Origin of the sequence: Hyphomonas sp., from assembly GCF_017792385.1 — a bacterium.
In the GTDB taxonomy this organism is placed as follows: domain Bacteria; phylum Pseudomonadota; class Alphaproteobacteria; order Caulobacterales; family Hyphomonadaceae; genus Hyphomonas.
In genome coordinates this window covers 847,508-959,528 of the sequence record NZ_CP051230.1, presented here as the reverse complement: position 1 = coordinate 959,528, position 112,021 = coordinate 847,508, and the positions used below count along the sequence as shown (strand labels likewise).

The window sequence follows — 112,021 nt, the reverse complement described above, 5'->3', positions numbered from 1 at the left end:
CGCTCCGCCGGTCAGGCCGGACAGGATGTCGGAGGCCTCGCCCATGACCGCCTCGATGTCTGCCCCGGCGGATTTCAGCCGTTCGTCGATCTCCCGGCGATCATCCCGGCTGGGCTCGCCAATCTCCAGAAAGCCGTCGACGAACAGGCGCAGGCCCGTATGGGTCGGGGCACGTCCGGCCGAAATGTGCGGCGATTCCAGCAGGCCCAACTCGGTCAGGTCCGCCATGACATTGCGGATCGAGGCCGGAGACAGGGCGATGCCGCTCTTCGACAGCGTCCGCGAGCCGACCGGTTCGCCGGTGGTCAGATAACCTTCGACAATCTCCCGGAAAATGTCGCGGGAGCGCTGGTCGAGGCGCTGCAACAGGGATTGCGTGTCGAGGGGCTGGATCATCCCTTATTGATTAGGCGCGCGCCGCCCGCGGTTCAATAGGTTTCAGACGAGGTGGCGCGAGCCGGTTGCGCGGTCCTCCAGAACGCTCGTACTCAGGCGGTTGAGGATTTGCGTGTCCTGGCGCTCGGCCGGCTGGCGTCGAATGCCTCCGCAAGGTCCCGGGCCGGCCAGAGCCTGCTGTCAGGCAGGGTGCGCCCGGGTCATCAACACGCGATTTTGCATAAGTTCCAATCAGCCTTTTTGCTAAGTAGAGTCAAATGGCGTCAGGAGAGGCCTTCGATCTGGCCGGACGCGTTCAGGTGAATGCCCTCTGCGGCAGGCTGGCGGGGAAGGCCCGGCATGGTGACGATGTCCCCACAGACCCCGACCACGAATCCCGCGCCTGCTGACAGGCGCACTTCGCGCAGCGGCAGGACATGGCCTTCCGGCGCGCCGACCAGTTTGGCATTGGCGGAGAAGCTGTACTGGGTCTTGGCCATGCAGACGGGAAAATGGCCGTAGCCTTCCTCGTCCCAGCGGTCGAGTTGGCGGCGGACGGTGGCCGGGGCTTCGACATGGCTGGCACGATAGATGCGCCGGGCGACCGTTTCGATCTTGTCGAAGAGTGGCATGTCGGACGGGTAGAGCGGCTTGTACTCGGCGCCTGTTGCAGCGATCAGGGCGGTTACCTTGCGGGCCAGGTCCTCCGCGCCATGCCCGCCTTCGGCCCAATGGGTGCAGATCGATACGGGCACGCCGATGCGTTCGCAGAAGGCCTCGACAGCGGCGATTTCGCCCGACGTGTCGGACGTGAACCGGTTGATCGCGACCACGACCGGCACGTTGAACTGGCGCAGGTTTTCGATGTGCCGGCCGAGATTGGCAAGGCCGCGCTCGAGCGAGTCATAGCTGACGGTGCCCGCATCCTCCTTCGAGACGCCGCCATGCATCTTCAGTGCACGTACTGTTGCGACCAGCACGGCGGCATCGGGGCCCAGTCCGGACTGGCGGCACTTGATGTTCAGAAATTTCTCCGCGCCGAGATCCGCGCCGAAGCCGGCCTCGGTGATGACATAGTCCGCCATCTTCAGCGCCGCCCGTGTGGCAATGACCGAGCTGCAGCCATGCGCGATGTTCGCGAACGGACCGCCATGCACCAGGGCCGGATTGCCTTCCAGCGTCTGGACGAGATTTGGCAGCATGGCTTCCTTGAGCAGCGCCATCATGGCGCCGACGGCCTTCATTTCCCCGGCCGTCACGGGCACGCGGCCGCGGCGATAGCCGATGACCATCCGTTCGAGCCGCCGCTGCAGGTCATGCGCATCATCGGCAAGGCAGAGAATGGCCATGATTTCCGAAGCGACGGTGATGTCGAAGCCGGTTTCCATCGGCGTGCCGTTTGCACTTCCGCCCAGACCGGTCACGACATGGCGCAGATTGCGGTCATTCACGTCGAGCACACGGCGCCAGCTGATCCGTGTCGGCTCCAGTCCGGTTTCGCCGCCCCAATGGACATGATTGTCGATCATCGCGGCCAGCAAATTGTGGGCAGCCGTGATGGCGTGAAAATCGCCGGTGAAGTGGAGATTGATGTCCTCCATTGGAACGATCTGCGCCTGTCCGCCGCCGGTGGCGCCGCCCTTCATGCCGAAGCAGGGGCCCAGCGACGGTTCGCGCAGGCAGAGCAGGGTACGCTCTCCGATCCGGTTCATGGCATCGGCCAGGCCGATACTGGTCGTGGTCTTGCCCTCGCCGGCCGGGGTGGGGTTGATCGCGGTGACCAGGATCAGCTTGCCGTCGGGCTGTGACCGGATGGCGTCGAGATGCCCGGCGGCGATCTTCGCCTTGTCATGGCCATACGGGATGATGTGTTCGGCGCTGATGTGCAGCGCGTCTGCAAGTTCCTGCATCGGGCGCTTCCGGGCCCCCCGGGCAATCTCGATATCGGTCGGCATATGTCCCCCAAGCGAATAGAACCTCTTACCCGGTGTAGACAGGCGCGCCAAAACCCGCAATCAGGCAGGTCAGCAAAGAGGATACCCAGATGAGCACGCTTATCCGTCCGTCCGGACGCGCTTTTGACCAGCTTCGCGAGGTGACGCTGGAAACCAATGTCACCCGCTATGCAGAAGGCTCGTGCCTGGCAAAGTTCGGCAATACGCACGTCCTTTGCACGGCCAGCTGGGAAAAGAGCGTGCCGCCATGGCTGAAAGGGCAGGGCAAGGGCTGGGTGACCGGGGAGTATGGCATGCTGCCGCGCGCCACCCATACACGCGGACGCCGCGAGGCCGCTTCCGGCAAGCAGTCGGGACGGACACAGGAAATCCAGCGCCTGATCGGGCGGTCGCTGCGCTCGGTCTGCGACCTGTCGGCGCTCGGCGAAAACCAGATCACCATCGATTGCGACGTGCTGCAGGCCGATGGCGGAACGCGCACCGCCTCGATCACCGGCGGGTTCGTCGCGCTGGCCATGGCCTGTCGCTATCTCAAGGCAGAAGGCGTGATTTCAGCCGATCCGATCACGAAGCAGGCCGCAGCGATTTCCGTGGGCGTCTATCAGGATCATCCGGTGCTGGATGTCGACTATCCCGAGGATTCGCGCGGCGAGGCCGACATGAATGTGGTGATGAGTTCCGATGGCGGCTTCATCGAGGTGCAGGGCACCGGCGAGGAACGTCCCATGACCCGCGCCGAACTGGACGAGATGCTGCGGCTGGCCGAGAAAGGCTGCATGGAATTGTTCGAGGCGCAGCGCGCGGCGCTCGGCTAGCCGGCAGGCCCGTTGCCCAGTTCGAACATGCCGAGCTGGAAGCTTCGGGCGATCCGGTCGGCGCGTTCCATGAAATAGTCGACCGTCTCGGCATGGGTGGACAGGTCTTCCAGCGTCATCCGGAACAGGGCGAGCCAGACATTGAAATGGGCGGGTGTGATGCCCGTCAGTTTCATGTGGGCAGGGAAGGGCTTGCCGGAATACCGGCCGGTATTCATCGCCACCGATGACCAGAAATCCTTCATCGTGGCGAGGTGCGGATCCCAATGGTCTCCGATTTCGCGCTCGAAGACCGGGCCGAGCAGGGGATGACTCCGCACGCGGCGATAGAAGGTTTCGACCAGATCGGAGATGAACGCCTCATCGATGCCGAGCCGGGCGGCATTCTCCCGGATTTCGCGGCGCCGGTCTTCGGCAGAACGGATGCGGACAGTCATGACGCGTCAGATGGGATACGCGGAAGCGCGCGTCCATAGGGGAATTCCGGGATGCGGCGAGATGGCAGGGTCAGTTGCCGGTGCCCGGCTTGCCGTTCAGCCAGGTCACGTCTTCGCCGAACAGGGGCACGGTCGACAGGCTCATCTTGGCCGATCCGTCGACAATCTTGCGGCTGTAGGAGACATACATCAGGCTGTCGGAATCGGCATCATAGATGCGCCGCACGGCCAGCTGCTTGAAGATCAGACTCTGATTCTGGTCGAAGACTTCCTCTCCGGACTTGTCCAGATCGATCCGCCCGATGCGGATGGGGCCGGACTGGAGGCAGGAAATCGAGGAATTTGACGGGTTCTCGAACCAGTTGCCCTTGCCGAGCCGGTCCCAGACGCCGCGATCAAAATAGGACAGATGGCAGACCACGCCCTCGATTCGGGGGTCCTGCAATTGCTTGATCTTGATCTCGTTGCCGAGCCAGTCATTCTTGAATTCGCCAACTTCCTTGTCATTGCTGCAGGCGGCAGCGAACGGCAGGATCAGGGCGAACAGGACGAAGATGCGTTTCCGGGTCATGCGCAAGATACGCCGGGATCGGGCCGGTGTTCCCTGTGCTGTTGCGCCCGCCGGTCAATCATGTCTGCGCCGGCTGGACAGCATGTCCCCCAGGGCCCGGACAGTTGCCGCGCCGATCTGCATCGGGGTGGGCTTGCGCCGGTGAGCGTGCCGGACGAGGTGGCCGCAATTGGAGCCGAACAGATCATAGTCCCGGCCAAGCTGGCGGCGGGCCCGGCCTTCGACGAGATGACCGTCCAGATGGCTGTAGCGGCGGTGCAGGCGGATCTGGCGGCCGGTGGCGAAGTCGGCCGGATGCTGTTCGATCACGCCATCATGCAGGCGGGAATTGCTGATGATCGTGCCGCGCGAGGTGACCACGCCATAGTGGGACAGGACGACGCCGAACCGGACCGATACGACATCACCGGCCTCGAACGGGAACGCGTCGCGCCAGCCCATCTATTCCGCCGCCACCTGTTCATGATCGGCGGAATCCTCGTCGTCGAAGACCAGAAGGTCGCCCGGCTGGCAGTCCAGCTCGCGGCACAGGGCTTCCAGCGTGGAGAAGCGCACGGCCTTGGCCTTGCCGGTCTTGAGGATGGACAGATTGGCCAGTGTGACGCCGACACGTTCCGACAGTTCCGTCAGAGACATGCGGCGATCCAGAAGCACACGGTCGAGGGTCACGCGAATGGACATATCCTGTGCTCCTATATGGTCATTTTCTCTTCATCGCGAAGGCGGGTGCCTTCCCTGAAGACTTGGGACAGGATGAAGAGCGCCGCAACCGATGCCCATGCGATAAGGTCGATCCGGGGTGATATTGTCGCTTCCTTGAACATTACAGGCGTGGCGAGCTGGATCAGGATCGTCAGCAGCTGGGTAAGCGCGATGGCGATGGCGATGAATCGCAGGCGGCGCGCATTCTCGGGCACGAACGGGTCCCCGTCGGACAGTGTCGCGAGGATTCGCCGGAGCTGGAAGCAGACATAGATGATGGCGGGAATGACGATCAGGGCGCCCAGAAAGCCGGCAATCAGGGCGGAAATGCTGAAGGTCTTGTCCTCGATCAGAAGGTTCAGAATCTGGATCGAGCCATCGGAGTAATGGGCGATGATGCTCATGCCGATCAGCGCAATTGCGATTGTGCCCACGATGGCTGTAATCCACATGACAATCGTGACCAGCACGGTCATGATGATCGCCATGGAGTTTCCCGCGTTTGTGCTCATGCGTCTGTGTCTACCTTCCGGCGTTGTTGACCTGACGCCCCATGTCTTTATCGCTAAAGACGCAGGGCTTACCGAATAACGATATATACTTAAATGACAAAAGCAAGAACAGGGCCATTACAGAATGGGTGAAATTAGCATGATTCGAAGGCTCTCGCCGGGACGGCTCGTCGCGGCGACCCACAATAAGGGCAAAGTGTCGGAACTGAAGGACCTGTTCGAGCCATTGGGCTTTGACGTGGTCTCGGCGATCGACCTGGACCTGCCCGAGCCGGAGGAAACCGAGGCGACCTTCGCCGGCAATGCCATCCTCAAGGCGCGGGCCGCGGCCGAGGCGACGGGCGCGCCGGCGCTGTCGGATGATTCGGGGCTCGCGGTGACCGCGCTGGGCGGCGCGCCGGGCATTTATTCAGCGCGCTGGGCCGGGGACCCGCGGGATTTCGGCAAGGCGATGGAGAAGGTGCAGCGGGAACTGGACGAGATCGGCGCGACCGACCGGTCGGCAAAATTCGTCTGTGCGCTGGCTGTTGTCTGGCCCGATGGCCATGCCGAAGTGTTCGAGGGCGAGGTGCACGGCACGCTGACCTGGCCGCCGCGCGGTGACAAGGGATTCGGCTATGACCCGGTCTTCATCGCGGACGGGGAAAGCGTGACCTTCGGCGAGATGGAACCGGCGCGCAAACATGCGATGAGCCACCGGGCCGCAGCGGTTGCGAAACTGAAGGCGGCGCTGCTGTCATGAGTGAGGGGGGCGCCCCCTTCGGTCCAGAGTATGGATTCGGGATTTACATTCATTGGCCGTATTGCGCCCGGATCTGTCCCTACTGCGACTTCAATGTGTACGCAGCGAAAGATCGCGATCCCTCACCCTTGCTGGACGCCATCTGCCGTGATGTCGCGATCCACAGGCCGCGCCTGCCGGAGCATGGCGCGCTCGACAGCGTGTATCTGGGCGGCGGCACGCCCTCGCTGTTGCCGCCGGCCGATATTGCCCGGCTCATCCAGTCGGCGTCCGACAGTTTCGGGCTGAAGCCCGGGGCGGAAATCACGCTGGAGGCCAATCCGAACGATGTTCTGCGGCTGGACCTGCACGGCCTGAAGGCTGCGGGGGTCAACCGCCTGTCCATCGGGCTGCAGTCGCTGGACGATTCTGCGCTGGCCTTCCTGGGGCGGGACCATGACAGCGCCGCCGCCCGGATCGCGCTGAGCCGGGCGATGGACGTGTTTCCGAACCTGTCGGTGGATCTGATCTATGCCCGGCCCGGACAGACCGGGGAGGCGTGGCAGGCGGAGCTTCAGGATGTGCTCGCTTTCGGTGCGCCGCACATTTCCCTGTACGAGCTGACCATCGAGGCGCGGACGGCCTTCGGCAAGGCTGTGGCGCGGGGCCAGTGGACGCCGATGGACGATGATGACCAGGCCGACCTGTACGAGCTGACACAGGATGTGCTCGCCTCGGCCGGCATGCCCGCCTATGAAGTGTCCAATCATGCCGCCTCTGCGGATGTCCGGTCCCGGCACAATCTGACCTATTGGCAGGGCGGGGACTGGATCGGGGTCGGGCCGGGCGCGCACGGGCGGCTGAGCGTGGGCGGCAGCCGCTATGCCTCGGAGGCGGAACGTCAGCCGGCGGCCTACATTGCCAATGTGCAGGCGCTGGCGTCGGGCTGGTCCGACGCGTCGAAACTGTATCCGCTGGATGCGGCGCGGGAACTGCTTGCGATGGGGCTGCGCCCGGCGGGCGGGATAGACCGGCGCCGCATCGAGGCGCTGTCCGGAAAGCCGCTCGCGCAGGACAAGATCGATGTGTTCGTGTCCGAAGGGTGGATGACCGAGGCCGGGCCGGTGATCGCCCTGACGCCGTCCGGCCGTCTGCTGGCCGACGCGCTGACGGCGGAATTATCCCCCTGACGCCGGCGCCGGAGGGAAGCGGCCCATGCGTTCTTCCCAGTGCCGCCGGCAAACCGAAACATAGGTCGCCTTGGCGATGCTGACCTGTTCGCCTTCGGTGAGCGTTTCGCCATCCGGGCCCAGCCGGATCACCATCGTTGCCTTGCGTCCGCACTCGCAGATCGTACGGATTTCGCGCAGGGAGTCGGCGATGGCCAGCAGGGCGGAAGATCCCTCGAACAGGTCACCCCGGAAATCCGTGCGCAGACCATAGGCCAGAACGGGTACGCCCAGTTGGTCTGCCACGCGGGCCAGCTGCCAGACCTGGTCCCGCGTGAGGAATTGCGCCTCGTCCACGAAAATGGCGCTGATCTTCACCTGCTCGAGTTCTGTCCTGATCAGCGCGAACAGATCTGTTTCGCGCGTGTACAGGGTGGCGTCGGCGCCGATGCCGATGCGGGAGGAAATGTGCCCGTCGGCCTCATCCTTGTAGAGGGAAGAGGTCAGCAACAGGACTTCCATGCCGCGCTCGCGATAATTGTACGCCGCCTGAAGCAGGATGGTCGACTTGCCTGCATTCATGGCGGCGTAGGAGAAATAGAGCTTGGCCATGACCGACTAGTCCAGGGTGCGGGCCACGCCTTCCCGGCGCGGGTCGGCGCCGCCTTCCAGACCGTCCTCGCGCACGACGATGACGTGCAGGCCGGAATTCTCTCCCTCGCGCTCCTGAACTTCATATCCCATTTCGCGCAGGGCCTCGGCCGCTTGCGGGCCGCCCGGCACATCGATCTCCACGCCCACCGTGTCGCCGCGGGCGATGATGTTGGGCAGGTTGATCGCCTCTTGGGCGGTCTTGCCCCATTCGAGCACGCCGACCAGTGTCTTGGAGACATAGGCGACGATGGCGTTCCCGCCGGGCGATCCGGTGACCATGAACAGGTCGCCTTCAGGATCGAAGACGAGTGTCGGCGACATCGAACTGCGTGGACGCTTGAGCGGGCCGGGGGCGTTCGCAACCGGCTTTGTGCCCTTGGTCGGCTGGCGCGAGAAATCCGTCATCTGATTGTTCAGCAGGAAGCCCTTGACCATGATGGACGTGCCGAAGGCGGCCTCGACCGTGGCTGTCATGGAGACAGCATTTCCCTCTGCATCGATGATCGAGATGTGGGTGGTGCCGGGCGCATGCTCCGTCCCGTCCTCACCCCAGAGCGGACGCATCGGATCGCGGCCGAGGGCGAGGCCCGGGTCTCCCGGGAAGCTGGCACCGTCGGGCGCGAAGGCTTCGGTGGCGCGCACGCGCAGATAGGCCGGATCGATCAGGTCCTTGGACGGGACCGGCACGAAATCGGCATCGGCGACGTAATGATCGCGGTCCGCATAGGCGAGGCGCTGGGCATCGACATAGGCCTTCAGATAGGCCTCTTCGGTCATCTCTGCCTCGTCTGTCGGCTCCAGCAGGTCATACAGGCCCATGATCATGTTCTGGGTCACGCCGCCGGAAGAGGGGGGCGGGGCGGAACAGATGCGATAGTCATCCGCCCGCTTGCCACACAGGGCCGGGCGCAGCTTGACGGAATAGGCGGCCAGGTCTTCGAGCGTCATGTTGCCGGGCGATGCATCGCCATTCACCGCGTTGACAATGGCTTCGGCGACCTCGCCTTCATAGAAGGCGGAGGGGCCGGATGCGGCGATGGCCTTCAGTGTGTCGGCATAGTCCGGATTGGTGCGCAGGAAGCCGACCGGCAGCGGCTCGCCGTCCGGATAGAAATAGGCAGAGGATGCAGGCAGGTCGTCCAAGCGCGTGGCGCCGCGAAGTCGGGGATTTGAGAGCAGGTTTGCCAGGCGCGGCGAGACCTCGAATCCCTCTTCGGCCAACTGGATGGCAGGCTGGAACAGTGCGTCCCAGTCCAGCGTGCCGGCAGCGTCGTGCGACGCCTTGTAGAGCGCGATCTGGCCGGGCACACCAACCGCCTTTCCCGATTGCCAGGCTTCGAGGAAGCCGAGCGGCTGGCCATCCTTCATGAAATGATCGGGAGTGGTGGAGGCCGGAGCGGTCTCGCGTCCGTCAAACACGGTGATCTCGTCCCTGGCATGGTCGTAATAGACCATGAAGGCGCCGCCGCCGATGCCGGAGCTTTGCGGCTCGACAAGGCCGAGCACGGCATGGACGGCAATAGCCGCATCCACGGCCGAACCGCCCTGGCGCAGCATGTCGAGGCCTGCTTCAACCGCGCGCGGGTCTGCGGCCGCAACCATGGCGCCCTTGGTCCATTCTTCAGGCGCAGCTGTCTCCGCCGGGTCCTGTTCGGTCCCTGCCATGCGGGCGGCGTCGGCGGCCTCTGCGGCGCGGCGGGCTTCTTCCGAGGCATTGAACGTTGCATCTTCGCCCGGCGCGCAGGCGCTGAGTCCGATACAGGCGAGGAGGATCGGCAATCGTCTCATAAGGTGCCCCTTCAGCTTGGCGAGTGTTGCGGCAGACCTTATGAAACAACGCTCAGAAGGAAAAGACGGGGTCACAGCTTATGGCGAAACCAGGCGCAAGAAACCTGATCACGGATGTGCCGGGCATTCAGGTCGGCCAGACCGAGGATGCGGCAGTGCGTACAGGCGTCAGCGTGATCGTGCCGGATGCCCCGGCGATTGCGGCCGTGGCCGTCTCCGGCGGCGGACCGGGCACGCGGGAAACCGATCTCCTGTCGGCCGGCATGCTGGTGGACGGGATTGACGCGGTCTGCCTGTCGGGCGGCAGTGCCTTCGGGCTGGCGGCCGCGGATGGTGTGGCGTCCGGCCTGAAGCTGGAAGGGCGCGGCTTTGCGCTGATGCCTCTGACCGGTGTGCCGCGCACTCCGATTGTGCCGGCCGCGATCCTGTATGATCTTGCCAATGGCGGCGACAAGAATTGGGGCGAAACCTCTCCCTATGCCGCGCTGGGACTGGCGGCCTATCGCGCGCGCAGCCGCGAGGTTGCGCTGGGCCGGGCAGGGGCCGGGTATGGCGCACGGGCCGGGGCACATGATGGCGGCACGGGATCTGCCAGCATTGTCACGCAGGACGGCATCACCGTCGGGGCGCTGGCCGGGGTCAATTGTTTCGGGTCGGTGTTCATGCCCGGCACGGAGGCCTATTGGGCCTGGCCGTACGAGATCGGAGGCGAGTTCGGGGGAGAGCGCCCGCCCGAAGACTATGCCGCCGACGCCGAGGATTGGGGCGCGGCCAAGGCGAATCCGGCCATGGGACAGAACACGACCATTGCCTGCATCGCGACGGATGTCATCCTGACCGCCAGCGAAGCCAAACGCGTGGCACAGATGGCGCTGTCCGGATTCTCCCGGGCCATCCGGCCGGTATTTGCGCCTTTTGACGGAGACGCCGTCTTTGTCATGTCGTCGGGCCGGATCGCGTCCCCGGAGCAGCGGGCATTGCTGTTGGCGCGGATCGGCGAGCTGGCCGCCTCGACCCTGGCGCGGGCCATTGCACGCGGGGTATTCGAAGCGAAATCCTGACGCTGCCGGGCGCTGTTGCCAGGGCTGCAGGGGCCGCAGCGATGCGCACTGCACAGGAATGTCGATTGGGTGGCAAACAGGCTTGCATCCCCCGATTCCTCGCTGTATGTGTCCGCCTTCCAAACGGCAGGCACCCGTAGCTCAGCTGGATAGAGCACCAGACTACGAATCTGGGGGTCGGGCGTTCGAATCGCTCCGGGTGTGCCATTTGCCTTTCCCGAATTGAATGAATTGAACCGCGTTGCGGATTTTCCGGAGCGTCGGGTTGACCCTGTTCGCCATGGCGTTGAACATGTCCGGCGACGAATTCAGTTGGCAGCTCGGACAGTCTCATGCGTTTCTTCCTTTTTGCGGCGGCATTGGCCGCCTTGCCTCTTCTTGCGCCATCGGCAGACGCCCGGGAGGTTCCGATGGCAGGCTGGACCGTTCAGACGTCCCCGAACAGCATCTATCTGACCCGGCCCGACCTGCCGGGCATCAATATCGGCATTGTCAGCGATGTCCGTCCGGACCTGACGCAGGCGGAAAAATTCGAGTTCGTCAAAGGCTTCTTTGCCGGGCGGGCAGATTGTCCGTCGCTGGCGACGGCGGAAACGGTCACATCCTTTGCGGGCTTTTCCGCGAAAAGCGGTGGGCCTGTTGCCCGGTGCACCCTCATCTCGATGGGGCATTGGGAGGAGGGGGGACTGCAAAGCGCGCTGATCCTCGATGAACTCGTGAAGGAGAACAAGATCCTGGGCGGCGTGCCCGCCGGTCCGACAGCGATGAGTGTCACCGCGCTGTCCGAAAAAATTCAGCAGGAGGTCACGGAATATCTGATGGGCCGCTATCAGGTGGCCGAAGCGGGCATGACGGGCGATCAGGTGCGGGCCGCCATGAGCGCGCAAGGGCTGGCAAAGCGTGTTTCACCGGACCGCAAGCCGGTCGGCATGGTGCGCATGATCGACAGCGGCGGCTTCGACTCGGTCAGCTTTGCGGGCAAGGAAGAAACCCAAACCCTGTTGCTGTTCGCGAAACGTCCGCAGGATTCTGCGGCGAGTGCCATCACCTGCATGAATTGGGACGCGGCGCTGTTTGACCCTTACTATTATGAGTCCCCATGGAAAGTCGCGCTCGGATGCGACCGGTATTTCTGGCGCGGGTCTGCGGATGATTTGGACCTGAAGGATCTATTGAAAAGCTCGGACTGGACGGGGGCATCCCTCAAATTGGGCAAGTTTACTTATCGGAAGGCCGAGACATATCGGAAGTTCGACAAAGGCGCGGCGCTCGACGTGCGGATCGGCATTGGCCGATCGCGTTTTGACGATGTGCTGGTCGGCAATCTCCCGCTTTCGGAAATGCAGCCCCGGGACATCCTTTTCCTGCCGGATGGGCGGTTCATGGCCGGGCATGTGCGGGCATCATCGCTTCCGGGCGGCGGCACGGAAGGGCCGGTTGCGGGGCAATACTATTTTGATGGCCATGTCGTGACCCTGCTGCTGGACAGCGGCGAGGTTGTGTACGGACATGCCGGCTGGTTCCCGGGAGCGGGGACTTCGGGCCTCGACCACAAGGCCGTCGTGAACATCAATGGCTGGGTCTATACCAGCTATTGCCGGGACACATTGGACAATTGCTGAGCGAGGCGGGACGGCGGCCTCAGAAGCCCGCCGCGTCGCTCTGGTTCATGCTGCGATATTCGTCCCGCATGCCGATATAGAGGCTGAGACAGCAGGTCAGCAGGATCAGTGTGAAGGGCAGGGCGGCGGTGATCGTGCCTGCCTGCAGCGACTGCAGCACATCCGTCCCGCCGCCATAAAGTAGCGCCGAGGCCGTCAGGCCGATCAGGCAGGCCCAGAAGACGCGCTGTCGGCGCGGGGAATCCGTCTTGCCGCCACTGGTGATCGTGTCGACGACGAGCGCGCCGGAATCGGCGGACGTGACGATGAAGACGACCAGCAACAGGATCGCGGCCGTGGACGTGATGGCGGACAGCGGCAGGTCGGCCAGCATCTGGAACAGGACGAGCGAGGCGCTGCTCATGCCGTCGCCAAGCTCTCCTGTGCCGGACTTGAACTGGGCGATTGCCGTCTTGCCGAAGGCGGTGAACCAGATCACGCCGATTGTCACCGGGGCGAACAGGACAACCGCAAAATATTCACGCACGGTTCGCCCTTTCGAGATGCGGGCAATGAACATGCCGACAAAGGGTGACCAGGAAATCCACCATGCCCAGTAGAAGATCGTCCAGTCATGGAACCAGGCGATGTCCGGGCGGCGGACCCAATTCGTCAGGGCCGGCATGTCGGTGATGTAGGCCAGCACGTTCTGCCCCATGCCGGTGAAGATCAGGATGGTCGGCCCTGCAATGATGACGAACAGGAGCAGGGCAAAGGCGATGCCCATATTGATGTTGCTGAGCAGTTTGACGCCGCCATCCAGCCCGCGCAGGACCGACAGCACTGCCAGGCTGGTCATGGCGATGATCAGCAGGATCTGGATGTAGACGTTCGGCTCGAAGCCGAGCAGGTAGCCAAGGCCGCTGGCTGCCTGGGTCGCGCCGATGCCGATCGTTGTGGCCAGGCCGAACACGGTGGAGACGACCGCGAACAGGTCGATGATGTGTCCTGGCCAGCCCCAGACATGTTCTCCGAGGACCGGATAGAAGGCCGAGCGGATGCTTAGCGGCAGGCCCTTGTTGTGGGCAAAGAAACCGAGCGACAGGCCGACAATCGCATAGATGCCCCAGGGGGCGAGGCCCCAATGGAAGATGGTGGCGCTGTAGGCGAGGCGTTCGGCCTCGGCCGACAGGGGTTCGGCGTTCAGCGGCATGCCGTACCAATCTGTGTAATAGGCGAGCGGTTCGGCGGCGCCGTAGAACATGAAACCGACGCCGACGCCGGCGGCAAACAGCATGGCCACCCACGACACGATGGTGAAATCAGGCGTCGCGGTGGGGCCGCCCAGCCGGATCTTGCCCAGCGGGCTGATGGTGAGGGCGATGCAGAAGCCGAAAACCAGCACGGCCGTCAGCGCAAACAGCCAGTCGGCACTTTGCAGCGTCCAGGTCCGTGCATCGGTCAGATATTGCGATGAAACGGTGGGGAATAGCAGCGTCAGGCCGGAAAACAGGATGATCAGGCCGGCACTGAGAAAGAAGACGGGATTGTGGATGTCGAGTCCCGCCACCTCGATATTGTCCTGGCCGATCTCATAATCCGTCTCGTAGACGAACAGGGCTTCCTCATCCTCCTGAGGCGTTCCGGACAACGGGGCTGATGTATCTGTATCCATGCCGGGCTTTTGCCGCAAATCCGTCGACTATCAAAGCATTGATCTCAGGAAACTCACTCTCGCGTCGGGAGAGGTGCGCCTTTGTTGCAACACTTTCGGGGCGATTCCCATCCATTGCAGGGGAATAGCTGGGCAAAACCTTTCTATGATCGAAATAAACCTGTACCTCGGACGCATCGAGCAGCCATTTGTTCCGAGCTGCGCCGTGACTTCGGCGCGCCATGGCTGGAGACGACCTAAGGGAAGACATATGAAGAAGCTTAAGTACGGGGCCTCGTTGATTGCGATGGCCGGACTGGTTGCACCTATGGCGCTGGCGCAGGACGCTCCTGCCGAACCGGCCGCCGCGAAACGGCTCCAGACGGTCACCATCACGGCGACGAAGCGCACCGAAAGCGCGCAGGACGTGCCCGTTGCCGTGACGGCGTTGGGCGAACAGCAGCTGAAAGAGCTCGGCGTCAAGAATTTCTCCGACTATCTCGTCCAGTTGCCGGGCGTGACGGCGGGCGGCTCCGGCCCCGGCCAGAACACGATCTATATTCGCGGCCTTGCCTCGACGACGCCGAACCTGACCGTGGCCGGCGTTGCGGGTCTCGCGCCGAATGTCAGCTTCTATCTGGACGAACAGCCGCTGGCACAGCCGGGCCGGAACCTGGACGTCTATGCGGCCGACATTGAGCGGGTCGAGGTCCTGTCCGGACCGCAGGGCACACTGTTCGGGTCCAGCTCGCAGGCCGGTACGGTGCGCATGATCACCAACAAGCCGTCCCTCAGCGGATTTGATGCCGGATTTGACGCCTCCACCTCGTTCACCGATGGCGGCGAGATGAGCAACAGCCTTGAGGCCATGGTCAATGTGCCGGTGAGCGACAAGCTGGCGCTGCGCGGTGTGGTCTACACCGACACCCAGGGCGGTTTCATCGACAATGTCGGCGGCACGCTGTCCGTTCGCGACTCGGCGCGTTTCCGTCCGGCTGGCACTGTGCGCGACAATGGCATTCCGGTGAATGCGAACCGCGAAGGGTTCCAGGCCGGGGCAGACCTGTCCGGTGTGACCTTCATTGATGCCAACAACAGCAACATTGCCGAGAATGACATCAATGACGTGACCTATCAGGGTTTCCGCCTGAGCGGTCTGTACGAGATCAATGAGGACTGGGAGCTGCTGATCAGCCACGCGCAACAGCAGATCGAGGCCGATGGCGTGTTCGCCGCTGATCCGGATCTGGACGATTACGACATCGTCCGCTTCACGCCGGAGAATATCGAGGACAAGTTCCACAACACGTCCTGGACGCTGGATGGCCGCATTGGCGCCCTTGAGGCAATCTATACCGGTGCGTATACGGACCGCACGACGGACCAGACGGTCGACTATTCCGACTATCTCTTCGTCGGGCAATACCTGCCTTACTATATCTGCGACTATTCGGTGACCTATCCGGCCGGTGCGCCGACAGGCACCTGCTATGCGCCCAACCTGTTCGTGAATTCGCACAGCGAAACAAAGGTGCAGACGCACGAGCTGCGCTTCAATACGCCGAACGAGCATCGCTGGCGGGCCACTTTCGGGGCGTTCTACAGTGACTTGGAACTGGCCGAGCGCAATGACTTTGTCTATCCGGGCTCGACGCAGGTGGCCTATACGGACGGCACGATCGGCTTCGCGCCCAACTATCCGCTCACCAATATCGACGTGACCGGCCAGATCGGCAGCGCCTATCCCGGTTATTACAGCGAAGCGGGACCGTTCCCGGAAGGCGTGATCTTCCGCAATGACGTGCTGCGCACCGACCAGCAGATTGGCCTGTTCGGTGAGACGACCTTCGACATTTCCGACCAGTTCGCCGTCACGCTCGGCGCGCGGTATTATGATGTCGAAGTGGACCTGGAAGGCAGCGCCAACTCGTCCTTCTACAACCTCTTCACGGAAAGCGACCAGCAGGTATTCGGTACGAACATCTCTTTCCTGTACGGTCCGGATGGCCCGGCCGAGGCACCTGACAAGGCCGCAACGGACGGCATGATCTACAAGCTGACCGGGGAATGGACGCCGACGGATGACGTGATGTTCTACGCGACCTATTCGGAAGGCTTCCGTGCCGGTCTGCTGAACCGTCCGGGCGGAGCGTCCGGCCCGGGTGGCTACACCGTGCCGTATGCGGTTGATACAGACGAAGTGAAGAATTACGAACTCGGCTGGAAGACCGAACTGTTCGACAATTCGCTGCGCTTCAACGGGTCTGCCTTCTTTGTCGACATTGAAGGCCTGCAAACCACGATCTTCGATCCGTCGATCGTGAACCTGTTCTTCTCCGACAATGCCGCGAATGCCGAGATCAAGGGCATCGAGGGTGACTTCACCTGGGCCCCCGCCTCGGTGGACGGGCTGACGGTTGCCGGTGCGTTCTCGCTGCTCGACACAGAGATCACGGAAGTCCTGGTGCCGACGGATGATGTCGTGGAAGGAACCGATCTTGCCTTCGCGCCGGCCTATCAGGGCAATCTGCGCGTGCGCTATGAGTGGGATCTGGAACAGGAAGTGGCCGGTCAGCGCCTGACCGCCCATGTCATGCCGCAGATCGTGTTTTCCGATGACTCGGTCACCGATGTGATCGAAATCAACAAGATGGAACTCGATGGCTATGTCACGCTGGGCGCCACGCTGGGCGTGACGGCAGACAATTGGGGCGCCGAACTGTTCGCCACCAATCTGACCAACGAGTATGCCGAACTGAGCGGCAGCTTCGTCTATGACCGTGAACGTGTCACGCCAATGCGTCCGCGGACGATCGGGATCCGTGTGTCCTACGACTACTAGGACGCTTCAGGATTTGATACAGATGCAGCGCCCTGACAGGTTCAGGGCGCTGCTTTCAGTTTGAACGGGAGGTCCAGACCGCCGCATGACTGCCACTGCCGAACCGGACCAGGCCCTTCGGGAGGCCCAGAAAGCCCTTCAGGCCGGAGACTTTGCCTCGGCGGCCCGGATTGCCGAATCCCTGCTGGCGGATCGTCCGGACAGTCAGGACGCGCTCTACATGGCGGCGGTCAGCGCACGCTATCAGGGGCGCCATGATGCGGCCCTGTCCCATCTCGCTGCGTTGAAACGCGTCGCGCCCGATTATGGCCGCGCCTATCAGGAAGAGGGGCATCTGAAGCGGGCGCTTGGCGACATGGCCGGAGCGGTCGCCGCCTTCGAACGGGCGACCCGGTACAATCCGTCGCTTGTGGCAAGCTGGACCGCGCTGGCGGATCTCTACCAGCGGGCCGGACAGCTGGACGCGTCGGCCAATGCCCGCGCGCAAGGCGACCGGGTGCGTGCACTGCCCCGCGAATTGCAGGCGGTGACCAATCATATTCATGAGGGGCGTGTGTTCCGCGCCGAAGAGATCGCCCGCGCCTTCCTGCAGCGCCATCCGACCCATGTCGAAGGCATGCGGCTGCTCGCGGATATCGGCTCCCGGCTGGGCGTGCAGGAGGATGCCGACTTTCTGCTGGAAAGCGCCATCGATCTCGATCCGGAGAACATCCAGCTGCGCCTCGATTACATACAGGTCCTGCGAAAGCGGCAGAAGTTCAAGGAGGCGCTGGAGCAGGCCCGCCAGTTGATGGCCCGGGATCCGGACAATCCGCTGTTCCAGTCGCATTTCGCCATTGAGAGCATGCAGGCGGGCGATTACGAGACAGCGCTGGATTATTTTGATCGCGTGCTGGCGAGGCTGCCGGGGGATGCTGCGACGCTGGTCTCTCGGGGGCATGCGCTGAAGACCTATGGGCGTACGGAGGATGCGATCGATTCCTATCGCGCCGCGAGAGATGTTGCGCCGGGGCAGGGGGATGCCTGGTACGGTCTGGCAAACCTGAAGACCTACACTTTCAGTGATGAGGAGCTGGCACAACTGGAGACCCAGTTCGGATCACCGGATGTCGATCACATGTCCCGCATTCACATCGCCTTTGCGCTGGGCAAGGCTCAGGAAGATCGCGGCAATCATGACGCCGCCTTTGCGGCTTATGAGAAAGGCAACGCCCTGAAGCATCAGACGGTGCGCTACACGACCGAACAGATGCAGGCCGAGTTCGAGGCCCAGAAAACCATCTGCACCGAAGACCTGTTTCAGGCGCAGAGTGGGAAGGGGTGCGCGGCACGAGACCCGATCTTCATCGTCGGCCTGCCGCGGGCGGGCTCGACGCTGATCGAGCAGATCCTGGCGTCTCATCCCGACGTGGATGGTACGCTGGAACTGCCCAATATCCTGTCGCTGGCGCATCGGCTGCGCGGCCGCAAGCAGCTGACAGACCGGGAGCGCTATCCGCGCATCCTGCATGACCTTCCAGCGGAGGAACTGCGTGCGCTGGGCGAGGAATACATCGAGACGACGCGGATACATCGTCAGGGCGCCGCGTTCTTCACCGATAAGATGCCGAACAATTTCCGGCATATCGGACTGATCCATCTGATCCTGCCCAATGCGAAGATCATTGATGCACGGCGTCACCCGATGGATTGCTGCTGGTCCGGCTTCAAGCAATTGTTCGCGGAAGGTCAGGAGTTCACTTACAGCCTTGAGGACATTGGCCACTATTATCGCGGCTACGTCGATCTGATGGCGCATTGGGAAAAGGTCCTGCCGGAGGGACGTATTCTGCGTGTGCAGCATGAGGATGTGCTGGACGATCTGGAAGGGCAGGTGCGTCGCCTGCTCGACTATTGCGGCCTTCCCTTCGACCCGGCCTGTGTGGACTTTCACAAGACGGACCGAGCCGTGCGCACGGCCAGTTCCGAACAGGTGCGCCGCCCGATCAACAAAAGCGGGGTTGAGCAATGGCGCCCCTATGAGGCACATCTTGGGGACCTGAAAGACGCGCTGGGACCGACCCTGACGCAATACCGGAACTGAGACCATGAGCACGCGCTCCGATGATGCCCTGATTGCCCTGCGGAAAATCCAGCGCATGACTGAACTGGCGTCGAAGCGTCTGGCCCAGACCGCCGGACTGACGCCCTCCCAGATGGCGGTGCTGCGGATGCTGGATGAGCAGGGCGAATTGTCGGCCGGTCATGTCGCCGAACATACCCAGCTGAAGCATGCGACGATCACCAGCCTTGTGGACAAGCTGGAGGCGCGGGGCCTGATCGCCCGCCGGCGCTGCGACTCCGACCGTCGCCGGGTCTGGCTGGATTTGTTGCCGGCCGGGAAGTCCGCGCTGGATGCGGCGCCGGACCCGCTGCATGAGACATTTGCTGCCCGGTTCGACGGGCTGCCCGATTGGCAGCAGGCCATGATGGTGGCCGCGCTGGAGCGGGCGGCCGGGTTGCTTGATGCCGAGACACTGGACGCGGCGCCCGTTCTGGATGTTGGCGATCTGGGCTGATCGCCAAGCGCAATCATGCGATTGCAAATCATTTGCATGTCTGTTAGGTCCCTCTCACCCCGGTCCGGGGAGAATGCGAGAGGGAGAGTTTCATGCTGCGTATCCATCACACGATTTTGGCGGTCAGTGTCTCCGCAACCGTCCTGCTGGCGGCATGTGCGACACCGTCCTCGCGTCAGGATTTGGCATCTGCGCCTGTCACGGCAGGTGCGGAAGCGCCGGACAGCCAGTTCCAGATGGACCGCGAGGCGATCCTGGCCATGGCGGGGGATTTCAAGGTCAAGTTTGATTTCAACGAGACGGTGCCTTTCGACGCAGACTATGATCTGAAGCCGCGCAAGGTATCCGGCGGGGACGAAGTTGTCCTTGTTGTGGAGGATCGCGGAGATTTCATCAGCCTGCAGCACATTCTCGTGGTTGGGGGTGAGCACAAGATGGCGATCAAGCACTGGCGCCAGGACTGGCAATACGAGCCGGAAAAGGTGTTGAGCTTTATCGGCGGCAATGCCTGGGAGTGGCGGGAGGTCCCGGCGGGCGAGCGGGCAGGGGCGTGGTCCCAGACCGTTTATCAGGTGGATGACGCGCCGCGCTATGGCGCTGTGGCGCGCTGGTCGCATGACACTGGCATCGCTGAATGGCAACCGCCGCATGAATGGCGTCCGCTGCCGCGCCGCGACATGACCACGCGCGACGATTATCATGCGATTGACGCGATGAACCGCCATGTGATCACGCCCTGGGGATGGGTGCACGAGCAGGACAATGGCAAGCTGGTGCTCAGCGGAGACGCGCCGCAGATGCTGGTTCGGGAAACCGGCCTGAACACCTACCGCCGCGACAGCGATTTCGAGACAGACATCGCGACCGATTACTGGCGCGGGACCGAGGCGTTCTGGGCAGGCGTGCGGGCCGAATGGGCGCGCATTGCAGAGGAAAATGACCGATTTGCCATCACCATCAAGGGCGAAACCGAAGCGCTCTACATGCCGCTGCTGACCCTGGCCGGCGCGGTGGCGAGCGAAGAAGAATCCCTGGATGCAGCCCTGGCCGAGGCCCGCGAGCTGATTTCGGGGTTCGTCACCAGCGATATTGGCGACCTGGGCAACCGGCTGCGTTCGGACGAGTAGGCGTTCGCCTGCTTCGGAAACCGTCTCGGAGACGGCGCTGAAGCCACAAATGATCTGTGTCGGGTGCGCATGAGACGCTCCTGACACGGCCTGACGAGGTTCGTGCAGGTCCTGTTAAGGGGTCTCGCGTGATCAATAGAGCACCAGAAGGCCTCCGAAATCCGTGAGGCTGCCAGATGATGCGAAGAGGTGCTCAAGATGCGTTTTTTGATCGTACTGATGGCCATGATGTCTGTCGCAGCGACAGCCATGGCCGAAAAGGACGAAACCACCGTGTACGTTAGGAATCATAGCTGCAAGTCCTTGTTCTCGGACAAGATCGACGTTCACGTCTATGACTCCCACAATTCGCACTGCACCCATACATGGGTGAAAGGCATCAAAAAGGGGCACTCAAAGCAGGTGACCCTCAAGATTGATAAATGCCGGTACATTGCAGAGGCGGCTGGCACGGTTATGGGGAAGCGTGAATTCAACCCCAAGGAAGACGCCGAATTCAATTGCTACAGCAATGATTTGGGCACATGCGGGTGCTCACCTTACCTTGACGGACCTCCGGCCGGATACCGCCCGTCCGAGCACGGCGGTTGGACGGAGTAGTCACCGACATGTCCGGCTTGTCCGCAGGCCGTCTTGCGCACCTTGATGCCGGATATTCCTTCATGTTCAGCATGTTGATTGTGGCGAGGTAGAGCGGATCGAAACCGGGAGACCCATTTGGGCTCCCTGAAGGGACATCGGGGGTTCTCAAATGCGTATACCGATCTTGTCTGTGGCCGCGATGATGCTGTGCGGCGCGGCCCTCGCGGAGTCGCAAGACCATATCGAACTGCAGGTCGAGAATGTGAATTGCGGCGCGCTGTTCTCAAAACAGGTCAGTGTTCATATCTATGATTCTCACAATGAGGCATGCACCAATATTTGGGTGAAGGATGTCAAACAGGGCGAGATCAGGACCCAGAAAGTCAGATACCTGTTCGACGAAGGCCGCAAGAAATGCCGTTACAAGCATGAGGCGGAGGGTACAGTGATGGGCAAGCGGGATCTGGAACTCCCCGGGGAAACTCACATCACCTGCTATACGGATGTGACTGTATGCCAATGCGTCGCGTCCTGACGCGCCGGGCTCTCATCCCGCAAAGCAGAAACATGAAATGCGTGAGACGCCATCGGTCCGCCACTGACTGCATGATACGCTCTGCAGGTCTCCCTGCGGGGGCCGAGATAGGGAGCCGGTCCGGATATGTCTTCCGGACATGCCGAACTCCCGTCAGCAGAAACAACCATGTCTGGCGCGCGTCGAGCGCGGTGCCAGCCAGACCGCTGCGGATTTACGCAGGTCGGGCGGCCCGTCATCGCAGGACCGCGTAACGGGCGAAAAACTGGAAAAAAGAAAAAATGCGACTCATTATCATTTGCAATTGAGCCTCCGCCGCGCTATGCGGGCCCCCTAAATGCAATTAATTCTCATTAGCAACGCTTTTGGAGGGGTCCATGAAGTTCGCATTCTGTCGCAAATCCGCCTGGTTGGGGGCCACCGCCCTGGCCGCAGCCCTCGCCGTTCACTCGCCTGCCCTTGCGCAGGAAGAGGCCGCAGCAGAGAGCGGGGAATTCCTCGGCACGCTGACGCTTGGCGAGAGCAAGCGGGAGGTGCAGACGGACACGGCGACGCCCAATACAATTATCGACCAGGAAGAGATCGAGGACCGTCAGGCGGGCACGATTGCCGAACTGATCGATTCCGTACCGGGTGTCTCCCTGGTCAACGGATCCACACCTATCGGCTCCGGCATCAATATCCGCGGCTTTGGTGCAAACGGCACATACGGCACCGACCAGAAGGTCGCGGTGACGATTGACGGGGCGAGTGTCGGCTCCGAGGAATTGTACCGTATCGGGACCCAATTGTTCACCGATCCGTACCTCTACAAGAGCGCGGAAGTCATCCGCGGCACGGTCGGCAGCTTCGAGTACGGCTCCGGCATCATCGGGGGAGTCGTGCGACTGGAAACCATTGATGCATCCGATCTGACCGGCGGCGAGGCGGGCATCGCTTTCCGCCAGACGCTTGGCGGGGCAACCAATTCCAACGGGTTCAACTCGTCCAGCACGCTGGCAGTGCAGCCGACTGAAAACCTGGACCTGCTTGCCAATTATTCCTGGCGCGAGCAGGGGAACCAGGAAGACGGGCACGGCCGGACAATCGAGAACAGCGAGTTCGAACTGCCATCCTACTTGCTGAAAGCCCGCTACACGCAAGGCGAGCACAGCGTCACGGCCAGCTACACAAACACGGAAACATCCGAACGTGACAAGCCGTATGATTCCTTCGGGACAACGGGTGGCTCGTTCGGCAATGTTGACCGCGACACGACGTCTGAAACGGCAACGCTGGCCTACAATTACACATCAGCGACGAATGCACTGCTCAATCTCGATGTGATCTATTCCTATGCCAATCAGGAGATCGTCCAGGACTGTGTCGAGGGCAGCGGGCCGTTCGGGTGCTTTGCAACGGTGGACGCCGATCATCAATATGAGACGTCGAAGCTGACGGCCAAGAATACGGCCTATATCGAGACCGGCGCATTCACGCATGATTTGCGCACCGGGATCGAATTCATCCTGAAGGAGCGTCTGGATGCATCGTCTGCGCCGGGCGGCGAAGACAATCGGATTGCCCTGTTCGTGGTGGACGAGATCGCTTTTGGTGGCGGCTGGACCTTCTCGCCCGCACTGCGTTACGAATCGTCTGAAATCGAAGGCGTGCTCGATGATGGCAGCAATGCCAGCTATGACAATGACGCCCTGATGGGTGGTGCTTCGCTGCGCTACGCCTTCGACAACGGCTTCGCGCTGTTCGGAAGCTATGCGCATACGGAGAGCCTGCCCATCCTCGATGACCTGCAGAACGAAGTCTACATGACGCAGCCGGAAGTCGGGAAGACCTATGAGTTTGGTGGCTCCTATGACCGGATCGGCATTTTCACCAAGGATGACTCTCTGGCCCTGAAAGCGAACTATTATCATACCGATCTGGAAGACAATACGTCGTATTCCGGTGTGGAGTCCGTGGAACTGCAGGGGCTTGAACTTGAAGGCTCCTATGCCCGTCGCGACGGGTATTATGCGGACGTCAATGCCAACATCATTGATGCGGATTATGTTGCGCTGGGTTCGGGAGCCGTGGGTGACTGGTACAACGCGCCGGCGGACACGCTGCGGCTGACCCTGGGCAAGCGCTTCGCCCGCTCGGCAGACTTGTCGACTGAAATCGTTGCAGCCGACGAGTCGAAGCCGGCCCAGTACACCGGCGAGAAGAGCCCCGGCTATGTCATACTGAATTTGCGCGCGACGATCACGCCGCAGGATGGGCTGCTGGAAGGCACGGCCTTTCGGTTCGGTATCGAGAACGCCTTCGACATGAATTACATGCCCGCGCTGGCGACGCGTCCCACGCCGGGCCGCAATCTGAAGTTCACGGTGTCGAAAGCGTTCTGATCCGGCCCGGATCCTCCTTCTGTTCGGAGCGGGCGCATTCCCGTCCGCTCCGGGCTTCCTTCCCACAGACAAATCAAGGGGCGGTACATGCTCTCTCACATAACGACCCTTTACCAGACCGGCGGCCCCGTTCTGATGCTGCTGGTTCTGGTTTCCGTCTTCACGCTGGCGCTTGTGATCTTCAAATACTGGCAGTTCCGGTCGGCCGGTCTGGGCAAGGTGAGTGCCATAGAGCGCGGGCTCGAGGCGCTCGATGCGGGCCAGGAGTCCGAAGCGCGATCCCGGTTCCAGTCCTCGACGCACTGGCTGTCCGCCATCCTCCTTTCAGGTGTGTCCCTGAAGGGAAGGGAGGGAATGCACGCCCGCCTGGAGGCGGAAGCCGAACAGGCCTTGCGGCCATATGAGAGCGGGTTCCGGGTTCTGGACACCGTGGCGCAGCTGGCGCCCTTGCTGGGTCTGCTGGGCACCGTACTGGGCATGATCGAGGCTTTTCAGGCCCTGCAGGCTGGCGGGACGCAGGTGGATCCGGCGGCGCTGGCCGGAGGGATTTGGGTGGCCCTTCTGACAACGGCAGCCGGACTGGGCGTGGCGATGCCCACCTCGATTGCCCTGTCCTGGTTCGAGGCGCAGATAGACCGGGAGCGGAGTTTTGCCGAATATGCCTTCTCCGTGCTCGACATGGAGGATGCGCCGACCCCGGCCGCGGCCCGTCTGAGCGCGGTTCAGCATGGCGCTTAGACGCATCCGACGCCGGCGCAAGGCATCGATCACGTCGCTCATCGACGTGATTTTCCTGTTGCTGCTCTTCTTCATGCTGTCGTCCACATTCTCGATATTCTCCGAAGTGGAAATCGCGACGGCTCCGGCGGGGCAGGCAATGGCGGATGACAGCCCTGTCCATATTCTTACGCTGACTGAAACCGGCCTGGTTTTGGACGACCAGCCGATCCGGCTGGATGGCCTGCCGGCGCGTCTTGAGAAGTTGAGGCCTGCTGCGGGCAGCCTGTCAGTTTCGGTCGATGCGACCGGGGAGGCGACCACTCAGCAACTGGTCGATGTTCTGATGGTTCTGCATCAGGTTGGCGGGCTTGATATCCTTGTCATGGAGCCGGCATGAAACGGGTGAAACGCAAGAGAGAGCGCGATCCGGTGATCTCCCTGATCAATATCGTGTTCCTGATCCTGATCTTTTTCATGGTGGCCGGTACGCTGTCTTCACCGACGGAGCCGTCCCTTCGTTTTGTTCAGGCCGAGACGCCGGATTGCTGCGTGCCACCTGACGCGATCGGGATCGACCGGTTCGGGCACTTCCTGCTGGATGGCCGCCGGACCGGGAATGTATCCGCAATCCTGTCCGATCGCGACGGGGCGACAAATTCGATCCGCCTGCTGCCTGACCGGGACCTGCCCGCAGTAACGCTGCTCAAACGCGTTCGCCAGCTGAAGGACCATGGCGTTCAGGACATCGTGATTGTGACGGAGGCGGGAGACTCATGACGACGAGGGATGGTCTCAAATTCTCGACCGCGATGTGCGCGGCCCTGGCAATCCATGCCGGAGCGCTTGCCTTAACAGTATCGCGCGGGTCGGCGCCGAAGCTCGCGGGCCATGGTGTCAGTGTTCAGTTCGGAGTGGCGGCGCGGCCTGCTGCAGCGTCCGAGTCGCAGGACCGTCCGGTTGCACAGGCGCAGCCGGAACCGCAACATACACCGGTCACGCCTCCGGTGAAGGCGCCGGAGACTCCCCCTCCATCTCCAGTGCCGGCGCCGCGCAAGGCTGCGGCAACCCCGTTGCCGGTGCCGGATCCTGTCATGCCAGCGCCGGAGCCTGAACCCGCCCAGAACATACCGGCGCCCGAGCCGAACAAGGATGCTGCGGCGACGGCAAAACCGAACCCGCAGGCGCAAGCGTCTTCCAAGCCGGCGGCGGATGACGGAACTCAGGGGGCGGATCCGTCTGCCCCCGATCAGGTTCACACGGCGCACAGCGATTCTGCCTCATCGGCGGAGCCGGAGAGCGCGACGGCGGGCCCGGATTCAGCGGTCGGGGCGGGAGATCCTGATGCCGGGGCTGGCAATGCGGCGGAGACCAATTATGCCGGGGACGTCATGCGCCACCTGTCTCGTCTGCGGCGGCCGCGCGCGTCCGGGCCGGGATCGACCCATGTCAGCTTCCGGATCGCCCATACGGGCGCGATCAGCCATATCAGCATTTCCCGGGGATCCGGATCGGCGCGGTTCGACCGGGATGCCCTGAATTTCGTTCGAAAGGCCGCCCCGTTCCCGCGTCCGCCCGGCCGCGAGAGCCAGATCCTGACAGTGGAGATCGAGGGGCGCTGACCGACCCGCCGGAAAGGGCAGGTCAGGTGGTGAAGAAGATGTAGAGGCTGGCGAAGGCGAGCAGGGTCGATCCCATGATCTTCAGGCTGGTGACGAGGCGGAACCGGAGCGAGAAGAACAGGATCAGGCCGATCAGCGACATGGTCAGGATCAGGCCGGCCGTGAGGTCGATGAACGCCTTCCAGACCGCCCCGGCGTCTTTCCCACGATGCAGGTCATGAATGATCGCTGTCGGATTTGGGCGGCTGACCTCGACGTCGGCAATACCGGTTTCGAGATCGATATAGACATCAGTCGTGCCCTTCACGCCCGTATATCTCAGAAAGGCTTCGTCTTCCATTATGTCCGCGGTACGGAAGGCACCTGCTGTTCGGGTTTCCTGGCGCACGAGACCAGCCAGGGCGGCGCCCGGTGCGTCTGACTGTACGGCTTCGGCCAGAGCCGCGGGTTCCAGTTCGATCTCGACCGGCGCGGCGTCGCTGCGGCCCGCCCCGAACCAGTCCGGATGGTTGAGCAGAAGGCCGGACAGCGAAAAGAACATCAGCATGATGAAGGCAGCTGCGGACAGGTAGGTGTGCAGCATGCGGCACGTCCGGTAGAACTTGCCCTTATTGATGCTCAGGCGAAACGGCAAGGCGGCCCGAAGGCGGTTCCCGGTCGTTGAGTTCATTTGGCTCCTCCAAACCGGATCTCGATTTCGCCCAGTTCCTCTCCCGCCGGAATGGTGGCCGAGAAGGGGGCTTCGGACAGCGTGAAGGCGTGGCTGCTGCGTTGGTGTCCACCATGCTCTCGGGCCGCCTCGACATGCAGGATGTAGCCGCCTGGAGGCACGGTCTGCCCGTCATCTGTCAGGCCATCCCATTGCAGGTCGTACCGGCCGGGGCGGCGGGTCGGACCGGCGACGGCGTCAACCAGGCTGCCGGCCTTGAGTGCAAAGCGGCGATACCAGAAATAATTCTCCTCCATCCAGCGGCTCTCGTCTCCGGCAAGCATCAGGATACGGACGAGGTTCCGCCTGGGATCCGCGATCCAGACGGCTACATAGGGCCGCTCATAGTCCGCTGTATCCTGTTCGGGGATGGTCAGGGCCACATCAAGGCGTTTGCCTTCCGGCCAGCCAGCGCCTTCGGAGCCTTGTTCTTCCGGGCGGATTTGAAGCGCGGACCAGCCGGAGGTGGCGTGGCGGCGGCCGTCGGCGGTGACGACCTCGGCTTCGATGCCTGGCTGTGAAGCGATGTAGGACAGCCCGGACTTCAGCTCCATGACCATCAATGCAGTGGCCAGAGCGTCGGCCTCGATGGCAGTGGGCGCGTACACGCTGGCGGCCCGAACATGCGCAACCGGCCAGCCATCGGCAGGTGAGATCACATGGCCAAATGCCTGCCCCGCGATCTCCCGGTCGCGGGGGCCCTGACCACTGGCCGCAATTGCACCGCTGCGGATCCGAAGCGCGCCGGCCGGGGCGCTGGCGCCGTCGGCAAGTTCCGAGGCGTCGGTCACGGCGACAGACCATGCGCCATCATGCGGGCCTTCGCCCCAGGCGCGGATGTCGCCTCCAATGTTGACGAGCACGCCATCCGCCTCCGGCGCAGCCTTTCGTCCCGCGGTCAGCGCGGCGTCCAGAATGTATCCCTTGGCCAGCGCATTCATGTCGAATCGTACGGCGTTGGGCCGGGTGATCTGGTTGATGGATGTGTCGAGACCGATTTCGGCCCGCCGGGTCTCACCGGCCCGCAGGCGCAGATCGGGACGGGAGGGGACAGTCTGGGTCGCCTCTGCGTCTTGCCAGGCGGCGGTCAGATCGCCGATCCGGCAGCTGAGGGCATTGCCGGTTTGCTCGCGGTAGGATTCGCAAACCGTCCATACGGTCACCAGATCATCCGAGACGATCAGCCTGTCCGCATCATTGAGCCGGCGGAGTTCGGATGGCTTATACAGGCTGAATACGTCATTCAGCCGGTCGATCTCGGCCAGAATGGCGTCTTCGGCTGCGTCAGCCGCTTCAGCCGACGACGCTGTGACGACAAGATCGAAGGACGTGCCAAGCACGTGATCCTGATGGCGCCGGAACGTGTCGGCATGACTGTTGAAAAGCGGCAGCGCCGCAGCGGTCAGTGCCGCGAGCAAGCCGAATTTGAGGTGGGAACGCATAAGGCCTCCGGCGTGGCTGGGTCCTGAGCGGGCCTGTGAAACCTAATGCGACAGGCGCGCCGGGAAGGGCGGGTCAAAATCTATACTTGCAACTAAATCTCATTTGCATATTGTGCAAGTGATTATTATTCTCAAATACAGGAACCAAGGGGTCTGCCAATGAAATGCCTGAAACCGGGTGCGCTCGCACTCACCGCCATGACGGGACTGTGCCTGCCTGCCCTGGCGCACACATCCTATGTCTTGCCGAACATGTTCGTCACGTCCGAAGGGAATTATGTGACGCTGCAGGCCTCCTTCACCGAGGATGTGTTCGTCCCGGAAATCGCCGTTGCCTCTGACGATTATCATGTCGTGCTGCCGGACGGGTCGCGCGATGCGTATGATTCGATCACGCCGCTGCGTCAGGTTGTCATGCTGGAAGAGGCACTGGGCGGGGAAGGGACCTATCGGTTCACGACAGGCGTTCGGCTTGGCCGGTCCAGCCGCAAGGCCCTGGTGGAAGGTGAATGGAAGGTCCTCATGGGGCCGGACGCGGTGGTGCCGGAAAACGCGACCGAGGTGATCACCAGTCAGACGGAGACCGTGGCGGATGCTTATGTCACGAAAGGCGCGCCGACCTGGGATGCGGTGACCCGGCCCATCGGCCGACTGGTCATTGCGCCGGAGACCCACCCGAATGAAGTCTTCCTGGATGACGGCTTTGCATTTCGCATCCTGTTCGACGGCGCACCGCTGGCCGCGCAGTCGGTTGAGGTCAAGCGCGAAGGCGGCGCCTATGAGGAGCCGAAATTCGTGCAGCATGTCGAGACCGACGCCGATGGCGCGCTGACGCTGGGCTTCGATGCACCCGGAAAATACCTCATCATGACGCGCCATGCCGCCGATGCGCCCGAAGGGGCGGATACGGATGAACGCAGCTACACCACCTCCCTGACGCTCGAAGTGTCCCGCTAGCGCGGGGCAGGTTCCGGCCTTTCACTGAAAATGGAAACTCTCATGAAACAGATACATCTGATCCTTCTCGCCGCCGGGTCTGCGGCCCTGGCGGCCTGCGCCTCACAGGCTGCGCCGGCCACGCTGGACACCGCAGACATTGCCGCGCCGGCAGCTGAAGCGGACGCAGAGGCGCAGGCGCCCCGGCGATCCGCCCGGGGGCACAGCAAGGACGCCTTCTTCGAGAAATATGATACCGACGACGATGGCCAGGTGACCGAAGCCGAATTCCTGGCCGAGCGCGAGACAGGGTATCGCCGGCGCGACGCCGACAGCGATGGCGCAGTGTATTCGGAGGAATATGTCTCGGAATATGAAACGCGCCTGATTGCCCAGCTGGAGGACCAGCACAAGCGCCAGGTTGACCAGGCCGAGTTCCGCTTCACCGTTCTGGACAAGGATGAAGACGGGGTTCTTTCGCTGGACGAGTTCAATGCCTCCGGCACCCGCATGTTCGAAACCCTCGACACGAATGGCGACGGCACCATCGACGCCGCCGACACCGAAGATAGTTATTGAGTTGAATTACTTCGGGGCCACACGCAAACGTGGCCCCGAAGGCGACGATATCTTTCAGGACATGCATGCCGACATCCCGGAATATCGGCGGCGGAAATGAAGAGGTCCGGAAACAGTGTCTGGCGGCGGGATTTCACGCCCTTCGGGGAAGACCGCCAGTCCCCTGCCGCGATGGAGGATGATCAGGGCTTCACGGGCCACATTCAGGACACGTCCACGGGCCTGACCTATATGCAGGCACGCTATTACGACCCCGTCGCCGGCCGGTTCCTCTCAGCAGATCCGATCGGGTATGAGGATCAGCTGAATCTGTATGCGTACGTCGCAAATGATCCGGTGAATGCGACGGACCCGACGGGGGGTGGACTCTCAGAATTGGGTTGGAAGGAAAGACTGGAGGCGGACCAGTTCCAGCTGGTGGTCAGGGGTCTTTTGGATTCATAGTCGGCACGAATCAGGCCGGCCAGTTGGAAATTCGACCATACGTGAGCTACGGCGCGTCTGTTCAAACTGGAGATTCGTTGGACGTGGAAGTGGGCGGCTGCCCAGGGTGTTCCGTCGAAGATATGTCAGGCAATTCCGAAGCACTATTCGATGTCGATATCGGAAAGGGTCGAGATGTTGGCTTCGGTGCAAATCGTATCAACGGGAACGTCGAAGCGACGATCTCAGGAGGTGTAGGTGCTGGACAACAAGGGCCTGGCGTGGAAAACATGGTCGTCGGCGATGACTTGATTTCCAGTACTGCGGACCAGATGTCTTCAGTTGCAAATTTTGCAGGCCGGGTGGCTTCGGAGCTTCAATCCCAACCCGGTCAATTCATGGATCGACTATCAGGGACCAGCGGACCACTTGTGCCTCCACTACCAGACATGGATGATCCGGCGCGATGAAACAGTTACCTATCGCTGCAGCAATGAAGATAGTTTTTCTGGTCTTCGGGTTTACTGCACTATTTGCATGGACTACCGGGTTTTTACCTGACGTTTGGTTCGTAGGCTTTTTTTTTGGCTTGGGAGGGCTATTGTTGATCACGATCAGATATCTGGAGCGGTGAAGGGTTGCACTGGCATTTCGGCAATATAATACGAACTTCTCCTTTCAGGCGAGTGCGGCTCTAACGCACTGTAGGTTCGAAATTATTTTGTGCGCCAATGTGGCGTCCTCGGTCTAAAGCTCACCTCCGCTTGGCGTCCTTTGTGCTTGCGGTTTCAGGCGTATTCCGGCCCTGATCTGGCAGGGCGTTTTGAACAATCTGGGATGAAGACTCGTTTGGCCCTTCGCAGGATCGACGAGGAGGCCTTCAGAGCGGTTCTCAAGGGAACGATCTGAGAACCGCAACCACAGCAGCAGGCGCAGGGCATGTGGGGCGCCCCCAGATACGACCACGGCTCCTTCCTAACGAAGGCGAACCACACGGTTGCTAAGGCGCAATCCGTTACTCCAAAAGCAAGCCGAAGACGGGTCGGTTCAAGGCGCGCGGCTCAATTTCTGTCAGCGGGGAGTTGGTGCCTGCCTTTTGAAAGGCCATGCCGGATAGGACCACGAAGCATGAACTGGATGAGTGATGTAGATATGCGAAGTTTGATGTATTGGGGAGCAGTATTCTGCATAATTGTGGTCGCTGGTGTGGTGGGGCTTGATATAGGCTTTTTTTGCAATGCGCGCACCGTTTGCTGGAGGTCCCCTAACCCAGACAGCTTTTTGCAACCTGCCGAAATGATGACAGGAATACTGGTAGCGGCTGCGGTCTTTGCGACTTGGGCTTGGTTCTTGTCAAAGGCAGACAGGAAGTGAGCCGCCTCGAAATATGAGTCCGCATTTGTTGGTCAAGCGCCAATGATTTAGGTATAGGTTGAGACAGAACGACCAACTCTGTTTGGTCCGCGGCGTGCGATGCCAAATTCGGAGAAGACGAAACCACTTTCTCATCCAATTCTCATGAGCATGCGCTGCCTTCGACGGACCCGCTTTTTTGATGATCAGTTGTTCAGGGCAGGTGGCCACAAATCCCTCGCCGCACATTGGCCAAGGTGGCATCCAAGAACGAAGCACCCCACAACGTTCTATCTACTGTCACTGTCACGTCTTCCGCCGTCGATTCTTTGGCAATGATCCACGAATACGCATAAGTACGAAATTTAAGATTGGTAGGATCATCCTGGTGGACATGAGCGCGGCGAGATAGTTCGCAAGCTCGTCCCGTGTTGAAGTCACCAAGGCAATAAAATCAATAGGATAGAATTGGCGCACCGGGGAGGGTGAAACCTGGAACTTACGGATAGCGCGAACAAGCTGAGGGATCGGTCGATTTAGGTTCGAAGACCGGCACTCGGACATGTGCTCCAAAGGGCAAATATTCGCCGAAGGCGGCCACACAGCTTTACCAATCTGACGGCTGCAATGCGCAGCAAAACCAGTCATTAAAAGCGTCGGCAACCAGTTTATCCAAGCATCTAGGATCAGGTGGCTTTTACATCCGAGGCAAACCGCGCTGCATTTTCTTTCAAGAAAGCGTCGGCGTCCGCTGACGCATCCCAGAATTGCGGCCGCGCCACGGGAATGGTCAAAGCCTTTTGAACCGCGGGACGCGCATCTATGCGATCGAACCAGGCTTGGAGGTGCGGCAGGTCCTCAACCTCAACCAGCGCCCAAGGATACGCTCGGGCCCATGGGTAAATCATCATGTCAGCGATAGAATAATCACCGACCAAATAATCACGGCCTTCAAGCCGCGTGTTCAGCACTTCCATCAGTCGGCGACTTTCATCGACATAGCGATTGATCGCGAATGGCACTTCATGCCCGTTCGGCGCGGCGATGCGCTGAAAGTACATGGCCTGACCCATCATCGGGCCGACATGCCCAACTTGGAAAAAGGTCCATTGCAGCGTTTCTGACTGCGTAATGGGATCATCCGACAGGAACTTTCCGTACTTTTTGGCGAGGTGCCAAAGAATGGCGCCAGATTCAAAAATGGCGCGCCCTTCGCTACGGTCCACGATCGTTGGGATTTTGCCGTTCGGATTGAGTTTTAGATAGTCCGGCGCCTTTTGTTCCTGTTTGGAGAAATCCACGAAGGTCAGGTCATAGGGCACACCTGCTTCTTCAAGGAAGATGACTGGCTTATAGCCGTTCATCGTTGCAGCCGTATATAGGTGGATGTCAGGGGCGGTCATGTCAGTTCCTCCCTTAAGCGGGTTCGTGAATGGGAAATACGTTACGCAAATGCGTATCGAAGCGGTTCAAATCGGCCTCGACATCAGCATTTTTCATCACGTCAAATGCCGCAAAGGTCGGCAGAGCGCTCATGCCGAAGAATTTGGCATTAAGATGCATAGGGCGCAGTAGGTCGTCCAATGACCCACCAGCAAAGAAAGCCTCTTTTGGGTCGTCAAACGCTTCAGCTGGGGCATTCAACGTCACAGATAGCATGTAAGTCGTATCCTTGAGCGTGCCGCCCAATCCATAGTTGGCCTTAGGCGCTTCTGCGGTGCGGCCGTCTCCCGCACACAGCCGTCCGTCCATGCCGGCTGTATAGACCTCATCCATATATTTCTTGAACGACCAAGGCGCTCCCATCCAGTTGACCGGGAATTGCATGATCACCGTGTCGGCCCATTGATGATTGGTGATTTCCTGCTCAATGTCATAGTCATCCGTGACAGCTGTGATGCGAACCTCGTGGCCCGCTTTTTTGAGATGCGCTGCGGCGCGCGCTACTAGCGTTCGGTTCAATTCTCCTTTTGCAAAGGGGTAAGGTTGGTGGCCATTTATGATGTGAATATTGCTCATTTGCCTCGTCTCACGCGTGGTGTTCCTTGACGCAGACTGCGTCTGACACGAAATTGAGGATGCGGTGAGAATTATCAACCAGTATACTTTTAGTAACCTGTAAAACATTCGAGAAGAAAGATGCGAGCGCGAGTGGAAGAAGATGAGCGGGGGCGTCGTCAGGCTGTAGATGCCTGCGATACGCCCTGCGCGATTGAACGCGGCATGCGGATCATTGGCGGCAAGTGGACAGGCTCCATTTTGTGGCATCTGAAAGATGAGCCGGTGCGGTTCAACGACTTGTCGCGGATGATTGCTGGCGCAAGTAAAAAGATGATCACAGAACGCTTGCGTCAACTCGAAACGCAAGGCCTGGTTCACCGCGCCGTCATCGAGACATCACCAGTATCGGTTGAGTATTCGATCACAGATTTTGGTCGCTCGGCGCTGGGCGTCCTTGATCAGCTCAGACGGTGGAGCGAGGGGCTTCCGGAAGAGCTTACGGGTTAAATCGTCAATTGCTCAGAACGCTGCAAGGCGAGCAAGAGCAGACATCAGACTAAACGGCTTGAACGTCCACCAAGGGCCAATTGTTGCCTCTCTCGCCCGCTACCCGAACTTCCGCGAAGCAAGGCAACAAGGTCATTCAAACTGGCTATGGCTGCTTGGGAAGTTAAATCCGCTAGCTGCCGCAGAGGATTCGCCCATTTGGGGAAAATGGCGCACCCAAGAGGATTCGAACCTCTGACCTCTGCCTTCGGAGCTGGTTCATTGCCCTATCCGAAATGCGCGATAGGGCACGCCAGAGCACGATAACCACCTGAAAAACATTGATTTTCAGAATCCGCTCTCCGAAGTCTCTATCCGAGAATACGCCCGAATTTGCCGCCAAGTGCTTACGTGGTGCTTACGCGAAGTCGGGTCCGGCAGGGACTGGAACCATGGCGAAGATCACCAAGCGGGTCGTCGATACGGCTGAAACAGGCACCAAAGATTACGTCATTTGGGATGATGACCTCCCTGGGTTTGGTCTGCGCGTCTTCGCATCCGGGAAGAGAAGCTATGTGATTCAGTATCGATCCAGAGGACGTTCGCGTCGCTATACGATAGGCCTCCATGGCGTATGGACCCCGGAGACCGCGCGTCGTGAAGCGAAAGCGCAACTTGGCCGGGTCGCTCATGGTGACGACCCCGCCGAAGAACGGGAAGAAGACCGGAAGGCGCTTACCATCAAGCAGCTCTGCGAACAGTACATCGCTGACATGGAAGCTGGCCTCATTCTGGGGAAAGGCGGACGGCCGAAGAAGGATACCACCATCGCCACCGATGTCGGCCGTATCCGCAGGCACATCATTCCTCTTCTTGGGACGCGACGTGTGCGGGACATCACCAAGCCGGACATGAATAACCTGATGAAGGACATCATCGCCGGCAAGACACGCGTGACCATGAAAACCGAAAAGCTGCGCGGCAAGGCCATCGTTCGCGGCGGTCGCGGAACCGCGATCCGGACTATGGGCCTGCTTGGCGGCATCTTTTCTTACGCGGTCGAGGCCGGGGTGATCGAGCACAATCCCACGCATGGCCTCCGCAAACCGAAATATCAGGTCCGCGACCGCCGGCTCAGCGAAGCCGAGTATCGGGTTCTAGGCGGCATTCTTCGCGAGGCGCAGGAGAGCGACCACTACCGCATACACGCCGACATCCTCAGGCTGATCGCGCTGACTGGCTGCCGTCGCGGAGAAATCATAAATCTCAAATGGAGCGAGGTCGATCTTGAGGGTAGCTGCCTGCGGCTGATCGATAGCAAGGAGGGGTCTTCCGTTCGTCCTGTCGGATTGCCTGTTATCGAGTATCTCGAAGACGAACGAAAGCGGCGGGCAGGCACGTATGTATTCCCCGGCAAGGGCTTGGACAACGCCGTCGGGAACTTCCCACAGAGTTGGAAGAAAATGTTCAAGGACACGCCGCTTTGGGACGTAACCCCTCACGTTTTGCGACACAGCTTCGCGAGCATCGCGAACGACCTGGGCTTCACAGAGATCACGATCGCCGCGCTGATCGGTCATGCCAAAGGATCAGTCACGAGCAAATACGTCCACACGCTCGATTCTACACTGATCATGGCCGCAGACACTGTGTCCGGCTACGTGAAGGCTTTGCTTGAAGGCGTAGAGTTCAGACGGAACACCTACACGCTGGATCGGCAGTCCCGACAGAGCGCAATCAACGAGATTTTGAACGAAGCACGGCCATGCACCCAATGATTGCTTTCGATCACTCCTCGTCGGTCCGCTAACTGCCATATTTGACGGCCAAACCAAATCTATCTGTCAGATATGACGGTTAGCACTCTGTATTTGATCAATCCGGTTGCCCGATGTCTGCTACATGCTTCGGACAAATGATGCTACGATTGCTCAGATCGTTCCATTCTTGACGGTCTTGGAAGAATGATAACTTTCTCAATTCCGTCTAAGCTTTCAAGACCCATCTGGAGGGTCGCATATTCCTCTGTTTGCCGACAATCGTCCCAGATGAACGCAACAAGTCTCTCATAGCCAGTCCTGTCGCCCAAATAGAGTGAGCGGTCTGCTGCAATTTCCTGCGTGATTTTGCGGCACTCAGCTGGTCCAGCGCGGCGCATGAATTTTACTTCGATGATGGTCTGTAGAGAAGGTACTCCGAGATCATACCGAGGAGTCGTGTGCCCGAGCTTTGGGAGAGACTGCTCATCGACAAGGTCCTTGAAGACTGGCCTCAACACAGTCCAAAGCAAATTCTGCACGTGATACTCATGATCAACTTCCCACTGCTGTGGCAAAACGCCTTTGACGCGCGGCTTCGTCTCGTACGTCCAATGGGACATCGCATCCCGCACTTCGTCCAAAAGAGACACAAGTTCTGGGAAGCCTGCTCCATGCACAGGCATGCGTGAAAGCGCTTCAACACAAGAGTCAAAAACAGATCGAGCAGCGGCCAATTTCGGGAGAGCGGTCTCTCCAACAAGATTGACTGCTCTCTCCCAAGCAAGTTGCCTGTCATTGGCATCACAATCCTGATTCAACGCTGCCTGCACAGCAACCCTGAATAAGACGTCAGCGACAGCGCCCCAAGCTTCGACACCGAGTAGGACTTGAGCAGCTTTGACCAGCCCATACTCCCACTCGTCCTGGGGAACTGTTGTTGCTGATCTGGCTAAAAGTTGAACAAACCAGCCTAGCTGGTCTTCAGCTATCCCGGCCGTCTGCGCACCGAGCGCCACGCCCAGTAAAGCAAATCCATCGATCTCAAATCTCGGAACTCTCCCCTCGGCGAAAAAGGTTCGACCAGATAGATGCTCAAATCCCTGTCGAAAAGACGCCAGATCATTATCGGACACTAAGCCTGCGGCAAGCGCATACCCAATACACGCCACTCGAGGATACGCCGCGACGTCCTCATCCGCCTCTTCGTCTGGTCGGAAGAGAGATGGAAGCATCGCTCGATCGCTTTTGATCAAAAATGCACAGAAACCGGCGACGTGAACAGGTAATGCGGAGTAATCCGACTCTGAGATATCAAGTGCAGACTTAAGCTCGGTCAATTGCATTATAGGAACCAGGGCGTTCTGCCGATATCGCGAAACTTCACGGCATCATCATCCCAACTTTCAATCTGCTTCAGTCCGGTCAGCCTCTCAGCAATCAGGTCTGAGTATTTGATCGTGATTGGGAATGGCTCTGGTGACATTATTCGCCACGAATGTGCAGTAAAATCGAATGCCTGTCGTGAAAGATAGGTCATATCTCGAAATGTGGAATTGCGATGCAGTTTGAGCAAGCAAGCTCGTGGCATGCCATCGGTTGCTTGTTTGAGTTCGGAGGCGCCTGCGAAAACGACAAGCGATTCATAGTCGCCAAGCTTTAGATGCATTCCCCTCGACGGTCCCAAAATCCCTTTTTTTTGTTGAGCCCACGGAGGCTCCCCTTTCTGGTCCGTGTCAAAAAGCACGAAAGGATTGGTCGGAGCGATGTGAACAAAGGCATATGTAACGTTGTCCAGCTCCAGCCCCTCGACTGCGGCCTTGATTGCTTCTGCTTCTACATCCTTCGCTGGCTTGAACATGTGGAAAATCAGACGAACCCTATCTGTGTTCTTCCAATTGTCCTGATCTCTGACCCTGATAATTGTTCTCTTCAAAGTTTCGGTCAATGCGGAGGTATATTCGGAAAAGGGAACCACGTTTGTTCGTTCACTAAGGTGATATCCGCCATCACTTGAGAAAACTGTTGTGATACCGACTTGGCGAGCGCCCCCGCCGATCCTGCTAGTGGTCGCAACGTGCGAGCCCACGCCAATGACGAGTTCGTGACCAACCGTCTGCTCGGCACCCAAAAGCCATGGACGACCACCAAGCTTCGCATAGCAAGCAAGGCTCATTTGGTTCATCGTAAATACTAAACCTGCTGCGGGTTGGCTCATCGTTTCCAATCGGAAGCTCTGAACAGCAACGTGATTCTTCAACAACACCGCCTTAGAGCCAAAATATGGGTTTTGGTTACCAGGGAGCGCTTTGAAGTCTTCCTCGACTTGAACCAGTGCTAAATCCCACTGGATGCCCGTATCTGCGGCGTGTGCAAGCGCTGCGGTGCAAGCCTCCTCGTATCCATTTAACGTAGGCGACCTAGCAGTAAACGTCTGAACATTGGCCTTCTCAAGCTGGAACCGGCGTAAAAAACCATCGCCATATCGAGCCTGCTCTCGTCCTCGGCGCCCGGTCTTAATATCAGGCATGCCCTCAAGAAACTTAGCGACAAATGTTTCTACTTGGCCTTCATATCGAGCTTGGCAGATGACGGCGATGTTTAGCTTCTTGGGCGTGAAAGTGCGTTGATCATAGGGCCCGTTCGCCTTTATTCCGCGCTCGTTCCAACTGTCGGTACGTGTTCCCGATGGATCGAATACAAGCGCAGGCTTCTTTATCAATTCGCGCATTGGAAATGACGGCGACTTTGAGTCGAGCAGCTCGGAAATCTCAAATTGGACGCCTGGTACTGCTTCCATGGATTGATCACGTAGGAAACCCAACGTTTCTTCGATCATTCTGAGACGCCCCGGGCCCGAATGCAGCTGACTTGTAGCGAGCTTTGCATCGTTCAGCACTCTATCCGCTTCGCCGCCAAGGAGGGTGCGCACACACCAGTCGAAATCTACTTTGCTCCCAGACAGTCGAGCTCGAGACGCCTCGACCGTGTCAAAGCCTTCACGGTGATCTTCCAAGACCAACTGCCCATCTGATATCGAAGCTACGCGCCCTACCGTTTGAGGGCGCAGCCCCAGCCGTGGATCGATAGGAGGGTGGTCGATGAGCACATATCTACCGATAGGTGAGATCCCCACCTTGATAAGTTGATCGCAGGTGGCAAGAAGAAGGTTCCGGACTCTCGCATCGCACAACAGACCAAATTGTGGTTGACCATCGGATCCAAAAATCGTTCTGGGCGTAAACTCAAGTAGCGAACGCTTTTGCACCCATTCGGGCAACTCGCCGTGACTAATGAAGTTTCTCTGAGCGCTACCGAGCACTTCAACGGGAAAGTCACGAGCAATCTCGCGTTTTCCCGAGAAGGTTCTTATTAGCGCCGCATTGAGCAGGGCCGCCCAGTGCCAATGCGTTTCTTGAAGATCAATCTCCATCGTTTTGTCGCTCAACGGCTCTGCGCCTTGCGCAACGGGAATGTCGATGATCGTATCGTTTTCTCTGTCCGTACGAAAAACATGCGTTTCACCAAACTCTTTTCGAAGCGAACTCAAAATGTCCGATTCGAATGGGCGAAATCCTACGTGAATTTCTGTATCGCCACTTAAGCTCACCGAAGCGAAGTTTAGTTTCAGATTTTCACCGCTCATCTGCCTTCAACTTCTCATTTCGCTAGGGTTTGATTTGGCTCCGCCACCTTATAATAATGCTTGGCAGGGCCTTGTTCTACTTGTGATTTGAAGATCTGCTGCGCTAAGCTGAACTCTCGACAATTTCCGATAGGCCCAACTGCTGAGCTACGTCGTCGGTCTTGGCCCAACGCTGGCCTGGTAAACGCGTTACCATCTCGCCAAATACCCTTACAAATGCGGCGCGACCGGCAGCAGCATCAAGTGCATCAGCACGATCGGGGGTGAGTAGCGCACGGATATCTCCCAAAAGGTCTGGTCGCGCGAATTTCGCGAGCATCCGCTGTTCTGCCTCAGCCCGGGAGATGGCCTGACCTTGCTGATCAAGATAGCGCACAAAAAGCGCGACGACCCGTTCGATGTCCAAATCGGGAAGCGCATCGAGCGCATGATCGAGATCGAAAAGATCGCGTCCTTTATCGCGTTGTAGCAACGCACGTAGCTTCGTCGCCAGAAGCTCTTCCGCGGAGAAGGACGCTATGGTCGTACTTCCCGTGAACCACGGATTCTGAACGGCATAGGGGATTGAAGCCGGTGGATCGAAGGCTTCGATCTCTGAAATGTTGATCTCGACCTTCAGACGAATCTGCGCTTCAGGGTCATCCTCGGCTGGCACACGAAAGCGCAACTTCGGAGCAACTTGGCTCGACGCAAAATTCGCTTGCCCTAACCAAGGTTCCAGCACATCTCGCATAGCATCAAGAATGGGGCCGATAGGCCCTGCGGTCGTCCGGACGAGATCAATGTCTTCGGAATACCGTAACGGTTCCGGAAAGATCACTTTGTTGAGAGCCGTACCACCTCGGAACCTCAGCTCAGGTCCTAGGAGATCGTGATTGAAAATCTCCACGAGCGCTCGCGAGATGATCAGATCCTGCTCAACCTGCCTCGGCTCAGCCCAAGGCGCCGTCAGACTCCAGGCGGTGATGTTCGTCTCGGGGATCATTGTTCGTCGACTTCAATTGGCCGGCGGACAATAACGTGCCAGCGTGAGCTGCGTTCTCGTTCGTCGCTGGAGGCGATTGCGTTTGCTTCTCCAGGTTCGAGTTCGACCCACGGCACATTGCCGTTACGAAGATGCCTCTCCAAACTGGATGCTATCTCCTCCTGTCCAAGGTGTTCGAGAATGTATCCGAGGCGCTGGACGACAGACCGCTCAAACTTCGGGGCCAACGCGTCGAGGCGTTCTGGGTCAATTTGGGCGGCGAGTTCGTTGAGAACACCCGCCGCATGACTGATGCCTCCGCTGGCTTGTGGATAGCGCACAAGGTCCAAGGCGGTCAAAGCCGGTGATGACACGCGCATCGAACCGGTATCGGTCTTTCTTTGCTCGATACCCTGCTGAATGCTCTCTATGTCTTTGCGGAAATAGAAGGCGAGCTTGGAACGCCCGGCCCGAATGGGTTTCCACTGTCGATCGGTTACGACTTGGAACTCCATCACTGCCTGGTGTGACGCCCCATGGACTTCTGCAGCCTTCAGAAGCGCCACGTAGTAAGGCCTCTCTGCATCCTTCATCATGGCGTCGATGTACCAGCTTGGCGGTGGCGCACCCCACTTCAGATACCGCGTGGGCGTGATCACGTAGAAACCTCGACGCGGCACGACGACATGACCACGCTTCTTGAGGCGTGCGGCCGCGTCGAGGAACGCCCCATGGCTTACACCCAAGGCTTCCATCGCATCCTCGCGGGTGAAGCTGATGCGTCCACTCGACGCCAGTTCTTCAACATAGGCCGCCAAGGAGGTGGTGCGCTCAGGTATCATATCTCAAAATCCGCTCTACCAGCCGAGTTTTTAATATGATATTGGAATGCAAGCAAGCTTGATATAGATAACTCCGTGTTTAGCGCGGACTTTAGCATACAATCCAAGGCGCGCCGATGTCAGGGACAGACGATAGCGATCGGTTGATTCAGGAGGTCCTTTCCGAGCTCGGTTGGGATGAGGATCCGAAGACAATCGCGAACAAGGTCAGGCAGCTCGACCAAGGCCTACCAGCAGAGGACGAGTTCACAGCCATCTGCAACTGGCTCGGACGAGCCCGCCTCGTTCACAAACTTGACCAGCATCAAGCGCCCGTGGCCTCTCGCAATTTCTATCAAGTTCCAGACCTATTGGCGGAGTTCGAGCATGGCGGCCCCGTCCTCATAGAAGTGAAATCAAAGACGAAACCGAAGCTCTCCTTCACGCCGCGCTATCTCGACCGTCTCCACGCCTACGCCCGGCTCGTCAACATGCCCTTACTTATCGCCTGGAAGCTTCATGGCATCTGGGTGCTGTTCGAAGTCAAACACCTCACCAAAGCAGAGAAGAACTTCAACATCACGTTCGGCGACGCCATGAAGGAGAATCTGCTTGGTATCTTGGCAGGAGACGTTTCTTACAAGATCGCATCCGGTGCGGGGCTGCGCTTTCGCTGCAAGAAGGAAGAACTCGTCAGCCGGCAAGAAACCGACGGTACGGTGACCGAACAATGGCAAATGAGGATCGACGAGGTTGGTTTCATGATCTCCGGGGGCAGGCCAGCTGAGCACCTAGACCCAGATGTGACGACGCTCTTCACGACTTGGGATTTATCAGAGGAGCAATCACACAGCGACACGCATATCGAACTTCGCTTCGTTGCCGGCGATGATGACGGCATGATGTTCGGCCACATGGCCCTGACACATCTCCTGCATTGGCACCTCCCACAAGGTGCGACAATCAATTGGCGTCACGCGATCAGACGCGACGCAGTCGTGAGCAACATGACCAATTTCGGACGCGCACTCGAACGCGCCCTGGAGCAAAAGGTAGTACACCTCATACTCCATCAGCAACCGCACACCTGGCCAAGCTTCCTACCGAAAGAAGAGGTCAACACGAAAGGGCCGTCACCTCGTGCGGACCAAGACACTCCAGTCAAGCAGCAGGGGAGCGCCTCATGAAGCAGGCATTTGGCCGAGCCGAACAACTCGAAGCTGCGTTGGGCCTGGATCAAGTCGTCGCCACGAAGCTGGCATCGATTATCGTCTTTGCCGCGAACATCGAATAGCACCTTGAACGCGCCATCTGGCTTCTTGATGGTGTTGATCCCAAAGGCATCCGACCGAAAACAGACGGAAAACCGATCAGCGAGTTGATCGCAATGCTTGAACAACATGTCGGCAACGCAGCAGGTGATGACGTGCAGAGCATGTTGGAGACTTGGTGCAAGGCTGCCCGATCCGGCTTCATTATCCGCCACAACATCGCACATGGCGTCTCTTTCAAAATGGAGACAACACTCGTGTTCTCGCGAAATCCACGCTGGCATGGCGAGGTTCGCCGCCGCGAGTTTGGCGATCTGTGGTGTGAGCCAAACACCTTGGATCTGATCCGCGAGTCATTCGCCACTTTGCTGCGCGTCATTGGAACGATTGCGCAGGACCGAAAGCCGCTTCCAGAAATCGCGAATGCGAGCGCACTGCGCGCTCTGCGAGAAGCTCGATCCATCTTGGGTGAGTTTGCTGATCGATTCTACAATCCAAGCTTCGAAAAATACTAAAGCGTCCGGCCTCTTTTTTTGCGTCTGCGCACGGTATTCATCTGCGGTAGGCGGCACCTCATACTTCAAGCCCAAGGATATCTATTCGGAGGCCGCTTCCGGAGCGAGGCGGAAGACTGCGACGTGACCGCTCGCTCAGCATCCCAATGCGCTCGGTATAACGCGGCCTGCTAGACATCACCCCGCTCTTCGGAACATGAACATCGACAAACAGGCCTCGTACCTCCGCTAGACAGCTGGCGTGAGAACCGGATTGGCCGTGCAAATCACAAGCTTTCGGGATCCGCGTGTCATGGCAACATAAAGGTCACGAGCACTCAAAAGATCTGTATCGATAATGACCGCGACGTCAGCTTCCAATCCCTTGAGAAGCAAGGTACTTCCCACCGCTCGACGTGGCAGTGTGCGCCCTTTGACGCGCGATTGCTCACGAGCTCGGACCGCCATTTCATGAAAATCCTTTGCATCGACGCAGCCGTTGAAGGCCTGGATTGCGGAACGCACTAGTGCTGGCCTTAACGGGAAGACACCGGCCTGGCGATTAATCTCGACCAACAAAGTCACGGCTGCTGTCGGGCTTGGCGCGCGTGCAAATGCCAGTGCAGCCGCCTCTGCATCATTTGGCGGAGATCGTTCCCGGCCAGCGAAAAGCACACGCAACCTCTGCTTCATCTGTGCAGCACCGACACCAGTCATTGTCGATCCGGCGAAATCGATCAAGTCATCGGCGGCGGTCGCTGCATGCATATCGAAAGATGCCGCGAAACGAATGAAATCCGTCAGATCGGCGTTCTCGACGACAACAGCGCCTCGTGCCCGTGCAGCGATCTCACGATGCCGCGGAGGCCGTCTGGCATCGCAGACAATCAACACGTTTCCACCTTCATTCGGCGCGCGCGTATTGGCTGCCCTTGTCTGATTCTGGACGTCTTCGTCACCGGTGACTGCAATCACCTCCACCTCTGGCGGAGCCTCACGAAGATCGATCGGTTGACCGGCTTGTAGCGCCGCCCTCACGGCCAAAAGCCATCGACCAAAGCGCTCAGTACCAACGTTCCGCCAACGCCAAGGCGTATCCAGTTCGCCCGCTGGCGGGAACCGCAATTGAACGTCAGCCTCCCAATCGACCAGTACATTAGTGCCCCATCCAAAGATCGCCTGCATCGGATCACCGAGCACGCAGGTCGGCAGGACTTCTGCGATCTTCGAGACCATCGCATGCTGCTCAACAATACAGTCCTGGTACTCATCCACGAGCAAGCGCGCATAAGTCGCTTTCAGCACATCCCCAAGGTGACCGCCGTCTAGGATATTGACCGTTCCCTGTCGGATTGCGGGGTAGTCGTTTCTCGGATCGGTCAGATCGAGAATGCCTCCGGCATGGCCGCTCCGGAGCGGAAAAGTACCGATGAGGCGCATCGCCCAGCCATCGATTGTCGTGATCCTATAGGCACGTTGCGACACACCCAGATGCGTGAGCCGAGCGCGTAGCGCCGCGACTCCTGCATTGGTATGTGTCAGGATAAGGACCGGCTTCGCATCGTCATGCCGCTGCAGGGCCGACGCGATGAGGTGTGTCTTCCCGCACCCAGCCGGCGCTGAAACGCTACCACAGTCAATCTTGAGCAGATCGATATCAGCCATGCTACGCCTGTGCCCAGCCAATAAGCGCATTGACCCGGTTCCGGAAGTCTTCACGTACATCGGCGAAGTTCAAAGCCAAGATTCTACTGGCCACATGTTCCATCCGACCCACCGACTTGAACCACGGGTTGCTCTTGTTGGTGCTCGCTGTGACGAGAACAGCGCGCTGAGCAGGCGTAATGGTGTGCTGGGGCGAGTGGAGCAGCGCTCGTAGATTTTCGACCGTCTCCTGATTACCGGACGCCGACTGAATATGAGCAGCCACCATTTCCTGCCCGTGCTCGATAATCGCGTAGTCCAGCATCGCCAGGAGTGTCGCATCCCCCACATTATTGAAGATCGCGGCTTCCAGCGACTGGCCTGCGTCCCAAGTAAACGTGCCGCCGCCCAGTTGATGAAAGGTCGCTTCCACCTGTGCAGTGGGTGTGATGTCGGCATCTCGAAAAACGGCTGTCCGATATCCGAGCTTCGCGAATTCGGTGCCGCGTTCATACAATCGATCCGGATGGCCACCACCCCCGTCGACGAGTGCAACACCGCGAGCGAAAATCGAAGGTTGGCCCTGTCCCACACAAAAAAGCTCGAACCCGCGCACAAACCCGACTTCGGACGCGCCCTCACAAATCAGAACAGATGGAGCCAGAAAAGCTTCCGGTGATCGGCGTAGTGTCCCCTGCGCCGAAGTAGGGACAGGCCGCGCTTGATGTTTGTCGTCCGACCGCCGCATGATCCGCAGCTGCGCCACAGAAAGCTCCCGCAACACGATCGGTGAATGTGTGGTGGCGAAGACTTGTTGGGGCGGCGTTTCGTCCTTTGCTCCTAGCGAGCCGAGAAGCCGAATGATCCGGTGTGGTTCAAGACCATTCTCCACCTCGTCGACCAAGAGAATGGAGGACATCGCCGCGACTTCCCGCTGGAGCCCAGCGATAAGTAAGCGCGTGGAACCGAGCCCCAAACCGCGAAGAGGAACCCCTCGCTCGTCGTGCAGGGCGATCGAACCGCCGGTGACCGAAACAGAATGCATGTCGAGGAGCGCTTGCGCCTTCTCGCCAATCGGGATGCCGAGTTCATCCGCCGCCTTCTTCACCGATGTGAGCGCATCGCCAAGCTGAGCATCCGCGTCATTGCCGAAGCTCTTTCTTGCATCGCGCGCTGCCTGCGACAAAGCGAGGGACGCATCCGGCTTCTCCTCGCTCAACCGATTGAGAACGGAGCCGCGCCGCCATGCGAGATTGTGATCAGACGTCGCACCGAGACGAGTTGGCGCAAGCTCGACCCGATCCTTCCAATTCAGATTTCGCTCCGCGCCCTTAGCGTCTGCGCGATCCGATCTTAACCTCCACCGTGGCTCCAAGTCGCCTGCGATCTCAAGATTCAACGACAGAACTGTTTCGAGTCCATGCCCGGGTTCATCTTCGATCGTTCCGAGGAGATACTGATAGCCGCGCAGATAATCCCCATATGCCTCAAAATTTTTCAGCGTATCCGACAACGCCCCCAAGGTCAGCGTGATCGAGATGGGCGTCTCGACATCGAGTTGGTAAAAATCTGCATCAGTGATTTGAACGGACCGGCGAGCACCAAGGCACAGGTCGATAGCGTCGAGAACCGTGCTCTTGCCAGCATCACCAGACCCGATGAGACAATTGAGACCAGGTGACGGATACCATTCGAACGACTTGATCGATCGAAAATGCGAAATCTCAACCTTGCGAATAACCGCCATGTTCTCCTCCCAGGCGCTTACCGCCAATCCCTAGCTTCGTCACCCGCGTGAAATTTGGACTCGCTCGGGCTCTTCATCGTGTTCGACAGCCAAGCCATCCAGATCCAAGTTTGGATTCACGACTAACGCACCGTCCCCATCGGGGTCCGGATCGTCGGGCTTGACCGCAAAGGTGATGGAGCGGCCAGCGGCCACGACATCACGCATCCACCTTTCCAAAAGTTCGGATTGCGGAATGTTTGTCCCCACCCATGCGCCCTTGACCATCATTGTGAATGAGGTGTTGTCGAAGTATCGACCCACATTCGAGTACGCCAGACGGCGACCGCCCCGCGGGCCCTTAAATCGGTCGTCTTTTTCAAGAAGCTTCCAATAGGCATGGGGGATATACATTCCTTTCGTCAGGCCTGTGCTATCGGGTTCGAACTGAATTCGTGGGCAAAACTTCAAAAAGAACGGGTTGTCGCTAAAGCGAAAATCATCCAGTGCCGAGGCGGCTTTTACCTTGGACAACTCCTTGAGAAACCTGTCCATTCGATGGAGTTCATCGGTGAGTTTTGCCTCAGGGAACCGAAAGATCGCACCTAAATCGTCATCCGCCTCCATGGCCTTGTATTGAACCATGACGAACGCCCTGAACCGTTCATTGTAGTAGATCAGATCAGTCCCGGTCTGCTCCTCGAGCGGCTGCCGATTGGCCATTATCACGGTAAGGCGGTCGTCACCGTCAGCGAAAACGGCAGCGGCAGCATTGGGAATCTCTCGGAGGTAATCGTAGCCCGGCACCTGTCGCATATCTTGGATAACCATCGGATCCTCGCGCATGCGAACCTCCGGCAACCCGTCCAAGAATGACCCGGGGGCCTCATCCTCCAACGACCACTGAGCCAGTGGCGCACGGTCGATCCCGGCGAGGCTCATGGCAACGGCCAAAGCTTCCTTCTGATAGGCAAGGCTATCTCGCGCCCGCTCGCTCAGCCGCTCAAGACGCTGGCGGGTCGATGTTGTGAAACGATCGACCAAGCTACGAGCCCCTGGCGCGAGCCGGACAAAAACATCGATCGCTTCCTGGAACGCCTTTGGCGAAAGCAAGCCGCCACTAAGGAATCTCTGTTCGACGGCCTTCCGATTGCGAGTTGGCACGCCGCCGATAATGCGTTGAGTGGAGACAACATCATCGACCGAGTGGATTTCCTCAATGTTGAGTCGGCTTTGCTGCGTTCCCGCGTTCACCCCCCGTCGTCCCCGCCCGATATGCGTGACACGGCCAGACGGATCGACAATGAAACAGACTAGAGGCGCATTGCGGCTGTGGCCGAACAACGGCACCGCTTCCGCGAAACGGCCATACTCATCCACGGCATGATGAAAGACATCGCGCCGCTCATGGGTCAGACGCAAGACATATCCGCCAGCCTTAGCCATTGGTGGTCAGTGCCTCCAGATAAGGGCGGATCACCGTGCCGACCCCGCCTGTGTCCGCTGCCCTAGCGATCTCGGCCGGCGTGGATTTGCGTTGGCGCAGAGCCTCTTGGAGGCCCTCGAGCGCGACGGCGAGACTGATCTTGCCGCGATGGCGGAAGCAGTCCGCGACGGTCTTCGCCACGCCGAACACCTTTACCGATACGCCTTCGATCACATGGGTTTCGACGCTTTCGATGAGCAGATCGTCCGAGAAGCGCAGCACACGGATTTGCATGTCGCTTGGCTTCGGCGTCCAGTCATTACGGCCGATCGCCATCCACACCTTCTTGGGAAGCTGATCCGTGAGACCATGAAAGGCGAGCGCCGAGACGAGGCAGATCACGCCCTTGGGGAAACGCTTGGCCGCTTCGGCAAGGCTGTGGTTTGCGTCGAGCTCTGCGTCAGGGAGCTGGTAGAGCCCGCGCGCCAGGCGGATAACCTCACCATCCTTCTCCATGCGGCTGACGGTTGCGGCGGTGACACCGGCGTCCCTAAGTTCCGCAAGGCGCAGAATCCCACGCGCCGCTAGGAGGTCGCGGACTATCTCGCGTTGGGAGCGGGTCTGGGGCATCGATATATACTCTCACACTTCAGCATTTGTAGTGTGAGGTTTTGTATCACGTGGAGCGATGAAAGGAAAGACAACACATTGAAGTCGACCTCTGGGCTCTGATTCCGACAGCAAGGAAGGGAGTGTCTCTCTGACGGGTAGAATCAGCCCTATCTGTATCCGACGGTTTCGACATGCCACTAACACATGCACGTTCCAGAACGGACGCACATCAGATCATGAGAATTGGGCTTTCGGGCTAGATCGCGTTCAGGCCACGCTTTCTTCCGGGACGTCCGCCGTCTTGATCAGTTCCTTCGCATAGCGCTTGGCCTGAGATATGCTCTGCTTGTAGTCATCTGCAGCCAGCGAAAGAGATTCGGGCGAGGTGGCACGGTCGAGATCGTCGCTCGACCAGTCGTCAGAGAGTCGTTTGCTGATGGCGTAGCAAGTGGCTTTCCCAACTCGGAAGGCCATGAACTTGCGAGAGGCCCTTAGTATCGCAGTGCGCACTACTTCCGGCTCGCCGGACGTACGAAGTTCCGCATCAAGTTCGACAGCCATACGCTCCACGACGGAATACAAGCCGTTCACGAACAGCGTTTGGGCATCCTTGTAAAAGCGCCCCGCACGGCCTTTCAAATTCTTCTCGGCGATCTCTTCGGGATCGGTGAGGATCTTGATCTCCGGCACGCGCTCCAACGATTGGGCAGAACGTGAAAGCTTTGACCCCTCTGGCGCCTTGCGCACCTTCTTGTGTTTGGCGCGTTGACTCTTGTTCGGGTCGCGCTTGTCCCCATTCTCATCGGGCTCGTCGCCCGTTTCCGGGAAATCCGTATCGAGGTCGACGGGATCGGACGTATCGGTGCCCTCAGCAGTATCCTCCGTCGGGGATGCCATCGGACGACGAGAGGGACTAAGGGTCGCCGTGGGGACACGGAACTCGTCGAGGAGTTTCTGAAGGTCGGTTTGGAGATCATCCAGATTGTCGTCGGAGGATGGTGACTCGGAACGAATGACCTCCCTGACCCATTCGGGCATGAGCTCGCGCACATAGGCGTCGAAGTCCTCAGCGATCATCGGGGACCGGTCATCGGGCCAGGTCAGTCCATCACGATACTGATTTGGCATGGCGACATTGTCAGCAAGCTCGATTTCGATCGTGAGGACCTTCGAGCCGAAGGGAATACCGAAGTTCGGGGCTGCCGCCGACCAAGCCTTCTTCGACTTGATGTCATAGCGCTCACCTTTATGCACCAGCGCGCAAAATGTCGTGGAACTCGTTGCCGGATTGGCGAGCGCACTTAGCGAATGGCTGTGCCGCTCATGCTTGGGGTCGTGGATATAGTGTACAGTGACCTCCCCGCCGGGCGCTTCGACCCTTTCATGGTTGGGCAACTCGTCGACCACATCTTCCAGCGTTTTCAATCGACGCGTACGACCTGTCTCGCCTTTGCCACCGCCTTTGGTCATGGCGACATCGACGCGAACTTCGACTCCCTCTCCAAAACGCGCAAAACGCCGGAAGATCGCCGACGGAATGAAGCTTCGGTCCAGACTTTTCCCTTTGCCCAGCGGCTCGGCTACGGTGTCGTGATCTTCGCTTTGACCGAGCAGGACGACTTCCGTCCAGTCGAACGCGGTGTCCTGTCCCGCTTCACGGGCCACGTCGGTAACGTCATAGACAGTGTCGGAGCTGCCGTCAGGCAATTCGACAGGGAAGCGGACATAGGTGCCTTCGTCGGCATCGAAGCCGATGGTGACTTCGTTGACGATGCCACTCTTGCACGACCGATAGCGTATCCCTTCGCGCGACATGGTGAGACCTGAGACCTTCGCCCCAATCCCGAAATTGCCATCAAGCGCCATCTCTTTGTTGATCGAAGACGATAGATCGGTCGCTTGCTTCAACTCTCTATCGTCCATGCCCACGCCCGTGTTCCAGAAGGTCAGCTTGCGTACGCCATCAATCGTCGTGGGGTAGATTTCGATACGACGATTCCCCGTTTCCGCCAGAACAGCGCTTTCGTCGGCATTCTTGAAGAACTCGCGAACCAGCGTGCTCACGGGCGCCTGTTCGATCAGCCGGTTTATGAGAAATCGCTTGTCGCGAATGTTAAGTGGTTCAGCCTTCATGGATTGCGCCCCCTACAGCTTGAACTTGTCTGCGCCATCGCCCGAAGTCGATCCGAACTTTCGCTCTATCTCGCCTGTCGCATCTCGGAGCGCTTTGATGATCTTCTTCACGTCAGCATCGTTGTATTCGTAAGCCCGGCGGTTCGAGAGGTTGCCAAGTTTCCGAATGGCGTCGAGCGCAGACTGAGTCCGCCCCTCGGCCAGCCGAACAAACTTCTCCCGTTTCTCACTGTCTTCAGACATCAATCCATCACCGCCTTCTGCATCCTTCACTGAAATTCAGGTAGTTTCTACATCGCTTTGAGTCAATAGACTCCATGAATTTCGTGCCATATTTCGAAATACTTTGGAGAAATCTGTGCCGAATATCGATGCAAATACGCCGTCTGGACGCCAACATATTGCCAACGACCTTCTTGTTGGGGCGGTGTCGCAAGGCTGAGATTCTTTGCTTTCGCCGGTGCAAGAGAGAGTGAGAGTTCGGCGGCTTTCGCCGTGACGGGTTTGGAGGTCGAGAGAGAGTCTTTCGGCCGGCCCGCTCACGGAGATTGACCCATGACTAACCTTGAAACCCTGGACGGCCGACGCGACGAGAGCGGCGGCTTCAAAGTCGATATCTCGCGCGGAGAGCGGATCGGCCGCGTCTCCTCGGAATGGTTTTCCCGGCCGGATGACGAACGCTACCTGTCCCTGTCGGAGCTCTACGCCTCTGTGAAGGGCCGCGCCGAGCACAGCCGCACGCGGACGGTCGAGAGCGCAGCGATCCGCGTCGAAGCCCATCGCGACGATCCGGAAAACCTGGCGCTCATCCTGCCCGAAGCCGACGCGCCGGTCGCGCCGACCCATTGGAGCTTCGGACAGCTTGCAAGCCTCGTCAGCGCACCAGCGGCCTATTTGCGCCAGCTCCCGGCGCCGCTCGCTGGCATCAATCTGCAATACGGGCTCACCTCCCACCGAGCCGAGCAGATCAAGACGCTGGAAACCGAGGATGGGCGTACCGAGCTGCGCGCCGTCACCGGCCCGGATTATGGCCGCATCTACGACCACGAACTCGTCGCCGCCGTGCAGAAGATCGCGGGGAACGGCACTGGCGATACGCGCTGGAAAGTGCCCGGCACGCTCGACTGGTCGAGCGGCGTCTACAACCCGATGGTCGACATCACCAAGGATACGACCACACTCTACGCCTCCGACCGAGACGTTTTCCTCTTCCTGGTCGACGACATGAACCCGATCGAGGCGGGCAAGCTGCCGGATGGATCGCCTGATCTCTATTTCCGGGGGTTCTATTGCTGGAACTCGGAAGTCGGCGCGAAGACGCTCGGCATCGCCAGCTTCTACCTCCGCGCCGTCTGCCAGAACCGTAATCTCTGGGGCGTTGAGGACTTCCAGGAAATCAGCATCCGGCATTCCAAATACGCCGCCAACCGCTTCGCACACGAGGCGGCGCCGGCGCTGACCCGCTTCGCAGATTCCTCGCCACGACCCTTCGTCGAAGGCATCCGTGCGGCGCGCGAGCGGATCGTCGCGCGCAATGACGACGATCGCACCGACTTCCTCCGCAAGCGGGGCTTCTCCAAGGCGGAGACGGCCAGGATCGTCGAGACAGTCCTCGCCGAGGAAGGCCGGCCGCCCGAGTCCGTGTTCGACTTCGTGCAGGGCATCTCCGCCGTCGCCCGGTCGAAGCCGCAGCAGGACGCCCGGCTCGAATTGGAGGGCAAGGCGAAGAAGCTCCTGGAGCGCGCGGCGTAACTGCAAACGGCGCTCTATCGTTCCGGTCCGTCGCTTCCTCAAGAGGAAGAGGCGGGCCGGGTTTTTCGTGACGGGTTTGGAGGTCGAGAGAGAGGCTTTCGGCCAGCCCGCCCACGGAGAACTGATATGACCAAGTCTCAGAAAATCACCCTCAGCGCCTCGCGCGACATCCCTTTCAACAAGCTGGTGCTGAGCCAGTCGAATGTTCGGCGCATCAAGGCCGGCGTCTCGATCGAGGAGCTCGCCGAAGACATCGCCCGGCGCACGCTTCTGTCCTCGATCACCGTCCGGCCGGTGCTGGACGAGGACGGCGCTGAAACCGGCATGTTCGAGATCCCGGCAGGCGGACGCCGCTACCGGGCGCTCGAACTCCTGGTGAAGAAGAAGCGGCTGAACCGCACAGCGCCCGTGCCCTGCATCGTGCGCACGGATGGCCTCGCCGAAGAAGACAGTCTCGCCGAGAATGTTCAGCGTGCGCCGCTTCATCCGCTCGACCAGTTCCGCGCCTTCCAGGCGATGCGCGAGAAAGGCAAGAGCGAAGAGGAGATCGCGGCGGCCTTCTTCGTCTCGGCGAATGTCGTCAAGCAGCGGCTCAAGCTCGCCGCTATCGCGCCGTCGCTTCTCGACGCCTATGCGGAAGAGGAAATGACGCTCGACCAACTCATGGCCTTCACGGTCAATCCCGACCATGAGCGCCAGGAACAGGTCTGGGAGTCGATCAGACGGACTTACGCGAAACAGCCCTATGAAATCCGCCGCATGCTGACCGAAGGCGCCGTGCGCGCCTCCGACCGGCGGGCGCAGTTCGTCGGGCTGGGCGCCTATGAGGCGGCCGGCGGTGCCATCCTCCGCGATCTCTTCCAGTCCGATGATGGCGGCTGGCTGCAGGATGCAGGCCTGCTTGCGAAACTCGTCGATGAAAAGCTCGAAACCGATGCGCAAGCGATCCGCGCCGAGGGCTGGAAATGGATCGAGATCGGCACGGACTTCCCCTACGGCCACACATACGGTCTGCGCCGGATCACCGGCGAGACCGAGCCGATGAGCGAGGACGAGATCGCGAGCTTCCACGCGCTGAAGACTGAATACGATCAGATTGAAGTTGAATACGCCGACGCGGAGGAGTTTCCCGAAGAGGTCGACGCCCGTCTCGGCGAGATCGAAACGGCGATGGAAGCCTTGCAGGAGCGGCCCGTCCGCTTCGAACCGGACGTAATCGCGATGGCCGGCGTCTTCGTCAGCATTGGCCATGACGGCCGCCCGCGTGTCGAACGTGGCTATGTCCGCCCCGAGGATGAACCTTCCGTCGAATCCGATGGGCGGGATGAGGTCGACGGGATGGACGCCTCCACCGAGGAGGACGTCGACGAAGTTACGAGCCCCGACGCCAGCGAAGAGGTGGAAGAGGAAGAAAATGGCCTGAAGCCGCTCTCCGACCGTCTCGTCATGGAATTGACGGCGCATCGCACGCTCGCCCTTCGCGACGCGCTGGCCAACGATCCGCAGACGGCGTTCCTCGCCGCCTTGCATGCGATGACGCTGCGGCTCTTCTATCACTATCCGCTGGATAGCTGTGTCGAGATCACGCCGCACAGCGCCGGTTTTGGCGCCCAGGCGCCGGGCCTTGGCGACACGGCTTACGCGCTCAGCATCGACGATCGCACGACGAGCTGGCTAGGGGCGCTGCCGAAAGCGCCTGAGGATCTGTGGGAGGCGCTGGTCGGGTTCGACAAAGATAGCCGCGAGGCGCTGTTCGCGCATTGCGTCGCCATGACCGTCAACGCTGTACAAGAACCGTACAACCGCCGTCCGCGGGCGCTCGCCCATGCCGATGTGCTGGCGGCGACGCTCGGGCTCGACATGACGAGTGCGGGCTGGACGCCGACGGGCGAGAGCTATCTCGCACGCGTCACCAAGGCCCGCATTCTGGAAGCGGTGCGCGAAGGCAAGGGCGACGAGGCGGCCGACCGCATCGCTGGTCTCAAGAAACCGGAGATGGTCGCGGCGGCCGAAGAGCTTCTCGAAGGAACCGGTTGGCTGCCCGGAGTCCTGCGCATGCCGGCTCTTCCCGACAGCGAAGCGCAATCGGCGGATAACGGCGGCGAAACGGCCATGGGCGATTCCGCCGTCATCACCGATGATGAACCTGTCACCGGCAACGCCTTCGCCACTGCGGCCGAGTGACCGGGAGCCAAGCCCCCCAACGGCTCCCGCAGCCGCCCCTGGAGCCCGCCCAATGTGGCGGGCTCCTTCTTTTTTGCTCTCACCAAGGAGGCGCAAATGAATAGCATTGCATCTGACATGGCCCGCCAGCTCGGCCGCGAAGCGGAGGCCGTATGCCGCCACTATCTCTCCAACGGCCGCAAGCAGGGCCGCTACTGGATCGTCGGCGACGTCGAGAACACGCCCGGACGCAGTCTTTACGTTCGCCTCACTGGACCAACCCACGGTCCTGGCGCTGCCGGCAAATGGACCGACGCCGCCACGGGCGACCATGGCGACCTGCTAGACCTCATTGCCGGCGCCCGGCAACTTCGCACCTTCGGCGAGACGCTTGATGAGGCGCGTATCTTCCTGAGCCTCCCACGACCTGAACCGCCAACCCGCGAACGAGCGGTCGCACCCACCGGATTGCCGGAGGCTGCACGGCGCCTATTCGCCATGGGAAAACCGATCGGTGGAACGCTCGCCGAGCGCTATCTTCATCGGCGCGGTCTTTCCGGGCTTGGCGACGCGCCAGCACTGCGATTTCATCCGTGCTGCTACTATTGGCGAGAAGGTCAGCCCAAAGACACACCACCGGAGACCTGGCCCGCATTGCTCGCCAAGGTCACGGACGTGAACGGCAATCTCACCGGCGTTCACCGCACATGGCTCGATCCGGCGACGGCTCGCAAGGCGCCCCTCGATCCATCACGCAAGGCGATGGGGAACCTGCTCGGCCATGGCGTGCGGATCGGAACTGCGAGCGACATCCTCGCTGCTGGCGAAGGGCTGGAAAGCACGCTCTCCGTGCGCATGGCGTTGCCCAACATGCCCGTCATATCCGCGTTGTCGGCCAATCATCTCGCCGCGCTGATCCTGCCGACCGGGCTTCAGCGTCTCTACATCGCCGCCGACGCCGACGAAGCAGGCGACATGGCCGCCGCCAATCTGATCGAACGCGCAGGAGCCGTCGGTATCGAAACGATTCGGCTTATTTCTCTTGGCGGCGACTTCAACGAAGACCTCCGCAAGCTCGGACGGGACGACCTAAGGACGCATCTGGGTCAGCAACTGGCCACTGCCGATTTCTCACGGCTGCTTTCCGACGAACACTGAGCGGCAGAGCAGGCCCGTCACTAGTCTGGTCGCTATCGTCAGATCACCTCCTAATTCAAGAGCCTCGCCTTCGGCCTTCCGAGAGGAGCGAGACGGAGCGGAGACTGGCCGGGCCGGCAACGGCTACGGCGACACTCTTTTCCGCCGCCGGGCGTAAAGGCCCGGCTTTGCATCGCGAAACAAAAGAGCGCCGCCTCCGCCGTCCTCCGCCTCTGGCTCCGGCCGCCGTGACCGGCGGTGCAGTCCCGGCCAGCCCCCGCTTTCCCGTCGCTCGGGAAGGCCGCGAGAGGCGCGGCCCACGCCGAACAGGAGACGATCCCATGACCGCCGAGACCACCGAACCAATGGCCAGCTCCGCAACCGCGGCCGTACTCGAAGAATTGCAGCTCTATGGCTATCGGCCTTTCGCCGACGAACCCGACCCGAGACCCTTGCCCGAAGCCGACGCCCTCCAGGGTGCGATAGCCGATATCTTCGACGCACTCGCCGCCACGTTCGAAGACACGCGTCTCGAACCGGGTCTCGAAGACCTGCTCTGGTCCGTGACGAACCTGTTTCATCGCACAGCAGCCCGCGTCGATCGCGACCTCGACGACAATGAGCAATCACAAAGACGATCACAGCGTGAACAGGACGGCTCGGAAGTACGCTCCGTCGAACTTGAAGCTCTGACGGCTCAGGGCGTCACGCTGATCGAACGGCGCAACGCTTACGAAATCATGCGCGATATCGCCGCCGATCACTTCGAGACCCATATCGGTCAGACCTGGCGTCCGCACTCGGGGTCGCGGATCAGTCATCGCACGTTGACCGCGGCCATGATCGACAGCCGCGACTATCTCTCGGCGAAGCGACGCGCGGAGATCGAACCCCTCCTGCCAAGCGGACCACGGGTTGCGTTTTCCGGCGGGCTCGACGTCACCGACCATCGGGCGATCTGGGATGCGCTGGACCGTGTGAAGGCCAAGCACGTCGACATGGTGCTCCTGCATGGCGGCTCGCCCAAAGGCGCCGAGAAGATCGCCGCCTGCTGGGCCGATAACCGCAAATGCCAGCAAATCGTCTTCAAGCCGGACTGGAAGCGCCACGGCAAGGCCGCGCCGTTCAAGCGCAACGACGCGCTTCTTGAGGCGATGCCCATCGGCCTCATCCTCTTTCCGGGCTCCGGGATCACCGACAATCTCGCCGACAAGGCCAAGAAACTCGGCGTCCCGCTCTTCGATTTCAGACCGAAGAAAAATACGGCGCAGGCGGTATGATGCACAGGATGCATCACCTGATGCGCGCGCCGGAAGGTTCCGGCGTGCGCTGCTTTGCGCTATACTTCGAAAAGCGCCGTGGCGGTTGGTGGAGGCGCTCCATCCATGAAGGAGACCGCCCATGTTTCTGTCCGCATTGCTGAGCGTTGTCGGCCTCGGCTTTCTCTGCTGGCTGTTATTCAGCCTGGCCGTCTATGCGCTTCCGTTCTTCGTCACCGTCAGGGTCGGATACTATGCCTTTGAAAACGGCGCGGGGCCGATCGGCGCCATCGCCGTCGCCCTGTTCGTCGGCGTCGTCGCTCTTATCCTCGGGCAAGTCGCGTTCGCCACGATCCGGTCACCGACCATCCGCCTGGCGATCGGCGCGCTCTATGCCTTGCCGGCGGGACTGGCCGGTTTTCACGCGGTCAAGGGGCTCTCTGAGACCGGCGGCGCGGGCGAGACGTGGACCCTCATCTTCGCGAGCATCGGTGCGATCATCGTCGGCGCGACGGCATGGGTGCGCATCGCATCCCCTGCAGGACCTGACGCGCATCATCAGCTGGTCTGAAAGTTCTCCATTACTGGCGACTGGCATGCAAGCCCACCAGTCGCGATAGAAGGATCACTGTGTAGAGCGTACCACCTATCGCTTCGAAGTTGACGAAGGACTGCGCGTAGAATCCGACAGGAGTGATATCGCCGTAGCCGAGTGTGGTGAGGGTAACGTAGCTGAAGTAGACCATCTGTTGCCAGTCGATAGCGGCACCCGAACTCGCCACGAAGGACCCCGGCGCGCACCATTCGATGAAGGCCAGAACGGCGGCGAAGCCCGATCCGATGACAAGGTAGAGCGAAGTGGCCGAGAGGAGCACATCGGTCATCACCGTCCGCGCGCCGAAGGTGTAACGGGCCAGCACCACGATCATGCCGAGATGATAAACCATGGATGTCAGGTAGACGGCGAGTGCTGTCCCGTTCGAGGGGACATAGGAATTCAGAATGCCCGCGATGAACACAGCGAGCCCCGCGCTCCCAACAAAAATGCGTTGAAGGCGATGACCCGTGAGTGCCCAGGTCGCCACTCCGAAAATCGCCGCGTAAAAGCCATAGAACAGTGCAGGCCAAACCCCAGCGGCGGCTGACAAGGGATAGGTCAGATTGTGGATCAGGATCGCGGCCAAAAAGCCAGCATTGGCGGCGACCTTGTTCCTGGCGGTGGGAAGCGACAGCATCTCAGGCCACCTTCCGATGACCGAGCGCCGCCATGGCCACCATGATCAGCAGGACACCCGCGCCGAGCCAGAGCCCTTGCAGGTGCAGACCTACGCATGCCCAGCCCCAGGCCGCCAGCGCCGCGACGGCCAGAAGGTAGAGGCCGCGCAACCGTTCCGCAGTGACGCGGTGAAAGATTGTGCAGCCGAGAAGGAAGAGCGATGGCCCGGCGAAGGCGATGATCGCGGTCTCGGCATGGATCGCGTCATGGGGATGGGCCACGATCATCTCAATGGCGACGGCGGTCACGATGGCGCCGCAGACCGCGACCCCATGTGCGTAGGCCAAACCTGCGCGGGCGAGACTGGTGTGATCCGTCTCATGTTCGAACCGGTGTTCCCCCGGCTCCGCGAGATCGACGAAGTAGATCCACCACAGCGTCACGATCAGCAGGAACCCAATCAGCGCGGCGGCACCCGTGTCCACATGGATCTCGTGGCCGACCAGATAGCCGCCAAGTAGGAGAATGGATTCGCCGAGCGCGATGATGAAGATCAGTTGGTTACGCTCGAAGAGGTGCAACCCCTTCAGTGTCCAGCTCGACATCGGGGTCGCGCCTTGGCCCGGAAGCCAGAACCCCAAATAGGGCGCGGCATAGTCGATCAGCACAGCGAGGATCCAAAGCGCCAGCCGTGCAGGTTCCACAAAGGCGCCGATGATCCAGAAGGCGCCGGAAATCGCGCTCCAGGCGCCAAGCTGGAAATAGTTACGCCCCATGACCTGACCGCGAAAGACAAAGCCCATATAGCCTGCACGGATCAGCGCCATGGAGACATACGCGATGGCGAACAATTCCGCGCGTTCGCTAAAGGCCTGCGGCGCCGCCACCGCCATCAGCAGCGCGCAGCCCATCAGGACAATCATCAATCCACGCCCGCTAGGATGATCCGGGTTCACCCAGTTCGCGGCCCATGCGGTGTAGTTCCACGCCCACCAGACGGCGGCGAAGAGCGTCAGATACTCAAGCGCGCCGAGCCAGTTCGCGTGTTCCAACAGGTAATGCGAGAGCTGAATGATGGTGAAGACGTAAACGAGATCGAAGAACAGCTCCATATTGGTCACTCGGGGCGTTTCTTTGGGAGCGAGGTTGCGTAAGGCGCCAGTTGGCACGAGGCGATGAATTAGGCTGGACATGGAATTTCCTCGTGGTGTTTTTAGTAACTATCCCTGAAATCCGCCTGCATTCAAATATTGGCTTTCCTCGGCCGTCGGCATGCGTTCGAAGACCGGCTGCCTGTGGGGAAAGCGGCCGAAGCGGGCGATGATGTCGCGATGACGCTTTGCCTTGTGGAGCCCCGAAGGCAGGTAGCGGCGATGCAGCTCCACCGACAGGTCCTGATCCTTAAGCGTTTCGGAATGGGCGAAGGGTAACAGCATGAACAGACGTAAGTCCCGCGGCGCCTGTCTGATGAACTCTTGCTTCTCAGCGTGGTGCGCAACCGACAGGGCCTGCTGATCTGAGTGATACATCTCTTTCGTGCCGCGAAACGCGTTGCGTGGATACTGATCCAGCAGGATCAGCAGGGCGAGACAACCCTCGGGTATGGCCTCCCAAGCCGAGAGATCACCCGCCATGGCAGCCTCATGCAGGGGGACAAATCGCCTGCGAAAGGCGCCGTCGAACGCGGGCGATTTGGAGAACCAGTCTTTGGATGCCGCTCGCCACCATGCGATCACTTCACCGATACGCGGATCTGTCATACTGCGCGCCAATCTTGCTGGATGGAAAAGGCCGGCGGCAAGTCGCCGCCGGCCAAAACGGCTCACTTGGTGGTGTAGCCGCCGTTGACGAGGATGGTCTGGCCGGTCATCCACCATCCGTCGGAGACCATGAAGGTGATCCAAGGCGCGATATCCTCGATGTCGGTCAAGCCTGTCTTCGAGAAGGGAGAAAGCGCTGCTGCGGTTTTGTGGTACTGCTGCGCTTCCTCACCCTCGGCAGGGTAGAAGAACGGCGTATCCATTGGGCCGGGGCCGATTGCAGTTACTGAAATGCCGCGATCTCCGAGTTCCTTAGACGCAGCACGGGTGAAATGCTCCACCGGCGCTTTCAGTCCTTCATAGGCCGCATAGAAGGGCGTATAGGCGCCCAGTAGTGAAGTGACGATCGTGCAGATCTTGCCGTTATCGTTGACGTGCTTGCCAGCCTCTTTGAGGAAGAAGAAGGCGGACTTCACATTGACCGCACAGGATTGATCGAAGACCTCTTCAGTCACCTCGGCCATCGGCTTCTTCACCACCATGCCGACCGTGTTGATCGCGATGTCGGGGCGTCCCACGGCAGCGACCGTGTCCGCGAACAGTTTTTCCATCGCCGCCGCCGAGGTCAGGTCAGCCTGGAAGGCCACCGCTTCGGCGCCAGCGGATTCGATCGCCGCGATCGTTTCTTCGGCGGCCGCCTTCGTGGCGTCGCTGTTATAGTGGATGGCGATGGCCTTCGCGCGGGATTTGGCGAACTTGCGTGCCAGCAACCCGCCCAGGTTCTTCGCACCCCCCGCGATCAAAACCACTTTTCCTTCGATGCTGTTTCTCGACATGCCGTTTCCTTTCCATTGTGAAAACGCCGCTTGGTTCGGCGCCTTGCACAATAGATGACCTGTCCAGCATTTCGGATAAACATGCACAACTTGACATCATCTGTCAGAAATGGCGAACAATTGGCATGGACAGAATTCAACAGATGCAGGCCTTCGTTCAGGTTGTGGAGAGCGGGAATTTCACCCGCGCGGCCGAGGCGCTTGGTCTACCGCGCTCGACCGTCTCCAGCACGGTGCAGGCGCTTGAAGACCGGTTGGGCGTACAACTCCTACAGCGCACAACCCGCGTGGTGCGTCCGACACAGGAGGGGCTGCAGTTCGCGGACACCGCCCGCGATCTGGTCGATGCCGTCGCGCAGGCTGAAGGACAATATCGGTTTCGGCCAGATGATATCTCGGGGCGTCTGCGGATCGACATGCCAAGCCGGATTGCCAGACGCATGGTGATTCCGCATCTGCATGAGTTTCGCGCTCGCTTCCCGGCAATAACGCTCGACATCAGCGCCACAGACCGGTTGATCGATCTCGTGTCCGAAGGCATCGATGCGGTGGTGCGGCTGGCCGAACTGGAGGACAGCGAACTGATCTGCCGCAAGATCGGAGATGTGCCGATGCTGACCTGTGGTAGCGCCGACTACATCGCGCGCCACGGGGTTCCGAAGACGCCTGCGGATCTGACGGATCATTGTCTGGTCAATTACGCACTGCGGATGCCCGCACTTTCCGCCGAATGGGATGGGCTTGAGAACGGTCAGGAGGTTACGGTCGAGATGCGCAGCTACCTCTGCGTCGACAACGCCGAAAGCTATGTGGCTGGAGCTCTCTCCGGACACGGATTGATCCAGGTTCCGGCCCATGATGTTGCCGACGACATCGCGGCCGGACGCCTGATTGAGGTACTGACCGAATACCGTCCCGCGCCGGTCCCGGTTTCCTTTCTCTACGCCCGCCGACGATACCTCGCGCCGCGCCTGAAGGTGTTCATGGACTGGATGGCCGAGCTATTGAACGTCGAAGGGTTCGTGGAAGCTCACAACGAAACTAGTCGTGGGATTTGAGCCCCATCACGCTTCGGTTTCCCGCTCAGGTCTGACACCGAACGTTCTTTGCGCGAAACAATAGGTTGGCTGATCTGATCGTCTAGTACAAGCGACAGACACTTCAGGTCACCATACTGGTTTATCCGTGTTCTCCTTAGCTCATCACCCACGCCCAACACGGCCTCTCATGGACTGATCTGGCCGGGATCGGCTGACGCCTCGACCGCCTTGGCCGCAACGGCGGAGCCGAACTTTCTTCCCCTGGGCTGCGCCCATTCCTCGCGGACCATGAAACTCCGTCTCCGCCGTCCTTCGCATGCGCTGCGGGTCCCTCGGACTGCGTCGGCGGTCGTCCCGGCCTCGTCGATCGCCATCGAGGCCGCGAAGGGCGCGGGCTCGGAAGCCAAAAGGAGAACTGACATGGCCACCATCGGAACTTTCAAGAAGTCCGCCAACGAGTACGTCGGCGAAATCGTCACCCTCAGCGTTCAGGCGAAGAATGTAAGGATCATCCCGGAAGAGGATCGCACGAATGACAACGCGCCCAGCCACCGCGTCTTCGTCGGCCGCGCCGAGATCGGCGCCGCCTGGTCCAAGCGCTCGAACGAGGGCCGCGACTATCTGAGCCTCAAGCTCGACGATCCGAGCTTCACCGCTCCGATCTACGCCAACCTCTTCGACGACACCGTAATCGAAGGTGAAGATAGCTACAGCCTCATCTGGTCGCGGTCACGTCGCCAGAACGGCGACTGACGCCTCCGACAGCCCCGCCCGGCAAGACCGGGCGGGGCTGTCTTCATGCCCTTTTTCTCTTTCGCTGATCGTCCAGTAGCGCCGCCGGTTTGACGTCGAGCGCCTCGGCTACGTGCCAGAGCGTAATGATGGTGACGTTCTGCTGGCCACGCTCCATGGCGCTTATGTGCGCGCGGTCGACGCCCATCTTGTCCGCCAAAGCAGCTTGGCTGAGGCCGGCTTTCTCCCGAAAAAACTGTAGGTTCGCACCAAATACTTCCCGAATATCCATCCGCCAGTAAAATGCGGATCGCGTATTTTAATGCGACGTATTATAATGCGCGACACTGGAGCTGACCCGTCGGTCTGCTCACAGCCAGGACTGGAGATTTCAACCGGCCGGCGCTTGCGTACTTTATGGTTTCCGGTTCATTAATAATTCGCGCCAGACCCGTAAGGACACCGATGCCCGCCACCCAGATTATGATCGCTGACGCTCCGCCGAACGACGCGGCCGTGACCGTCTATGACCGTGATCACTTCGCGCTTTACATGCGGCTTCTCGACGCGAATGACGCGGGAGCATCGCTGGAAGAAGTGTCGTCGCTTCTGCTCGGCATCGATGCGGATGAGGAACCGGAACGCGCCCGCCGTGTCCATGACAGTCACCTGTCACGCGCTCGCTGGATGACCGAGCAAGGTTATCGAGACCTGCTGAAGAATGGCCTTCCCACGGGCTGAAGAGTGCTCTGATGCGTCCAACGCATCACACGATGCCTGCGGCCATACTATGCAACCGCAGATTTATTGAGAAACATCCCAAACAACTGACGCTGCTCCACATTTCGGCGCGTGATTGGGAGGAGTTCGCCATGCCAACCGACTGGCGCGACGATCACCAATACGATCATTTCGATGATCTCGGCATCTCCGGACTCGCCTGGGAATGCCTTCGACGAAACCTGCACTATCGCAAGGACTATAACCTGATGCGGGAGGGCGGTAGCGCTCCAGCCGACTGGGGGTTGCGATTTCCTTGCAGATCCAAAACTCAATGCGCTCAACGCACCAATCTACTGGCTCCCATCCGCAGCGCCTGCGGTGGTCCAACTCATCGCCGTTCTGCCGGACATCGGCTTGACCGCATCCATACCCCCCGAAAGCATTGCGGACCGCAAGATCGACGCCGAGGGACTGTCATGGGTTCGGCTGAAGGAAGGCGTCAATCTTGTCGGCGATCAGGTCGGTGATGGGCCCGTTGGCCTCCTGCTGCCACTCGATGGCGACTGGCCCACTAGGCTCGCTGCGGCTGATCGACTGTATCACCAAATCATCGACCGCGATGCCGATCCGCCAATCACGCGGCAGCGACGCGACCGCCTGAAACGCGCTCTGCGGACAATCGACGGACGCCAGAGCGGCGCCAGCTATCGCGCCGTCGCTACCGTTTTCTTTGGCGCCGATCGCGTCGCCGCCGAACCCTGGAAGACGAGTTCGCTTAAGGCGCAGGTTGCGCGCCTGGCATCCCATGGCCGAATGATGATCGATCAGGGGTATAGAAATCTGCTGCGCGGCAAGTAGTCATCAGACCCTGCAAAGATTGCTATCTTTTCCCTGCGGCAATCTCAGAGAGGGAAAACATGACCAGAAACCGTTGGGAAGATGATCCTGCCGCAATCGCCGAAGCGGAGCGCTTCTATAGTTTTGTGGGGCAATACGTAATCTCGTTTCAATGGCTGGAAGGGCAGATCGATCAAATGTTTCTGCTCGCGCGCGGCCATGACGAATGGAACGAAACCCACCATTGGCTCGCTGGGCTCAGGAATGTCGACAAGATCAATGCGTTCCGCGACCTAGTGCAGGCTGACGAACCCTTCGATCGCATTCAGATTGACGGCTGGTATGAACACTTCGAGCAAGTGGTCGATCGTCTACATACAGAGCGCAAGCGGCGAAACGGCATCCTCCACTCACAGTTCTTGTTCGATTTCCTCGCAATCGGACAGCCCATCATGCGGTCTGACGTGCATCGTCGGGGACACGATGTAGATTTCACGCAGGAAGATCTCTCGCAGGCTCGGTGCGACGAAATCATGGGCGAGCTCGCAAAGCTCGCCGTTGATCTGAATTTCGTCTGCGTGCAGCTTCGTCACGTCTACAGGCTAAGCTGATCTTTAGAATACACGTCAGTCTGACATCTCGCACGACCAATCTCCGTCCTTTGGAACGCCACCCAACCGCGTCGGGAATATGCATGTGCTGATGACGGTATGGGGTGACGTTTTTACCATCCGCTGATCGTCATCCCTCCCGGCCTCGCTTCTCCGCTTTTCTCGTCTCCGACAGTCCCGCGCTTCCCGCAGCGGGATGGCCTAACCGGAGACGCGACCCATGCCCGATCCCAATGCCGGACTTCCCCCACGCTATTTAAGAACGCCTGAAGCGGCCCGTTTTCTCGGCCTTTCGGGGCGGACGCTCGAAAAACATCGCACCTACGGCACGGGACCGCGCTACTCGAAGATCGGCGGGCGTGTCGTCTACGCGATCGAGGATCTGCAGGCCTGGGTTAGCCGGGGAGAGAAGAACTCGACCTCGGACGACACGGGCGACGAGGTGTTGCCCGCCAAGCGGCATGCAGCGATCTCGCCCGCCTATGCACGGAAGGCCCGCTCATGAGCGGCGGCGCCATTGTCGAGCTCGTCTGGATCGAGAAGCAGATCGAGCACTGGATTCGCTTCGGCCGGATCGCGCGGACAACGATCCAGAGCCGCAGTCGCAGCACCGTCGCTTTCGATCCCGGCGCCGTCTTCGCCTTCGTCCGCTGGCAGGCAAATGATTTCGGTACGGCGGAAAGCCGGATCGACATTCTGCGCGCGCCCAGAGCAGGTGAGCCCTATGCGACCGTGCCGCATGTGACGCCCGGCGGCGACAGTCTGTTGCGTCTCTCCGGCTGGCCCAAAGTCGAACGGGTTCTTCAGTTCGCCGATGCGATCGAAGCGCTCGGCATCGAGCCGGCTGACGCCGCGACGGACTATTGGCGCCACGTTCACAACAGGCTGTCAGCAGGCCTAGAGCCGCGCGGCTACACAGCCGCTCAACATCGCGCCTGGCTCCTGCGCCAAACCTGTTCGCCCGCTCCGCACGCCACATCGGCGGGGAGCGCGTTATGACCCGGTTCGGTTACGTCATGACGACCTATTTCTCGGTGCTCGCGATCGGCGGACTGGCCTTCGTTCATGTGAGCCCCAAGCTGATCTGGAACGCATCCGCGAGTGCGCCGATCGGACTCTACGCCGTCGCATCGGACAACGATCTTGTCGTCGGCGATCTGGTCGTTGTCCATCCTCCGAAATCACTTGCGATCTATCTCGACGAACGCGGCTACTTGCCCGAAGGCGTGCCGCTCCTCAAGCACATCGCTGCACTTCCCGGACAGCACGTCTGCCGCGATGGCGCCGCTGTCGCTGTCGACGACACCACCGTGGCGCAGGCGCAGCCAAGCGATCGCTTCGGCCGCGACCTGCCCGTTTGGCAGGGCTGCCACATCGTCGCTGAGACCGAACTCTTCCTCCTGAATCCCAGCCATCCCGACAGTCTCGACGGTCGCTATTTCGGCGCGCTCCCGGCGGACGCCGTGGTCGGACGCGCCGTCCCGATCCTCACCGATGAAGACGGCGACGACCGCTATGTCTGGCGCGCTGATCGCGACGCCGACGCTCTTCCAAATTCATCCGACCGCAAATGAAAGGAACTTCCCCATGGCTCAGATCGGTCAATTCACTCGCACGGAAACCGGCTTCACCGGACGTCTTCACACGCTCATTCTCTACCGAGAACTCACGCTCGTTCCGGCAACGCCGTCAGACAGCGAGAACGCGCCCGACTATCGCATCCATCACGGCGATGAAGACGGACCGGAAATCGGCGCCGGCTGGAAACGCACCGGCGAGAAAGCCGGCGAATACATCTCTCTGCAGATCGACGACCCGACCTTTGCGTTTCCGATCCGCGCCAATCTTTTCAAGACGGACGGGGAAGACGAGCATTGGGCGCTCCTTTGGAATCGCGCCGCAAAGCGTCCCGAGAAACGCGATGAGCGCGGCTAGACCATCTCGGCGCTGCGCGATGATGGCGAAGTTCCTCCTCTGCGGTCTGCTCTCCGGCGTGGTTGTCTCTCACGCCGTATCAGCAGAGACCGCGTCCTCCAGGACGGAACAAGGCGGCAATTCCTATGCTGCCTATGTCGCCGAAGCTGCGCAGCGCTTCGGCGTCCCGGCGCATTGGATCCTCGCCGTCATGCGCAGGGAAAGCGCCGGCGACGTGCGCGCCGTCAGCGAAAAAGGCGCGATGGGGCTGATGCAGATCATGCCCGACACCTGGGATGAGCTGCGCGCGCGTTACAGTCTGGGGCGCGATCCGTTCGATCCTCGCGACAACATTCTGGCGGGCGCCGCTTATCTCCGTGAACTGCATGACCGCTTCGGATCGCCGGGCTTCCTCGCCGCCTATAATGCGGGGCCGACGCGCTATGCCGAGCATCTAGCCACAGGTCGCCCACTACCCCGAGAAACCCGCGATTATGTTGCGGCGCTGGCGCCGCTCATCGGCGCATCGGTTGCAGCAGAACGGCGAGAGCAGAGCGCAATTCTGACCGTGGATTGGCGCGAGGCGCCACTCTTCGCCGTCCACAATGATGGACAATCGGTTGCTGACGAAACGCACTCAGGCAGCAGCGCCGACGTTTATCCTCCGCACACATCGGGCGCTTCCGACAGCCTTTTCCCGCCACATGGAACCGGGGATCAGCGATGACCCCGCTGATCGCACTCTCGCGCAGTCCGTCGCGCGATGGCGTGCTTCCGGGAGGAACGACGGGGACGGAAGGCGCAACAACAACGGGAGGGCGAGATAAAAGGCGTGGCACTAATGCGCGCTATGTCGTTGTTGTTTTTGGGTATTTAGCCCGCTGCGGCCATGGATGCAGTGCCGCCCCACGGTCCAATCCCTTGTTTTCATGCGGGTTTCACCGTGCCGCGTGCTTTCTAGCGGGCATTTTTTCATGAGCGACCGCGACAATGACATGCGCATCCGGCCCGGCCGTATCCGCAATAAGGGGACAAGCGTCCGGAAGGCGCAAAGCTTCGTCGGTCAGGTCATCGGCGCTGCCCGCAAGGCCGGACACACCGGATACAAGCCGGGCGGCTCGAAGGGACGCGGTCGCGGCTCGCAATTCGGTCGAGGCCGGTTCGCCGGTGCGGCACGGGGGCTCGCGCGCACCCAGCGGCGCGTCGTCGTCAAGGCGCGGATCGTCCGCCATCGCGGAGTCCGCTTTCGTTCCGCGCCGCTCACCAAGCATATCGCCTATCTCAAGCGCGAGGGCGTGACCCGCGACGGTCGCGACGCGGGCATGTTCAGCGCCGAAGCGGACAGCGTCGATGATCGTGCCTTCGCCGGGCGATGCGAAGAGGACCGGCATCATTTCCGCTTCATCGTCTCACCCGAAGACGCCGACCGCCTCGAAGACCTGCGCGCCTTCACGCGCGACCTGATGAACGAGGCCGAGCGCGGTCTCGGCACCAAGCTCGACTGGATCGGCGTCGATCACTGGAATACCGACAATCCCCATGTCCATGTGCTGGTGCGCGGCCGTGCCGACGATGGGAAAGACCTCGTCATCTCGCGTGACTATATCAGCCGGGGTCTCCGCGATTGCGCCGAGCAACTGGTCGAATTGGAGCTCGGCCCACGCACCGAGCGGGAGATCGCAGCCGGGCTTCAGACGGAAGTAACCGCCGAGCGCTGGACCGGTCTCGACCGCGCGCTGCAAGGGCTTGTCGATGATGGCGCCGGCGTTGCCGATCTGCGTCCGGGATCGCCGGAGCCGCGCGATCCGGAATTGCGCAAATTGCTGATCGGCCGCGCGCAGACGCTGGAACGGCTCGGCCTCGCCAACAGGCTCGCCCCCGCGGTGTGGTCGCTGAAGCCCGGCGCCCAACAGACGTTGCGCGAGCTTTCCATCCGGGGCGACATCATCAAGACCATGCACCGCGCCATGGCGGGCGGACCCGATCGCGCGCAAGCGGACTTCGCCATTGAAGACACGCCTCACGCCCCGGTGCTGGGAAGGCTCGTCGAACGTGGCCTCCATGACGAGCTGAGCGGCGAAGCCTATGCCGTGATCGACGCGGTGGACGGCCGCGTCCATCATCTGCGCTTCAACGATCTCGACGCCACGGGCGACACGCCCGAAGGCGGCATTGTCGAAACGCGTGTCTCGCGTTCGAACGATGGCGGTGGTCAGCGCATGGCCCTCGTCGGCCGCTCCGATCTCAACCTCGAAACCCAGATCGGCGCGAACGGCGCCACTTGGCTCGACCGAGTGCAACTGGCAAAGGAACGCGCGCCGCTCAGCATGGGCGGGTTCGGCGCCGAGGTCCGCGGGGCACTGGACCGGCGTCGCGATCATCTCGTCGCCGAGGGGCTGGCGACCAGGAACGGCCAGCGCATCACCTTCGCCCGCGATCTTCTGAAAACGCTGCGCGACCGAGAACTCGACACGGCGGCGGCGGCTATCGAGGCCGAGACCGGCTTGCCTCGCCGCAAGCCCGCCGAGGGTGATCGCATCTCCGGCACCTATCGCCGGCGGCTCGATCTCGCTTCGGGTCGCTTCGCCATGGTCGATGACGGCCTCGGCTTCGAACTCGTCCCGTGGAAGCCCCAGCTCGAACGCCACCTCAGCCAGCCCGTGACGGGCACGATGACGCCCGGCGGCGGGATCGACTGGAGCCTCGGCCGCAAGCGCGGGCTCAGCCTTTGAGCATTCTCCCGGAAGGAAAAGAAATGCCGATCAAGACACAGCAAACACAGGCCACCAGGATCCTCTGGGGCCAGATCATCATCGTCTCGCTCGTTGCGGTCGGCTTCGTCTGGGCGGCGACGCAGTGGACCGCATGGCGGCTCGGCTTTCAGCCGCAACTCGGCGAGCCGATGACGGACGTCCTCGGCTGGCCTGTCTATCCGCCCTGGAGCTTCTTCGTCTGGTGGTATTTCTACGACGCCTATGCGCCGCGCGTGTTCGTCGAGGGCGCAATCATCGCAGGCAGTGGCGGGATCGCCGCGATTGCCGTTGCCATCTTCCTCTCCGTCCTGCGCGCTCGCGAGGCGCGGGACGTCACCACCTATGGCTCGGCACGATGGGCTGAGAGAAGAGACGTTGAATCATCAGGACTGCTTGCCGCGGACGGCGTCGTGCTCGGCCGCTTCGAGAACCGATATCTCCGGCACGACGGTCCGGAACATGTGCTGTGTTTCGCGCCGACCCGCTCCGGCAAGGGTGTCGGGCTTGTCGTGCCGAGCCTGCTGACCTGGCCGGGCTCGGCCATTGTCCATGACATCAAGGGCGAGAACTGGGATCTCACGGCCGGCTGGCGGTCACGCTTTTCCCGCACCCTCCTGTTCGATCCGACCGATGCGAAGAGCGCGGCCTACAATCCCCTTTTGGAAGTCCGACGCGGCGACAGCGAGGTGCGCGACGTTCAGAACATCGCCGATATTCTGGTCGACCCCGAAGGCCTGCTCGAACGCCGGAACCACTGGGAGAAGACCAGCCATTCTCTGCTCGTCGGCGCGATCCTCCATGTCCTCTATGCCGAGGCCGACAAGACGCTCGCCGGCGTCGCCGCCTTCCTCTCAGATCCCGGCCGGCCGATCGAGGCGACGCTCGCGGCGATGATGCGCACACCGCATCTGGGCGACCGACCGCACCCGGTCGTGGCGCAGGCGGCGCGAGAACTCCTCAACAAGTCGGAGAACGAACGCTCCGGCGTCCTGTCCACGGCGATGAGCTTTCTGGGCCTCTATCGCGATCCCGTCGTCGCCAAGGTCACCAGCCGCTGCGACTGGCGAATTAGAGATCTGGTCTCCGGCGCGCGGCCGACCACGCTCTATCTCGTCGTGCCGCCCTCCGACATCAGCCGCACCAAGCCGCTGGTCCGCCTCGTGCTGAACCAGATCGGACGCAGGCTGACAGAGGAGTTGAACGCCAATCGCAAGCGCCACCGCCTGTTGCTCATGCTCGACGAGTTTCCGGCGCTCGGGCGGCTCGATTTCTTCGAGAGCCAGCTCGCCTTCATGGCCGGGTATGGGCTCAAGGCATTCCTCATCGCCCAGTCTCTCAATCAGATCGAGAAGGCCTACGGTCAGAACAACGCCATTCTCGACAACTGCCATGTCCGGGTGAGCTTCGCGACGAATGACGAACGCACCGCCAAGCGCGTGTCCGACGCCCTCGGCACGGCGACCGAGATGCGGGCGATGAAGAACTATGCCGGGCACAGATTATCACCCTGGCTCGGCCATCTCATGGTCTCTCGGCAGGAGACCGCGCGGCCCTTGCTGACGCCCGGCGAGATCATGCAATTGCCGCCGGATGATGAGATTGTCCTCGTCTCAGGCGCACCGCCGATCCGGGGGAAGAAGGCGCGCTACTATATCGACCCGCAGTTCAAATTGCGCATCGTCGAACCGCCGCAACTGGTTGCCGATCACGCCGCGCCCCACAATCCGCAAAGGGATGATTGGAGCGGACAAGCTACCATCGCTGCGCCCAACCCCAGGAAGAAGGCCTTCCGCTACGGGAGTGAGGACAGTGACAGCGGCATCCGCCGCGAGCCGGAACTGCCCGAGCATGAAGACATCGCACCGGAACGAACAGCGCCGGCACGGGAAGAATTCGCAGGTCTCGACGATGAGCCGGATGATGATGCGCAGCGTGCCCGGCAGATGCAGGGGCGGTTCAAAAGCGTCGCGCGCCAAGCCTCGCTCGATCCCGATGACGGCATCGATCTTTGAGGCTCGCCATGAAGAAAGATCGGCTCAATGTCTATTTCGATCCGTCGTTGTCGCCGGAGCTCGACGCGCTGGCGGCACGGCGCAATGTGTCGAAATCCCAGATCGTGGAAGCGGCGCTGGCCTCCTATCTCTCACCGGACGCCGCCGATCAGCGCGAGGCTGCGATCACACGGCGACTTGACCGGCTGACCCGCGCTGTCGAGCGCCTTGAGCGGGATGTGACGATCGGCAACGAAGCGATAGCATTGTTCGTCCGGTTCTGGCTCACGACGACTCCGCCGCTGCCAGATACGATGCGCGACGCAGCGCAGGCGAAAGGCCGCGAGCGGTATGAAGGCTTTGTAGAAACGCTCGGTCGGCGGCTGGCCAAGGGGAACACACTGACCAAGGAGATCTCGGAGGAAGTCGCCAGTCTCCGATCAGAGCAATGAAGGCGCCGAGCTCCAAAATGCATGATGCTTCAAAGCCGATGGATGTCGGCTTTTTTCAAGACATCCATGTCGATGCGTCGTAGCGCTGTCTTACGCAAACTCTATGCGAGGTACCTTGAATGATCTTTCGCTATACAATCTTGTACGTAGATGACGTCTCCGCGTCATTGGACTTCTTCGAAAGGGCGTTCGGGCTTGAACGAGCGTTCCTTCATGAAAGCGGTGATTACGGTGAAATGACGACCGGGACCACCAAACTCGCCTTTTCCTCCAAGGAACTGATGCGCCAGTTGGACAAGAACCCGGCTTCGCCAAGACCGGATGCGCCGACATTCGAGATCGCCTTCGAGACAGATGATGTGGCGGGTGCTTTGCAGCGGGCTGTCGATGCCGGCGCCACGCTCATTCAGAACGCACGCGACGAACCCTGGGGACAGACGACCTCCTATGTGTCCGATCCGAATGGCTACCTGATTGAAATTTGCTCGGCCGTACAGCTGCCGAGTTGACGCCATGCAGGATGAGATCATCGAGCGGTTAAAAATCCTGGTCCTCTCGGTCGAGCCCAATGCGGGTTTTGTCGAGAAGTATGGTGGCGTCATCGTCGAAAGCATCGCTGGGCAACCCAAGTCGCAATTTTGCGGTGTCTTTGCCTATACAAGCCACGTATCCCTGGAGTTCACCCATGGCGCACAACTCGACGACCCGGATGAAATCCTAGAGGGTCGTGGGAAACGTCGGCGACACATCAAGCTCGTTGGCCTGTCGGACATCGTTGAAAAGCGATGCGAAGACTTCCTAAGTCAGGCTTACAGGCTTACAGGCTTCAAGACGGTTTCATCTGACCAATTGCTCAAGCCCGGTTGAGCCAGTTCGTTTAATGTGGCTGAGTCCTGGCGCAACTGCGCCGGTGTTCGTCCAAACCACCGCAAGAACTCCCGCGTCATGTGAGCCTGATCGCTAAAGCCATATTCGAACGCGATATCTGAAAGCGGAACGCGACATGGCAATGCCCGAACCGCCCGCCTGGCCCGCCCTAACTGACGCCAGAAGATCGGAGGCGGAAGGGAAAGGTCCTTAAAACGGCGTTGCAGGGTTCGTTCCGACACGCCTTGCTGCTTGGCCGAGCGCTCTACACCGCTACCCGGAAGACTGAGATCATAGATGATCTCCTCAACCTCCTGATCATGCCTCACACTGCATTCGATTTCTGGTCCCAGATTTGAATGCGCGCCATTTTCGATCTGAAGATCAGACAGGCGAATGGTGGTTCCTGGCCGCAATCGGTAACCAATCAAAGAGGTTCCCGCCTTTAGCTTCACCTGTCTTGGCGAGAAGTCCCAATTGGTGAGGCCAATCAAGACGCGGTTGGTCTCGCCGCAGGACGAGACAAGGATGTCGACACACCCATCCGGCAATACGAATGAGACCTCGTCAGCCTCGACGGTGTAGGTCCAGCGATGAACGCGCGGAGAAGTCTTGTTGGTTGGATGCCCCATAGACCCAACATGCACCAGAGGCGGTCACTGATCCAGCGGGCATGAACGGCACAATTATCCGAAAAGTAGCCCTCACTCATTCCAGCGCTCTACGCGACTCCCTGCCTTTGCGCGCCGCCCTTGTACTACGCCTACAAGACTGTTGCCGCTAACCCGATAGCGGTCTTCTTAATGAGCCCCGAAATCAAACACGGGGCCCTCGATGACCGTATGCACCTTAAAATCAGAAGCTCTCACTCGCGGCGCACGCATGCTCAGAACCGCTCTGGGGGCCGACGTAGCCGCATGGCTCGAAGACCCTGCGGTTATCGAGGTGATGCTCAATCCGGACGGGCGTCTGTGGGTCGACCGGCTGAGCGAAGGTCTCACCGAAACGGGCGTAGAGCTCTCCACAGCTGACGGTGAGCGCATTGTCCGTCTGGTTGCGCACCATGTCGGCGCCGAGGTCCATGCGGGATCTCCGCGCGTGTCGGCAGAGTTGCCGGGAACGGGGGAGCGGTTCGAGGGACTGTTGCCGCCTGTGGTCGCCGCGCCCGTCTTCGCGATCCGCAAGCCCGCCGTCGCCGTCTTCACGCTCGAAGACTATGTCCGCGCCGGGATCATGCCAGACGATGCGGCGGCGACCTTGCGTGACGCCATCACGTCGCGCGCCAATATCCTCGTCGCCGGCGGCACCTCGACCGGCAAGACCACCCTTACCAACGCGCTGCTAGCGGAAGTCGCCAAATTCTCCGACCGCGTCGTTCTGATCGAGGATACGCGCGAACTCCAATGCCTGACGCCCAACCTTGTCGCTCTGCGGACCAAGGATGGCGTTGCGTCGCTCTCCGATCTCGTTCGCTCCTCGCTCCGCCTTCGTCCTGACCGCATTCCCATCGGCGAGGTGCGCGGCGCTGAGGCGCTCGACCTCCTCAAAGCATGGGGCACTGGCCATCCCGGCGGCATCGGCACCATCCATGCCGGCTCGGCCGTCGGCGCGTTGCGCCGCCTCGAACAGCTCATCCAGGAAGCCGTCGTCACCGTGCCCCGCGCGATGATCGCAGAAACGATCGACTTGATCGCCGTCCTCTCGGGACGCGGATCGGCGCGCAGGCTTTCCGAGCTCGCCCGGGTCGAGGATCTCGATGCGACCGGGGACTACCAGATCCAACCGCTTCTTCACCACCAGACAGGAGACCATCCATGACCAAAACCACAATTCTCTATCCACGCTGGCCGCTCTACGCGACGGCGCTTGCGTTCAGCCTTCTGCTCGTCGCACCCGCCCATGCGGCGGGATCAGGCATGCCCTGGGAGGTGCCGCTTCAGTCAATCCTGGAATCCATCGAAGGGCCGGTCGCCAAGATCGTCGCGGTGATCATCATCATCGTCACGGGACTGACGCTCGCCTTCGGCGACACCTCTGGCGGTTTTCGCCGCCTCGTGCAGATCGTCTTCGGCCTCTCCATCGCCTTCGCGGCGTCGAGCTTCTTCCTGTCCTTCTTCTCGTTCGGCGGCGGAGCGCTGATCTGATGCGGGAGCTGGCCGACATTCCGGGCTTTTACGCGCCCGTCCACCGCGCCCTGGTCGAACCGATCCTGCTGGGCGGCGCGCCCCGCACAGTCGCCATCGCCAACGGCACGCTCGCAGCGGCCGTCGGACTCGGGCTCAGGCTTTGGGTGATCGGGATGGTACTCTGGCTTGTCGGCCATCTCCTCGCGGTCTGGGCCGCAAAACGCGACGCTCAGATCGTCGATGTCGCACGCCAGCATCTTCGCTTCCCAACTTGGTTCGGAGTCTGAGCGATGATGCGCCTTGCCGAATACCGCTCCAAATCCTCGCTCCTCGCCGACTTCCTGCCGTGGGCGGCGCTCGTCGCGCCCGGCGTCGTCCTCAACAAGGACGGCAGTCTGCAACGCACAGCACGGTTTCGGGGGCCTGACCTCGACTCCGCGACACCGTCGGAACTCGTCGCCGTGTCCGGCCGACTCAACAACGCACTCCGCCGACTCGGATCGGGCTGGGCGATATTCGTCGAGGCGCAACGCCTGCCGGCGCGCGACTATCCTCTCTCGCGTTTTCCCGATCCCGTGTCCGCGCTCGTCGATGCGGAGCGGCGGGCTCAGTTCGAGGAGGCGTCGAGTCATTTCGAAAGCAGCTATTTCCTGACCTTCGTCTGGATGCCCCCGGCGGACGACGCCAGCCGCGCCGGGCGGTGGCTTTATGAGGATGCCCCCAACAAAGGGCTCAATCCGCAGGAGCACGTCGCGAGCTTTGCGGCGCGGACGGATCGTCTGCTTGATCTCCTCGACGGCTTCATGCCGGAAGCGGCCTGGCTCTCCGACGAAGAAACGCTGACCTTTCTGCATTCGACCGTGTCGACGCGTCGTCAACGCGTGCGTGTGCCGGAAACGCCGATGCATCTCGACGCGCTCCTGGCCGATAGCGCGCTTGTCGGCGGACTGGCGCCGAGTTTGGGAGGGGCGCATCTGCGCAGCCTCTCCATCATCGGATTCCCCACAGCCACATGGCCGGGACTGCTGGATGAGCTCAACAGCCAACCCTTCGAATATCGTTGGGTCACGCGCGCCATCTGCCTCGACAAGACCGACGCCGCCAAGTTGCTGACGCGCATTCGCCGGCAGTGGTTCGCCAAGCGCAAATCCGTCGCCGCGATCCTGAAAGAGGTGATGACCAACGAGGCGTCGACGCTGCTCGATAGCGACGCGGCGAACAAGGCCGCCGACGCCGATGAAGCCTTGCAGGAGCTCGGCGCCGACATGGCGGGCGCTGCCTACATCACCGCGACACTGACCGTCTGGGATGAGGACGAAGCTGTCGCGGACGCAAAGCTAAAGGCGGCCGAAAAGGTCATCCAGGGACGTGACTTCACCTGCAAGCCCGAGACCTTGAACGCCATCGAGGCGTGGCTCGGCTCGCTGCCTGGCCATCTCTACGCCAATGTCCGTCAACCGCCGGTCTCCACGCTCAATCTCGCCCACATGATCCCGATCTCGGCGGTCTGGGCAGGACCGGCGCGCAACGATCATCTGGACGGTCCGCCGCTCTTTTACGCGGAGACGGAAGGCTCGACCCCGTTCCGCTTTTCGCCCCATGTCGGCGATGTCGGGCACACGTTGGTCGTCGGTCCGACCGGCTCGGGCAAATCCGTGTTGCTGGCGTTGATGGCGCTGCAATTTCCTCGCTACGGGCGTAGCCAAGTATTCGCCTTCGACTTCGGCGGCTCGATCCGCTGTGCGACCGTCGCCTGTGGTGGCGACTGGCAGGATCTCGCCGGCGCGCTCTCGGATGACGAAGCCGCCGTCCAGCTTCAGCCGCTCCGCAACATCGACGAGACGAGCGAACGCGCCTGGGCGCAGGACTGGTTGTCCGGCCTGATCGCGCGTGAAGGCGTCACCATCAATCCGGTCGCGCGGGATCATCTCTGGTCAACGCTGACGTCGCTCGCCTCGGCGCCCGTAGGAGAACGAACGCTCACAGGGCTTTCCGTCCTGTTGCAGTCGACCGAACTCAAACAGGCATTGGCGCCATTCTGTCTTGGCGGCCCCTTCGGGCGTTTGCTCGACGCCGAAACTGAAGAGCTCGGAACGGCCGATTTCCAGGCCTTCGAGACCGAAGGGCTGATCGGGTCGGCGGCAGCGCCCGCCGTGCTCGCCTATCTGTTCCACCGGATCGAGGATCGCCTCGACGGACGTCCGAGCCTCATCATCGTCGATGAAGGCTGGCTCGCGCTCGATGACGGCACTTTTGGCGGCCAACTCCGCGAATGGCTGAAGACATTGCGGAAGAAGAACGCGTCCGTCCTCTTCGCAACGCAATCGCTTGCTGACATCGACAATTCCGCGATTGCACCCGCCATCGTCGAGAGCTGCCCGACGCGGATTTTCCTGCCGAACGAGCGCGCCTTCGAGCCTCAGATCGCCGATATCTACCGCCGCTTCGGCCTCAATGAACGCCAGATCGAGATCGTCGCGCGGGCCATGCCGAAGCGTGACTATTACTGCCAGTCGCGGCGCGGCAATCGGCTTTTCTCGCTCGGTCTCGGCGAGGTCGCGCTCGCCTTCACGGCCGCATCGTCGAAGACCGATCACGCCGCCATTACCGACATTCTCGCCGAACACGGGCGAGACGGTTTCGCCGCAGCCTGGCTCGCCCGTCGCGGTCTCGATTGGGCCGTCGAACTGCTCGGCCAAGCACCTGATCCGATCCCATCCCCTCAAACCAAGGAGACTACTCATGCGTAAGAAATTCGCCGCTCTCATGCTGACCGGAGCCATCGCTTTGGCGCCCATGCAACCGGCCTATGCGCTGTTCGGCGTCGGCGACGTCGTCATCGATCCGACCAACCTTGCGCAGAACATTCTGACCGCCGCGCGCACCCTCGAAATGATCAACAATCAGATCACGCAGCTTCAGAACGAGGCGCAGATGTTGATCAACCAGGGACGCAACCTCGCAAACCTGCCGCACTCATCGCTGGCGCGTCTGCGATCGATCATGCAGCAGACAGAAGATCTGTTGGGCGAAGCGCAGCGCGTTGGATACGTCGTCTCCGAAATCGAACGCGTCTTCTCAGAACAATATGGAGACGCCGCAGCAACCGGCGATTTCGCCGCCATGAACGCCAATGCCGAAGCGCGCTGGCGGACCTCGGTTGCGGGCTATGAAGACGCATTGAAGGTCCAGGCAGGTGTCGTCGGCAACATTGAAGCGACGCGCACGGAACTGAGCACTCTCGTCTCGCAAAGCCAGGGTGCGGTCGGCGCCTTGCAGGCAGCGCAGGCCGGCAATCAACTGCTCGCCTTGCAAAGCCAGCAGATGACGGACCTTACCGCCGCCATCGCCGCGCAGAACCGCGCGGACGCGCTGGACGCGGCTCGGCGAGCCTCCGCTGAAGCGCAGGGGCGCGAGAACCTCAATCGCTTCCTCGACTACGGGTCCGGCTACACGCCAACCGCCGTCAGCATGTTCCGGTAAGTTCCGTGCGCAGCTCTCCCGACCAAATCATCAGGCTCGTCGCTATCGCCCTGGGCGGGCTCGCTGCGCTCTTCGCCGCGGTTGAACTGGCGAACACGGTCACTTCGGAAACGCCGGCGAGATCGTCGGCGAGCGACGATCCTTTGCAGGCGGAACTTTCTCGCTGCCGGACGGTGACGCCGGAAGAGCTGGAAACCGACACGACGTGTCGCGCCGCCTGGGCAGAGCAACGCCGCCGGTTTCTCGGGCTTCCTGGCGACGATCCCGAGAAGGAGTAGGATATGGGCGGCGTTGGCGTCATTGACCGCTTCCTGCAGGTCTTCACCTCCTACATCGACAGCGGCTTTGGCCTGCTCGGCGGCGACGTCGCCTTCCTGGCAACGACCCTGATCGTCATCGACGTGACGCTCGCCGCGCTCTTCTGGGCCTGGGGCGCCGACGACGACATTCTCGCCCGGCTCATCAAGAAAACGCTCTTCGTCGGCGTCTTCGCCTACATCATCGGCAACTGGAACGCGCTCGCCCGCATCGTTTTCGAAAGCTTCGCCGGTCTCGGCCTCATCGCTTCCGGCGGCAGTCTCAGCCCCGGCGAGCTGCTTCAGCCCGGCCGCATCGCGGAGATCGGCCTTGATGCGGGCCGTCCGATTCTCACATCGATTTCCGATCTGATGGGCTTTGTCTCTTTCTTCGAGAATTTCCTCCAGATCATCATCCTGCTGTTCGCCTGGCTGGTCGTTCTCCTGTCCTTCTTCATCCTTGCGATTCAGCTCTTCGTCACGCTGATCGAGTTCAAGCTCGCCACGCTGGCCGGCTTCATCCTCGTGCCCTTCGGCCTCTTCAACAAAACCGCCTTCATGGCCGAGCGGGTGCTCGGGCTGGTGATCTCGTCCGGCGTCAAGGTGCTGGTGCTCGCCGTGATCGTCGGCATCGGCTCGACCATCTTTGGCGAGTTCACCGCTGGGTTCACGGGCGAGCCGACCATAGAAGACGCCATGGCCATCGTTCTGGCCGCGCTTTCAATGCTGGCGCTCGGCATCTTCGGTCCGGGCATCGCCAACGGCATCGTCTCGGGCGGACCGCAATTCGGCGCAGGCGCTGCGGTTGGCGCAGGCCTCGCCGCCGGCGGGCTCGCTGTCGGCGGGGTCGCCGGCGCCCGGATGGCCGTGGGAGCGGCCGGCGCAGGAGCGCGCGGCGCGGCGGCAGTCGCTGGCGGCGCCTCGACCGCCTACAGCATGGGAAACGCCGCTGCTGGCGGCGGCGCATCAGGTGTCGCCGCGGGTCTCGCCAGCGTCGGAAAAGCCGGCGTCGGCGCAGCGACGAACCCGCTTCGCCGTTCAATGAGCGAAAGCTACCGCTCCGGCGCGCGCGCCGCCTTCGAAGCGACCGGCGGCAAGTTCAGCAATAGCCCCGAGCCCGCCACGTCGACGAACGACGGACCGCCGGCCTGGGCGCGCCGCATGAAACAACAGCAAACCCTTCACCACGGCGCCGCCGTCGCAGCTCATGCCGTTCGCTCCGGCGACCATGGCGGCGGCGGGACCGCTGTCAGCCTTTCGGAGAAATCATGATCTTCCGTCGCCCGAGCGTTCGTTATTCCAAGACCCCCGAGCCCGTCACGCCGTATCAGAAGGCCGCACAGGTCTGGGACGAGCGCATCGGGTCCGCCCGCGTGCAAGCCAGAAACTGGCGGGTAATGGCGTTCGGCTCGTTGCTGCTCTCAGGCGGGCTCAGCGCCGCTCTGGTCTGGCAATCCACGCAAGGGACGATCACGCCCTATGTTGTCGAGGTGGACAGGCTTGGCGCGGCGCAAGCGGTGGCGCCCGCCACCGCGGACTTCCGTCCAACCGATCCGCAAATCGCATACCACCTCTCGCGCTTTATCGAGAATGTGCGCCAAATCCCCGCCGATCCCATCGTGCTGCGCCAGAACTGGCTGCACGCGTATGATTTCACGACCGACAAGGGCGCGCTGGCGCTCAATGACTACGCCAGGGTGAACGATCCTTTCGCCAAGGTCGGCGACACGCAGATCTCGATCGAAGTCTCCAGCGTTATCCGCGCCTCCGAGAGCAGCTTCCGCATCGCCTGGATCGAGCGCCGTTACGCCAACGGACAGCTCGCCGCGACCGAACGCTGGACCGCCATTCTCACCATCGTTCTGCAACAGCCGCGCGACGCCGAGCGCCTGCGCAAAAACCCGCTCGGCATCTTCGTCAACGCCATCAACTGGTCCCGGGAGTCCGCCCAATGATAAAAACACTTCGCCTGAACAAAGCCTCCATGACGGTGCTTCTCGCCGCGACCGCGCTCTCGGGATGCTCGACATTCAAGCCGCCTGAGATCGCTTACGACACCCCTCCGATCGAAGCGACGCTTCTTCCTGAACCGGAGCGTCCGGTACGGATCGTCGAGCGCACCAGTCCCTTGCCGCTGCCCGGTCAACTCAAGCCGATCAATGGGGGAGACCGGGCGCCGGAATCTGCCGATCCCGCCGAACGGGTGAACGAAGCGAACGCCGCCGCCCGGATGGAGCCGGTACGCGACGGCTTCATCAACGCCGTACAACTCTATCCCTATAACGAGGGTGCGCTCTATCAGGTTTACGCATCGCCGGGGCAGATCACCGATATCGCCCTGCAGCCCGGAGAGAGCCTAGTTGGCTCCGGGCCGATCGCGGCCGGCGACACGGCGCGCTGGATCATCGGCGACACCCAGAGCGGTGCAGGCGACAGCCAGCGGATCCACATCCTGGTCAAACCGACGCGACCGGATCTTCAGACCAACCTCGTCATCAATACGGATCGGCGGACCTATCATCTCGAACTGAGAGCGAACCCGTCCGCCTACATGGCGTCCGTCTCCTGGACCTATGCCGAAGACGCCTTGATCGCGCTCAGGCGGCGCAACGCCGAGGCGGAAGCAGCCTTCCCGATCGGACGCGACGTGGCGCTCGACTCCTTGCGCTTCCGCTACCGGATCGAGGGCGACCGCGCGCCCTGGCGGCCGCTTCGCGCCTTCGACGATGGGCGGCAGGTCTTCATCGAGTTCCCGCGCGGGATCGGTCAGGGGGAAATGCCGCCGCTCTTCGTCATCGGACCGGAAGGCGAAGGCCAGCTCGTCAACTACCGTATCGCCCGCAACTACATGATCGTCGATCGGCTTTTCGCCGCCGCCGAACTGCGTCTCGGTGACAGGCAGAAACGTGTGCGGATCGTCCGTACCGACGGGGTGAGCCGCAACGCCCCTACCGCGTCACGTCCTCGCGCCGTGGGGCCGCGCAAATGAGCGAGGATAGAGAACCCCGTGAGGACAAAAGGATCGCCGCCTCCTTGCGGCTGCGCGTCGATCCGCCAAGGGTCATGCGGCTATCGCGTCGCACGCTGACGGTTCTTGGCGCGGCCAGCGGACTCGGTCTCGGCGCCATCCTGATTGTGGCTCTGCAAGATCGCAAACCGGCCGATGGACCGACGGAGCTCTATTCGACCGAGCGCATCCAGGCAGCCGAAGGTCTGTCGCGCCTTCCGACCGACTATACACGCATACCTCGACTTGGACCGCCACTGCCCGGTGAGCTCGGGCGGCCGATCCTGTCAGCTCAACAACGCGGTCAGCCTGTGCCGGCGGTCGTCACTGCGCCTGCCGTCGATCCTGACGAACAGCGCCGGTTGCAAGAATTGGAGGCCGCCCGGCTCAGTCGCCTTTTCGCCGAAGCCAAGACCTCCACCAGCGGACCCCAGCAAAATTCGACCGCAGTTTCTCCGACACCATCCGGCGCCGGATCATTCTTTCCCGCGAGTGCAACCGGCGTCACGCCAGACGCCACGGACAGACAGGAAGCCTTCCTCGACGAACCCGTTGAGCGCCGAACGACCGCCGCGGATCGACTCGTCGACCCTCCAAGCCCTTATGTCGTGCAAGCCGGAGCGGTCGTTCCGGCGGCCCTCGTGACCGGCCTGCGATCCGATCTTCCCGGCCAGATCACCGCGCAGGTGACGTCCAATGTCTATGACAGCCCGACCGGACGGTTCCTGCTGATCCCCCAAGGGGCGCGCCTCATCGGTGAATACGACAGCCGCGTCGCTTTCGGGCAAAGCCGCGTGCTGCTGGCCTGGACACGGTTGATCCTGCCCAATGGGCGCTCCATCGTTCTCGAACGCCAGCCCGGCGCCGACGAAGCGGGCTATGCCGGGCTGGAAGACGGCGTCAACAACCACTGGGGTCGGCTATTCATGGCGGCTGGGCTCGCCACCGTCCTGAACATCGGTGTGGAACTGGGCGCCGATGACGACGACGACATCGCCCGTGCCATTCGTGAGGGAACCCAGGACACAATCGGGCGCGCCGGGGACGAGATCGTCCGCCGTCAGATTTCCATCCCGCCGACCTTGACGATTCGCCCCGGTTTTCCGGTCCGCGTCATGGTCACGCGCGACCTCATCCTCGAACCCTATCGGAATTGATCCATGAGCAAACTAAAACTGGGCGCTATCCCAGACAACAAACCTGTCAAGCTGAGCATTGAATTGCCAGCAGACGTGCATCGCGATCTTGTCGCCTATGCTGATGTGCTGGCCTGCGAGACTGGGCAGAAGAACGAAGCCGGAAAGCTTATCGCGCCTATGTTGGCGCGGTTCATGGCCACGGATCGCGGTTTTGCGAAACTTCGGAAAGAGAGGAGGCAGCCCCCTTCGCATGAACCCGCGCCAAACTCAAAAAACGCCTGAGCGCCGGATTGTCATTCTCGGGTCGCCAAACCAAGGAGAACGGTATGCGCTCGTCTGCCTCACCAATCCGAACAAATGTCACATTCGGATATGAGACTCCGCGCCAATGATCGGCGATGAGGCTGATACCGAGCCCAAGTCCAACTAAGGTCATGATTCCTTCGTGTCCGAGCCGGTGCCATTGCAAACTGACGGGTTTGCCAAGATCGGATATTCGGCGGTGGATGTAGTCGTGGATGTCCTGACCGGCCTCGCGTTTGCTGACGAGATAAGTTTCGTCTTCGACATCGGTCCAGGTAAGCTGCGTCTTCACGGCCAAATGCGAATTGGACGGCACAGCAAGATAAGTTCTTTCCTCGTCGAGGACCATCGTGTCACCGATTGCTAGAGAATTGGTCCCTGTGGCGATGAAGACGTCGATCTCACGATGATTCAGCAAGCTGAGAAGTTCGCCGCGCTCTGCCTCAGTAAAGCTCAGGTGGACGTCCGGGTGACCAAGCAAAAACTCTTCGATGACGCATCGAAGAGTTCCTCTTGATAACGAGGCGATTAGTCCGATCCGCAACTCTCCGGTTTTGGCTTCCCCCACACTGCGCGCCATGTCCCATGCTGCACTCAGGTCATTCAAGATGCCACGCGCTCGTCCCACAAATACACGTCCCGCAAGGGTCAGCCTCGCTCCACTCCGACGCCGTTCGAACAGCGAAACCCCAATCCTGTCCTCCACTCGAGCCACCCGACGGGAAATAGCAGGTTGACCAATGCCAAGTCGAAGGGCCGACTTGCGGAAGCTGCCTGTTTCCGCGACGGTCTCAATCGCTTTGAGGTCCAAAACAGAGAGGCGTTGCATTCGAGTTCTCAGGTCCTAGAAATTTCGGCGGCGCTTGCTCCTAATCTCGATCACCACGGAAGGCCGCAGGAACAATTCGGGTATCTCGCAACCTCGAAAAAGAGACTATGGCTTAACTTGGGACTCCAACCCGGCAGTTGCGCGATGTCTACCTTCATTCGTCCGCATGAGCGAAGATAGGTATGAGTTCCGCCGAAGTAGAAATGCGCGCAGCAGAGATGGATAGTCTTCGCCAACGGCCTTCTCAACGCTATCTCTGCTACAGAGCGCTTGCCTCCAACGGTCGATCTTGGGAAGGTCGGTTAGGATGCCGAAGGCGCCAATCTCTTCGAACACGTTGAAATACCGGAAGACCGGGCCGAATACGACATCGACGAGACCGAACCTGTCGCCGGCAAAGTAAGGTCCTGCTTCAAGTTCTGCTTCCACCCGTCTGAACTTCTCATGCAGAACCGCAATTTTCGCGTCGAATACTCCCTCGTCGGATGCCGAATAGAAGCCCGCGATGTCGTTGAGGACGGCTGAGCCGAACTCCATCCAAGCCCTGTGGCGTGCCCGTTCGAGGGCGTCATGGGGATGGAGCGGATTGGGTTGTGTCTCTTCTAGATATTCGAGGATCACCGCAGATTCGAAGATCGGGACCTCGCCCTTCAGTAGCACCGGCGTCTTGCCCAAAGGCGACACTGCGAGGAACCAGTCAGGCTTGTTCGCGAGGTCAATGTAAGTCCGCTCAAACCTGACCTTTTTCTCCGCAAGCGAGATCGCCGCGCGCTGAACGTATGGGCAAAGCGTGTGACTTATCAAATGCAGGCTCATGGTGTCTCTCCCCAGACGTACAGCAGTTCCTCACCCTCGATCCTTGTTGGCGGTAACATTAGGTGGGTACCCGCTCCCGCCGGCGCCGGGCCGTCGAGCCTTTGTCCATTGGTCGTGTCGAACCGCGCGCCTTGCCACGGGCAGACGAACGCTCCATCCTTGCACTCCAGCGGTCCCCCGAGGTGAAGGCACGCGTTTGCTGATGCGCAGATCCGGACATCCACGCGCCAGACCTGGACCTCCCGGCCAAAGTCCGGGAAGACCCGCGCCCTCTCCTTCCGGCGGCACGTCGCCGGTCTTGCAGAAGGGAATTTCATGATTCAACCGTTCCTTTCCCGGTGTGTCCAATCCAGTTAGGCGTGACAGAGGGACTGAGCGCGAACCGGCCGTCACCCAGAAGCCCTTGCGCAACGGCGAGCAAAGTCAGGTAGGCCGGATACTCCCAGCCACCGTTCTCGTACCCAAACATCCAGCCATTGCCGAAATGAGCCCATGTCGCCCCTGCGAGAATGGGCACGGTCGCTAGCGCGACCCACCGCGTCTGTACACCGAGGACCAGAAGGACGCCGGCAACCGCCTCTGTGGCGAAAATTACGTAAGCGAGCCAGCCGGGCAGCCCAATTGAAACGAAGAATTGGGCTGTGCCGGCCAGTGTGAAGATGAAGAGCTTCAGGAGCAGGCTGTGGGCTAGGAACATGATCCCGAGCGCCACGCGGAGCAGGAAAGCGCCGGTCTGGTTGAGTTGGTGCTGTGACATGGACACACTCCGTTGATAGATGCAATTGCATTCACTTTAAGCATGATCACCGCGCGCCGTCAAGGTTGATGCAATTGCATCGATATGGCATGATTAGTTTATGAGTGAACCTAATAGAGCGACCCAAGCTGCCTGGGCGGCTTTGATATCAACCAGCCGCAAGCTGCTGGAAGCGGTTGAGGCTGCCCTCAAATCGGCCGGACATCCGCCGCTTTCATGGTATGATGCATTACTTGAACTTGAGAAGGCAGGCCCAGAAGGCCTGCGCCCGTTTGAACTCAAGAACCGACTTCTGCTGCCTCAATACGGCACGTCGAGACTGTTGGACCGCATGGTGAAGGCAGGATTGGTGAAGCGGCAGGATTGTGAGGGCGACGGCCGCGGGCAGATCGTCGTTATATCAGAACAGGGGCGATCCATCCGGCGGGCTATGTGGCCCATCTATGCCCGGGTCCTATCCGACGCAATCGGATCGAAGTTGACAACTAAAGAAGCAATGAAGCTTACGAGGTTACTGTCGGCGCTATAGCTGCGGCATTCGGCTTCGTTGGATCGTCCGGAAGTCAACGTCATTTCGAAAGCCGCATTCACGGCTTCCCTTGATCCTACACACGTTCGAACTGGGAAATGTCCCCTAGAATGATTGGCAATCCAACCATTGGCGTTAGAATCCTCCTCGCCAACGTTCGGTCACATTGCGGCGAGCCGTTTCGTAGTTAGCCCCGATAGAAAACTAAGTCTTTGCAATTCGACGGAAAATGGCGCACCCGACAGGATTCGAACCTGTGGCCTTCGCCTTCGGAGCAGATATTTAGGGGTTACCCGCAAAGTCACTGCAAGTCACTAAGTATCTGAAATACTTATTATTTCTCTGTATTTCCAACATTCCGTGTACTGCCTTGTCACTCTATGGTGTTACCTATGTGTTACCCAGCTTGGCAATTTTGAGGTCGTCGGTCCGTCACCCCTAGCTGGGTAACACATCCTGACTAACGCATTGATTTTTCGGTGTAAACAGAAAGGTATGTGATGACTAAAACAATCAAACTCACCACGAAGTTCATCGAGACATTTGAGCCAGCAGGAAAGACAACTGTTGTCTGGGACGTCATGCCAACCGGCTTTGGCGTGCGGTTCTACAAGTCAGGAAAGATTGCTTTCATTGTTCAAAAGCGCGTCGGATCAGGCCGGCTTGCGAAGCAGCGAAAGATGACGATCGGGACTTACCCGGAGATAAATCTAGTGCGCGCCAGAACGCTTGCCCTAGAAGCAATTGCCAAATTCCAGATGGGTGGTGACCCTGTTCAGGAAGAGGTCGATCGCCAGGAAGAGGCACGTCTTGCGAAAGCAGCCGAGCTTAGCGTCGCCGAGCTGACCGAAAGATGGCTCGCCACAGACGCGCTACGGTCCCGGATGCGCGGCCCCCGTTTCGGCACGTTGCGTAAAGCCAAAGACGTCAGATCGAACGCCAACCAGATCAAGCGCCATGTCATCCCCTTGATCGGGACAATAAAGCTCTCGGATGTCACGCGAAAGACCATCATGAAGATGCAAGACGATATCGCAGCGGGCAAGACAGCCAAGAGGGTGAAAACCGGTCCGCGAGGCATAGCCCGTGTTACCGGCGGTGAAGGCACAGCAGGAAAAGCGGTTCGACTTATGGGAACAATCTTCAACTACGCAGTACGGGAGGGATTGCTCGACAAAAATCCGGCCTCCAACATACCGATCGCGCCATCTCGCAAAGTCGAGCGATATCTCAGCACGGAAGAACAGGCGAGGCTGGAGGCTGTTCTTCAGTCGATGGAGAACATAGCCAAGTACGAAAAAGGATGCGCCATGATCCGCGTGCTCATGCTGACGGGATGCCGTAAGAATGAGATCGAAACGCTTAAATGGTCCGACATCGATTTTGAGCGCGGCTTTGTGAAATTCAGCAAGTCAAAAACCGGCGCGAAAGTAATTCCATTCGCCCGCGCCGCGCTCGACATTATCGAAGCGCAGCCGCGTCTTAACAGTACGCCCTATGTCTTTCCATCAACAAAGATCAACGACTACTACAAGGGTATTCCGAAAATCTGGCTTGAGGTCCGCAAGAGAGCAAAAATTGAGGATTGTCGACTTCACGATTTGAGACACAACTTCGCGAGCATCGCCGCTTCAAATGGCGCTAGCTTGCCAATGATCGGTGCGTTGTTAGGGCATACGCAGGCTCAAACAACTGCACGATATGCTCACCTAACCAGACATTCTTTGCATGAATTGGCCGAACAAGTTTCTGCTACTATCGGCGAACGCAGCGGTTCGGTACAAAACTGAGTGAGACTGAACTGCGTGAGCTCAACGGTGTTGATAAGTTTTGGGAACAACACAGAACCCTATAATTTTCGGAGAGGGCGTGAGTTGATAGTCGTGAATGTCCGAGTGATTTATGACTATGTGCCTGTGGTCCAATGAATCATACTTCACGGCAAAAATGACGTAGTCGCCTGGCTCGTCAGTTCTAATCATTGCTGCGTGCGTCAATGCACCGACGCTTCGCTTTGCGAATGACACAGATTTGAGACCGTGCGCCACTGACTCACCGGGGATCTTAAATCCCTCATTAGAGATTGCATCGAAATTCCTGCTGGAGGTTGCATGGAAAAGGATATTTGGGTCATCTTCTAGTTCTGTAGGAAATACACAGTAACCTTCGGAAGCCGGATCTGTTGGAAAGGGGTATTCAATCATCGAATTTTGCTCAAGTTGACTTTCTTAGTCCGTAAGCCAATCCGCATAAGCCTCGACGTCTATCATTGGAACGGTACCTGCAAGCTGAAGTTGGGAAATTAAACGAAACAGGAATCCTGTAGCCGGTTTTCTGTCGGTGTCTATTGAGTACTCGCCCGTTTTTCGATGGCGATGAAAGAAGCCATGTGATGCGACACATCCAAGGTCGAGCAATCTATCGTTCTCTGCAGTCACCGCTTTCGTAAATGAATCACCGAATGGCGGACTCCAATCTGACTCGAAGGTTAGCAATCCACCCAGAATGTGGAACGGGGGCTTGGCAGGATATTCACCCCCAGCATGTGGTATTGGCAGACTCGTTCTCTTGAGTTTGCGAACGCTCGCGACCTTGTTCTGAGCATATTCGACGAGCTCAGCGTTCATCGTCTGTTTGGCTTCGAAAACCGCATACACGCTTTCGGCAGGAATCACCGTCGAGTTTTGAAATTTGTGAATGAAAGGCGAATACTGGCGGTCAAATATAACAACATCAATTTGATCGCTGAATGTACCTTCGCTGTCGACCACATGAGCTTTGATCGCATGATATCGCGCCGGCAGATAGTGTTGAAAAAGTTCCAGCCAGACGTCCTCGCTAGCGTCGCCTTTCTCACCAGGATGACCAATGTTCTTTCTGGCACGGTGTAATTTGTTTTGGATGTCTTCGTGCAGGTCGCCCAACAACTCTTTCAGATTCCATGTGGTCATAAAACTTCTTCCTTCAGATTAATCCGCTATTTCAATTTCGCATTCCAATATGTGTCCGGACGCCAAGAATGTGCTCGCTGACACTTCCAATTCCTGCTGACCATTTACGCGTAGAATCATGAGGACCAGAAAATTGGCAATTGTCGTCTTGTCATCGAGCAAGCTCTGCATGGTCCGACAGTCTACTGTGCTTGGAATGGCGGGCGCATTTGGATGCGAGTGCCATTCCCCGAGATAGTTGAATCGGCTGTGATCATTTCCATGCGCCTTGCTGAGCCGTTTCAGACTCCGGCTGGCTTCTCGCCCCTTGCGTTTGAATGAAGCTTCACCGCCTCTTCTGCGCTGAGTGGTGAACTTGATCAGCCGAAATTCTTCATCACCAACATGCTCGCCGAACAACACGCCGCCAATTTCTTTATGCTTTGCGTTCAGAAGCTCTTCTTTCCAGACATCAAGCGTTTTCTGACTGATCGACAATTTCATCCAGTTTCTTCTTCACAAGGTCATTTACAAATTCTTCCTGCTCCGCGGATTTTACGGTGGAGCTCGTGCGCATGCGGATCGGCGCATCTACGCTGATGGGTTGAACATGAAAAGCTGATTCAAATATCCAGGCTCGTTTGAGCCCGACTAGGTAAACGGGGTCGTCATAATCCGACGGATCATTCTTCAATAATGTATCGAGAGCTAACCCACTGATATGGGCAGCAACGGAAGACACAGCCGGGTCTGCGGCAACATATATTTCTGCTTGATCCTCACCGTCATAACCGGCACCTGCGGGCACTGGCGGTGGATCATCAACGCCGTCATAGAATTCATTCAGCGCCTGCCTAATGGCGTGAGGCGTCGGCTCGTGACCCTCCCTAGATCGCGCCATGTAGCCGCCGATGCCTCCAGCATATACGCCGCCCCAAACAACCGACCCTCCGGAGCGCAAACTAATGGACGTGATATGATTAAGCACTTCGGGGTTGGCCGTCGCATCAACAATGAGATCACTGTCGCTCAGTGCGCCATTAACTGCTGCCATTTCAGTCGGAGAGACCTGCGCACCAATTGAAACTTTTCTTGCTGTGACGTTTACCTCTTTTGAAACCAATTTGATCCGACGTGCTGTAGCATCGACTTTGTGCAACCCAATATCGCGCAAATCACAATCATGACGCTCCAGATTGCCCGCGTGGATAATATCGTCATCAACAAGGTCGAAACGACCGACGCCAGCCCGCGCCAACGAGACAGCTATTTTTGCACCAAGTGACCCCAAACCAATGATTGTCACTCGAAGCGAAGACAGAAGCGTGCCCAATTCGCCGGATCGTGACGCGGTATCAGTCGGCGCCATTATGGTTCTGTATTTGATCAACCCATCAACATCTTCGATTTGCCTGTACAAGATTGGGAGCCCGTCTTCAGGAACGACGAATAACCAGAACGACGCCTCATCTAGGGATAAATCGACTCCGAGCAGATCAAAAAGCTGCTCCTTCTTAGCCATACCCAATAAGGCAGCGCGGGGTACCTTGGTTTTTGCGATTACACAGGAATGCCTGCCCGCATCTTCTGCCAATGCTACCGGCAGAGATTGGTCGTTCCACCTCCAGTCACCCATGGAGGCTTGTGCAAGATGTGCGATTACAAAACTTTCTCCGCACCACACGACCCATAAGTTGCCTGCAGCAATGTCTGGCGTTTCATCGCGGAGCATATCAAATTGAGACTGGGAAAGGTAAAGACGGCTGACGGCATGCCGTGATGCAATGGTGTCTGGAACATTGTGTGCAGATGGTGCGGCCGTGACAGTCCCGTCTTCGTCTGGCGTTTCCTCAGTCAACAAATTATAGGCGCTCTCAATCAGATTTGCACCTGTGAATGCGGGCAGCCAATTGTCCGGTCGGATTTCAAGACAGAGGTCGCGACTACCGTATTGATGCCCTGACATTCGACTTGGATCTTGCGGCTGAACACTCGGGCATGTGTCAGGAAAGGTATTGTGATAAATCAGACGCAGCGGAAACACGCCATGAGCAAGGCGTATCTCGAAAACAACTTGCATCCGAAATTCATTGTCAAACGACCATGCTACATCGTGCAGCCATTCTGACGCATCTGCTAATTCGCCAATCGCTGTGCGCTCTGACTCCAGCCGCTGTTGATTATCAGCCCACCACGCCGTCACGCAAAGTCAGCCGGTTTGTTGGGTGGTGTTGACGCCTTCGCGGGGAAAGCTAACGGTGACATTGCAGCTGCAGGCTTCAACCCAAATGAGCTGGAAGATTTCGCCGTTTTTGGTGACGGAAATCGCGAACCGAGAATGCGGCGCCAGTGTTTGGTGGCGACATCCTGATCTTCTGTTTCAAGCGCTTTTGCCGCTTCATCGCGAAAGTATTTTACCTTGTCATAAAATGCGCAAAAAGCGTCGCCGGAAACTCCTGCTAGTAGATTCCCATCTTCAATTGCAGGATCATCAAGATTGGGGCACGTTCCCCAAAATCGGTTCATGGAATAAGTATCCACGATATCATCGAACGTGTCATGAAGCAGCCGTCCATAATGGGTTTCATTCTTGTCCATGTGTTCGGCGACGAGCGCCTCAAGCGCAATACTCTTCGGATGTTTACTTTTGGTCGGATATTCGCGGCGGCTCCACTTGACCATCTTGACCATCGGATTGAACCGCATTCCGGCATTGGTATTTACGTCGGCGGACCAGATAGTATGCTCTTCGGGTTCGGTCAGATACCATTCGCCAGTTTTCCGGTTGCCGATGCGATAGAAACCGTCACCGTTGCGCTCAAGCAGTGGTGACACGTCCATATCCGCCTTATTCGTTGAAATGGCGATAGAGCAGCGGTTTCGGGTGATTTTGGTAATTCCGAGTGCCTTTCGATTTCGGTTCAACGCAGCATAAAGCTCCTCGATTACGTCTTCGGGCGTCTTGTGGTCTGACGAGAACCAGGATGTGGAGCCGCGAACGACAACATAAATGTCAACGTCGGGTCGTTCCGTATCGCCATTTTTCGTAACAGGGCGGATTGCGGTTTTTCGCTTGTATGAGCCGCCAAGAAATGTGCGGATGACCTCATCCTTGTAGTCGTCATCGCCTTTCAAGGCGTCTCGAACTGAAATGTGCGCAGACGCAGAACGCGAATTTGTCGTCGCGCTCGGTGTGATGTCTTTGATAAATTCGGTAAATCGGGCGTTGGGTGTCATGGTCTTTTCCTTCAATATTGTTTCGACCATGCTCCCTCTGCTGCTGGCCCTTCGACACTAGATGGGGTGTGAATCGCGGAATCCAACCCCTATATGTAGAAAATTGTTGATTTTTAAGCCGAACAATACAAGCGCTGATTCGTTGAGCCACACAACGCAATCACGAATGGGGCTTTTCACCGTTTCATGAGCGACAAATCAGAGAACTATGCTGACTTAATCAACCCGCGAATTCCGACGCGACCAAACCAATTCCGCCTTGCCATCCTTATCGAAAAGAGCTGCGCTGATAGGTTCCGCAAAACTGGGGTCATCCAGTCTGACAGAAAGATAAGGTTTAGAAGTTTCTTTCGCTTCTTCACGCCAGGCAGCGCCAAGATCGCACTGGCCTGTCTTCACAAAAAAGTCCGGGCTGTCCTCGCTTTTCTTCTTGTCGTTCGCGACAAAGCGAACCTTGCGCGCCATCGAAAGCGTGGAAATCGTGCCTTCATAACCGTCCTTCACCGGACGAAACTGACCAATAGTTGCCATGGGATACTCCTTTACGGCTGTATTACGGCGAGCGTTTTGCGCGCCTTTTTGAAATTGGAATCTGACGCCATGAAGCTGGCGAGCATGGAGGGAATGAGATCGACAATTTTCGCGGCCTCTCCGTAAGCCTGTGCATAAACAGCGGCATAATCCTGTAGCTCGGCCTGCAAGTCAGGCGGCACCGCAATGGAGAGTTTAACGGGCGTTGTGTCGGGCAGTTTGCCGATTTTCAACGTGCTCATGGCGTGCCTCCGTAGGGTTGTAGAACAATGTCCTTGTTGACGATGACGCGCAGACGCCAGCCGGGCCGGATCTTCAGTGTGGGTTGCAGTTGAAGCTGTTTGGTGACGATCTGCTGTCCGGCCTGATTGATGGTCTGCTGGCCGCCATCACGCAGCGCATTCACGATATCGTCGTCGCGGTCGCGTCCGATTTCAGAAGACACGGACAGGACGGAAGACAGAATGGCGGCTTTGAAAAGCCGAAAGCCATGATGATCCACGCGGTCCTTCAGGCCCGCATAGCCTTCCATGTCCACGCCAGGCAGATTGTCGATGGTAATGGATGTACCATCCGGCATAATGATCCGTGACCAGACGACTAGCGCGCGTGACTGGCCATAGGCGATTACGCTGTCATAGCGTCCTATGAGTTTAGAGCCTTGGGGTATCAAAAGATGTTCGCCTGTAGGTGTATCGTAAACATGCTCAGTCACTTGCGCGATAACCTGTCCCGGCAAATCGGAATTGAGCCCTGTTATCAAACTCGCCGGAATAATTGTGCCAGCCATAACCTGATAAGGCGAGATCGGCGCTTGGACGCGGTGCGGATTGTAAATATCGGTCTCGACTTCCGCCCCCAAAAAAGCTTCTTTTCGGTCTTGGTGGTTTGGATCAAAGACAGATGGTTGAGGCGTAATTCCACCTGGATTCAGAAACTGATTTGCGTAAGGAGCACCTGTAACATCATAGGTAAGGTTCAGCGGCCTTGCTTCAGAAAGCGCGCTATTTGCATCACTTGAAATGAAGAACAGCTTCGAGGTGCGCGCTGATTCTGCAAGTTGGGCTTCCGGCGATTGATTCGGCGGCGAATATCGATTGCCGCCGGAGTGTGCCGGTTGATAGCGAAACGGATTATCGTCGGAAACCGGCTCGCGCTCCGCACCGATAAGTGCCGCGCCCAAGTCTCCAGGTAAAGGCGGCCCGAGTCTATGTGTCTCCTGCGGCACGTCCGCATAAGTCATTGGCATAGCGTTTAGGCCATCCGGCAACGCTTTCATCGTCGTGTTGTAAAGCTCTTGAGGTGTATCACCTCCTGTTCGATCGGGTGTACGCAGTGCAAAGGCTGCTGCACCGAGGACAATCACACTGGCAGCAGCGGACAGGCTGATCAGTGCGCGGCGATTAAACCGCCGGACTGATCTTGGCTTGCCGCGAAGTTCCAAAGGCCCTCTCATCTTAGAGTCCCACCATTTTGGTTACGGGATCGCGTGTACGGGAGATACGCACGACCTGCTGGTCATTTTCGCCCAGACGCAATTCGGCGGCTCCAAATAATCTGTCTACGACATAGTAAGCGCCGTTGATCCGGTAATTGACGAGTTGGCTTTCACCATTGCGCCCGACGACGAAGAGCGGCGGGGCTTCACCCTGATCCAGCCGTGCCGGAAACTGGATGAAGACCTTTTTGCCATCATCAAAGGCGCGCAGCGGTCGCCAATGTGGGTCATCGCCATCAATCTCATAGCGGAAGTTCAGGCGGTCAATCTGCAAGCCGCGTTCTACAGGCTTGCTAGGCATGCGGCGCGCTGATCGGCGGTCCGCATGTCGGAGCATCAGCTCTTCATGCGGGTAACGCCAGGATACCGCCGCCATGTAGGTCTCACGGAAAGACCGCATCTCGATATGATAAGTGCGCTTCGACGTGGTGATGATGAGGTTGGTCGTCAGGCCATGAGAGATCGGCTTCACCAGAATATGGACTTGTTCGGTTTCGCCAGAGCCTGAAACGGTATCGCCCAGCACCCAACGCACCGTATCGCCTGCCGACACTGACATGAGTTCTTCGCCAGGCTGCAGCGCTATATCCGTGACCTGTTCCGGCGCGGTATAAACCTGATAAAGCGAACCAATGGCGAAGGGATAGATTTGGATGGCATTTACAAACCGCCCCGCGTCAGGCTCGACAGCCGCTCCCTGATTGGCCCGGTCAATCGCTTCATGCGGCTTGAGCGCTAGCTCCGCGATCGGTTCCTCATGCAGCGGCTTGAGCTGGCCTGCCATTGCAACGGGCTGAATCCGTTCCAGCACCAAAGGCGCAGATGGGTCGATGTCTGCAATGTCGAGTTCATCCGGAAGATAAACTGCTTCTATATAGTCAGCGTCATCAAGGGTGAAATCTCTCGGTGCCTCATCGAATATCGCTTGCATGTGTGAGCACCCGCCAAGGAAAACGAGGCAGAGGCACAATAGTCTTAGGGGAAGTGGTGGTCGGATGATCATTGTGAGGTTCCTTTCATTGCGGTTGCGGAAATCAGATCGCGCGACCAGTTGATGCCGTGAACGTAAATGCCGAGCGGGTTGCGATGCAGAGTCGCTTCATCGCGCGGCGGGTCGATAATGATGGAAAGAACAGCGGTGTAGGTGTCCTGGCCTTGCTGAACGCCGGAGAGATAAGTCGTCTCCCGCCAGCGAACATCGAAACTGTCATTCGAGCTGCGAACAATGCTCACAATATCAACGGAGACAGAGCGTTTGCCGACATCGCTAAACGGGTCATTGTCCCGCGCATAATCATTGAGCGTCAGTGAGGCTTTATCCGTCGTGAAGTTATAGGCGTCCAGCCAGTTCTCCCGCACGACAATCGGATCAATCGAGACTGAGCGGACATTCTTGATGAAGCCTGCAAGCTGAAAGGCAATTTGGGCGTCGGTCGGCTCATAATTGGCGATAGTGGATGTCACCCCGCGCACTTCGCCTGTGGTGTCGAGTTCCACGACATAGGGTGTGACAATACTCTGTGTGCTGCGCCAGACATAGGCCGCAGACATGGCGGCACAAAGTCCGAGGGCGATCAGAGCTGTGAGTCGCCAGTTCTTTGCCTGCACGCGAGCTGATCCCATCCGGTCATCCCATACCTGTGCGGCGCGCTGATAGGGCGTTTCGGGGACCGGCGTGTTACCATAGGCATTACGGCTGCGTTTCCAGATCATGATCTACTCCTCATCCTGTTTGAGTTGCGGGCCCTGGCCTGCGCCGCCGCCATCGCCGCTGCGCACGGCGTGCATGGTTGCCATGCCGGCATCTCGGCGGTTCTGCCCGCGCCGGGCTTGACGTGCCCAATTGGGTTCTTGCCCCGCCGAAGGCGGTGCGGCGTCATTGGCGGCACTCATGCCGCCTTTGATCGAGCCGCCTGTGGCTGTCACAGCGCCGCGACCGCCGGATTGAAAATTCTCTTTGATCGGGGATGTAAAACCGCCTGCGGCGGACTTTGCACGATTGGCAATTGAGCCAGCGCCCGCTTGTGCCACTGCGGTAATACCCGCCGCAGTGCCTTTGATGCCGCCTGCACCGGATGCGGCCTTACCCATTGAGAAAGCCATGCGCGTGCCGCCAGCCATGGATGCGCCTGCACGCGTGGCTGCCATGGTTCCGCCCGCGACAGCCGCCGCGCCGCCTGTGGCAACCGCACCAGCGGCCATCGCGCCTGCGCCAACACCTGCGGCCGCACCGACGGCGGCCCCAGCGCCAAGTTGAGGTGCCCCAGAGACAAGACCTGTCGCAATGCCCGGTCCAAAAATACCAAGGGCGAATAAAGCCAGGCTTGCAAGTATCACCGCGCCGGCTTCTTCAAGGCCAACATCGCCCGTGAAGCTCGCGGTGACAGAGGCAAATAAGGTCGAGCCGATACCGACAATGATGGCCAACACCATAAGTTTGACGCCAGATGCAATGACATTACCGAGCACGCGCTCGGCCAGAAACGACGTCTTGTTCCAGAGCGCGAACGGCACCAGCACAAATCCGGCCAGCGTCGTCAGCTTGAACTCAATGATGGTGACAAAGAGCTGGATGGCGAGAAAGAAAAACGCGAACAGCGTGATCAACCAGGCCAGAAAGAAGACAATAATCAGTACGATATTGGTGAAGAATCCAATCGGACCTGTCAGATCGCTAATGGCATCAAGCAGCGGGTAACCGGCGGTAAAGCCCGTATTGGCGACAAAGCCTGGACGCATGAGATCATCCGCCGTCATGCTTGCCCCTGACGCTGTAATGCCCAGAGAGGCGAAACTGTCGAAGAGGATATTGGCGAGAAAACTGAACTGATTAAGGATCAGCGCAAAGACACCAATATAGAGCACCTTTTTTACAAAACTGGCGATGATATTATTGTCCGGCCCCATCGCCCAGAAGAGACCCGCCAGCACAATATCCACCGTCACAAGAAATGTCGTGAGATAGGCAATGTCGGGGCCCAGCAATCCGAAACCGCTATCAATGTAAGCTGAGAAGGTCGCAACAAACTGGTCAATGACGCCGAGATCATCCATGGCGCGCTCCTAATGGCCCTTATAAGCGCTGGCCGCGCCTGACATGAATTTGGAATGGCGCGCCATGCTTTCGCGCTCTATTTGAAGCCTCCGTGCGCGCTCCAGCGCTTCTGCGCGATATTGCGCTGCCATGAGCTGCTGAAGCTGCATGTCCTGTTTGATCCCAAGCGCAGTCAATTGATTGCCCGCCTGCTGAACGGCGAGGTTTCCACTTGCATCTTGGCTCGCGCTTACAAGGTCGTCCAACACGCGCGTATCGACCTTGATGGCTTGCACGATACGGGACTGCATGATCAACGTGTCTTGATAAGCCGCCCGTGATGTCTGCCATTGAAACTCGGCCGTTTCCGCCATCTGTGTTTCTGACCAGTCTTTATACTCTTCCGGATAATGCTCCCGGAAAACGCGGTCGGTTTCTTCGACCTTATAGGAGATGGCATTGGCTTCTTCTGTCAGCCGGAAAATCTCTTCCATGATCCGGCGCAGCTCTGCGCTCACATCAATATCAAGCGCAAGCAGGTCTTCTGCCTGGTTGCGTAGCATCTCGGCCTCATTCTGAAGCTGCCGGATCTGATTGCGAATCTGCTCAAGCGAGCGTGCGGCCATCAGTAGGTTCTGCGTATGGTTAGTCGGATCATAGACAATCCCCCCACCAAAGAACTGTGCCTGAGCAGGTGCGGTTAAAGCCAGCGGGCTGGTTGCGAGCAGGATGGCGGCAATTATTGAGCGGCGCATAAAACGTCTCCATGAATGTGTGAATTGATGAGGTCGGCGGCCCAGTGCAGGCCGCGTGCAGAGAGCCAGGCGGCTGCAAGGGCATCGCCTTTATTTTGGGCGTGAACGGCATTCAGTGCTTTCAGTTCATCTTTGGATGAGACACCGCAAAAGCTGAGCGCGACGGCGCCCAGGACAAGATCAAAGAGACGGTTTCCTGAGCGGGACTGGAAATAATAATCCCGCTTCGGAGTGGCCTCTGCGATGATCTGCGTCTGGCGCGCATTTAATCCGAACTGCGCGTAAGTCTCGGCCTGTTGCGGTTCCAAAGCGCGGTCATTTGGCAGGAAGATACGCGAGGCGCAGCTTTCAATCACCGCAGGTGCAATTTTGCTGTTTGCGATGTCGGAGAGAGATTGTGTAGCGAAGATGACGGAGACATTCCGTTTGCGCAGCACTTTCAACCACTCGCGAATTCGGTCAGCAAAAAGAGGATCATCAAGGAACACCCAAGCTTCATCCAAAATGAGCAAGGTGGGCCGTCCATCAAAATGATCTTCAAGCCTGTGAAAGAGATAAGTCAGCACAGGCAGCACAAGCGACTTGGCGTGCATCAGTTCTTCCATTTCAAAGCACTGCCAGTCAGATGCACCGAGCGTTTCATGATCAGCATCCAGCACTGTGCCGTGCGCGCCCTCAAGCGTATAAGGGAGTAAGGCTTGGCGCAGCTTTGAGGATTGCAGCAGCGCGCCAAGACCCGTCATGGTGCGCTCGTTTTCCGGCGCGCTCGCAAGTGACGTTAGCGCCGTCCAGACCGTTTCTTTAACCTCTGGCGTGACCTCTATGCCCTCATGGGTGAGCAATCCGGTAAGCCAGTCTTGAGCCCAGCTCCGCTCGTGATCCTCGTCTATGCGCGCCAGTGGTTGGAAGCAGAGAGCACCATCGCCGCCAAGGGCATAGTGCTCCCCCGCCATGCCGAGCGTGGCGGCTTTGGCGCTTTCGCCCTTGTCGAAGATGAAGACTTGCGCGTCCGTGTATCGACGGAACTGCAAGGCAAGTAGAGAGAGTAAGACGGATTTACCTGCGCCAGTCGGCCCGACAACCAGCGTATGGCCAACGTCGCCCTGATGCGTCACCAGGCGAAATGGTGTGTGCGAATTTGTGGTCGCGTAAAGTAAAGGCGGCCCATCCAGGAGGTCGTTCTTTTTAGGCCCGGCCCATACCGCAGAGAGCGGCATCATATGAGCAAGGTTGAGCGTATGGACGATAGGCTGGCGGATATTGGCATAGGCATTTCCGGGGATTGTGCCGAGCCAAGCATCGACGGCGTTCACACTTTCACGAATGGTTACGAAGCCGCGTCCATTCACGACACGCTCGACGGCGCGGATCATTTCATTCGCGATTTTCGGGTCCTTGTGATGAATACAGAGCGCCGTTGTGACATAGCCAAAGCCCACATAGTCTTGACCAAGTGTCTGCAGTGCTGCGTCTGCATCAGCCGCCTGATTGTCCGCATCCGTATCCACGAGCGCTGACGCTTCATTCGTCAGGACTTCTTTCAAAACGGCCATGATGGACTTGCGCTTGGAAAACCATTGGCGGCGATAGCGGCCGAGCATTTTGGTTGCTTCGGTTTTGCCCATGGGCAGAAAGCGCGTCATCCAGCGATAGGAAAAGCCGAGCCCGTTCAGCTCATCCAGCAAACCCGGTTCTGTCGCATTCGGAAAACCCTGCACGGAAATCAAGCGCAAATGCTCACCGCCCAGCACGGGCTCCAATCCACCGATTAGATCAGCACCGCCAAGGACAGCATCGAGATAGGCTGGCGTATCTGGCGTTTTGACCGGATGGTGCTGAGGGCTGACCGTGCTTTGTAGATAGGTCAGCGTGTCATCATCGGATAAAAACTCAGCCGAAGGCATCACGCTCGCAAAGAGATCGAGCGCCTTGTCTGTCTCGGCGATAAACCGCGCCAGATGATCGCGTCCGACGAACTCCTCAATTTCTTCCGGCGTCTCAATCAGAGCATGTTCAAATTTCCCGACACGATCAGTGGGCGGTAAGAAAGCAAAAGTCAGATAATAGGCGCTTTCATACAGTTCGCCTGTTTCCGAGAAATGCCCCCGGCGCTCTTCATCAATAATCCAGGCGAGCGGGTCACGCCAGTCAGTGTCAGGATAATCCTCCGCTGGTATACGCGCTGCTTCAAAATAGAGCGCCCAGCCAGACTCAAAGCGTTTCAATGCATTATTGATCCGTGCACATATGGCAACCAGCCCTTCTGCTGTTGTGCTGTCGAGATCAGGCCCGCGATAACGCGCCGTGCGCTGATAACTGCCGTCTTTGTTGAGAATCACGCCCGGCGCAATGAGGCAGGCCCACGGCAGATAATCAGACAGGCAGCGCGGCTTAGCGCGGTATTCGGCGAGGTTAATCATGCGAGATACCCCCGGTGACGGATGTGACGGGTCAGGACATCGAGGAACTTCGGGTCACGTTTGGCCGCAAAGACGCAAACGCCATGCGCAATCGCCCACCATGCCAATCCGAGCAGCCAGATTTGCAGACCGAGCCCGAGTGCAGCCGCAATGGTGCCATTCAAGATGGCCGCATTGCGCGGCGCGCCGCCCAGTAGAATTGGCTCAGTGAGCGAACGATGCACAGGAATGGAATAACCCTCCACCATTACAGCACCGCCCCGCCGCCAAAGCTGAAGAAGGAGAGGAAGAAGCTGGTAGCGGTGAAGGCGATCGACAGGCCGAAGACGATTTGCATCAGACGGCGGAAACCGCCGCCCGTATCGCCGAAAGCCAATGTCAGCCCCGTGATGATAATGGCCAGCGTGCCGATGATCTTGGCAACCGGGCCCTCAATGGATTGCAGGATTTGGTCGAGAGGGCCCTCCCACGGCATGCCGGAGCCTGCTGCATGGGCGGGTGCAGCTATGGAAAGGACAATGATTGCCACGCCAAGTGCGCGGCAAATTTGTTTGTTCAGAATCATGAAAGACCTCCTTTGGAAGTGATAAGTTTGAGGGATTGCGGGCGTAGCGGCTCGCAATGGTATCCATCGGGGCCATCTGGGGAGATGACTTCGAGAATGTCGGTGACGGACCTTTGGCCGCCCGAATGCTGAATGCCGATCACCACATCTACGGCCATCGCGATAAGTGCGCGGGGAATGCGTGCGGACTTTTCTGAAATAAGTTGTTCGAGACGGTTTAGGCCGTCCGCTGCTGAGTTGGCGTGAACGGTAGCTATGCCGCCGGGGTGTCCAGTGTTCCAGGCTTTAAGCAAATCCAGCGCTTCCCCGCCGCGCACTTCGCCGACCACAATCCGGTCTGGCCGCAAACGTAAGGTGGACCGCACAAGATCGGCCATGGAGACAGACCCGGCCTGTGTGCGCAGCGCGATTTTGTCCGGCGCATCGCATTGCAGTTCGCGTGTGTCCTCAAGAATGACGACGCGATCACCTGTGGCCGCCACTTCATGCAGCAGCGCGTTGGCAAGTGTCGTCTTGCCAGACCCTGTGCCGCCGACAATGAGCAGGCTTTTCCGGCGGATCACGCAGTCCCGTAAGAGCTGCGCTTGAATCGATGTCATCGTGCCGTCAGAAATATAGTGCTCAAGCGTGAAGATGCAGGCCGCAGGTTTGCGTATCGAAAAGCTTGGCGCTATCGCCACAGGCGGCAGCACGCCCTCAAACCGCTCACCGCTAATGGGCAATTCTGCACTAACAATTGGAAACTCACGCGTTACATCCTGGCCGATGTGAGACCCGACCAGTCGAATGACGCGCTCTGCTTCTGACGGGCGCATGATCTGGCCGGAATTCTCTCGGCCTTTCCCATGACGTTCTATCCAGAGCTGGCCGTCAGGGTTCAGCATGATTTCAACAACGCTGGGATCGTCCAGCGCACCGGCGACTGTTTCGCCCATGGCTGTTTTCAGCATGGCGTCAGTGCGTTCGAGCGTGTGTTTGTTTTTACCCATCTGCCGCGGCCTCCCGTTTGCGAGGTCTCGCAGGCGCGGGCTCATGGAGGCGCTTTAATTCTTCGGCTGTGAAGAAGGCACTCTCATCAACAAGAATGTCATCAACGGCGGAGAACAGGATCTTGTCCCCGTCGGCCAGAACCGTGCGCAGGGAATCCAGAAAACCCTCAAAGCGGTTTTGTCCCTGGGCCTTCGCGGCTTCCTTGTGGGCAGTATCCACCGGCGGAATGACCGTGAGGAAATAACGAACGAAGAGTGCAAAAGCCTCTGCTGAAATTATCTGACCCCGGCGCAGTCCTTCATATTGGCGAGCGATCCGGTCAAGGCGCCGGATGAGCGCGCCGTCGCGTTTGTCCTCATATTCGCGGCTGAAATAGGCGGCGAGTGCCTGATCGACAATTTGTGACTCACTCCGGCCCGGCAGTTTCGCCAAAGCCTGCAGGCGCACATAACAGTCTTCGGAGATATAGGGGTGTATGCGGGGGTTCTTGGATGGCATGTCAGAAATCCATCAAATCTGTTTTGGGTGTGCCGCGATCGAGACCGTAGACTTTCTGGGCTTTGCTGAGTGCCTGTGTGCGGCGCGTCACCAAGCTCGATTGTGCGCTTAATGCGTCTGCTTGGTCAGGCGCGACCTCAGCTTCATTTCGGTCTTTGTCTGGAGTTGATTTACGTGGAGCATCCAGCTCCGGTTCGCGCTGCTTGCCGCCTTCATCTTCAATGCCGCCCGCGATTTGATCAAACCATGGCTGCATCAATGTCTCATCGACATCGCGGGTTGCTGAACCCCAATCATCCTCGCGCCGAGGGGAGAGGCTGGCGAGATGATTGGGGTCGGTGGGCGCCAGGGAGGGAAGGACGCGCCCGGTAAAGTTCTTGTCTGTGTAGTAACGGATTTTTCTGGCGCGCACGGGCGGTGCCCCCGACACCAGAATGATTTCTTGATTCGACGGCAACTGCATGACCTCGCCGGGCGTCAGCAATTGACGGGCAGTTTCCTGCCTGGACACCATGACATGAGAAAGCCACGGCGCGAGACGGTGGCCCGTATAATTCCGCATGGCGCGCATTTCAGTGGCCGTGCCAAGGGCATCTGATATCCGCTTCGCGGTGCGCTCATCATTGGTCGCAAAGGCGACGCGCACATGGCAGTTATCCAAAATGGAATTGTTGGGGCCGTAGGCTTTTTCAATCTGATTGAGGGACTGCGCAATGAGAAAAGCGCGGAGGCCATATCCCGCCATAAAGGCCAGAGCACTTTCAAAGAAGTCTAGTCGACCCAGCGCCGGAAATTCATCCAGCATCAAAAGGACCTGCCGTCTGGATTTCTGATCCGTTTCTCCTGCAAGTTTCTCCGTCAATCTTCTGCCAATCTGATTGAGGATCAGGCGAATAAGCGGTTTGGTTCGGGAAATGTCAGACGGCGGAATGACGAGATATAGCGAGACCGGGCAATCCGCATTGATCAGGTCGGCAATCCGCCAGTCACATTTCGATGTCACCTCGGCGACAGTTGGATCGCGGTAGAGCCCGAGAAAGCTCATCGCCGTTGACAACACGCCAGACCGTTCATTTTCAGATTTATTGAGAAGTTCGCGTGCGGCCTGCGCGACAACAGGATGGCAACGGGCACTCTCTCCGTCGCCGAGGTGATTGGTGGACATCATGACCCATAATGTCCGCTCAAAAGAGCGGCTGGGATCAGACAGAAAGGAAGCAACGCGGGCGAGGGTTTTTTCCTCTTCCGCGTAAAGAACATGCAAAATTGCACCGACCAGCAGCGCATGGCCGGTCTTTTCCCAATGGTTACGCCGCTCAAGTGCACCTTCCGGATCAACAAGAATGTCAGCGATATTCTGGACGTCCCGCACTTCATGGCGGCCTTTGCGGACTTCCAGCAAGGGATTGTATTTGGCGCTACCCGGATTGGTCGGATCAAATAACAGGCAGTGAGAAAATGTCCCGCGCCATCCGGAAGTGATCTCCCAATTCTCGCCCTTGATATCGTGGATGACGACAGAGTGTGGCCAGCTGAGCAATGTTGGGACTACCAGGCCAACCCCTTTGCCAGAACGCGTTGGGGCGAAAGCCATGACATGTTCGGGGCCGTTATGACGCAAATAATCTGTTCCGGTTTGACCGAGAAAGACGCCATCGGATTTGGTGAGTCCAGCGCGGCGCAGATCTTTCGGCCCCGCCCAATGCGAGGAGCCGTAAGTGGTGAGGTTTCTTTCCTGCCGGCCGCGCCAGACGGAACCAATAACGGCGAGGGCGCAGCCCAGAAATCCCGACCCGGCGGCGATGCGCCCACCCTTGGCGAACACGTCCGGGGCGTAGGCATCAAAGGCGTACCACCATTCAAACAGCCGCCAGGGATAATAGATGGGTGTGCCGCCCACCGTGAACCAGGCCGGCCCCAGATATGCATCATGTGAGAACTGCGCAGCGGTCCATTGTGTCGCAAACCATACGCCACATACGATAGTCGTCAGGACGACAATGATCTGGCCTATCAGTATGGATTGCGGTGACACGAATTAACCTCATCTGTTGTGATGAGGTTATGCTGCGCGAAAATAATATGTTCCGTATAGTGAGGAAAGCGGGTAAAAATTCAGAGTAAAACTGGAGCTTTGGAAGGAATTTCTGACTTTAATTACCTTCAGTGATACAGGATGGGTATGTTGGGTAACCCTTGCTGGATTTTAGGGGCATTCAGAGTGCAAAATTCAGGAATTTGAGTATCGCTGAGGTCGTTTACACAAAATCCTGCGTACGAAGTGCAGGCTCTATCTTCGTAACCTGCTCATCCTTCACTTGTGCTTGCTCTGCAAAGTCGCACCACTGCTTTACTGCATCCAATATGTCATCCAATATCGCTTTGAGCTTTCTTTCCTTCAATCCGGCGAGTGCCCCAAATGCTAGAAGGTCAGCGGTTTCAAAACCATCCCGTTTGCCATTGAGCTGCATTTGGTGTCGAGACGTCCATGGCCCGCTTGGATTATAACTGTAAGCCACATCAAAGGCGGGAGAGAGACGCCACTCGCCCTCGCGGTCCATGACAAAGCCAATATTCTTGACATGATCATCCTGATTACGGGCAACGATATTAAACAGCGCGCGGCGCACCTGCTGCTCAATGTCCTCAGCCGGAAGCTTCAATAATTGAATCGTCTGAATGGCCTGCTCATATGCATATGCCCCCGCCATGTTGAAGTCATAGTGCTGCAAAGCCCCGAGAGACTGGTAGTGCAGTTTTTCACCTTCATCCGTGCGGTCAAATCGTTTGGTCATGAAATGCGCCCGGCCGCCTTCTTCATGCAGGCGGCAGGGCATCATGATGATCCCGGCAGCTTTCGCCATTAAGTGATAGGCGTATTCGATGCGCCCATAGCCTTGAGGGTCAGCCAGCTCCTTATCTTTGTTTTCTTCAACGCCGTCGAACTTCATCAGCCAGTGCGTGAACCCTTTACCAGCCTTTATCTGGCCGGACCGAAATTCGCCTGTTTTTTCATTCCATGCGAGGATGGCTTTCGCTCTCGCGCCGCCGGCGGACGTGCCGACGCGCAAAATGTCTTCAATATCGCGTTTGTCATTATCCCCCGTCAGATGACCGGACAGGTTTTCGCGTTCGGTCAAAATGAGATTGGACAGTTCCACCAAACGGGACACTTCGATTTTTCGTGCGCTCGTAGGTGCCCCTGATATTGCGGGTTTATATTCCAGCGCCCCCATACCACGTTTTCCAGTATAGCAGAGCCGTTCGACCGGGTTGAAACTATCTTCTTCGCGGCCTTCGCTGGCGAGCCAGACATTGATAAGTGCATTCCCGAATTTGTCGGGAAGGCTGTCGGCCAGCATACCGGGTAGTCCCTTGAAAGTTTTCGGGCTGAGGGTCTGGAATTCATAGGGCGCTTCTCTCCATGGCATTCGGAGCGGAGCAACCTCAATCCCACTGTCTCCAAATTCGGGTGTATATTGAAAGATACCGATGTTGCGATCACTGTCCCAGGTGACCGCTCCAATACGCCGCCCCCACAGCTCGACACTGGCCGTGGTCATGCGTCGTCTCCGGCATCATCCCAAGTCCATTTTTTTTCGTCTTTTTTGCGGCTTCGGGCGCGTTGACGAACGGGCCGGTTTTCCAGTTTCAGTTTTTCGAGCGGACTGATACGGCGCTCCGGCACCACCAGATCGAGAGTGCTCGCAATGTCGAGCGCTTTAAGAACGCGGATAAAACTGTCCAGCGAAATACCTTTGCCGTCCTGCGCCAAACGGGTGATGGTGCTGCGCGATACGCCTGCTTCTTCGGCAAGGCGTTTCTGAGTTATATTGCGCTGCAGACGAATATCTTCGAGCCGCCGACTGAGCACATCTTCAATGGCTTCGCTGGTTGCAAGTTTGAAATCTAGTTTATGCGTCATAAATCAATCATTAAGCCTCATATAATACGTTACTACATCATATATGGTGCATTATCTGAATTTCAATAAGAAAGTGTTTACAGCATCATAATTAACGCACTAATGGCCCTTTATGCCCATAATGATGCATATTTCACGTATTATCAGAGCGACTATTCAAAGGATTTGAGGTAGTCATCATACTCTCGGGGCAAGGAAAAATCCCCAAATGCTCCCATCAAACCAGCAACCGTGATCATTCCGATGACCAGACCCGCAAATGGCAGGATAACGGATATGAGCGGCGCTGGTCGCGGCCAAACCCGAAAACGAAGCGCCGCCGCTATATGTATGAATATGGCAGTTATGCCGAGCACATAATATGGCGCAAAATACCAGACGAATGGCGGACGACTGACTACTGCGGCAGCAAAATAGCTATTTGTGTCCAGCCCGCCCATGCGCGCCAGCAAAATTGCACCCAAATGCTGAACAATAAACAGAACCAGATAAACGCCTGATCCGATCTGTAACCAGGCCCAAAGACCTTTGGGCACGCCCCGTCTAGCTGACAGAATGACGCCAAGTGCAACCTGCGTGAAAAACAGGGTGATTAGCGCGTGCTCAACGCCCGGAAAGCGGTAGATATTTCTCAGAAGTGCCTGCACGGAGAGATGATTTTCAATCCCGCCTGTCACAAAGAGGTGATTAAGAAAATGAAGGATCAGAAACGCACCGAGCGCCAACGCATTCCATCTGTGAAACCGGCGTATCATTTAAGCCGCCATCAATATGGCCGCGCCGCCTGAAACTGCAATCACGGCAAATAGGGACGTTGATGGAAACCGGAAGGGATTGATAGCCGCTTTTAATCCAACGAACAGACTAAGCATGGACGAGCTCACAGCGAGCAAAGTCAGAAAAACTATGCCGGGCATATATGGCGCTGTGCCCAGCCAGAAAAACCCTAGAGCCATGAACCCAAGCATAAGGGTGACAAGATGCCAGCAATAATAGTTCAACCATTTCGACGCTGGGGGAAGTGCAGTGCTGGCGAGCAGCGGGCGAGCGACATGGACCCCGCCAGCAAACAGGTGAACCAGAAAGGTGACCAAACTTAATCCGGCAGCCAGGAAAAGGCACAATTCTGGGCTCATCAAAATCTCTTTACTAGAAAGTATTTTCTAATATATTCCTGCCATGGGCCGGAAGTCAACTTTCTTAGACCGCGACATTTTTGAAGCTGCGGGTCTGCAAATTGCGAAAGATGGTGAATTTCGAATACAGCGCCTCGTCGAACAGACGGGCGTCTCTACGGGCTCGCTCTATCACCGATATGGATCGCGTGAGGGACTTATTGCGTCTGCCTGGGTGGATGCATTGGAGGCGTTTTCCGCAAACTTGCTGCCCGAGTTAATGGCTGAGGACAGCAAAGCAGGTGAACGCGCCGCATTGGTCACGCCAACTTTCGCACGGCGCGAGCGCGCCAAGGCCATCATTCTGGCATCGGGCCGCCAGTCCCAGTTTCTAACAGGAGAGGCTTCGGCAGAATTGCGCGCGCGTGCGCAAACGATAAACGACAACATTGCAAAAGCTGTGGCGGCATTTTCCAAGCGCGAGACTGTTACTCTCGAAGCTGCCCGCTACGGCACAATGGCATTTCCGCTCGCCGTTGTGATGACGTATCTGCCCCAAAAACGTGTTCCGAAATCGGCTGACGATTTCATTTTGGCCGCCTATCGCTCAGCCATGACGACAGGCAGGCGCGCAAAATGATTACTCGTGAACCCACCTGATGTCATGGTTGTTTATTGTCATTGGCCTTTGACTATCCGCGGTAAGGCATGTGCGAGTGTGCCATAGTGCGACAACCCCTCTAGCCATTCGATTTGCACGGGCCCTGCGATTGCCGAGGCCAATGCTTTTGCCATATCTGGCGGCGCCCAATTGTCAGCCGAGCCCTGCCAGATGCGGACAGGTGATTGCACTTTGGGTAAGATCTCCGACCAATCCCTGACATAGGCGTTGAGCTCTCTTCGATATCCTGCAGCGTGTTCACGAATTGCATATCGCATTCCGTTAGTGAAGGCTTCGCTGCGTATGGGCTCCGCCATCATGGATTTTTCAATTTCCGGCGCGCTTTTGAAAAGTTGAAGAGCGACAGTATTCGGCGCAAGCCGGAGACCGAGAGATTGCAACCCTGCCAGTAATCCCAGCCTGAACTTGCCTGCGGATGCAGCCTCGAAGACAGGCCGACCAGCCATATTATCGAGAAAACGCCCCAACTGTAATGGAGCACCGGGCGCAATCAGGTCGATCGACGACACATTGTGAGCGCGTGCGGCTGCGATGTGGAGTGTCGGCATCGCACCAAGGGAAAACCCTATAAGCCGTACTTTCTGCTGATCATGTCTCTCAAGATACTGATCGAACGCATCCAGTATCGCACTTCGGTAGTCCGCTGCCGCTTCAAGTCGAGGTAACCTTTCCAGGCTGGCGATGGTGGAGGGAGCCTCGCATGATCCAAACGCTATGGTCATTTCCGCCTGCGCAGAGCCTGGCAGGCCGTGCAAATATAGGAAGGATTCGTTACTCACCTTGTGACTTACCCGTTCCCGCTCCACGGAGGAGAAAGCTGACATAGGACTGGATCGATTTACGCGTAAGCGGTGCTGTTTCGGAAAGCTGCTCCGCGCCAATCAAGGTTGAATAGTAGAGTGCTGCACACTGTTTGGCAGCACGCGGTTTCACCCCGGTCGCTTTGAGATTCTTCTCCAGAAAGCCCAATCGCCTGCGGTCAACCTGCCGGACAGTTTCAGCAGCAGCAGTGTGGCTACGTGCCCAACTGCGGATCGCCGATTCTGCCTGTGGGCCGCCATAATCGGCAGCTGGATTGGATGCAGCCTCCATGAGCAGGTTTTCAAGTATGGTCGCCATCGGCGCGCCGGACTCCTCTGAGCGATGGATAATGTTCTCGGTTGCCACGTCCCGCCAGTGCTCCAGCATAGCTGCTTGAAGAGCGGGCAAGTCAGCAAAATGCCAGTAGAAAGACCCTTTGGTGACACCGAGCTCACGCGCCAGTTTCTCGACGCGCACCGCTTCCGGCCCATGCTCAGTGAGTGCACGAAAGCCTGCCTTTATCCAGTCTGTCGGCCCAAGTGATTTGGCTTTGTTCATAAGTCTTCCATACGCTACCGTATTGACATTGAAAAGGCATTATTGCTAAGACCATACGCGAGCGTATGGAATTGCTATGGCTGAGACACACACATTATTGCGCCGCGCGGGAATCCTTTTGGGAATACTCGTTTTGAGCTTTGCGACACTCGTTCCCGGCGGCCCCATAGAAACGCGTGATTTTTCGGGACTGGACGGGCCAGTATTCTGGGGCTTCAACGCATTCCTGATCGGCCTGGGTCTTGTGGCGCTCATATCTGCCGTTGCTCTGTTGAAGGGTGCAGGCAGGTTTGTGTGGTCGGCTATCGCCGCATGCTGGGGGTACATTTTTTGTTGTGCTGCTCGATCTTGGCGGTGTCTTTCCTCGCTCCCCTGATGTCATCCCGCTAGCGCTCGGCGTTGTCGAGATTCTGGACCTGGTCCTCGCATTTTACGTCCTTGCGCTTTGCCACAGAGCTTTGGAGCATTTCTAGCTATGCCTGCAATCAACAAAACCTCTATGCTCCGCGGTATTGCCGCGCTACTGGCCCTGTTCACCGCAGCAGTTCACACTTTTGTCGGCGGCAGGGACTCACTGATCCCATTACTGGAAGCGGATATTGATCCGATGGCGGAGGGCGCGCTTCATGCAAGCTGGCACATTGTGGCTATCTTCCTTGCCTGGTCATCTGTTGCGTTCTGGAAAGGCGGTGTGGTCGGTCGCCACTTTGCAGGGCTTTGGATCGCCTCCGCATTGGCATTCGTCGGCGTTGATTTGTGGCAAGCTGGCCTGACTGGTCTACTCTTGAATCCGCAATGGGCTATTCTTGCCCCGGTCGGGTTAATGGCGATGTATGGTGCAGGTTCTCCGCTTCGAAATTCGGAACACCAGAGTCTCGTCCCGGAAAATGAATAAGCGTAACGAACTCAACTCATACGGTTTACCCATCCTTGCGGTCTAACTCGCCTTACGAAATTGACCGCCCTCGGCTGAGGTGCCAGCTGATCTGACTACCACGCACAATACCAGTCACGGATTTTCCGAGATTGCGCTCCATAACTTGCCGCCATGGCACAAGTGTAAAATCCTTGGCCCGCTCAATCAGAGCATACTGTCCGCTCGTTCGAGTGACTCGTTGAATGTAAAGCCCGGCAATCTTTCCGCTCTCCGGCGCAGCGATAAAAGGTTTTCCAATCCGGCTTTCCAACTCTAAGCCAGCGGCTTCCAGGTCGGCCTTGACCAAATCGTTGTAATTCTCCGGGGAGAGTCTCTGCTGATCTTTCCGCATCACTTTGCGTGCTATCAAAATGTCTCGGCGCCGGGATTTGGCTTCTTCTACATCGCGGCCAAACCCATAAGCAGCATCTCGGTAACCATGATCGCGCAGATCACGGTCAAGCCAGGTTGCGCCCTCGGCCTTCACCATATCTGCAAGATTCAAATCTGTCTCCAGTTCGATGATTGCAGGACGGCGGCTCGCCATGCGTTCTCCATATTGTCTGGCGCGGGAGAGATAGTCTTCCGGTATGCGCCAGCTGCCATCCGGGAAGCGTTTGACAAGACCGGCCCGGCGCAGGGCTTCCAGGCGTCTCACATGCGACTGGATAAATTCAGGCCGGGCGCGTTTATCTGACACGGCATGCAGAGCAGGAGAGTAAAGTCCGCCATGCTCACTCGCGATTTTTGCAATCGTGTGGTCGGACGGCTTCGGGTCTATGTCAGCCGGGTGCGCTGTTACAATCTGCCCGGTTTCAAGCCCTACCAGATGCTCTGCTTTGCCAATATCGACATAGACAGCTTTACCATCCATGCCGTCCAGAATGACAAAGGCGCGATCATTCACATCGTCAGCAATACCCGTCGAGAGTATGCGGCCTGTAACTTGCCTGGCGTCCCTTGTGAGCGGATCAAATATCGACGCGCCGTCCACACGCCGCACATTTTTGTTATCTCGCATCGCCCGGTGGATGGATTTGAGCCTGTCGCCGCGCTCGCCCATACGGACCAGAATGTCTCTCATATCCGGTTTGAGAGTCCAGCGTCCCCGACCTGCATGTTCGGCAAGGCGCATACGGGTCAGAAATGCAAGGCGTTTTTTCTGGAGCTGGCGTTCCCAAAATCTGCCTTGCGGCGCGGGGCCTGACATATCGATTATCCCGCTACCATCTGCGCTTTGTGTGAGTTGAAAATCGATCTGGGTCCATCGCTCCTGCGAGGTCATCCGCGCCATCCGGGTTCGTCCCTCAAGCTCGCTCACGGGACCTAGTTCGAGTTCCGCGAGTTCCTGAGCACGGCAGCGCAGCCCGTAAGACACATAATCTCTCGGAATAACAAGATCGCTTCCGTCCTCGCGCATGCCGCGCACAACA

At 59.1% G+C, this 112,021-nt stretch carries 118 protein-coding genes and 1 tRNA gene (2 of these 119 cut by a window edge); 61 read left to right on the top strand and 58 right to left on the bottom strand.

The window, feature by feature from the left end:
* Positions 1-396, bottom strand: the beginning of a protein-coding gene (gene hrcA / locus HF955_RS04740; RefSeq protein WP_027839074.1) for a heat-inducible transcriptional repressor HrcA. 696 nt of this gene lie to the left of the window's left edge; 396 of the gene's 1,092 nt are visible here — the first part of the coding sequence; the start codon lies at positions 394-396; its stop codon lies off the left edge, out of view.
* Positions 397-659: 263 nt separating this feature from the next.
* Positions 660-2,330, bottom strand: coding sequence for a formate--tetrahydrofolate ligase (locus HF955_RS04735; RefSeq protein WP_291078316.1), 1,671 nt, complete (start codon positions 2,328-2,330; stop codon positions 660-662).
* Between the two features lie 89 nt (positions 2,331-2,419).
* Between HF955_RS04735 and rph the strand changes: the two genes are divergently transcribed.
* Positions 2,420-3,145 carry a ribonuclease PH gene (rph, locus tag HF955_RS04730; RefSeq protein WP_291078314.1) on the top strand — a complete coding sequence of 242 codons (726 nt, stop codon included), beginning with the start codon at positions 2,420-2,422 and terminating at the stop codon, positions 3,143-3,145.
* On the opposite strand, the gene HF955_RS04725 is transcribed toward rph, so the two are convergent.
* The 5 genes from HF955_RS04725 to HF955_RS04705 all read right to left on the bottom strand — a co-directional run bounded on the left by HF955_RS04725 (position 3,142) and on the right by HF955_RS04705 (position 5,367).
* Positions 3,142-3,582, bottom strand: a complete 441-nt coding sequence (locus tag HF955_RS04725; RefSeq protein ID WP_291078312.1) for a group III truncated hemoglobin — start codon at positions 3,580-3,582, stop codon at positions 3,142-3,144. The genes rph and HF955_RS04725 overlap by 4 nt on opposite strands.
* A 70-nt stretch (positions 3,583-3,652) precedes the next feature.
* Positions 3,653-4,153 carry a CreA family protein gene (locus HF955_RS04720; RefSeq protein WP_036262539.1) on the bottom strand — a complete coding sequence of 167 codons (501 nt, stop codon included), beginning with the start codon at positions 4,151-4,153 and terminating at the stop codon, positions 3,653-3,655.
* A gap of 54 nt (positions 4,154-4,207) precedes the next feature.
* On the bottom strand, positions 4,208-4,594 hold the full coding sequence (locus HF955_RS04715; protein ID WP_027839067.1) for a hypothetical protein: 387 nt from the start codon (positions 4,592-4,594) through the stop codon (positions 4,208-4,210).
* Positions 4,595-4,834 carry a helix-turn-helix transcriptional regulator gene (locus HF955_RS04710; RefSeq protein WP_027839066.1) on the bottom strand — a complete coding sequence of 80 codons (240 nt, stop codon included), beginning with the start codon at positions 4,832-4,834 and terminating at the stop codon, positions 4,595-4,597.
* Positions 4,835-4,845: 11 nt separating this feature from the next.
* Entirely contained in the window at positions 4,846-5,367 is a 522-nt protein-coding gene (locus tag HF955_RS04705; protein WP_291078308.1) for a DUF2975 domain-containing protein, read from the bottom strand.
* A 133-nt stretch (positions 5,368-5,500) separates the two neighbouring features.
* Between HF955_RS04705 and rdgB the strand changes: the two genes are divergently transcribed.
* Together rdgB and hemW are read left to right on the top strand one after the other, a co-directional pair.
* Entirely contained in the window at positions 5,501-6,109 is a 609-nt protein-coding gene (gene rdgB, locus HF955_RS04700; RefSeq protein WP_367279773.1) for an RdgB/HAM1 family non-canonical purine NTP pyrophosphatase, read from the top strand.
* The gene (gene hemW, locus HF955_RS04695; protein ID WP_291078305.1) at positions 6,106-7,278 is read left to right on the top strand and encodes a radical SAM family heme chaperone HemW; all 1,173 of its coding nucleotides are present in this window, start codon (positions 6,106-6,108) and stop codon (positions 7,276-7,278) included. Before rdgB ends, hemW begins: the two co-directional genes overlap by 4 nt.
* On the opposite strand, the gene HF955_RS04690 is transcribed toward hemW, so the two are convergent.
* Together HF955_RS04690 and ggt are read right to left on the bottom strand one after the other, a co-directional pair.
* Positions 7,267-7,869 (bottom strand): thymidine kinase, encoded by a 603-nt coding sequence (locus tag HF955_RS04690; protein ID WP_291078303.1) that lies wholly within the window; start codon positions 7,867-7,869, stop codon positions 7,267-7,269. The two genes, hemW and HF955_RS04690, sit on opposite strands and share 12 nt — an antisense overlap.
* A gap of 6 nt (positions 7,870-7,875) precedes the next feature.
* Complete coding sequence (gene ggt, locus HF955_RS04685; protein WP_291078301.1) at positions 7,876-9,699, bottom strand: gamma-glutamyltransferase; 1,824 nt, start codon at positions 9,697-9,699, stop codon at positions 7,876-7,878.
* Positions 9,700-9,779: 80 nt separating this feature from the next.
* On the opposite strand from ggt, the gene HF955_RS04680 reads away from it, so the two are divergent.
* From HF955_RS04680 to HF955_RS04670, 3 genes are all read left to right on the top strand, one after another.
* Complete coding sequence (locus HF955_RS04680) at positions 9,780-10,760, top strand: P1 family peptidase (RefSeq protein WP_291078299.1); 981 nt, start codon at positions 9,780-9,782, stop codon at positions 10,758-10,760.
* A 130-nt stretch (positions 10,761-10,890) separates the two neighbouring features.
* Positions 10,891-10,967, top strand: a tRNA-Arg gene (locus HF955_RS04675).
* Between the two features lie 125 nt (positions 10,968-11,092).
* A complete protein-coding gene (locus HF955_RS04670) occupies positions 11,093-12,382 on the top strand; it encodes a hypothetical protein (protein WP_291078298.1) in 1,290 nt (429 codons plus the stop codon).
* Positions 12,383-12,401: 19 nt separating this feature from the next.
* On the opposite strand, the gene HF955_RS04665 is transcribed toward HF955_RS04670, so the two are convergent.
* Positions 12,402-14,036, bottom strand: coding sequence for a BCCT family transporter (locus HF955_RS04665; RefSeq protein ID WP_291078297.1), 1,635 nt, complete (start codon positions 14,034-14,036; stop codon positions 12,402-12,404).
* Positions 14,037-14,286: 250 nt separating this feature from the next.
* Between HF955_RS04665 and HF955_RS04660 the strand changes: the two genes are divergently transcribed.
* The 11 genes from HF955_RS04660 to HF955_RS04610 all read left to right on the top strand — a co-directional run bounded on the left by HF955_RS04660 (position 14,287) and on the right by HF955_RS04610 (position 26,382).
* Entirely contained in the window at positions 14,287-16,857 is a 2,571-nt protein-coding gene (locus HF955_RS04660) for a TonB-dependent receptor (RefSeq protein ID WP_291078295.1), read from the top strand.
* Positions 16,858-16,942: 85 nt separating this feature from the next.
* Positions 16,943-18,940 (top strand): tetratricopeptide repeat-containing sulfotransferase family protein, encoded by a 1,998-nt coding sequence (locus tag HF955_RS04655; protein ID WP_291078293.1) that lies wholly within the window; start codon positions 16,943-16,945, stop codon positions 18,938-18,940.
* A 4-nt stretch (positions 18,941-18,944) separates the two neighbouring features.
* Entirely contained in the window at positions 18,945-19,415 is a 471-nt protein-coding gene (locus tag HF955_RS04650; protein ID WP_291078292.1) for a MarR family transcriptional regulator, read from the top strand.
* Positions 19,416-19,507: 92 nt separating this feature from the next.
* Positions 19,508-20,542 (top strand): DUF6607 family protein, encoded by a 1,035-nt coding sequence (locus HF955_RS04645; RefSeq protein WP_291078290.1) that lies wholly within the window; start codon positions 19,508-19,510, stop codon positions 20,540-20,542.
* Between the two features lie 198 nt (positions 20,543-20,740).
* Positions 20,741-21,142, top strand: coding sequence for a hypothetical protein (locus HF955_RS04640; RefSeq protein ID WP_291078288.1), 402 nt, complete (start codon positions 20,741-20,743; stop codon positions 21,140-21,142).
* Positions 21,143-21,293: 151 nt separating this feature from the next.
* Positions 21,294-21,659: a hypothetical protein gene (locus HF955_RS04635; protein ID WP_291078286.1), complete on the top strand. Its 366-nt coding sequence runs from the start codon at positions 21,294-21,296 to the stop codon at positions 21,657-21,659.
* Between the two features lie 377 nt (positions 21,660-22,036).
* Positions 22,037-24,043 (top strand): TonB-dependent receptor, encoded by a 2,007-nt coding sequence (locus tag HF955_RS04630; protein WP_291078285.1) that lies wholly within the window; start codon positions 22,037-22,039, stop codon positions 24,041-24,043.
* An 87-nt stretch (positions 24,044-24,130) separates the two neighbouring features.
* On the top strand, positions 24,131-24,781 hold the full coding sequence (locus HF955_RS04625; RefSeq protein ID WP_291078283.1) for a MotA/TolQ/ExbB proton channel family protein: 651 nt from the start codon (positions 24,131-24,133) through the stop codon (positions 24,779-24,781).
* Positions 24,771-25,160, top strand: a complete 390-nt coding sequence (locus HF955_RS04620; protein WP_291078281.1) for a biopolymer transporter ExbD — start codon at positions 24,771-24,773, stop codon at positions 25,158-25,160. Before HF955_RS04625 ends, HF955_RS04620 begins: the two co-directional genes overlap by 11 nt.
* Positions 25,157-25,540, top strand: coding sequence for a biopolymer transporter ExbD (locus HF955_RS04615; protein WP_291078279.1), 384 nt, complete (start codon positions 25,157-25,159; stop codon positions 25,538-25,540). The genes HF955_RS04620 and HF955_RS04615 overlap by 4 nt, the downstream gene beginning before the upstream one ends.
* The gene (locus HF955_RS04610; RefSeq protein ID WP_291078277.1) at positions 25,537-26,382 is read left to right on the top strand and encodes a TonB family protein; all 846 of its coding nucleotides are present in this window, start codon (positions 25,537-25,539) and stop codon (positions 26,380-26,382) included. Before HF955_RS04615 ends, HF955_RS04610 begins: the two co-directional genes overlap by 4 nt.
* 22 nt (positions 26,383-26,404) lie before the next feature.
* On the opposite strand, the gene HF955_RS04605 is transcribed toward HF955_RS04610, so the two are convergent.
* Positions 26,405-27,052, bottom strand: a complete 648-nt coding sequence (locus tag HF955_RS04605; RefSeq protein ID WP_291078275.1) for a PepSY-associated TM helix domain-containing protein — start codon at positions 27,050-27,052, stop codon at positions 26,405-26,407.
* On the bottom strand, positions 27,049-28,533 hold the full coding sequence (locus HF955_RS04600; RefSeq protein WP_291078273.1) for a DUF2271 domain-containing protein: 1,485 nt from the start codon (positions 28,531-28,533) through the stop codon (positions 27,049-27,051). The genes HF955_RS04605 and HF955_RS04600 overlap by 4 nt, the downstream gene beginning before the upstream one ends.
* Before the next feature lie 159 nt (positions 28,534-28,692).
* Between HF955_RS04600 and HF955_RS04595 the strand changes: the two genes are divergently transcribed.
* The 4 genes from HF955_RS04595 (at position 28,693) to HF955_RS04580 (ending at position 30,941) form a co-directional block, all read left to right on the top strand.
* Positions 28,693-29,490, top strand: a complete 798-nt coding sequence (locus tag HF955_RS04595; protein WP_291078271.1) for a DUF4198 domain-containing protein — start codon at positions 28,693-28,695, stop codon at positions 29,488-29,490.
* A 42-nt stretch (positions 29,491-29,532) separates the two neighbouring features.
* Positions 29,533-30,048, top strand: a complete 516-nt coding sequence (locus HF955_RS04590) for a hypothetical protein (protein ID WP_291078269.1) — start codon at positions 29,533-29,535, stop codon at positions 30,046-30,048.
* 96 nt (positions 30,049-30,144) lie between these two features.
* Entirely contained in the window at positions 30,145-30,492 is a 348-nt protein-coding gene (locus HF955_RS04585; protein WP_291078267.1) for an RHS repeat-associated core domain-containing protein, read from the top strand.
* A 41-nt stretch (positions 30,493-30,533) separates the two neighbouring features.
* The gene (locus HF955_RS04580) at positions 30,534-30,941 is read left to right on the top strand and encodes a hypothetical protein (RefSeq protein ID WP_291078265.1); all 408 of its coding nucleotides are present in this window, start codon (positions 30,534-30,536) and stop codon (positions 30,939-30,941) included.
* Between the two features lie 1,569 nt (positions 30,942-32,510).
* Here HF955_RS04580 and HF955_RS04575 read toward each other — a convergent pair.
* Both HF955_RS04575 and HF955_RS04570 read right to left on the bottom strand, forming a co-directional pair.
* On the bottom strand, positions 32,511-33,227 hold the full coding sequence (locus HF955_RS04575; RefSeq protein WP_291078263.1) for a glutathione binding-like protein: 717 nt from the start codon (positions 33,225-33,227) through the stop codon (positions 32,511-32,513).
* A 13-nt stretch (positions 33,228-33,240) separates the two neighbouring features.
* Complete coding sequence (locus HF955_RS04570) at positions 33,241-33,843, bottom strand: NAD(P)H-dependent oxidoreductase (RefSeq protein WP_291078261.1); 603 nt, start codon at positions 33,841-33,843, stop codon at positions 33,241-33,243.
* Positions 33,844-33,963: 120 nt separating this feature from the next.
* Here HF955_RS04570 and HF955_RS04565 point away from each other — a divergent pair, with 120 nt between their 5' ends.
* Positions 33,964-34,332 carry a winged helix-turn-helix transcriptional regulator gene (locus HF955_RS04565; RefSeq protein ID WP_367279751.1) on the top strand — a complete coding sequence of 123 codons (369 nt, stop codon included), beginning with the start codon at positions 33,964-33,966 and terminating at the stop codon, positions 34,330-34,332.
* 431 nt (positions 34,333-34,763) lie between these two features.
* Positions 34,764-36,089 (top strand): site-specific integrase, encoded by a 1,326-nt coding sequence (locus tag HF955_RS04560; protein WP_065383215.1) that lies wholly within the window; start codon positions 34,764-34,766, stop codon positions 36,087-36,089.
* 143 nt (positions 36,090-36,232) lie between these two features.
* Here the strand turns inward: HF955_RS04560 and HF955_RS04555 are convergent, their stop codons facing one another.
* The 4 genes from HF955_RS04555 to HF955_RS04540 all read right to left on the bottom strand — a co-directional run bounded on the left by HF955_RS04555 (position 36,233) and on the right by HF955_RS04540 (position 41,520).
* On the bottom strand, positions 36,233-37,408 hold the full coding sequence (locus HF955_RS04555) for a hypothetical protein (protein WP_291078256.1): 1,176 nt from the start codon (positions 37,406-37,408) through the stop codon (positions 36,233-36,235).
* A gap of 5 nt (positions 37,409-37,413) precedes the next feature.
* On the bottom strand, positions 37,414-39,714 hold the full coding sequence (locus HF955_RS04550) for a hypothetical protein (RefSeq protein WP_121212532.1): 2,301 nt from the start codon (positions 39,712-39,714) through the stop codon (positions 37,414-37,416).
* 103 nt (positions 39,715-39,817) lie between these two features.
* Complete coding sequence (locus HF955_RS04545) at positions 39,818-40,699, bottom strand: nucleotidyl transferase AbiEii/AbiGii toxin family protein (protein ID WP_121212531.1); 882 nt, start codon at positions 40,697-40,699, stop codon at positions 39,818-39,820.
* The gene (locus tag HF955_RS04540; protein ID WP_121212530.1) at positions 40,696-41,520 is read right to left on the bottom strand and encodes a type IV toxin-antitoxin system AbiEi family antitoxin; all 825 of its coding nucleotides are present in this window, start codon (positions 41,518-41,520) and stop codon (positions 40,696-40,698) included. The genes HF955_RS04545 and HF955_RS04540 overlap by 4 nt, the downstream gene beginning before the upstream one ends.
* 116 nt (positions 41,521-41,636) lie before the next feature.
* Here HF955_RS04540 and HF955_RS04535 point away from each other — a divergent pair, with 116 nt between their 5' ends.
* Together HF955_RS04535 and HF955_RS04530 are read left to right on the top strand one after the other, a co-directional pair.
* Complete coding sequence (locus HF955_RS04535; RefSeq protein ID WP_065383220.1) at positions 41,637-42,686, top strand: restriction endonuclease; 1,050 nt, start codon at positions 41,637-41,639, stop codon at positions 42,684-42,686.
* Positions 42,687-42,886: 200 nt separating this feature from the next.
* Positions 42,887-43,285 (top strand): hypothetical protein, encoded by a 399-nt coding sequence (locus HF955_RS04530; RefSeq protein WP_065383221.1) that lies wholly within the window; start codon positions 42,887-42,889, stop codon positions 43,283-43,285.
* 228 nt (positions 43,286-43,513) lie between these two features.
* Here HF955_RS04530 and HF955_RS04525 read toward each other — a convergent pair whose 3' ends face one another.
* The 6 genes from HF955_RS04525 to HF955_RS04500 form a co-directional block, all read right to left on the bottom strand.
* Positions 43,514-44,929: a UvrD-helicase domain-containing protein gene (locus HF955_RS04525; RefSeq protein WP_065383222.1), complete on the bottom strand. Its 1,416-nt coding sequence runs from the start codon at positions 44,927-44,929 to the stop codon at positions 43,514-43,516.
* A gap of 1 nt (position 44,930) precedes the next feature.
* Positions 44,931-46,655: an ATP-binding protein gene (locus HF955_RS04520; protein ID WP_065383223.1), complete on the bottom strand. Its 1,725-nt coding sequence runs from the start codon at positions 46,653-46,655 to the stop codon at positions 44,931-44,933.
* A 39-nt stretch (positions 46,656-46,694) separates the two neighbouring features.
* Entirely contained in the window at positions 46,695-48,080 is a 1,386-nt protein-coding gene (locus HF955_RS04515; protein WP_219146762.1) for a hypothetical protein, read from the bottom strand.
* Entirely contained in the window at positions 48,073-48,690 is a 618-nt protein-coding gene (locus tag HF955_RS04510) for a type IV toxin-antitoxin system AbiEi family antitoxin domain-containing protein (protein ID WP_219146760.1), read from the bottom strand. Before HF955_RS04510 ends, HF955_RS04515 begins: the two co-directional genes overlap by 8 nt.
* A gap of 249 nt (positions 48,691-48,939) precedes the next feature.
* Positions 48,940-50,805 carry a hypothetical protein gene (locus tag HF955_RS04505; RefSeq protein ID WP_121212528.1) on the bottom strand — a complete coding sequence of 622 codons (1,866 nt, stop codon included), beginning with the start codon at positions 50,803-50,805 and terminating at the stop codon, positions 48,940-48,942.
* A gap of 12 nt (positions 50,806-50,817) precedes the next feature.
* Complete coding sequence (locus tag HF955_RS04500) at positions 50,818-51,048, bottom strand: hypothetical protein (protein WP_065382766.1); 231 nt, start codon at positions 51,046-51,048, stop codon at positions 50,818-50,820.
* 312 nt (positions 51,049-51,360) lie between these two features.
* Between HF955_RS04500 and HF955_RS04495 the strand changes: the two genes are divergently transcribed.
* The 5 genes from HF955_RS04495 to HF955_RS04475 all read left to right on the top strand — a co-directional run bounded on the left by HF955_RS04495 (position 51,361) and on the right by HF955_RS04475 (position 57,687).
* On the top strand, positions 51,361-52,557 hold the full coding sequence (locus HF955_RS04495) for a DUF932 domain-containing protein (RefSeq protein WP_121212527.1): 1,197 nt from the start codon (positions 51,361-51,363) through the stop codon (positions 52,555-52,557).
* Positions 52,558-52,683: 126 nt separating this feature from the next.
* A complete protein-coding gene (locus HF955_RS04490) occupies positions 52,684-54,741 on the top strand; it encodes a ParB/RepB/Spo0J family partition protein (protein ID WP_219146756.1) in 2,058 nt (685 codons plus the stop codon).
* Between the two features lie 96 nt (positions 54,742-54,837).
* Positions 54,838-55,878, top strand: a complete 1,041-nt coding sequence (locus HF955_RS04485) for a toprim domain-containing protein (protein WP_121212525.1) — start codon at positions 54,838-54,840, stop codon at positions 55,876-55,878.
* A 320-nt stretch (positions 55,879-56,198) separates the two neighbouring features.
* Entirely contained in the window at positions 56,199-57,137 is a 939-nt protein-coding gene (locus HF955_RS04480) for a DUF2493 domain-containing protein (protein WP_291078242.1), read from the top strand.
* 121 nt (positions 57,138-57,258) lie between these two features.
* A complete protein-coding gene (locus tag HF955_RS04475; RefSeq protein WP_219146752.1) occupies positions 57,259-57,687 on the top strand; it encodes a hypothetical protein in 429 nt (142 codons plus the stop codon).
* Between the two features lie 10 nt (positions 57,688-57,697).
* Here HF955_RS04475 and HF955_RS04470 read toward each other — a convergent pair whose 3' ends face one another.
* The 4 genes from HF955_RS04470 to HF955_RS04455 form a co-directional block, all read right to left on the bottom strand.
* Entirely contained in the window at positions 57,698-58,351 is a 654-nt protein-coding gene (locus HF955_RS04470; protein WP_219146750.1) for a potassium channel family protein, read from the bottom strand.
* Position 58,352: 1 nt separating this feature from the next.
* Positions 58,353-59,444: a low temperature requirement protein A gene (locus HF955_RS04465; protein ID WP_233457220.1), complete on the bottom strand. Its 1,092-nt coding sequence runs from the start codon at positions 59,442-59,444 to the stop codon at positions 58,353-58,355.
* 108 nt (positions 59,445-59,552) lie between these two features.
* Complete coding sequence (locus HF955_RS04460) at positions 59,553-60,092, bottom strand: DUF924 family protein (RefSeq protein WP_219146746.1); 540 nt, start codon at positions 60,090-60,092, stop codon at positions 59,553-59,555.
* A gap of 62 nt (positions 60,093-60,154) precedes the next feature.
* Complete coding sequence (locus HF955_RS04455) at positions 60,155-60,928, bottom strand: SDR family oxidoreductase (protein ID WP_219149819.1); 774 nt, start codon at positions 60,926-60,928, stop codon at positions 60,155-60,157.
* Positions 60,929-61,053: 125 nt separating this feature from the next.
* Between HF955_RS04455 and HF955_RS04450 the strand changes: the two genes are divergently transcribed.
* Together HF955_RS04450 and HF955_RS04445 are read left to right on the top strand one after the other, a co-directional pair.
* Positions 61,054-61,986 carry a LysR family transcriptional regulator gene (locus tag HF955_RS04450; protein ID WP_219146744.1) on the top strand — a complete coding sequence of 311 codons (933 nt, stop codon included), beginning with the start codon at positions 61,054-61,056 and terminating at the stop codon, positions 61,984-61,986.
* Positions 61,987-62,388: 402 nt separating this feature from the next.
* A complete protein-coding gene (locus tag HF955_RS04445) occupies positions 62,389-62,721 on the top strand; it encodes a DUF736 domain-containing protein (protein WP_219146738.1) in 333 nt (110 codons plus the stop codon).
* A 43-nt stretch (positions 62,722-62,764) separates the two neighbouring features.
* Here the strand turns inward: HF955_RS04445 and HF955_RS04440 are convergent, their stop codons facing one another.
* Positions 62,765-62,992: a helix-turn-helix transcriptional regulator gene (locus HF955_RS04440; RefSeq protein WP_219146735.1), complete on the bottom strand. Its 228-nt coding sequence runs from the start codon at positions 62,990-62,992 to the stop codon at positions 62,765-62,767.
* Between the two features lie 173 nt (positions 62,993-63,165).
* Here HF955_RS04440 and HF955_RS04435 point away from each other — a divergent pair, with 173 nt between their 5' ends.
* From HF955_RS04435 to HF955_RS04375, 14 genes are all read left to right on the top strand, one after another.
* A complete protein-coding gene (locus HF955_RS04435; protein WP_104829951.1) occupies positions 63,166-63,441 on the top strand; it encodes a DUF2285 domain-containing protein in 276 nt (91 codons plus the stop codon).
* A gap of 11 nt (positions 63,442-63,452) precedes the next feature.
* Positions 63,453-63,950, top strand: a complete 498-nt coding sequence (locus HF955_RS18430; protein ID WP_367279750.1) for a DUF6499 domain-containing protein — start codon at positions 63,453-63,455, stop codon at positions 63,948-63,950.
* Positions 63,838-64,281 (top strand): DUF2285 domain-containing protein, encoded by a 444-nt coding sequence (locus HF955_RS04430; protein ID WP_233457105.1) that lies wholly within the window; start codon positions 63,838-63,840, stop codon positions 64,279-64,281. Before HF955_RS18430 ends, HF955_RS04430 begins: the two co-directional genes overlap by 113 nt.
* Positions 64,282-64,340: 59 nt before the next feature.
* A complete protein-coding gene (locus HF955_RS04425; protein ID WP_219146725.1) occupies positions 64,341-64,871 on the top strand; it encodes a hypothetical protein in 531 nt (176 codons plus the stop codon).
* 220 nt (positions 64,872-65,091) lie between these two features.
* Complete coding sequence (locus tag HF955_RS04420) at positions 65,092-65,376, top strand: helix-turn-helix domain-containing protein (protein ID WP_034766571.1); 285 nt, start codon at positions 65,092-65,094, stop codon at positions 65,374-65,376.
* Positions 65,373-65,870, top strand: a complete 498-nt coding sequence (locus HF955_RS04415) for a DUF2840 domain-containing protein (protein WP_219146723.1) — start codon at positions 65,373-65,375, stop codon at positions 65,868-65,870. Before HF955_RS04420 ends, HF955_RS04415 begins: the two co-directional genes overlap by 4 nt.
* On the top strand, positions 65,867-66,445 hold the full coding sequence (locus HF955_RS04410; protein WP_219146721.1) for a S26 family signal peptidase: 579 nt from the start codon (positions 65,867-65,869) through the stop codon (positions 66,443-66,445). Before HF955_RS04415 ends, HF955_RS04410 begins: the two co-directional genes overlap by 4 nt.
* Before the next feature lie 13 nt (positions 66,446-66,458).
* Entirely contained in the window at positions 66,459-66,806 is a 348-nt protein-coding gene (locus HF955_RS04405) for a DUF736 domain-containing protein (RefSeq protein WP_219149815.1), read from the top strand.
* 22 nt (positions 66,807-66,828) lie between these two features.
* Positions 66,829-67,512, top strand: coding sequence for a lytic transglycosylase domain-containing protein (locus tag HF955_RS04400; protein ID WP_291078229.1), 684 nt, complete (start codon positions 66,829-66,831; stop codon positions 67,510-67,512).
* Between the two features lie 247 nt (positions 67,513-67,759).
* A complete protein-coding gene (locus HF955_RS04395) occupies positions 67,760-69,517 on the top strand; it encodes a DUF3363 domain-containing protein (protein WP_339797154.1) in 1,758 nt (585 codons plus the stop codon).
* Positions 69,518-69,540: 23 nt separating this feature from the next.
* The gene (locus HF955_RS04390; protein ID WP_219146717.1) at positions 69,541-71,550 is read left to right on the top strand and encodes a conjugal transfer protein TraG; all 2,010 of its coding nucleotides are present in this window, start codon (positions 69,541-69,543) and stop codon (positions 71,548-71,550) included.
* A gap of 8 nt (positions 71,551-71,558) precedes the next feature.
* Complete coding sequence (locus tag HF955_RS04385; protein ID WP_034766565.1) at positions 71,559-71,981, top strand: CopG family transcriptional regulator; 423 nt, start codon at positions 71,559-71,561, stop codon at positions 71,979-71,981.
* Positions 71,982-72,100: 119 nt separating this feature from the next.
* The gene (locus HF955_RS04380) at positions 72,101-72,490 is read left to right on the top strand and encodes a VOC family protein (protein WP_034766564.1); all 390 of its coding nucleotides are present in this window, start codon (positions 72,101-72,103) and stop codon (positions 72,488-72,490) included.
* 4 nt (positions 72,491-72,494) lie between these two features.
* Positions 72,495-72,848 (top strand): DUF1801 domain-containing protein, encoded by a 354-nt coding sequence (locus HF955_RS04375; protein ID WP_051599997.1) that lies wholly within the window; start codon positions 72,495-72,497, stop codon positions 72,846-72,848.
* Here HF955_RS04375 and HF955_RS04370 read toward each other — a convergent pair.
* Positions 72,791-73,480: a helix-turn-helix domain-containing protein gene (locus HF955_RS04370; protein WP_081813106.1), complete on the bottom strand. Its 690-nt coding sequence runs from the start codon at positions 73,478-73,480 to the stop codon at positions 72,791-72,793. The genes HF955_RS04375 and HF955_RS04370 overlap by 58 nt on opposite strands.
* A gap of 202 nt (positions 73,481-73,682) precedes the next feature.
* Here HF955_RS04370 and trbB (HF955_RS04365) point away from each other — a divergent pair, with 202 nt between their 5' ends.
* Genes trbB (HF955_RS04365) through HF955_RS04315 form a run of 11 tightly spaced genes read left to right on the top strand, consistent with a single transcriptional unit; the run spans position 73,683 to position 83,181 of the window.
* Entirely contained in the window at positions 73,683-74,666 is a 984-nt protein-coding gene (gene trbB / locus HF955_RS04365) for a P-type conjugative transfer ATPase TrbB (RefSeq protein ID WP_219146715.1), read from the top strand.
* Positions 74,663-74,992, top strand: coding sequence for a TrbC/VirB2 family protein (locus HF955_RS04360; protein WP_219146709.1), 330 nt, complete (start codon positions 74,663-74,665; stop codon positions 74,990-74,992). The genes trbB (HF955_RS04365) and HF955_RS04360 overlap by 4 nt, the downstream gene beginning before the upstream one ends.
* The gene (locus HF955_RS04355; RefSeq protein WP_219146706.1) at positions 74,992-75,261 is read left to right on the top strand and encodes a VirB3 family type IV secretion system protein; all 270 of its coding nucleotides are present in this window, start codon (positions 74,992-74,994) and stop codon (positions 75,259-75,261) included. Before HF955_RS04360 ends, HF955_RS04355 begins: the two co-directional genes overlap by 1 nt.
* A gap of 3 nt (positions 75,262-75,264) precedes the next feature.
* Complete coding sequence (gene trbE, locus HF955_RS04350; RefSeq protein WP_034766559.1) at positions 75,265-77,724, top strand: conjugal transfer protein TrbE; 2,460 nt, start codon at positions 75,265-75,267, stop codon at positions 77,722-77,724.
* A complete protein-coding gene (trbJ, locus tag HF955_RS04345; RefSeq protein ID WP_034766558.1) occupies positions 77,717-78,457 on the top strand; it encodes a P-type conjugative transfer protein TrbJ in 741 nt (246 codons plus the stop codon). Before trbE (HF955_RS04350) ends, trbJ (HF955_RS04345) begins: the two co-directional genes overlap by 8 nt.
* A 5-nt stretch (positions 78,458-78,462) precedes the next feature.
* The gene (gene trbK-alt / locus HF955_RS04340; protein WP_065383357.1) at positions 78,463-78,735 is read left to right on the top strand and encodes a putative entry exclusion protein TrbK-alt; all 273 of its coding nucleotides are present in this window, start codon (positions 78,463-78,465) and stop codon (positions 78,733-78,735) included.
* A gap of 3 nt (positions 78,736-78,738) precedes the next feature.
* Positions 78,739-80,025: a P-type conjugative transfer protein TrbL gene (gene trbL, locus HF955_RS04335; RefSeq protein WP_065383356.1), complete on the top strand. Its 1,287-nt coding sequence runs from the start codon at positions 78,739-78,741 to the stop codon at positions 80,023-80,025.
* On the top strand, positions 80,025-80,708 hold the full coding sequence (gene trbF, locus HF955_RS04330) for a conjugal transfer protein TrbF (RefSeq protein WP_081812953.1): 684 nt from the start codon (positions 80,025-80,027) through the stop codon (positions 80,706-80,708). The genes trbL (HF955_RS04335) and trbF (HF955_RS04330) overlap by 1 nt, the downstream gene beginning before the upstream one ends.
* Positions 80,705-81,742, top strand: a complete 1,038-nt coding sequence (gene trbG, locus HF955_RS04325) for a P-type conjugative transfer protein TrbG (RefSeq protein WP_139068855.1) — start codon at positions 80,705-80,707, stop codon at positions 81,740-81,742. The genes trbF (HF955_RS04330) and trbG (HF955_RS04325) overlap by 4 nt, the downstream gene beginning before the upstream one ends.
* Complete coding sequence (locus HF955_RS04320) at positions 81,739-82,917, top strand: TrbI/VirB10 family protein (protein WP_291078215.1); 1,179 nt, start codon at positions 81,739-81,741, stop codon at positions 82,915-82,917. The genes trbG (HF955_RS04325) and HF955_RS04320 overlap by 4 nt, the downstream gene beginning before the upstream one ends.
* 3 nt (positions 82,918-82,920) lie before the next feature.
* Positions 82,921-83,181, top strand: coding sequence for a DUF2274 domain-containing protein (locus HF955_RS04315; protein WP_081812931.1), 261 nt, complete (start codon positions 82,921-82,923; stop codon positions 83,179-83,181).
* Here HF955_RS04315 and HF955_RS04310 read toward each other — a convergent pair.
* The 4 genes from HF955_RS04310 to HF955_RS04300 all read right to left on the bottom strand — a co-directional run bounded on the left by HF955_RS04310 (position 83,090) and on the right by HF955_RS04300 (position 85,604).
* On the bottom strand, positions 83,090-84,031 hold the full coding sequence (locus tag HF955_RS04310) for a LysR substrate-binding domain-containing protein (protein WP_034762001.1): 942 nt from the start codon (positions 84,029-84,031) through the stop codon (positions 83,090-83,092). The genes HF955_RS04315 and HF955_RS04310 overlap by 92 nt on opposite strands.
* A gap of 105 nt (positions 84,032-84,136) precedes the next feature.
* Positions 84,137-84,847, bottom strand: a complete 711-nt coding sequence (locus HF955_RS04305) for a glutathione S-transferase family protein (protein ID WP_051599565.1) — start codon at positions 84,845-84,847, stop codon at positions 84,137-84,139.
* On the bottom strand, positions 84,844-85,164 hold the full coding sequence (locus HF955_RS18425; protein WP_197020211.1) for a Rieske (2Fe-2S) protein: 321 nt from the start codon (positions 85,162-85,164) through the stop codon (positions 84,844-84,846). Before HF955_RS18425 ends, HF955_RS04305 begins: the two co-directional genes overlap by 4 nt.
* Positions 85,161-85,604 (bottom strand): DoxX family protein, encoded by a 444-nt coding sequence (locus HF955_RS04300; RefSeq protein ID WP_051599566.1) that lies wholly within the window; start codon positions 85,602-85,604, stop codon positions 85,161-85,163. The genes HF955_RS18425 and HF955_RS04300 overlap by 4 nt, the downstream gene beginning before the upstream one ends.
* 100 nt (positions 85,605-85,704) lie before the next feature.
* Between HF955_RS04300 and HF955_RS04295 the strand changes: the two genes are divergently transcribed.
* Together HF955_RS04295 and HF955_RS04290 are read left to right on the top strand one after the other, a co-directional pair.
* Entirely contained in the window at positions 85,705-86,133 is a 429-nt protein-coding gene (locus tag HF955_RS04295; protein ID WP_034762004.1) for a MarR family winged helix-turn-helix transcriptional regulator, read from the top strand.
* Positions 86,134-86,633: 500 nt separating this feature from the next.
* On the top strand, positions 86,634-87,923 hold the full coding sequence (locus HF955_RS04290) for a tyrosine-type recombinase/integrase (RefSeq protein WP_291078209.1): 1,290 nt from the start codon (positions 86,634-86,636) through the stop codon (positions 87,921-87,923).
* 438 nt (positions 87,924-88,361) lie between these two features.
* On the opposite strand, the gene HF955_RS04285 is transcribed toward HF955_RS04290, so the two are convergent.
* The 21 genes from HF955_RS04285 to HF955_RS04185 form a co-directional block, all read right to left on the bottom strand.
* Complete coding sequence (locus HF955_RS04285) at positions 88,362-89,084, bottom strand: DUF6602 domain-containing protein (RefSeq protein WP_291078207.1); 723 nt, start codon at positions 89,082-89,084, stop codon at positions 88,362-88,364.
* 18 nt (positions 89,085-89,102) lie between these two features.
* The gene (locus HF955_RS04280) at positions 89,103-89,567 is read right to left on the bottom strand and encodes a Mov34/MPN/PAD-1 family protein (RefSeq protein WP_291078205.1); all 465 of its coding nucleotides are present in this window, start codon (positions 89,565-89,567) and stop codon (positions 89,103-89,105) included.
* Positions 89,536-91,266 carry a ThiF family adenylyltransferase gene (locus HF955_RS04275; protein WP_291078204.1) on the bottom strand — a complete coding sequence of 577 codons (1,731 nt, stop codon included), beginning with the start codon at positions 91,264-91,266 and terminating at the stop codon, positions 89,536-89,538. The genes HF955_RS04280 and HF955_RS04275 overlap by 32 nt, the downstream gene beginning before the upstream one ends.
* Positions 91,263-92,300, bottom strand: coding sequence for a hypothetical protein (locus HF955_RS04270; RefSeq protein ID WP_291078202.1), 1,038 nt, complete (start codon positions 92,298-92,300; stop codon positions 91,263-91,265). Before HF955_RS04270 ends, HF955_RS04275 begins: the two co-directional genes overlap by 4 nt.
* Before the next feature lie 216 nt (positions 92,301-92,516).
* A complete protein-coding gene (locus HF955_RS04265) occupies positions 92,517-92,831 on the bottom strand; it encodes a DUF736 domain-containing protein (RefSeq protein WP_291078201.1) in 315 nt (104 codons plus the stop codon).
* A gap of 11 nt (positions 92,832-92,842) precedes the next feature.
* On the bottom strand, positions 92,843-93,073 hold the full coding sequence (locus tag HF955_RS04260) for a DUF2274 domain-containing protein (protein WP_291078199.1): 231 nt from the start codon (positions 93,071-93,073) through the stop codon (positions 92,843-92,845).
* A complete protein-coding gene (locus HF955_RS04255; protein ID WP_291078198.1) occupies positions 93,070-94,275 on the bottom strand; it encodes a TrbI/VirB10 family protein in 1,206 nt (401 codons plus the stop codon). Before HF955_RS04255 ends, HF955_RS04260 begins: the two co-directional genes overlap by 4 nt.
* 13 nt (positions 94,276-94,288) lie before the next feature.
* On the bottom strand, positions 94,289-95,260 hold the full coding sequence (gene trbG / locus HF955_RS04250) for a P-type conjugative transfer protein TrbG (protein WP_291078196.1): 972 nt from the start codon (positions 95,258-95,260) through the stop codon (positions 94,289-94,291).
* 68 nt (positions 95,261-95,328) lie between these two features.
* Positions 95,329-96,042, bottom strand: coding sequence for a conjugal transfer protein TrbF (gene trbF, locus HF955_RS04245; RefSeq protein WP_291078194.1), 714 nt, complete (start codon positions 96,040-96,042; stop codon positions 95,329-95,331).
* A 3-nt stretch (positions 96,043-96,045) separates the two neighbouring features.
* Positions 96,046-97,383, bottom strand: a complete 1,338-nt coding sequence (trbL, locus tag HF955_RS04240) for a P-type conjugative transfer protein TrbL (RefSeq protein ID WP_291078192.1) — start codon at positions 97,381-97,383, stop codon at positions 96,046-96,048.
* A gap of 9 nt (positions 97,384-97,392) precedes the next feature.
* Positions 97,393-98,118 (bottom strand): P-type conjugative transfer protein TrbJ, encoded by a 726-nt coding sequence (gene trbJ, locus HF955_RS04235; protein ID WP_291078190.1) that lies wholly within the window; start codon positions 98,116-98,118, stop codon positions 97,393-97,395.
* Positions 98,103-100,538, bottom strand: a complete 2,436-nt coding sequence (gene trbE / locus HF955_RS04230) for a conjugal transfer protein TrbE (RefSeq protein ID WP_291078188.1) — start codon at positions 100,536-100,538, stop codon at positions 98,103-98,105. The genes trbJ (HF955_RS04235) and trbE (HF955_RS04230) overlap by 16 nt, the downstream gene beginning before the upstream one ends.
* A complete protein-coding gene (locus HF955_RS04225; protein WP_291078187.1) occupies positions 100,535-100,786 on the bottom strand; it encodes a VirB3 family type IV secretion system protein in 252 nt (83 codons plus the stop codon). Before HF955_RS04225 ends, trbE (HF955_RS04230) begins: the two co-directional genes overlap by 4 nt.
* A complete protein-coding gene (locus tag HF955_RS04220; RefSeq protein ID WP_291078185.1) occupies positions 100,786-101,103 on the bottom strand; it encodes a TrbC/VirB2 family protein in 318 nt (105 codons plus the stop codon). The genes HF955_RS04225 and HF955_RS04220 overlap by 1 nt, the downstream gene beginning before the upstream one ends.
* The gene (gene trbB / locus HF955_RS04215; RefSeq protein ID WP_291078183.1) at positions 101,100-102,092 is read right to left on the bottom strand and encodes a P-type conjugative transfer ATPase TrbB; all 993 of its coding nucleotides are present in this window, start codon (positions 102,090-102,092) and stop codon (positions 101,100-101,102) included. Before trbB (HF955_RS04215) ends, HF955_RS04220 begins: the two co-directional genes overlap by 4 nt.
* Positions 102,085-102,540, bottom strand: a complete 456-nt coding sequence (locus HF955_RS04210) for a CopG family transcriptional regulator (RefSeq protein ID WP_291078181.1) — start codon at positions 102,538-102,540, stop codon at positions 102,085-102,087. The genes trbB (HF955_RS04215) and HF955_RS04210 overlap by 8 nt, the downstream gene beginning before the upstream one ends.
* Before the next feature lie 52 nt (positions 102,541-102,592).
* Positions 102,593-104,626, bottom strand: a complete 2,034-nt coding sequence (locus HF955_RS04205; RefSeq protein WP_291078179.1) for a conjugal transfer protein TraG — start codon at positions 104,624-104,626, stop codon at positions 102,593-102,595.
* A gap of 223 nt (positions 104,627-104,849) precedes the next feature.
* Entirely contained in the window at positions 104,850-106,154 is a 1,305-nt protein-coding gene (locus HF955_RS04200) for a type II toxin-antitoxin system HipA family toxin (RefSeq protein ID WP_291078177.1), read from the bottom strand.
* Positions 106,151-106,516, bottom strand: coding sequence for a helix-turn-helix transcriptional regulator (locus tag HF955_RS04195; protein ID WP_291078175.1), 366 nt, complete (start codon positions 106,514-106,516; stop codon positions 106,151-106,153). Before HF955_RS04195 ends, HF955_RS04200 begins: the two co-directional genes overlap by 4 nt.
* A gap of 152 nt (positions 106,517-106,668) precedes the next feature.
* Positions 106,669-107,271: a hypothetical protein gene (locus HF955_RS04190; RefSeq protein ID WP_291078173.1), complete on the bottom strand. Its 603-nt coding sequence runs from the start codon at positions 107,269-107,271 to the stop codon at positions 106,669-106,671.
* Complete coding sequence (locus HF955_RS04185) at positions 107,272-107,652, bottom strand: hypothetical protein (protein WP_291078171.1); 381 nt, start codon at positions 107,650-107,652, stop codon at positions 107,272-107,274.
* Positions 107,653-107,695: 43 nt separating this feature from the next.
* Here HF955_RS04185 and HF955_RS04180 point away from each other — a divergent pair, with 43 nt between their 5' ends.
* Positions 107,696-108,271, top strand: a complete 576-nt coding sequence (locus HF955_RS04180; RefSeq protein ID WP_291078169.1) for a TetR/AcrR family transcriptional regulator — start codon at positions 107,696-107,698, stop codon at positions 108,269-108,271.
* Positions 108,272-108,309: 38 nt separating this feature from the next.
* Here the strand turns inward: HF955_RS04180 and HF955_RS04175 are convergent, their stop codons facing one another.
* On the bottom strand, positions 108,310-109,092 hold the full coding sequence (locus HF955_RS04175; RefSeq protein ID WP_291078167.1) for an alpha/beta hydrolase: 783 nt from the start codon (positions 109,090-109,092) through the stop codon (positions 108,310-108,312).
* Positions 109,085-109,672, bottom strand: coding sequence for a TetR/AcrR family transcriptional regulator (locus HF955_RS04170; protein ID WP_291078166.1), 588 nt, complete (start codon positions 109,670-109,672; stop codon positions 109,085-109,087). Before HF955_RS04170 ends, HF955_RS04175 begins: the two co-directional genes overlap by 8 nt.
* A gap of 475 nt (positions 109,673-110,147) precedes the next feature.
* Between HF955_RS04170 and HF955_RS04165 the strand changes: the two genes are divergently transcribed.
* A complete protein-coding gene (locus HF955_RS04165; protein WP_291078164.1) occupies positions 110,148-110,567 on the top strand; it encodes a hypothetical protein in 420 nt (139 codons plus the stop codon).
* Positions 110,568-110,619: 52 nt separating this feature from the next.
* Here the strand turns inward: HF955_RS04165 and HF955_RS04160 are convergent, their stop codons facing one another.
* On the bottom strand, positions 110,620-112,021 hold the 3' portion of the coding sequence (locus HF955_RS04160; RefSeq protein ID WP_291078162.1) for a DUF3363 domain-containing protein. It continues 530 nt past the right edge of the window; only the last 1,402 of its 1,932 coding nucleotides appear in the window; the start codon falls outside the window, past its right edge; it ends in the stop codon at positions 110,620-110,622.

What these genes read in the sequence shown, in the direction of transcription:
- trbB (WP_219146715.1), top strand. Translation starts at nt 73,683, where the DNA reads ATGACCGTATGCACCTTAAAATCAGAAGCTCTCACTCGCGGCGCACGC.
- HF955_RS04705 (WP_291078308.1), bottom strand. Translation starts at nt 5,367, where the DNA reads ATGAGCACAAACGCGGGAAACTCCATGGCGATCATCATGACCGTGCTG.
- ggt (WP_291078301.1), bottom strand. Translation starts at nt 9,699, where the DNA reads ATGAGACGATTGCCGATCCTCCTCGCCTGTATCGGACTCAGCGCCTGC.
- trbF (WP_291078194.1), bottom strand. Translation starts at nt 96,042, where the DNA reads ATGATCTGGAAACGCAGCCGTAATGCCTATGGTAACACGCCGGTCCCC.
- HF955_RS04565 (WP_367279751.1), top strand. Translation starts at nt 33,964, where the DNA reads ATGCGAGCGCGAGTGGAAGAAGATGAGCGGGGGCGTCGTCAGGCTGTA.
- HF955_RS04670 (WP_291078298.1), top strand. Translation starts at nt 11,093, where the DNA reads ATGCGTTTCTTCCTTTTTGCGGCGGCATTGGCCGCCTTGCCTCTTCTT.
- HF955_RS04395 (WP_339797154.1), top strand. Translation starts at nt 67,760, where the DNA reads ATGAGCGACCGCGACAATGACATGCGCATCCGGCCCGGCCGTATCCGC.
- HF955_RS04435 (WP_104829951.1), top strand. Translation starts at nt 63,166, where the DNA reads ATGCCCGCCACCCAGATTATGATCGCTGACGCTCCGCCGAACGACGCG.
- HF955_RS04650 (WP_291078292.1), top strand. Translation starts at nt 18,945, where the DNA reads ATGAGCACGCGCTCCGATGATGCCCTGATTGCCCTGCGGAAAATCCAG.
- trbE (WP_034766559.1), top strand. Translation starts at nt 75,265, where the DNA reads ATGATGCGCCTTGCCGAATACCGCTCCAAATCCTCGCTCCTCGCCGAC.
- HF955_RS04300 (WP_051599566.1), bottom strand. Translation starts at nt 85,604, where the DNA reads ATGTCACAGCACCAACTCAACCAGACCGGCGCTTTCCTGCTCCGCGTG.
- rph (WP_291078314.1), top strand. Translation starts at nt 2,420, where the DNA reads ATGAGCACGCTTATCCGTCCGTCCGGACGCGCTTTTGACCAGCTTCGC.
- HF955_RS04495 (WP_121212527.1), top strand. Translation starts at nt 51,361, where the DNA reads ATGACTAACCTTGAAACCCTGGACGGCCGACGCGACGAGAGCGGCGGC.
- HF955_RS04460 (WP_219146746.1), bottom strand. Translation starts at nt 60,092, where the DNA reads ATGACAGATCCGCGTATCGGTGAAGTGATCGCATGGTGGCGAGCGGCA.
- trbE (WP_291078188.1), bottom strand. Translation starts at nt 100,538, where the DNA reads ATGATTAACCTCGCCGAATACCGCGCTAAGCCGCGCTGCCTGTCTGAT.
- HF955_RS04220 (WP_291078185.1), bottom strand. Translation starts at nt 101,103, where the DNA reads ATGATTCTGAACAAACAAATTTGCCGCGCACTTGGCGTGGCAATCATT.
- HF955_RS04480 (WP_291078242.1), top strand. Translation starts at nt 56,199, where the DNA reads ATGACCGCCGAGACCACCGAACCAATGGCCAGCTCCGCAACCGCGGCC.
- HF955_RS04260 (WP_291078199.1), bottom strand. Translation starts at nt 93,073, where the DNA reads ATGAGCACGTTGAAAATCGGCAAACTGCCCGACACAACGCCCGTTAAA.
- HF955_RS04645 (WP_291078290.1), top strand. Translation starts at nt 19,508, where the DNA reads ATGCTGCGTATCCATCACACGATTTTGGCGGTCAGTGTCTCCGCAACC.
- HF955_RS04505 (WP_121212528.1), bottom strand. Translation starts at nt 50,805, where the DNA reads ATGAAGGCTGAACCACTTAACATTCGCGACAAGCGATTTCTCATAAAC.
- HF955_RS04180 (WP_291078169.1), top strand. Translation starts at nt 107,696, where the DNA reads ATGGGCCGGAAGTCAACTTTCTTAGACCGCGACATTTTTGAAGCTGCG.
- HF955_RS18430 (WP_367279750.1), top strand. Translation starts at nt 63,453, where the DNA reads ATGCGTCCAACGCATCACACGATGCCTGCGGCCATACTATGCAACCGC.
- HF955_RS04640 (WP_291078288.1), top strand. Translation starts at nt 20,741, where the DNA reads ATGCGTTTTTTGATCGTACTGATGGCCATGATGTCTGTCGCAGCGACA.
- HF955_RS04405 (WP_219149815.1), top strand. Translation starts at nt 66,459, where the DNA reads ATGGCTCAGATCGGTCAATTCACTCGCACGGAAACCGGCTTCACCGGA.
- hemW (WP_291078305.1), top strand. Translation starts at nt 6,106, where the DNA reads ATGAGTGAGGGGGGCGCCCCCTTCGGTCCAGAGTATGGATTCGGGATT.
- HF955_RS18425 (WP_197020211.1), bottom strand. Translation starts at nt 85,164, where the DNA reads ATGAAATTCCCTTCTGCAAGACCGGCGACGTGCCGCCGGAAGGAGAGG.
- HF955_RS04490 (WP_219146756.1), top strand. Translation starts at nt 52,684, where the DNA reads ATGACCAAGTCTCAGAAAATCACCCTCAGCGCCTCGCGCGACATCCCT.
- HF955_RS04415 (WP_219146723.1), top strand. Translation starts at nt 65,373, where the DNA reads ATGAGCGGCGGCGCCATTGTCGAGCTCGTCTGGATCGAGAAGCAGATC.
- HF955_RS04710 (WP_027839066.1), bottom strand. Translation starts at nt 4,834, where the DNA reads ATGTCCATTCGCGTGACCCTCGACCGTGTGCTTCTGGATCGCCGCATG.
- HF955_RS04470 (WP_219146750.1), bottom strand. Translation starts at nt 58,351, where the DNA reads ATGCTGTCGCTTCCCACCGCCAGGAACAAGGTCGCCGCCAATGCTGGC.
- HF955_RS04540 (WP_121212530.1), bottom strand. Translation starts at nt 41,520, where the DNA reads ATGATACCTGAGCGCACCACCTCCTTGGCGGCCTATGTTGAAGAACTG.
- HF955_RS04385 (WP_034766565.1), top strand. Translation starts at nt 71,559, where the DNA reads ATGAAGAAAGATCGGCTCAATGTCTATTTCGATCCGTCGTTGTCGCCG.
- HF955_RS04715 (WP_027839067.1), bottom strand. Translation starts at nt 4,594, where the DNA reads ATGGGCTGGCGCGACGCGTTCCCGTTCGAGGCCGGTGATGTCGTATCG.
- HF955_RS04615 (WP_291078279.1), top strand. Translation starts at nt 25,157, where the DNA reads ATGAAACGGGTGAAACGCAAGAGAGAGCGCGATCCGGTGATCTCCCTG.
- HF955_RS04520 (WP_065383223.1), bottom strand. Translation starts at nt 46,655, where the DNA reads ATGGCGGTTATTCGCAAGGTTGAGATTTCGCATTTTCGATCGATCAAG.
- HF955_RS04620 (WP_291078281.1), top strand. Translation starts at nt 24,771, where the DNA reads ATGGCGCTTAGACGCATCCGACGCCGGCGCAAGGCATCGATCACGTCG.
- trbB (WP_291078183.1), bottom strand. Translation starts at nt 102,092, where the DNA reads ATGGGTAAAAACAAACACACGCTCGAACGCACTGACGCCATGCTGAAA.
- HF955_RS04485 (WP_121212525.1), top strand. Translation starts at nt 54,838, where the DNA reads ATGAATAGCATTGCATCTGACATGGCCCGCCAGCTCGGCCGCGAAGCG.
- HF955_RS04360 (WP_219146709.1), top strand. Translation starts at nt 74,663, where the DNA reads ATGACCAAAACCACAATTCTCTATCCACGCTGGCCGCTCTACGCGACG.
- HF955_RS04370 (WP_081813106.1), bottom strand. Translation starts at nt 73,480, where the DNA reads ATGGGGCATCCAACCAACAAGACTTCTCCGCGCGTTCATCGCTGGACC.
- HF955_RS04170 (WP_291078166.1), bottom strand. Translation starts at nt 109,672, where the DNA reads ATGAACAAAGCCAAATCACTTGGGCCGACAGACTGGATAAAGGCAGGC.
- HF955_RS04465 (WP_233457220.1), bottom strand. Translation starts at nt 59,444, where the DNA reads ATGGAGCTGTTCTTCGATCTCGTTTACGTCTTCACCATCATTCAGCTC.
- HF955_RS04445 (WP_219146738.1), top strand. Translation starts at nt 62,389, where the DNA reads ATGGCCACCATCGGAACTTTCAAGAAGTCCGCCAACGAGTACGTCGGC.
- HF955_RS04525 (WP_065383222.1), bottom strand. Translation starts at nt 44,929, where the DNA reads ATGGCTGATATCGATCTGCTCAAGATTGACTGTGGTAGCGTTTCAGCG.
- HF955_RS04605 (WP_291078275.1), bottom strand. Translation starts at nt 27,052, where the DNA reads ATGAACTCAACGACCGGGAACCGCCTTCGGGCCGCCTTGCCGTTTCGC.
- HF955_RS04280 (WP_291078205.1), bottom strand. Translation starts at nt 89,567, where the DNA reads ATGAAATTGTCGATCAGTCAGAAAACGCTTGATGTCTGGAAAGAAGAG.
- HF955_RS04630 (WP_291078285.1), top strand. Translation starts at nt 22,037, where the DNA reads ATGAAGTTCGCATTCTGTCGCAAATCCGCCTGGTTGGGGGCCACCGCC.
- HF955_RS04595 (WP_291078271.1), top strand. Translation starts at nt 28,693, where the DNA reads ATGAAATGCCTGAAACCGGGTGCGCTCGCACTCACCGCCATGACGGGA.
- HF955_RS04610 (WP_291078277.1), top strand. Translation starts at nt 25,537, where the DNA reads ATGACGACGAGGGATGGTCTCAAATTCTCGACCGCGATGTGCGCGGCC.
- HF955_RS04515 (WP_219146762.1), bottom strand. Translation starts at nt 48,080, where the DNA reads ATGGCTAAGGCTGGCGGATATGTCTTGCGTCTGACCCATGAGCGGCGC.
- HF955_RS04420 (WP_034766571.1), top strand. Translation starts at nt 65,092, where the DNA reads ATGCCCGATCCCAATGCCGGACTTCCCCCACGCTATTTAAGAACGCCT.
- HF955_RS04560 (WP_065383215.1), top strand. Translation starts at nt 34,764, where the DNA reads ATGGCGAAGATCACCAAGCGGGTCGTCGATACGGCTGAAACAGGCACC.
- HF955_RS04200 (WP_291078177.1), bottom strand. Translation starts at nt 106,154, where the DNA reads ATGACCACGGCCAGTGTCGAGCTGTGGGGGCGGCGTATTGGAGCGGTC.
- HF955_RS04725 (WP_291078312.1), bottom strand. Translation starts at nt 3,582, where the DNA reads ATGACTGTCCGCATCCGTTCTGCCGAAGACCGGCGCCGCGAAATCCGG.
- HF955_RS04290 (WP_291078209.1), top strand. Translation starts at nt 86,634, where the DNA reads ATGACTAAAACAATCAAACTCACCACGAAGTTCATCGAGACATTTGAG.
- HF955_RS04455 (WP_219149819.1), bottom strand. Translation starts at nt 60,928, where the DNA reads ATGTCGAGAAACAGCATCGAAGGAAAAGTGGTTTTGATCGCGGGGGGT.
- HF955_RS04355 (WP_219146706.1), top strand. Translation starts at nt 74,992, where the DNA reads ATGCGGGAGCTGGCCGACATTCCGGGCTTTTACGCGCCCGTCCACCGC.
- HF955_RS04500 (WP_065382766.1), bottom strand. Translation starts at nt 51,048, where the DNA reads ATGTCTGAAGACAGTGAGAAACGGGAGAAGTTTGTTCGGCTGGCCGAG.
- trbL (WP_065383356.1), top strand. Translation starts at nt 78,739, where the DNA reads ATGGGCGGCGTTGGCGTCATTGACCGCTTCCTGCAGGTCTTCACCTCC.
- HF955_RS04655 (WP_291078293.1), top strand. Translation starts at nt 16,943, where the DNA reads ATGACTGCCACTGCCGAACCGGACCAGGCCCTTCGGGAGGCCCAGAAA.
- HF955_RS04265 (WP_291078201.1), bottom strand. Translation starts at nt 92,831, where the DNA reads ATGGCAACTATTGGTCAGTTTCGTCCGGTGAAGGACGGTTATGAAGGC.
- HF955_RS04390 (WP_219146717.1), top strand. Translation starts at nt 69,541, where the DNA reads ATGCCGATCAAGACACAGCAAACACAGGCCACCAGGATCCTCTGGGGC.
- HF955_RS04550 (WP_121212532.1), bottom strand. Translation starts at nt 39,714, where the DNA reads ATGAGCGGTGAAAATCTGAAACTAAACTTCGCTTCGGTGAGCTTAAGT.
- HF955_RS04535 (WP_065383220.1), top strand. Translation starts at nt 41,637, where the DNA reads ATGTCAGGGACAGACGATAGCGATCGGTTGATTCAGGAGGTCCTTTCC.
- HF955_RS04380 (WP_034766564.1), top strand. Translation starts at nt 72,101, where the DNA reads ATGATCTTTCGCTATACAATCTTGTACGTAGATGACGTCTCCGCGTCA.
- HF955_RS04410 (WP_219146721.1), top strand. Translation starts at nt 65,867, where the DNA reads ATGACCCGGTTCGGTTACGTCATGACGACCTATTTCTCGGTGCTCGCG.
- HF955_RS04165 (WP_291078164.1), top strand. Translation starts at nt 110,148, where the DNA reads ATGCCTGCAATCAACAAAACCTCTATGCTCCGCGGTATTGCCGCGCTA.
- HF955_RS04225 (WP_291078187.1), bottom strand. Translation starts at nt 100,786, where the DNA reads ATGGTGGAGGGTTATTCCATTCCTGTGCATCGTTCGCTCACTGAGCCA.
- HF955_RS04425 (WP_219146725.1), top strand. Translation starts at nt 64,341, where the DNA reads ATGACCAGAAACCGTTGGGAAGATGATCCTGCCGCAATCGCCGAAGCG.
- HF955_RS04690 (WP_291078303.1), bottom strand. Translation starts at nt 7,869, where the DNA reads ATGGCCAAGCTCTATTTCTCCTACGCCGCCATGAATGCAGGCAAGTCG.
- trbL (WP_291078192.1), bottom strand. Translation starts at nt 97,383, where the DNA reads ATGGATGATCTCGGCGTCATTGACCAGTTTGTTGCGACCTTCTCAGCT.
- trbG (WP_291078196.1), bottom strand. Translation starts at nt 95,260, where the DNA reads ATGCAAGCGATATTCGATGAGGCACCGAGAGATTTCACCCTTGATGAC.
- HF955_RS04575 (WP_291078263.1), bottom strand. Translation starts at nt 33,227, where the DNA reads ATGACCGCCCCTGACATCCACCTATATACGGCTGCAACGATGAACGGC.
- HF955_RS04450 (WP_219146744.1), top strand. Translation starts at nt 61,054, where the DNA reads ATGGACAGAATTCAACAGATGCAGGCCTTCGTTCAGGTTGTGGAGAGC.
- HF955_RS04585 (WP_291078267.1), top strand. Translation starts at nt 30,145, where the DNA reads ATGAAGAGGTCCGGAAACAGTGTCTGGCGGCGGGATTTCACGCCCTTC.
- HF955_RS04195 (WP_291078175.1), bottom strand. Translation starts at nt 106,516, where the DNA reads ATGACGCATAAACTAGATTTCAAACTTGCAACCAGCGAAGCCATTGAA.
- HF955_RS04545 (WP_121212531.1), bottom strand. Translation starts at nt 40,699, where the DNA reads ATGATCCCCGAGACGAACATCACCGCCTGGAGTCTGACGGCGCCTTGG.
- HF955_RS04440 (WP_219146735.1), bottom strand. Translation starts at nt 62,992, where the DNA reads ATGGATATTCGGGAAGTATTTGGTGCGAACCTACAGTTTTTTCGGGAG.
- HF955_RS04530 (WP_065383221.1), top strand. Translation starts at nt 42,887, where the DNA reads ATGCTTGAACAACATGTCGGCAACGCAGCAGGTGATGACGTGCAGAGC.
- HF955_RS04720 (WP_036262539.1), bottom strand. Translation starts at nt 4,153, where the DNA reads ATGACCCGGAAACGCATCTTCGTCCTGTTCGCCCTGATCCTGCCGTTC.
- HF955_RS04305 (WP_051599565.1), bottom strand. Translation starts at nt 84,847, where the DNA reads ATGAGCCTGCATTTGATAAGTCACACGCTTTGCCCATACGTTCAGCGC.
- HF955_RS04310 (WP_034762001.1), bottom strand. Translation starts at nt 84,031, where the DNA reads ATGCAACGCCTCTCTGTTTTGGACCTCAAAGCGATTGAGACCGTCGCG.
- HF955_RS04635 (WP_291078286.1), top strand. Translation starts at nt 21,294, where the DNA reads ATGCGTATACCGATCTTGTCTGTGGCCGCGATGATGCTGTGCGGCGCG.
- HF955_RS04185 (WP_291078171.1), bottom strand. Translation starts at nt 107,652, where the DNA reads ATGAGCCCAGAATTGTGCCTTTTCCTGGCTGCCGGATTAAGTTTGGTC.
- HF955_RS04735 (WP_291078316.1), bottom strand. Translation starts at nt 2,330, where the DNA reads ATGCCGACCGATATCGAGATTGCCCGGGGGGCCCGGAAGCGCCCGATG.
- HF955_RS04295 (WP_034762004.1), top strand. Translation starts at nt 85,705, where the DNA reads ATGAGTGAACCTAATAGAGCGACCCAAGCTGCCTGGGCGGCTTTGATA.
- HF955_RS04475 (WP_219146752.1), top strand. Translation starts at nt 57,259, where the DNA reads ATGTTTCTGTCCGCATTGCTGAGCGTTGTCGGCCTCGGCTTTCTCTGC.
- HF955_RS04665 (WP_291078297.1), bottom strand. Translation starts at nt 14,036, where the DNA reads ATGGATACAGATACATCAGCCCCGTTGTCCGGAACGCCTCAGGAGGAT.
- HF955_RS04190 (WP_291078173.1), bottom strand. Translation starts at nt 107,271, where the DNA reads ATGATACGCCGGTTTCACAGATGGAATGCGTTGGCGCTCGGTGCGTTT.
- HF955_RS04590 (WP_291078269.1), top strand. Translation starts at nt 29,533, where the DNA reads ATGAAACAGATACATCTGATCCTTCTCGCCGCCGGGTCTGCGGCCCTG.
- HF955_RS04625 (WP_291078283.1), top strand. Translation starts at nt 24,131, where the DNA reads ATGCTCTCTCACATAACGACCCTTTACCAGACCGGCGGCCCCGTTCTG.
- HF955_RS04375 (WP_051599997.1), top strand. Translation starts at nt 72,495, where the DNA reads ATGCAGGATGAGATCATCGAGCGGTTAAAAATCCTGGTCCTCTCGGTC.
- HF955_RS04660 (WP_291078295.1), top strand. Translation starts at nt 14,287, where the DNA reads ATGAAGAAGCTTAAGTACGGGGCCTCGTTGATTGCGATGGCCGGACTG.
- HF955_RS04400 (WP_291078229.1), top strand. Translation starts at nt 66,829, where the DNA reads ATGGCGAAGTTCCTCCTCTGCGGTCTGCTCTCCGGCGTGGTTGTCTCT.
- HF955_RS04285 (WP_291078207.1), bottom strand. Translation starts at nt 89,084, where the DNA reads ATGACCACATGGAATCTGAAAGAGTTGTTGGGCGACCTGCACGAAGAC.
- HF955_RS04315 (WP_081812931.1), top strand. Translation starts at nt 82,921, where the DNA reads ATGAGCAAACTAAAACTGGGCGCTATCCCAGACAACAAACCTGTCAAG.
- HF955_RS04320 (WP_291078215.1), top strand. Translation starts at nt 81,739, where the DNA reads ATGAGCGAGGATAGAGAACCCCGTGAGGACAAAAGGATCGCCGCCTCC.
- trbG (WP_139068855.1), top strand. Translation starts at nt 80,705, where the DNA reads ATGATAAAAACACTTCGCCTGAACAAAGCCTCCATGACGGTGCTTCTC.
- HF955_RS04510 (WP_219146760.1), bottom strand. Translation starts at nt 48,690, where the DNA reads ATGCCCCAGACCCGCTCCCAACGCGAGATAGTCCGCGACCTCCTAGCG.
- trbJ (WP_291078190.1), bottom strand. Translation starts at nt 98,118, where the DNA reads ATGCGCCGCTCAATAATTGCCGCCATCCTGCTCGCAACCAGCCCGCTG.
- trbJ (WP_034766558.1), top strand. Translation starts at nt 77,717, where the DNA reads ATGCGTAAGAAATTCGCCGCTCTCATGCTGACCGGAGCCATCGCTTTG.
- HF955_RS04680 (WP_291078299.1), top strand. Translation starts at nt 9,780, where the DNA reads ATGGCGAAACCAGGCGCAAGAAACCTGATCACGGATGTGCCGGGCATT.
- HF955_RS04570 (WP_291078261.1), bottom strand. Translation starts at nt 33,843, where the DNA reads ATGAGCAATATTCACATCATAAATGGCCACCAACCTTACCCCTTTGCA.
- HF955_RS04270 (WP_291078202.1), bottom strand. Translation starts at nt 92,300, where the DNA reads ATGACACCCAACGCCCGATTTACCGAATTTATCAAAGACATCACACCG.
- HF955_RS04600 (WP_291078273.1), bottom strand. Translation starts at nt 28,533, where the DNA reads ATGCGTTCCCACCTCAAATTCGGCTTGCTCGCGGCACTGACCGCTGCG.